This is a genomic window from Prauserella isguenensis, assembly GCF_014191605.1.
Lineage (GTDB): Bacteria > Actinomycetota > Actinomycetes > Mycobacteriales > Pseudonocardiaceae > Prauserella > Prauserella isguenensis.
Genome location: NZ_JACHWU010000006.1, coordinates 56,636 through 155,917, shown reverse-complemented (window position 1 = coordinate 155,917; position 99,282 = coordinate 56,636). Strand labels below are relative to the sequence as shown.

General features: G+C 68.7%; 88 protein-coding genes and 6 pseudogenes (1 of these 94 running past the window's edge). 48 read left to right on the top strand and 46 right to left on the bottom strand.

Annotated features, from left to right (window positions below):
* Positions 1-366: 366 nt before the first annotated feature.
* From FHS23_RS20235 to FHS23_RS20215, 5 genes are all read left to right on the top strand, one after another.
* Entirely contained in the window at positions 367-576 is a 210-nt protein-coding gene (locus FHS23_RS20235) for a hypothetical protein (protein WP_183658449.1), read from the top strand.
* Positions 573-908 carry an ArsR/SmtB family transcription factor gene (locus FHS23_RS20230; protein WP_183658447.1) on the top strand — a complete coding sequence of 112 codons (336 nt, stop codon included), beginning with the start codon at positions 573-575 and terminating at the stop codon, positions 906-908. Before FHS23_RS20235 ends, FHS23_RS20230 begins: the two co-directional genes overlap by 4 nt.
* A gap of 353 nt (positions 909-1,261) precedes the next feature.
* Positions 1,262-1,825: a hypothetical protein gene (locus FHS23_RS20225; protein ID WP_183658440.1), complete on the top strand. Its 564-nt coding sequence runs from the start codon at positions 1,262-1,264 to the stop codon at positions 1,823-1,825.
* A gap of 420 nt (positions 1,826-2,245) precedes the next feature.
* The gene (locus FHS23_RS20220; RefSeq protein ID WP_183658437.1) at positions 2,246-4,060 is read left to right on the top strand and encodes a phosphoenolpyruvate carboxykinase (GTP); all 1,815 of its coding nucleotides are present in this window, start codon (positions 2,246-2,248) and stop codon (positions 4,058-4,060) included.
* A 339-nt stretch (positions 4,061-4,399) separates the two neighbouring features.
* Positions 4,400-4,837: a DUF5313 family protein gene (locus FHS23_RS20215; protein ID WP_183658434.1), complete on the top strand. Its 438-nt coding sequence runs from the start codon at positions 4,400-4,402 to the stop codon at positions 4,835-4,837.
* Between the two features lie 75 nt (positions 4,838-4,912).
* On the opposite strand, the gene FHS23_RS20210 is transcribed toward FHS23_RS20215, so the two are convergent.
* The 6 genes and pseudogenes from FHS23_RS20210 to FHS23_RS20185 all read right to left on the bottom strand — a co-directional run bounded on the left by FHS23_RS20210 (position 4,913) and on the right by FHS23_RS20185 (position 9,903).
* A complete protein-coding gene (locus tag FHS23_RS20210; RefSeq protein ID WP_183658431.1) occupies positions 4,913-5,746 on the bottom strand; it encodes a hypothetical protein in 834 nt (277 codons plus the stop codon).
* An 83-nt stretch (positions 5,747-5,829) separates the two neighbouring features.
* Positions 5,830-6,492 (bottom strand): carbonic anhydrase, encoded by a 663-nt coding sequence (locus FHS23_RS20205; RefSeq protein WP_221219868.1) that lies wholly within the window; start codon positions 6,490-6,492, stop codon positions 5,830-5,832.
* Positions 6,493-6,636: 144 nt separating this feature from the next.
* Positions 6,637-7,437 (bottom strand): DUF2637 domain-containing protein, encoded by an 801-nt coding sequence (locus FHS23_RS20200; protein ID WP_183658428.1) that lies wholly within the window; start codon positions 7,435-7,437, stop codon positions 6,637-6,639.
* Positions 7,434-7,886, bottom strand: coding sequence for a helix-turn-helix domain containing protein (locus FHS23_RS20195; protein WP_183658425.1), 453 nt, complete (start codon positions 7,884-7,886; stop codon positions 7,434-7,436). Before FHS23_RS20195 ends, FHS23_RS20200 begins: the two co-directional genes overlap by 4 nt.
* 199 nt (positions 7,887-8,085) lie before the next feature.
* Positions 8,086-8,595: pseudogene (locus FHS23_RS20190) on the bottom strand (IS3 family transposase); the annotation flags it as partial.
* 204 nt (positions 8,596-8,799) lie between these two features.
* Positions 8,800-9,903 (bottom strand): alpha/beta hydrolase, encoded by a 1,104-nt coding sequence (locus tag FHS23_RS20185; protein ID WP_183658422.1) that lies wholly within the window; start codon positions 9,901-9,903, stop codon positions 8,800-8,802.
* A 248-nt stretch (positions 9,904-10,151) separates the two neighbouring features.
* Between FHS23_RS20185 and FHS23_RS20180 the strand changes: the two genes are divergently transcribed.
* On the top strand, positions 10,152-10,718 hold the full coding sequence (locus FHS23_RS20180) for a TetR/AcrR family transcriptional regulator (protein ID WP_183658419.1): 567 nt from the start codon (positions 10,152-10,154) through the stop codon (positions 10,716-10,718).
* 251 nt (positions 10,719-10,969) lie between these two features.
* On the opposite strand, the gene FHS23_RS20175 is transcribed toward FHS23_RS20180, so the two are convergent.
* Together FHS23_RS20175 and FHS23_RS20170 are read right to left on the bottom strand one after the other, a co-directional pair.
* On the bottom strand, positions 10,970-11,332 hold the full coding sequence (locus FHS23_RS20175) for a hypothetical protein (RefSeq protein ID WP_183658416.1): 363 nt from the start codon (positions 11,330-11,332) through the stop codon (positions 10,970-10,972).
* A 519-nt stretch (positions 11,333-11,851) separates the two neighbouring features.
* Complete coding sequence (locus FHS23_RS20170) at positions 11,852-12,304, bottom strand: helix-turn-helix domain containing protein (protein ID WP_183658413.1); 453 nt, start codon at positions 12,302-12,304, stop codon at positions 11,852-11,854.
* A 167-nt stretch (positions 12,305-12,471) separates the two neighbouring features.
* Here FHS23_RS20170 and FHS23_RS20165 point away from each other — a divergent pair, with 167 nt between their 5' ends.
* Both FHS23_RS20165 and FHS23_RS20160 read left to right on the top strand, forming a co-directional pair.
* Entirely contained in the window at positions 12,472-13,740 is a 1,269-nt protein-coding gene (locus FHS23_RS20165) for an RsbRD N-terminal domain-containing protein (protein ID WP_221219867.1), read from the top strand.
* Positions 13,741-13,819: 79 nt separating this feature from the next.
* Positions 13,820-15,823: a fatty acid desaturase gene (locus FHS23_RS20160; RefSeq protein WP_183658409.1), complete on the top strand. Its 2,004-nt coding sequence runs from the start codon at positions 13,820-13,822 to the stop codon at positions 15,821-15,823.
* A gap of 87 nt (positions 15,824-15,910) precedes the next feature.
* On the opposite strand, the gene FHS23_RS20155 is transcribed toward FHS23_RS20160, so the two are convergent.
* The 5 genes from FHS23_RS20155 to FHS23_RS20135 all read right to left on the bottom strand — a co-directional run bounded on the left by FHS23_RS20155 (position 15,911) and on the right by FHS23_RS20135 (position 22,229).
* The gene (locus tag FHS23_RS20155) at positions 15,911-16,462 is read right to left on the bottom strand and encodes a Chromate resistance protein ChrB (RefSeq protein WP_183658526.1); all 552 of its coding nucleotides are present in this window, start codon (positions 16,460-16,462) and stop codon (positions 15,911-15,913) included.
* A 78-nt stretch (positions 16,463-16,540) separates the two neighbouring features.
* Complete coding sequence (locus FHS23_RS20150) at positions 16,541-17,794, bottom strand: MFS transporter (RefSeq protein WP_221219865.1); 1,254 nt, start codon at positions 17,792-17,794, stop codon at positions 16,541-16,543.
* Between the two features lie 106 nt (positions 17,795-17,900).
* On the bottom strand, positions 17,901-19,118 hold the full coding sequence (locus FHS23_RS20145) for an acyl-CoA dehydrogenase family protein (protein ID WP_221219864.1): 1,218 nt from the start codon (positions 19,116-19,118) through the stop codon (positions 17,901-17,903).
* Positions 19,119-19,148: 30 nt separating this feature from the next.
* A complete protein-coding gene (locus FHS23_RS20140) occupies positions 19,149-20,747 on the bottom strand; it encodes a type I 3-dehydroquinate dehydratase (RefSeq protein ID WP_484573309.1) in 1,599 nt (532 codons plus the stop codon).
* Positions 20,748-20,822: 75 nt separating this feature from the next.
* Positions 20,823-22,229 (bottom strand): PepSY-associated TM helix domain-containing protein, encoded by a 1,407-nt coding sequence (locus FHS23_RS20135; RefSeq protein WP_183658403.1) that lies wholly within the window; start codon positions 22,227-22,229, stop codon positions 20,823-20,825.
* 778 nt (positions 22,230-23,007) lie between these two features.
* Between FHS23_RS20135 and FHS23_RS20130 the strand changes: the two genes are divergently transcribed.
* Positions 23,008-24,411, top strand: coding sequence for an LVIVD repeat-containing protein (locus FHS23_RS20130; RefSeq protein ID WP_183658517.1), 1,404 nt, complete (start codon positions 23,008-23,010; stop codon positions 24,409-24,411).
* A 67-nt stretch (positions 24,412-24,478) separates the two neighbouring features.
* Complete coding sequence (locus FHS23_RS20125; protein ID WP_183658400.1) at positions 24,479-25,042, top strand: DUF305 domain-containing protein; 564 nt, start codon at positions 24,479-24,481, stop codon at positions 25,040-25,042.
* 201 nt (positions 25,043-25,243) lie between these two features.
* On the opposite strand, the gene FHS23_RS20120 is transcribed toward FHS23_RS20125, so the two are convergent.
* Positions 25,244-25,795 carry a helix-turn-helix transcriptional regulator gene (locus FHS23_RS20120; RefSeq protein WP_221219862.1) on the bottom strand — a complete coding sequence of 184 codons (552 nt, stop codon included), beginning with the start codon at positions 25,793-25,795 and terminating at the stop codon, positions 25,244-25,246.
* 86 nt (positions 25,796-25,881) lie between these two features.
* Positions 25,882-26,343, bottom strand: a complete 462-nt coding sequence (locus tag FHS23_RS20115) for a hypothetical protein (protein ID WP_183658397.1) — start codon at positions 26,341-26,343, stop codon at positions 25,882-25,884.
* Between the two features lie 164 nt (positions 26,344-26,507).
* Here FHS23_RS20115 and FHS23_RS20110 point away from each other — a divergent pair, with 164 nt between their 5' ends.
* From FHS23_RS20110 to FHS23_RS20090, 5 genes are all read left to right on the top strand, one after another.
* Entirely contained in the window at positions 26,508-27,737 is a 1,230-nt protein-coding gene (locus tag FHS23_RS20110) for a hypothetical protein (RefSeq protein ID WP_246382495.1), read from the top strand.
* 86 nt (positions 27,738-27,823) lie between these two features.
* Positions 27,824-28,261, top strand: coding sequence for a PPOX class F420-dependent oxidoreductase (locus FHS23_RS20105; protein ID WP_183658395.1), 438 nt, complete (start codon positions 27,824-27,826; stop codon positions 28,259-28,261).
* 646 nt (positions 28,262-28,907) lie between these two features.
* Entirely contained in the window at positions 28,908-29,339 is a 432-nt protein-coding gene (locus FHS23_RS20100) for an Hsp20/alpha crystallin family protein (RefSeq protein WP_183658507.1), read from the top strand.
* Positions 29,340-29,506: 167 nt separating this feature from the next.
* Entirely contained in the window at positions 29,507-29,914 is a 408-nt protein-coding gene (locus tag FHS23_RS20095; protein WP_183658392.1) for a J domain-containing protein, read from the top strand.
* Between the two features lie 174 nt (positions 29,915-30,088).
* Positions 30,089-30,763 (top strand): HAD family hydrolase, encoded by a 675-nt coding sequence (locus FHS23_RS20090; RefSeq protein ID WP_183658389.1) that lies wholly within the window; start codon positions 30,089-30,091, stop codon positions 30,761-30,763.
* Positions 30,764-30,790: 27 nt separating this feature from the next.
* Here FHS23_RS20090 and FHS23_RS20085 read toward each other — a convergent pair whose 3' ends face one another.
* Positions 30,791-32,038: a hypothetical protein gene (locus FHS23_RS20085; RefSeq protein ID WP_183658387.1), complete on the bottom strand. Its 1,248-nt coding sequence runs from the start codon at positions 32,036-32,038 to the stop codon at positions 30,791-30,793.
* A 140-nt stretch (positions 32,039-32,178) separates the two neighbouring features.
* Here FHS23_RS20085 and FHS23_RS20080 point away from each other — a divergent pair, with 140 nt between their 5' ends.
* Both FHS23_RS20080 and FHS23_RS20075 read left to right on the top strand, forming a co-directional pair.
* Positions 32,179-32,397, top strand: a complete 219-nt coding sequence (locus tag FHS23_RS20080; RefSeq protein ID WP_183658374.1) for a hypothetical protein — start codon at positions 32,179-32,181, stop codon at positions 32,395-32,397.
* Positions 32,398-32,583: 186 nt separating this feature from the next.
* A complete protein-coding gene (locus tag FHS23_RS20075; protein ID WP_183658371.1) occupies positions 32,584-32,823 on the top strand; it encodes a hypothetical protein in 240 nt (79 codons plus the stop codon).
* Between the two features lie 323 nt (positions 32,824-33,146).
* On the opposite strand, the gene FHS23_RS20070 is transcribed toward FHS23_RS20075, so the two are convergent.
* On the bottom strand, positions 33,147-34,238 hold the full coding sequence (locus FHS23_RS20070; protein WP_183658368.1) for an ABC transporter ATP-binding protein: 1,092 nt from the start codon (positions 34,236-34,238) through the stop codon (positions 33,147-33,149).
* A gap of 324 nt (positions 34,239-34,562) precedes the next feature.
* Between FHS23_RS20070 and FHS23_RS20065 the strand changes: the two genes are divergently transcribed.
* From FHS23_RS20065 to FHS23_RS20040, 6 genes are all read left to right on the top strand, one after another.
* Entirely contained in the window at positions 34,563-35,975 is a 1,413-nt protein-coding gene (locus FHS23_RS20065; RefSeq protein WP_343054130.1) for an alpha-amylase, read from the top strand.
* A 92-nt stretch (positions 35,976-36,067) separates the two neighbouring features.
* On the top strand, positions 36,068-37,378 hold the full coding sequence (locus FHS23_RS20060) for an extracellular solute-binding protein (protein ID WP_246382494.1): 1,311 nt from the start codon (positions 36,068-36,070) through the stop codon (positions 37,376-37,378).
* Positions 37,375-38,367 (top strand): carbohydrate ABC transporter permease, encoded by a 993-nt coding sequence (locus FHS23_RS20055; RefSeq protein WP_183658365.1) that lies wholly within the window; start codon positions 37,375-37,377, stop codon positions 38,365-38,367. The genes FHS23_RS20060 and FHS23_RS20055 overlap by 4 nt, the downstream gene beginning before the upstream one ends.
* Positions 38,364-39,191, top strand: a complete 828-nt coding sequence (locus tag FHS23_RS20050; protein WP_183658362.1) for a sugar ABC transporter permease — start codon at positions 38,364-38,366, stop codon at positions 39,189-39,191. The genes FHS23_RS20055 and FHS23_RS20050 overlap by 4 nt, the downstream gene beginning before the upstream one ends.
* Before the next feature lie 7 nt (positions 39,192-39,198).
* Positions 39,199-40,755 (top strand): glycoside hydrolase family 13 protein, encoded by a 1,557-nt coding sequence (locus FHS23_RS20045; protein ID WP_183658359.1) that lies wholly within the window; start codon positions 39,199-39,201, stop codon positions 40,753-40,755.
* Entirely contained in the window at positions 40,748-41,794 is a 1,047-nt protein-coding gene (locus FHS23_RS20040; protein WP_183658355.1) for a LacI family DNA-binding transcriptional regulator, read from the top strand. The genes FHS23_RS20045 and FHS23_RS20040 overlap by 8 nt, the downstream gene beginning before the upstream one ends.
* Positions 41,795-41,843: 49 nt before the next feature.
* Here FHS23_RS20040 and FHS23_RS20035 read toward each other — a convergent pair.
* Both FHS23_RS20035 and FHS23_RS20030 read right to left on the bottom strand, forming a co-directional pair.
* Positions 41,844-42,943, bottom strand: a pseudogene (locus tag FHS23_RS20035) (ABC transporter substrate-binding protein).
* Between the two features lie 146 nt (positions 42,944-43,089).
* Positions 43,090-43,311, bottom strand: a pseudogene (locus FHS23_RS20030) (branched-chain amino acid ABC transporter permease); the annotation flags it as partial.
* Positions 43,312-43,414: 103 nt separating this feature from the next.
* On the opposite strand from FHS23_RS20030, the gene FHS23_RS20025 reads away from it, so the two are divergent.
* Positions 43,415-43,852: a PPOX class F420-dependent oxidoreductase gene (locus tag FHS23_RS20025; protein WP_183658351.1), complete on the top strand. Its 438-nt coding sequence runs from the start codon at positions 43,415-43,417 to the stop codon at positions 43,850-43,852.
* 46 nt (positions 43,853-43,898) lie between these two features.
* On the opposite strand, the gene FHS23_RS20020 is transcribed toward FHS23_RS20025, so the two are convergent.
* Positions 43,899-44,921: an SRPBCC family protein gene (locus tag FHS23_RS20020; protein WP_246382493.1), complete on the bottom strand. Its 1,023-nt coding sequence runs from the start codon at positions 44,919-44,921 to the stop codon at positions 43,899-43,901.
* Positions 44,914-45,564 carry a hypothetical protein gene (locus tag FHS23_RS20015; RefSeq protein ID WP_183658348.1) on the bottom strand — a complete coding sequence of 217 codons (651 nt, stop codon included), beginning with the start codon at positions 45,562-45,564 and terminating at the stop codon, positions 44,914-44,916. Before FHS23_RS20015 ends, FHS23_RS20020 begins: the two co-directional genes overlap by 8 nt.
* A gap of 337 nt (positions 45,565-45,901) precedes the next feature.
* On the opposite strand from FHS23_RS20015, the gene FHS23_RS20010 reads away from it, so the two are divergent.
* Positions 45,902-46,924 carry a hypothetical protein gene (locus FHS23_RS20010; protein ID WP_183658345.1) on the top strand — a complete coding sequence of 341 codons (1,023 nt, stop codon included), beginning with the start codon at positions 45,902-45,904 and terminating at the stop codon, positions 46,922-46,924.
* Positions 46,921-47,160, top strand: coding sequence for a hypothetical protein (locus tag FHS23_RS20005; protein ID WP_183658342.1), 240 nt, complete (start codon positions 46,921-46,923; stop codon positions 47,158-47,160). Before FHS23_RS20010 ends, FHS23_RS20005 begins: the two co-directional genes overlap by 4 nt.
* Before the next feature lie 71 nt (positions 47,161-47,231).
* On the opposite strand, the gene FHS23_RS20000 is transcribed toward FHS23_RS20005, so the two are convergent.
* Positions 47,232-49,208 carry a heavy metal translocating P-type ATPase gene (locus tag FHS23_RS20000; protein ID WP_343054129.1) on the bottom strand — a complete coding sequence of 659 codons (1,977 nt, stop codon included), beginning with the start codon at positions 49,206-49,208 and terminating at the stop codon, positions 47,232-47,234.
* Between the two features lie 494 nt (positions 49,209-49,702).
* Here FHS23_RS20000 and FHS23_RS19995 point away from each other — a divergent pair, with 494 nt between their 5' ends.
* Together FHS23_RS19995 and FHS23_RS19990 are read left to right on the top strand one after the other, a co-directional pair.
* Entirely contained in the window at positions 49,703-50,320 is a 618-nt protein-coding gene (locus tag FHS23_RS19995) for a CueP family metal-binding protein (protein WP_183658337.1), read from the top strand.
* 31 nt (positions 50,321-50,351) lie between these two features.
* Entirely contained in the window at positions 50,352-50,534 is a 183-nt protein-coding gene (locus tag FHS23_RS19990) for a hypothetical protein (protein WP_183658335.1), read from the top strand.
* 43 nt (positions 50,535-50,577) lie between these two features.
* Here FHS23_RS19990 and FHS23_RS19985 read toward each other — a convergent pair whose 3' ends face one another.
* Both FHS23_RS19985 and FHS23_RS19980 read right to left on the bottom strand, forming a co-directional pair.
* Positions 50,578-51,291 (bottom strand): polyamine aminopropyltransferase, encoded by a 714-nt coding sequence (locus FHS23_RS19985; RefSeq protein ID WP_221219882.1) that lies wholly within the window; start codon positions 51,289-51,291, stop codon positions 50,578-50,580.
* A 65-nt stretch (positions 51,292-51,356) separates the two neighbouring features.
* Positions 51,357-52,847 (bottom strand): SulP family inorganic anion transporter, encoded by a 1,491-nt coding sequence (locus tag FHS23_RS19980; RefSeq protein ID WP_183658331.1) that lies wholly within the window; start codon positions 52,845-52,847, stop codon positions 51,357-51,359.
* 243 nt (positions 52,848-53,090) lie between these two features.
* Between FHS23_RS19980 and FHS23_RS19975 the strand changes: the two genes are divergently transcribed.
* Complete coding sequence (locus FHS23_RS19975; RefSeq protein ID WP_343054128.1) at positions 53,091-53,480, top strand: MerR family transcriptional regulator; 390 nt, start codon at positions 53,091-53,093, stop codon at positions 53,478-53,480.
* An 89-nt stretch (positions 53,481-53,569) separates the two neighbouring features.
* Here FHS23_RS19975 and FHS23_RS19970 read toward each other — a convergent pair whose 3' ends face one another.
* Positions 53,570-54,409 (bottom strand): helix-turn-helix domain-containing GNAT family N-acetyltransferase, encoded by an 840-nt coding sequence (locus FHS23_RS19970; protein ID WP_246382492.1) that lies wholly within the window; start codon positions 54,407-54,409, stop codon positions 53,570-53,572.
* Positions 54,410-54,519: 110 nt separating this feature from the next.
* Here FHS23_RS19970 and FHS23_RS19965 point away from each other — a divergent pair, with 110 nt between their 5' ends.
* A complete protein-coding gene (locus FHS23_RS19965; protein ID WP_183658324.1) occupies positions 54,520-55,884 on the top strand; it encodes an NAD(P)-binding domain-containing protein in 1,365 nt (454 codons plus the stop codon).
* A gap of 95 nt (positions 55,885-55,979) precedes the next feature.
* A pseudogene (locus FHS23_RS19960) lies at positions 55,980-56,765 on the top strand (flavin-containing monooxygenase); the annotation flags it as partial.
* A 3-nt stretch (positions 56,766-56,768) separates the two neighbouring features.
* On the opposite strand, the gene FHS23_RS19955 reads toward FHS23_RS19960, so the two are convergent.
* The 4 genes from FHS23_RS19955 to FHS23_RS19940 all read right to left on the bottom strand — a co-directional run bounded on the left by FHS23_RS19955 (position 56,769) and on the right by FHS23_RS19940 (position 59,846).
* Positions 56,769-57,854 carry an ArsO family NAD(P)H-dependent flavin-containing monooxygenase gene (locus FHS23_RS19955; RefSeq protein WP_183658321.1) on the bottom strand — a complete coding sequence of 362 codons (1,086 nt, stop codon included), beginning with the start codon at positions 57,852-57,854 and terminating at the stop codon, positions 56,769-56,771.
* Between the two features lie 62 nt (positions 57,855-57,916).
* Positions 57,917-58,324: an arsenate reductase/protein-tyrosine-phosphatase family protein gene (locus FHS23_RS19950; RefSeq protein ID WP_183658318.1), complete on the bottom strand. Its 408-nt coding sequence runs from the start codon at positions 58,322-58,324 to the stop codon at positions 57,917-57,919.
* 23 nt (positions 58,325-58,347) lie between these two features.
* Positions 58,348-59,460 (bottom strand): ACR3 family arsenite efflux transporter, encoded by a 1,113-nt coding sequence (gene arsB, locus FHS23_RS19945; protein ID WP_183658315.1) that lies wholly within the window; start codon positions 59,458-59,460, stop codon positions 58,348-58,350.
* Positions 59,457-59,846 carry an ArsR/SmtB family transcription factor gene (locus FHS23_RS19940; RefSeq protein WP_183658312.1) on the bottom strand — a complete coding sequence of 130 codons (390 nt, stop codon included), beginning with the start codon at positions 59,844-59,846 and terminating at the stop codon, positions 59,457-59,459. The genes arsB and FHS23_RS19940 overlap by 4 nt, the downstream gene beginning before the upstream one ends.
* A 749-nt stretch (positions 59,847-60,595) precedes the next feature.
* On the opposite strand from FHS23_RS19940, the gene FHS23_RS23390 reads away from it, so the two are divergent.
* Positions 60,596-60,892, top strand: a complete 297-nt coding sequence (locus FHS23_RS23390) for a cytochrome P450 (protein WP_246382491.1) — start codon at positions 60,596-60,598, stop codon at positions 60,890-60,892.
* Positions 60,893-60,964: 72 nt separating this feature from the next.
* Positions 60,965-61,189 carry a 4Fe-4S domain-containing protein gene (locus FHS23_RS19930; RefSeq protein WP_183658309.1) on the top strand — a complete coding sequence of 75 codons (225 nt, stop codon included), beginning with the start codon at positions 60,965-60,967 and terminating at the stop codon, positions 61,187-61,189.
* 140 nt (positions 61,190-61,329) lie between these two features.
* Here the strand turns inward: FHS23_RS19930 and FHS23_RS19925 are convergent, their stop codons facing one another.
* Positions 61,330-62,754 carry an MFS transporter gene (locus FHS23_RS19925; RefSeq protein WP_183658306.1) on the bottom strand — a complete coding sequence of 475 codons (1,425 nt, stop codon included), beginning with the start codon at positions 62,752-62,754 and terminating at the stop codon, positions 61,330-61,332.
* A gap of 205 nt (positions 62,755-62,959) precedes the next feature.
* Here FHS23_RS19925 and FHS23_RS19920 point away from each other — a divergent pair, with 205 nt between their 5' ends.
* On the top strand, positions 62,960-63,625 hold the full coding sequence (locus FHS23_RS19920) for a TetR/AcrR family transcriptional regulator (protein ID WP_343054127.1): 666 nt from the start codon (positions 62,960-62,962) through the stop codon (positions 63,623-63,625).
* A gap of 155 nt (positions 63,626-63,780) precedes the next feature.
* On the opposite strand, the pseudogene FHS23_RS23385 reads toward FHS23_RS19920, so the two are convergent.
* The 5 genes and pseudogenes from FHS23_RS23385 to FHS23_RS19900 all read right to left on the bottom strand — a co-directional run.
* Positions 63,781-64,338: pseudogene (locus FHS23_RS23385) on the bottom strand (MSMEG_1061 family FMN-dependent PPOX-type flavoprotein); the annotation flags it as partial.
* Between the two features lie 183 nt (positions 64,339-64,521).
* A pseudogene (locus FHS23_RS23380) lies at positions 64,522-65,346 on the bottom strand (ABC transporter ATP-binding protein); the annotation flags it as partial.
* Positions 65,347-65,357: 11 nt separating this feature from the next.
* Positions 65,358-66,485: a FecCD family ABC transporter permease gene (locus tag FHS23_RS19910; protein ID WP_183658298.1), complete on the bottom strand. Its 1,128-nt coding sequence runs from the start codon at positions 66,483-66,485 to the stop codon at positions 65,358-65,360.
* Positions 66,482-67,465, bottom strand: coding sequence for an iron chelate uptake ABC transporter family permease subunit (locus tag FHS23_RS19905; RefSeq protein WP_183658295.1), 984 nt, complete (start codon positions 67,463-67,465; stop codon positions 66,482-66,484). The genes FHS23_RS19910 and FHS23_RS19905 overlap by 4 nt, the downstream gene beginning before the upstream one ends.
* Positions 67,466-67,480: 15 nt before the next feature.
* Positions 67,481-68,503, bottom strand: a complete 1,023-nt coding sequence (locus FHS23_RS19900) for an iron-siderophore ABC transporter substrate-binding protein (protein WP_183658293.1) — start codon at positions 68,501-68,503, stop codon at positions 67,481-67,483.
* 322 nt (positions 68,504-68,825) lie between these two features.
* Between FHS23_RS19900 and FHS23_RS19895 the strand changes: the two genes are divergently transcribed.
* Together FHS23_RS19895 and katG are read left to right on the top strand one after the other, a co-directional pair.
* Positions 68,826-69,254: a transcriptional repressor gene (locus tag FHS23_RS19895; protein WP_183658290.1), complete on the top strand. Its 429-nt coding sequence runs from the start codon at positions 68,826-68,828 to the stop codon at positions 69,252-69,254.
* 30 nt (positions 69,255-69,284) lie between these two features.
* A complete protein-coding gene (gene katG / locus FHS23_RS19890) occupies positions 69,285-71,489 on the top strand; it encodes a catalase/peroxidase HPI (protein WP_183658287.1) in 2,205 nt (734 codons plus the stop codon).
* Positions 71,490-71,564: 75 nt separating this feature from the next.
* On the opposite strand, the gene FHS23_RS19885 is transcribed toward katG, so the two are convergent.
* Positions 71,565-73,079, bottom strand: coding sequence for an MFS transporter (locus FHS23_RS19885; protein WP_183658284.1), 1,515 nt, complete (start codon positions 73,077-73,079; stop codon positions 71,565-71,567).
* Between the two features lie 135 nt (positions 73,080-73,214).
* On the opposite strand from FHS23_RS19885, the gene FHS23_RS19880 reads away from it, so the two are divergent.
* Positions 73,215-73,808, top strand: a complete 594-nt coding sequence (locus FHS23_RS19880) for a TetR/AcrR family transcriptional regulator (RefSeq protein ID WP_183658280.1) — start codon at positions 73,215-73,217, stop codon at positions 73,806-73,808.
* Positions 73,809-73,920: 112 nt separating this feature from the next.
* Here the strand turns inward: FHS23_RS19880 and FHS23_RS19875 are convergent, their stop codons facing one another.
* Positions 73,921-75,054 (bottom strand): hypothetical protein, encoded by a 1,134-nt coding sequence (locus tag FHS23_RS19875; RefSeq protein ID WP_343054126.1) that lies wholly within the window; start codon positions 75,052-75,054, stop codon positions 73,921-73,923.
* A 220-nt stretch (positions 75,055-75,274) separates the two neighbouring features.
* Here FHS23_RS19875 and FHS23_RS23375 point away from each other — a divergent pair, with 220 nt between their 5' ends.
* The gene (locus FHS23_RS23375) at positions 75,275-75,676 is read left to right on the top strand and encodes a hypothetical protein (RefSeq protein WP_183658278.1); all 402 of its coding nucleotides are present in this window, start codon (positions 75,275-75,277) and stop codon (positions 75,674-75,676) included.
* A gap of 51 nt (positions 75,677-75,727) precedes the next feature.
* Here FHS23_RS23375 and FHS23_RS19865 read toward each other — a convergent pair whose 3' ends face one another.
* The 3 genes from FHS23_RS19865 to FHS23_RS19855 all read right to left on the bottom strand — a co-directional run bounded on the left by FHS23_RS19865 (position 75,728) and on the right by FHS23_RS19855 (position 78,961).
* Positions 75,728-77,053, bottom strand: a complete 1,326-nt coding sequence (locus FHS23_RS19865; RefSeq protein ID WP_183658489.1) for an MBL fold metallo-hydrolase — start codon at positions 77,051-77,053, stop codon at positions 75,728-75,730.
* Between the two features lie 282 nt (positions 77,054-77,335).
* Positions 77,336-78,088: a class I SAM-dependent methyltransferase gene (locus FHS23_RS19860; RefSeq protein ID WP_343054125.1), complete on the bottom strand. Its 753-nt coding sequence runs from the start codon at positions 78,086-78,088 to the stop codon at positions 77,336-77,338.
* A 591-nt stretch (positions 78,089-78,679) separates the two neighbouring features.
* Positions 78,680-78,961 (bottom strand): WhiB family transcriptional regulator, encoded by a 282-nt coding sequence (locus FHS23_RS19855; protein WP_183658275.1) that lies wholly within the window; start codon positions 78,959-78,961, stop codon positions 78,680-78,682.
* Positions 78,962-79,449: 488 nt separating this feature from the next.
* Between FHS23_RS19855 and FHS23_RS19850 the strand changes: the two genes are divergently transcribed.
* The 5 genes from FHS23_RS19850 to FHS23_RS19830 all read left to right on the top strand — a co-directional run bounded on the left by FHS23_RS19850 (position 79,450) and on the right by FHS23_RS19830 (position 87,690).
* Complete coding sequence (locus FHS23_RS19850; RefSeq protein ID WP_425501155.1) at positions 79,450-80,601, top strand: DNA polymerase IV; 1,152 nt, start codon at positions 79,450-79,452, stop codon at positions 80,599-80,601.
* Positions 80,602-80,804: 203 nt separating this feature from the next.
* Positions 80,805-84,323, top strand: coding sequence for an ATP-binding protein (locus tag FHS23_RS19845; RefSeq protein ID WP_183658271.1), 3,519 nt, complete (start codon positions 80,805-80,807; stop codon positions 84,321-84,323).
* 114 nt (positions 84,324-84,437) lie between these two features.
* Positions 84,438-86,921: a DNA gyrase/topoisomerase IV subunit A gene (locus FHS23_RS19840; RefSeq protein ID WP_183658268.1), complete on the top strand. Its 2,484-nt coding sequence runs from the start codon at positions 84,438-84,440 to the stop codon at positions 86,919-86,921.
* Between the two features lie 98 nt (positions 86,922-87,019).
* Positions 87,020-87,301 (top strand): type II toxin-antitoxin system Phd/YefM family antitoxin, encoded by a 282-nt coding sequence (locus tag FHS23_RS19835; protein ID WP_183658265.1) that lies wholly within the window; start codon positions 87,020-87,022, stop codon positions 87,299-87,301.
* Positions 87,298-87,690, top strand: a complete 393-nt coding sequence (locus FHS23_RS19830) for a PIN domain-containing protein (RefSeq protein ID WP_183658262.1) — start codon at positions 87,298-87,300, stop codon at positions 87,688-87,690. Before FHS23_RS19835 ends, FHS23_RS19830 begins: the two co-directional genes overlap by 4 nt.
* 9 nt (positions 87,691-87,699) lie before the next feature.
* Here the strand turns inward: FHS23_RS19830 and FHS23_RS19825 are convergent, their stop codons facing one another.
* The gene (locus tag FHS23_RS19825; RefSeq protein WP_183658259.1) at positions 87,700-88,608 is read right to left on the bottom strand and encodes a pseudouridine synthase; all 909 of its coding nucleotides are present in this window, start codon (positions 88,606-88,608) and stop codon (positions 87,700-87,702) included.
* Between the two features lie 35 nt (positions 88,609-88,643).
* Here FHS23_RS19825 and FHS23_RS19820 point away from each other — a divergent pair, with 35 nt between their 5' ends.
* Positions 88,644-89,117 carry a nitroreductase family deazaflavin-dependent oxidoreductase gene (locus tag FHS23_RS19820; RefSeq protein ID WP_183658256.1) on the top strand — a complete coding sequence of 158 codons (474 nt, stop codon included), beginning with the start codon at positions 88,644-88,646 and terminating at the stop codon, positions 89,115-89,117.
* Between the two features lie 316 nt (positions 89,118-89,433).
* Positions 89,434-89,730: a DUF3040 domain-containing protein gene (locus FHS23_RS19815; protein ID WP_183658254.1), complete on the top strand. Its 297-nt coding sequence runs from the start codon at positions 89,434-89,436 to the stop codon at positions 89,728-89,730.
* Positions 89,731-89,813: 83 nt separating this feature from the next.
* Here FHS23_RS19815 and FHS23_RS19810 read toward each other — a convergent pair whose 3' ends face one another.
* Positions 89,814-90,662, bottom strand: a complete 849-nt coding sequence (locus FHS23_RS19810) for a phosphoribosylaminoimidazolesuccinocarboxamide synthase (RefSeq protein ID WP_183658252.1) — start codon at positions 90,660-90,662, stop codon at positions 89,814-89,816.
* Positions 90,663-90,736: 74 nt separating this feature from the next.
* Here FHS23_RS19810 and FHS23_RS19805 point away from each other — a divergent pair, with 74 nt between their 5' ends.
* Positions 90,737-92,524 carry a thiamine pyrophosphate-requiring protein gene (locus FHS23_RS19805; protein ID WP_183658250.1) on the top strand — a complete coding sequence of 596 codons (1,788 nt, stop codon included), beginning with the start codon at positions 90,737-90,739 and terminating at the stop codon, positions 92,522-92,524.
* Between the two features lie 157 nt (positions 92,525-92,681).
* Here the strand turns inward: FHS23_RS19805 and FHS23_RS19800 are convergent, their stop codons facing one another.
* The 4 genes from FHS23_RS19800 to FHS23_RS19785 all read right to left on the bottom strand — a co-directional run bounded on the left by FHS23_RS19800 (position 92,682) and on the right by FHS23_RS19785 (position 97,733).
* A complete protein-coding gene (locus tag FHS23_RS19800) occupies positions 92,682-93,509 on the bottom strand; it encodes a mycofactocin-coupled SDR family oxidoreductase (protein ID WP_183658248.1) in 828 nt (275 codons plus the stop codon).
* Between the two features lie 234 nt (positions 93,510-93,743).
* Entirely contained in the window at positions 93,744-94,952 is a 1,209-nt protein-coding gene (locus tag FHS23_RS19795) for an acyl-CoA dehydrogenase family protein (RefSeq protein ID WP_183658246.1), read from the bottom strand.
* 23 nt (positions 94,953-94,975) lie between these two features.
* Entirely contained in the window at positions 94,976-96,271 is a 1,296-nt protein-coding gene (locus FHS23_RS19790) for an acyl-CoA dehydrogenase family protein (protein ID WP_183658483.1), read from the bottom strand.
* Positions 96,272-96,392: 121 nt separating this feature from the next.
* On the bottom strand, positions 96,393-97,733 hold the full coding sequence (locus tag FHS23_RS19785) for a TetR/AcrR family transcriptional regulator (RefSeq protein ID WP_183658244.1): 1,341 nt from the start codon (positions 97,731-97,733) through the stop codon (positions 96,393-96,395).
* 163 nt (positions 97,734-97,896) lie between these two features.
* On the opposite strand from FHS23_RS19785, the gene FHS23_RS19780 reads away from it, so the two are divergent.
* On the top strand, positions 97,897-99,108 hold the full coding sequence (locus tag FHS23_RS19780; RefSeq protein ID WP_183658241.1) for an acetyl-CoA C-acetyltransferase: 1,212 nt from the start codon (positions 97,897-97,899) through the stop codon (positions 99,106-99,108).
* A gap of 15 nt (positions 99,109-99,123) precedes the next feature.
* Positions 99,124-99,282, top strand: partial view of a 3-hydroxyacyl-CoA dehydrogenase NAD-binding domain-containing protein gene (locus FHS23_RS19775; protein ID WP_183658238.1) — the start only. The gene runs 2,013 nt beyond the window's last position; 159 of the gene's 2,172 nt are visible here — the first part of the coding sequence; its start codon is at positions 99,124-99,126; its stop codon lies beyond the right edge, outside the window.

The following is a 99,282-nucleotide window of genomic DNA, read 5'->3' as shown; positions in this document are numbered from 1 at the left end:
AAACTCGCCGTCCGCTACGAAGCCACCCTGCACATCGCCGCCATCAACATCTGGCTCGCCGACCTCACCAAGATCAATTCCTAAACAGCACCTAGGCCTCATCCGAGGAGTCTGGGCTGGTCCATGACCCACAACCTGGTTCGGTCTGCCTGCCGGCGGGCTACCTCGCTGGTGGCTCACCAGCGAGTCGGACTGAGGTGAGCCAGGTCGCCGTCGTGCAGAGAGCGAAGCATCCGACACCCAACCATCGCGCCGAGGTAGGCATCTTCCACTTCACATAAGTGCATACTTGCAAAACTCTTTAACTGCATACATCATTGAGGCATGCTGCGTGGCGGATTTGTGACGGCAGGAAGAGGCGGGGCGATGAACGAGTTTCTGACGGTCCTGCGGGACCGCATCGACGCTGCCCAGCACGGGCTGGAGCAGGCCGAGAAAGCCGGCCACGAGCACGAGGTCCACCTGCACAGCGCCCGGCTCCTGGACTTGGTCGACTGTGCCACCAGTCACGGAGTGGACACCACAGAGTGGGTACCTTCCGTCGTCCTGGCGACCGCGACCAGGAGCGTCCGATGACCGTGCCGCTGTATCAGGTCAAGGCCCAGCTCTTTCGTACGCTGGGACATCCGGTGCGCATCCGTGTCCTGGAGCTGCTACTGGACGGCCCCAAGGCGGTGCACGAGCTGTTGACAGAGCTTCCGATGGGATCGGCCAAGCTGTCGCAGCAGTTGGCCGTTCTGCGCGGAACCGGCGTGGTGTCGGCACGTCGAGACGGCAACACGGTCGAATACTCGCTGAGCACCACCGATGTCGGTGACTTGTTGCGCGCGGCACGCCTCGTCTTGACCCAGCACGCGGTAGGGCAAGGAAAGCTGCTGGCCGAACTGCGCATGGAGACAGCATCGTGACATCGCTATCGTCCGGTGGGTACTCCAAGCGTCAGCCGGCCATTCCCGGCCAGCGCCCCTCCGGACCGGAACCAATCGGTCGTGCCAGGTCGGCACACCACAACCGAGCCGAACGCGGCGAGGTTGTGATCGTCAGTGATGGCAGTGGCCTGCGGCACCAAAGGCCACCTCGACTACGGGTGCAACCGACGGTGCGCGCTTACGCGGCCTTGATCAAGGACCTCGGTGGACCCCACGCCGTTTCGCAGCCGGTCACCGCCCGGAGTAACCGCGAACTCATCGGCTCTCTCCAGGCGCTTCCCGCTGACACCGGGGCCGTTTATCTGGCACACACGGACCCCGAACGAGGGTTCGTGGCCCAACGCGCGTTGTCCGAGGCTGGTGGGCCGCCGCTGATCACCGATCAGGACACCACCGCGATCGGACTGACGGCCGAGTTGCTGACCGCGTTGATGCGTGCTGGACGCCAGCTAGCGACCAGCTACGTAGTGGTCGCGGGCGCCGATGCCATGCCCAACCTCTGCCCACTGCTGATGGCCGCCGGCATTCGCGACATCGGCATCTGGAAACAAGCCGACGCCGCAGTGCTTCCGCTCGCCCAAGCCATCCAGGGAGCCGACGCTGTCATTGACGTCCGGGATCGAGCCAGCAGCCCACACGACTCAGGGATCGACGGCCCGAGCGTGGTGGTCGCCCCGAACGACCCCACCTGCTCGATCGTCGCCGTTCCAGGATTGCTGCGGGCGGTCGTGGACGCGGCGAATCCGCGGATGGACGTGGGTGTTTATGGGGCCTGCGCTCATGCCCTAGTGATGGCGACGCCGGCCGATCGCTGCCTGCCCGCGCCCGACCTCGCGCTCACTGACAGCGTCGCGTGGGCGACCGCGCAAGCGCTCAAGCATGATCCCGGCACATGACGAATACTGACCGATCTTCCCATTTCTCGTCCCACGGACAGGAGGAGGTAGAACACTAAACAAGAACGGCATGGGGTGCACCGAGAAAGTGTCGAGCAATGCGGGAGTATCGGAGTTAGTTGCCAGCTTCCGTTTTCGGTAGTGTGCGCAAGAATGCGACTAGGCATTTTCTTGAGGCAGCATCTTGGCAGTTCAGATGCGGTGCTGTGGACGTCGGCTGTCACCAATCTAAGGCTGTCTAGATCCTGTCCGCGCTTCTGTGGCGGCTTTTTGCCTTCGCTACTTAATCGATTCCCAAACCGATGGAGTGAGTAAAAATACATACTGATCGTTCCGTGATTTGAAGGCATTCCCGTTACTCTGGTGGCCATCCCTTCCAACGATGTGAATGGTGCCTATGCACCTGTGAGGAGCGGCAGGATGACCGCAGCGACTATCCCCGGTCTCGACCAGGCACCGACCACGCACGAGCGTCTGCTGTCGTGGGTGCGCGAGGTCGCCGAGCTGACCACACCCGACCAGGTCGTGTGGTGCGACGGTTCGCAGGAAGAGTGGCAGCGACTCACGGACCAGCTCGTTGAGGCCGGCACGTTCACTCGTCTGGAGAAGAAGCCGAACTCCTTCTGGGCCGTGTCCGACCCCAGCGACGTCGCACGGGTCGAAGGCTCGACCTACATTTGCTCGGAGAAGCCGGAAGACGCGGGTGTCACCAACAACTGGATGCACCCGGTCGACATGAAGATGATCATGCGGGAGCTCTACCGGGGCGCCATGCGTGGCCGCACGATGTATGTCGTCCCGTTCTGCATGGGCCCGGTGGACGCCGAGCCGCCGAAACTGGGCGTGGAGATCACCGATTCCGAGTACGTCGTGGTTTCGATGCACATCATGACGCGGATGGGCTCGAAGGTCTTGGAGCGCTTCGGCGCCGACGCGGAGTTCGTCCCAGCGCTGCACTCGGTAGGTGTTCCGCTGGAGCCGGGCCAGCAGGACGTGGCCTGGCCGTGCAACGACACCAAGTACATCACCCACTTCCCCGAGGAGCGGATGATCTGGAGCTTCGGCTCCGGTTACGGCGGTAACGCGCTGCTGGGCAAGAAGTGCTACTCGCTGCGCATCGCGTCGGTCATGGCCCGCGACGAGGGCTGGCTCGCCGAGCACATGCTCATCCTCAAGCTGACCTCGCCGGAGGACAAGGTCCACTACGTCGCCGCCGCGTTCCCGTCCTCGTGCGGCAAGACGAACCTGGCGATGCTGCAACCGACGATCCCGGGCTGGAAGGTCGAAACGCTCGGTGACGACATCGCGTGGATGCGCTTCGGCGAGGACGGTCGCCTTTACGCGGTCAACCCCGAGGCCGGGTTCTTCGGCGTCGCCCCCGGCACGGACTACCACACCAACCCGACCGCGATGCGCACCATCGAGCAGGGCAACACGCTGTTCACCAACGTCGCCCTCACCGACGACAACGACGTCTGGTGGGAAGGCATGGGAACCCCGCCCGCGCACCTGACCGACTGGAAGCAACGGGACTGGACCCCGGACTCTGAGGAGCCCGCGGCACACCCGAACTCCCGCTACTGCACGCCGATGTCGCAGTGCCCGATCCTTGCACCGGAGTGGGACGACCCGAAGGGCGTGCCGATCTCGGCGATCCTCTTCGGTGGCCGCCGCAAGACGACGGTGCCGCTGGTGAACGAGGCGTTCGACTGGCAGCACGGCGTATTCATGGGCGCCACCATGTCGTCTGAGACTACGGCAGCGGCCACCGGCCAGGTTGGTGTGGTGCGACGTGACCCGATGGCCATGCTGCCGTTCATCGGCTACAACGTCGGCGACTACCTGCAGCACTGGCTGCACATCGGCGAGACGGCGGACACCTCGAAACTGCCGCGGATCTACTACGTCAACTGGTTCCGCCGCGACGAGTCGGGAAAAAAGATCGTGTGGCCTGGTTTCAGCGAGAACTGCCGCGTGCTGAAGTGGATCATTAATCGCATCGAAGGCAACGCCACAGCCGAGGACACCGCCATTGGCAGGGTGCCCTCAGCCGATCAGATCGACCTGTCGGGCCTAGACACCCCGCGTGAGGACGTCGAAACAGCGCTCAACGTGGACGTCGAGGAATGGAAGGCCGAGATCCCGCTGATCGAAGAGTGGTTCGCCAAGATCAGCAACTCGCTGCCAATGCCCTTGGGCGACGAGCTGAACGCCCTCAAACACCGCCTCGGATAGGCGCCACAGGTCGGCTCGCGGTACTGCCAAGCGGCACGCTGAGGTTTGGCAATGACTGCTCAGTCGAGGGAGTCGTGGTGACTACATCCGACTCCCCAAAGCGGGCACGGAAAGTCCAGTGGGCTGTCCAGTGCGACAGCCCACTGGGCATCGCTCGGCGCCGACCAGCCTGGAACGTTCGCAAAATGGACGTTCGGGACCACTCGTTGGTGATCTTCGATGGATCCACTGGCTTTGAGCCGAGCGGCTTTGCGGATGCCGCGCTCCGCCATCGCTAGATGGCAAGGTGAGGGTGCCCAACACACGCTTACGCTGACCTCGCATTGATGGACCGAATCTATGTGCCAAGATCTTGAATCTGCCAGCCAGTCTGTAGGCGAGGGAGGTCGGCGACGTCCAAATCCTGCGCTGTGGCTGTACTACCAGTATGGAGGCAGGCTGCCAGCGAGGTACAGCAAATGGATTCTCCACGACGGAACATGTACAACATGGCTGCTGCGTGTCCTGATCCGCAGCCTCGTGCAGATCGCTCCAATCGCCATCGCGCTGTTCGTTACGCTAGGCGTGCTTGGCGGTAATTGGCCACTTGCTGCCGGCTCACTCCTGCTCGGGATTCTGGTCGTCGTCAGAATTTCACTGACCAGCGCAACGGACAGTGTTGACAATCGGCTTGCGAATTACGGGTTCCCGCCAGGACACGGGTCAAGAGTGCGTAGTCAAATCGACGAGGCTGCAGCGGCGCGATACCGCGCGAGATGGCGACAAGACCGCCCCTAATTGTCATGACAACTTAGTGCGATAAGTGTCTTTACCTCTCCTTGGGATTTATCAGCCCTTGGTTCGAGGCGCTTCTCATGTGCCACGTGGATGTCGCACCGCCTGGCGAACGGTCCATTCAATACTGTCCGTCAGGGCGGGATCTATACCGGGGAAATCCTGGTCTGGTGGAGTCATCGTACACAGAGCTTGAGCCACTGCGGCGTACACGTCGATATCGATCCTTGTTATGGGCGAGTCCAAGGCGACGTTGAGCAGTCCAGGCAAGGCCCCGATGGAGCCGACGAAATCTTTGTCTTTGGGGGTGAGGATCGCAGGTCCGGTTTCGCCTAGCGCGCGGAGGTCATCATGCTGCTCGGTTCGCAGGTCGATAACGGCATCGGCGTCCTGAGAAACGCGTTCTAGTGGAAAAATTGGGGCATCTGCTTCCTTCCAGAACGCGATGTCAAAGATCTGGACAGCCATGAGCAAGGGGCCGAGGTTGGGCAGGGTGCTGCCTTCGGCGAGGACGACTTGACTGGTAGCAGTCGCGCGTCCTCTGCGCGTCAGGATTGTCAACAACTTTGCGCACAGGGCCATTGCAGTGACGTCCTGATCAGCGATCACAAGGCGTCCCCCGGACCCGCCTCCCAAGTTTCGCTGAACGGTCGCCAGTCGCGAAGCGTCCGTGTGTACGAGGTAGACCGCCCGGACCTCCGCAGGCAAGGCGCGCAAACCATCAACAAGCTCATGGGCGTCGTAAGCATTCAGCAGGATGTCGCAGGCCCTTGGCCCTCCGAGTTGCCGAAGCAACCTGGCGTACCCGCGTAGCACCGAGTCCAGCTCGAATCCCACGGGTTCGGCCAAGCCGCTCCCGTCACTGACCACGGCGACGGGCATAGCGAGGCCGTTGGACTGGTCGGTGGTCACCGTTTCACTCTCGCACTTGTGGAGGCTGATCGATCCCGCCACCGTCGTGTGCAGTTGTCCTTTGCCACGGACAGGTCAGTAGGTCACTGATCCCGTCGCTCGGACGGAAAGGCGGTTCCGTCTTCCGTTGGAAGCCCGCGGCTTGCCACCAGTCCCGCCGTGCCCTCGGCCAGCCGGTACGACAGGCCCGCGATCGCACAACGGCCGGCTTCGACCTCGGCCGCGAGCAGGGTGGAGCGCCCCACCAGATAGTCGACGGTCCGCCGGATGTGCTCATCCACAAACTGATTGATCTCGGTCAGGCCAGCCGCACGTCCAGACAGCACACTCGGCGTCACTCGCTCCACGACATCCCCCAGGTAACCGGCTGGCGCGACACCGTCACGGTGAGCCTCAGCGGCTGCCGTGACAGCTCCGCACGAGTCATGCCCGAGCACCACTACCAGTGGCGCCCCTAGCACGCTCACCCCGTATTCGATGCTTCCTAGAACCTCCGGCCCTGACACATGGCCAGCCGTACGTACGACAAAGAGATCGCCCAGACCGCGGTCGAAGATGATCTCGGCCGCGAGGCGGGAATCCGAACACCCGAAGAGCACAGCGAAGGGACGTTGACCCGGCGTCAGGGCGGATCTGCGGTCCGCGTCCTGGTTCGGGTGCAACCGGTCGCCGTGCACGAAGCGCTCGTTGCCCTCCACCAAGACAGCGAACGCGTCTTCAGGAGAGGAGGGGATGAAGCTGGACATACGTAGCAAATTACCGAACTATCGATGAGGACGGGCCGTGGCACTTGTCACCCGCAGTCCAACGCCTGGCTTCTAGGACTCACCCAACGTGAGGTAAGAGGACGGCGGGCTGCCGAGGTTCGACAGCTGCTGCGGTTCGGGTGTTCATTCCACTGCCGCCAGCACGGCTCCGGGTTGGCGGTGTTGGCGGATGTGGCGGGTGAGGGTGCGGGCTCGTTTCGAGCCGATGCTGAGTTTTCGGCGGAGGGTGTCGGCGGAGATCGGACGTTGGTAGAGGTTCCAGTGTTCGGCGTCGAGGCGGTATGCCTCCTCGCGCAGCGGATCATCGTCCTCACCGTGCGGTACCTCTGAGTCTGCGTCGGTGGTGTTGGCGCTGTGACCGGGCACGTTGTTCACGACCGTGCGCAGCGCTGGCACATCGTCGGCCTCTTCGGGCACCTCTGGTGACGTGCTGGCTTCGCCCGAGTCCGTCGAGTGCGGCTGCGCTGATGCGCTCTCGTCGGACTCGGGAACAGTCCCACTCGTCGTCTCGGCGTGGCGCCGTTTGAGTGCCTGGTTGAGTAGTTCGACTGACAGCAGTAGCGCTAGTGGTGGGCAGGCGGCTACGGCGATGGAGAAGGTGTTCAGTTCGGGTGCGGAGGCGATGTTGGCGCATAGCGATAGCCCGATGCCGAGGGCGAAGGAAAGCCATGCTTTCCACTGCCCGGTGGCGCGGTGGCGGTGGCCGGTTTTCCAGAGTTCGATGGTGGCCATCGTCAAGAGTCCGTCGACGATGAGTGGCCAGAGGGTGGCGGTGGTTTCGTCGGCGCCGAAGCGCAGGGCGAAGTCGCGGCCGTGCCGGTAGGAGACGTAGGCGGCGCCCGCGGCCACCAGGAGGGTGCAGGCGCACTGTAGATGCAGTGATCGATCGGGGGTGGGGCTCGGTGTGGATGGCGTGCTGGTCATCGGGCTTCACCTGCCCGGGGCTGTCCGTGGGTGTCGCGGATCGGGACGCCGCGTTCGTGCAGGCGTTGGCGGACGGTGCCGGCGGCGACGTCCATGCGTGCGGCGATGCGGGTCAGCGACCATCCCTGGTTGTAGAGCCGGACGGCGTCGTCGATCTGCTCGGTGGTCAGGCCGCGGCGGCGCATCGGGATATCGTGGCGGTGCAGGATCGCGCTGACGGTGCGGCGCTCGATACCGAACTGATCACCCAGCTCGTAGACGGTGGAGCCGGACTTGTAGCCCTCGATCAGTTGCTGCACCTGGTCGTCGCGGAGTCGCCGGGTGCGGCCGGGCTTTGCCCGCTTTGGTGTCGGTTGGGACGGTGCAGTCAGGTCCGGCAGCTCCTTTCGCAGTGTTTCCAGTGCGCTGACCTGGGCTTTTGTGTTCGAGTAAGCTCCCCCAACCTCCACCAGAGGTTCGATTTTGGTGCTTTGACCAGCACTTTTGAACGTAGAGCAGCCCTCCCGACCAGTGTCTGGTCGGGAGGGCTTTTGCTGGTCAGGACCTGTTTCGGTGTTCTAGTCCCTTAAGGTGTCGTGGCTGGTGGGACTGGTGTGACTCGCACTGGTCGGTGTTGGGTGGTTGAACCGCCTCGGGATGTCCGGAGACTTATTGGTGTGACAGCTCAGCTGGTTGCTGAGGATGTTGGTGAGCGTAGTGGGCTGCTTCGAGCTCGGCTGGTGGGAGGTCACCACAGTGCTCGTAGAGGCGTCGGTGATTGAACCAGTCGACCCATTCGGCGGTGGCGAGTTCGACCTGTTCGACGGTGCGCCATGGTTTGCGGGGTTTGATCAGTTCGGTCTTGTAGAGGCCGTTGATCGTTTCGGCGAGCGCGTTGTCGTAGCTGTCGCCGACGGTTCCGATGGAGGCGTCGATGCCGGCGGCGGCGAGGCGTTCGGTGTAGGTGATCGATGTGTACTGGCTGCCGGCGTCGGTGTGTTGCACGAGTCCTGCCAAATCCGTTGTGCCGTACCGGTTTCTGGTCCAGATGGCCTGCTCGATCGCATCCAACACAAGACCGGTAGTCATGCTGGTACTGGTGCGCCAGCCGAGGATGCACCGAGCGTAGGCATCGATGACGAACGCGACGTAGACCCACCCCGACCAGGTGTAGACGTAGACATCCCACACGGGTCAGTTGTCCCCAGTGGCCGGCTTCGGGGTCTTTGTGGGTGGTGGTCAGGCGGTGCCGTCGTCCCAGGGTGGGTCATGAGCGAGGCACCACCAGAGGCGGCCGAGCAGCTTGTCGGCGAGGTTGCGCAGGGCGGCGTTGTGATGGTCACTGGCGGCGCGTCGCCGATCGTAGTGTGCGCGGGCACCTGCTCACCGCGTGCTCGGGCCGAACTGCGTTGCCAGGAAGGCGGTCTGGTCTCGTACCGCGCGCTCGAATAGGTCGCCCACGTAGATGTCGAAGTGGTCGCCCTCGTAGCGGCCGACCTGGACGTGGTCCTGCCCGGCGGCGAGCCGGGATGTGGTGTCGGCGGGTGCGGCCCTGTCGTCCTCGCACACGCACAGCAGAGTGGGCGCGGTGATTTTCGGCAGGTCCTTTCCCGGCCGGTACAGCGGTAGCCGCAGCGCCAACCGGGCCGCGACCCCGTTGGCGCTGTCGGCCCCGCCGTCGGTCCCTTTGAGGACGCCCCAGAGGGTGTCGCGACCGACCCCTGTGGCGGCAGGCCGGAAGGAATCGTCACCGGTCTCGATGTTCTTCGATAGACCCCTCCCCAGCGACGACATCTTGGTCACGGCCGCGGAAGTCCGGGGGGAGAGCCGGGTTCCCGGGGGTAGCAGCCGCGAGGCGGCGGCGATCGCGGTCGGCGACACGAGGTAGGCGGGCATCCACCACACGCCCACCACCGGAGCGAGCACCGGCTTCGCGCCGAACAAGGACCCCACGGCGTCGAGCACCCCGGCAGCGACGAGCCACAGCATGCTCAACGGTGAGCTGCGGAGGCGTGAGAACAGCGAAGCCGGACCGTCGGTGAACGGGCACTGGGCCACCACGGCGGCCAGCTGATGGTCTTCACTCGCAATCCGCAGCGCGTGTCCCCCGCCGAACGAGGTTCCCCACACCGCGATCCTATCGGTGTCGACCCCCGGCAGCGACCGACCGTAGGCCAGTGCAGCTCGCCAATCGTCGAGCTGATCATCAATGTCGAGCAGCTGTCGAGGCGAGCCCTCGCTGGCTCCCAGGTGCCGGTAGTCGAACACCAGCACCATCCACCCCTGCTCGGCGAACCGCTCCGCGAACGCGTCCAGCCGCCACTCCCGCACCGCGCCGAGACCGTGTGCCATGACCACCAGCGGTCGCAATCCACTCACTTCGGCAGGGGCATATAGCCACGCCGCGCACTGCAGGCCACCGGACTCGAACCAGACGTCGCGCCGCACGGTGGCAGCGCCCGGGTTCTGCCTTGATGTCGTCTCCATCGCCATCCTCCTCAACGGCCCCTACCGTCTCTTGATTACCATTCAAGATCGATCGCGAGGTTACGACTCTCTTGAATGGAAGTCAAGAAGTGGTCCACTCGGCACCTGCGCCCGGTATTGGCGGCAGTAAGTGCCGGACGTGGAAGGTGCGACGCGCGTGACGCGAAACCGGCGCGGGGCCCTCCCGCCCCTTCGCGAAGCAGAGAAGCCAGGTTGGCGTGTTCTTGAATACCTGCCAAGATGCCGGTATGGCTCGCAACCGCCGTCCGGTCCCCAAGGAGCAGAAACGCGACGAGCTACTGGCCGCTGCAGCGCAACTGTTGGTGCTCGACGGCTACGAGGCCACCTCAATGAGCCGACTCGCCCAGCACGCCGGTGTCGCCCCGAACACGCTCTACTGGTACTTCCACGACAAGGACGAACTGCTCGTAGCCGTCGCCGACCGGTATCTCCAAGCGCTACTGCGCGAGCACGCCTCGCTAGCAGACCGGCCGCTCGCCGATCAGTTTCTCTGGTTGATCGAGAGGCTCCGGCCGGTCAAGCACCTGGTCGCCACGGTGCATAACAGGGTCGCCGTCTCGGCGTCCGTCCGTGAGTGGCATACCGGCTTCCATCAGAGCTTCGAGAACCTCTTCGAGCGACAACTCGCCGGTCCCCTGGCCGCCGAGCACCGCACCGCGGAATTCGCTGCCGCGACCTTCATCCTCGAAGGCGCAATCACCCACGGCATCGACGAGGCCACCACTGGCCAACTCTGCAAGATCACTGCCGATCGCCTGCACCGTGTAGCCGAGGCGAAGATGAACGCAATCTAGGAAGTCACGAGGGTCCCGTCGCGGGTCACGTATGCCGCGCCCTGCTTCTTCATACGAAGCTTCTAGTGGCATCGGAATGATCTTGGTCGACGGCCCTTTTGCTCGGGCTTCACGCATACCCATCACCGACCACCCCGGCACGATCAACCAACCAACTTCGAAAGCCCTTGCATCCCAACACGTCCATGTCAAGTTGGGAAAGCCTCAGTGGGCGTCCGGGGCCCTGGTTGGTGTCGGGCAGGCGGTCGGCGTCAGAGGTGATGAACGCTGTCGTCGATGCCTTCTCCCAGTGCTGCGATGGCTGCGCTGGAGTGGCCGGCGGCGTGCAGTGGTACGCGGATGTCGGTTTTGAGGTCGGGTCGGTAGCCGGCGAGGACATCGGCTGGGCCCTCGATGTCGACCGATCCCATCGCGGCGGGCAGCAGCACTGTCCGCGCCCGTCCCAACGTCTGCTTGTGATCGTTCGGGCTGTCCGTCGCGTCGTCGCATGCGTGCAGCCTGGCTGGGGCGCCGACGTTGGACAGCACGGTGGCGGTGTCGACTGCGATCCGCGCCGTGTTCGCCGCCGCGATCGCCCAGCGTTCGAGCGCGAAGTAGGGCCCGGCGCACAGCACAACCCGAACGACCCATCGGTGAGGGGCACGGCGAGCCCGGGTCGGAACGGCGGGTGTGGCGCGGGGTTCCACTCGTCGAGCAGCGCCTCGATGTTGGCTCGCCACTGCTGATCGGACAGAGTCGCGCCGTCTTGCATGCGCCAGCGCATCGCGTGCTGTTGGACATCGGAGGTCTGTTCGATCTCGTAGACCAGGGTGTCCGGGCCGAAGTTGCAGCGTTCCGCCGGGTACGTACATCATCTCCCCGGCTCGTACGGGCAGCCGGCACATGACCGCATCGAAGTCCTGCTCGAGCAGCGCGGCGCGCAGCTGGTCGACATCGACCCCCTCGCGGACCCCGCACAACGCCGTGGCGCCGGGCGCGGCGTCGAGCACGTGCCAGGCCTCGGTCTTGCCGTGCGGAGCGGCTTCCAGACGTCGAGCGGTGGTGTCGTCGGCGTGGCAGGTGCACCGGCAGCGGCCCGGCGGCGTCGATGAACTTCCGGTCGTGGGATGGGGGCGTTGTGGTCGTCGGGCTGTTCATCGGGCGTCACCCACCCGCGGTTGCCCGTGGGTGTCGCGCATCGTGACGCCGCGTTCGCGCAGGCGTTGGCGGACGGTGCCGTCGGCGACGTTCATGCGGTCGCCGATGCGGGCTAGCGACCATCCTTGGTTGTAGAGCTGGATGGCTTGGTCGATCTGTTCGGTGGACAGGCCGCGGCGGCGCATCGGAACCTTGTGGCGGTGCAGGATCGCGGACACGGTTCGGCGCTCGATGCCGAATTGATTGCCGAGTTCGTAGACGGTTGCGCCTGAGCGGTAGCCCTCGATGAGTTCCTGTACGTGCTCGGCGTCGAGCTGCTTGGCGCGGCTCGGAGGTTGCCGCTTCGGCGTTGGTTGGAGAGGAGCTTCGAGATCAGGCAGCTGCTGCCGCAGCGTTTCCAGTGCGCTGACCTGCTCGTTTGTGTTCGAGTAAGCTCCCTCAACCTCCACTCGAGCGAAGGCGCATCCTGCACGGCGGGGTGCGCCTTCGCTGTGTTTGATCCTCGCTGTGTTCGATCCTTGTCGTGTCTCCAGGGTGCGCAGTCCTCAGGCACAGTCCCCCGGCCCCATGCGCTGACGGTGGACTGGACGTCCGGAACGCTCGTTAGTATCCGACCATGGGTGCGAGCACAGGGGAGGGGGCAGACCTTCCCGAGACGGTGATGGTCGAGTTGCGCCGCACTGCAACCGAGCTGTTGGGGAACGTGACGTCGCATGCCGACGACATGCTCGCCTACATCGTCGAACGAGTCCCTGAGGCCAGCGCCGACGAGGAGCTCCGTGGCTTGACCCTGGGGTCGTGCTCCTCGAATCTCGAAGCGGCGCTCTCGATGGTGCGGCACGGCATCGACGTGAGCGCCGCGGCAGCACCGGTCACAGCGCTTGAGCACGCCCGCGCCATGGCGGCCCGCGGCTACAGCGTCGACGTCATGCTGCGCTTCTACCGGATGGGCCACGCCTACTTCACCGAGCGCATTCTGGCCGGGATCACCGAGTTCGTGTCGGGTGCGGGCCTTGCGGTCGAGGTCCTGGACAGTTTGCAGCGCTACGCCTTCGCGTACATCGACCGCATCTCCGGCGAGGTGGCCACCGAATACGTCGCCGAGCTCGACCGTATCCAGACTCGAGCGCGGGCCGCCCGGACGGATGCGGTGCGCGCGTTGATCGCGGGCGAACGGGTCGACCTGCGTCGCGCCGAGCGCACCTTGTCCCACCGGCTCACCGGATGGCAGACGGGCTTCGTCTGCTTCACCGACCGCGATGATGTCGACCTCGCGCGTGTGGGTGCGGCGGTCGGTGCGCACCTCGGCTCGTCTCATCCGCTGCTCGTCCCGGACGGTGCCCGGGCACTCTGGGGATGGGCCTCCACGCCCGGCGCCCCTGGCGTCACGGTGAGCGACCTGAGGTCGCTGGCCGGGCAGGTCCCGGAACCGGTCCGGGTCACAGTAGGCATGCCCGCACAGGGTGCCGCGGGCTTCCGGGACTCCCATGTCCAGGCGCAGCGCGGCCGGCGGATCGTCGAGCTGGGTGGGCGCTCGGCATCGGTCACGTCGTACGCCGAGATCGCGCTCGTGGACACGATGAGCGGCGATCTGGACCTGGCACGGTCGTTCGTCGCCGCCGAGCTCGGTGGCCTGGCGGTCGTGGGCCAGCGGGCGGACGAGGAGCGACGGGCGCTGCTCGCCGTCCTCGATGCGCAGGGCGGGCTGGCTGCGGCAGCCGAGGCGCTCGGGGTGCATCGCAACACCGTGCTGCAGCGGATGCGGCGGGCCGAGGAACGACGCGGCCGTCCGGCGAACGAGCGTGTCGCCGAACTGCACGCGGCCTTGTACCTGGCTCAGGTCCTCGGTCGGACGGTGCTCGCGCCGGTGCCGGACCAGTCCTGATCGCGATGTGCTGCCCGCACATGGGCATGGGCTCGGCACCCCTCGCGGGGTTCGGGTCCTGGTTCGTACCTTGCCGGCTATGTCAGCAACCACGGAGCAACCCGCCGCTTCTCGTCGCGCGCTCCCTGATCCGGGCGAGAAGGTTCCGACGATCTCGTGGCCCATCGTGGCCATCTTCTGCGGAGCGCTTGCACTCTTCGCCTTCTCCAGCTGGGCCGCGTTGGCCGGCGCGCTCGCGGAGCCGCTGACGATCCTGCTCAGCGCGACGGCGATCTTCGTGCTGTTCACTGTGTTGCACGACGCAGCGCACTACTCGATCAGCACGCACCGCTGGGTCAACGTGGCCTTCGGCCGGGTCGCGATGCTCTTCGTGTCGTCGCTGATCTCGTTCAAGTCCTTCGCCTTCATCCACATCGAGCACCACCGCAACACCAACGACGACGACAACGATCCGGACCACTTCGTCAGCGGCGCGCCGTGGTGGCAGGTCCCCATCCGGTTCCCGCTGATGGACGTTCCGTACCTGACCTTCCTGGTGCGCAACGCGAAGCGCCGTCCCCGGGCAGAGGTGGTGGAGACGTCGCTGTTGATGGTCTCGAGTGTCGCCGTGATCGTCGCGTGCGCGCTGACCGGTCACCTGTGGACCTTGGCTGTGCTCTACCTGATCCCCGAGCGGGTCGCCATGTTCGTCCTGGCGTGGTGGTTCGATTGGCTGCCCCACCACGACCTCGACGACACTCAGCAGGAGAACCGCTACCGCGCCACCCGCAACCGGGTCGGCTCCGAGTGGATCCTCACGCCGCTGCTGCTCTCGCAGAACTACCATCTCGTGCACCACCTGCACCCCTCGATCCCGTTCTACCGCTACGTCGCGGCCTGGCGGCACAACGAGGAGGCCTACCTCGAGCGTGACGCCGCGATCGGCACGGTGTTCGGCCGGCAGCTGGACGCGGACGAGTACCGCGAGTGGAAGCGGCTGAACGGCAAGCTGGGCCGGCTGCTTCCGGTGCGGGTGCCGCAGCGGTCTTCGGCGCCGGCAGCGGAGTTCCACCCGGTACCGGTCGCCGGCGTCGATCGGCTGACCGCCGACAGCGTGCTGATCCGTTTCGACGTACCGGACCAGCTGCGCGACGAGTTCTCGTTCGAACCCGGGCAGCACGTCACGGTCCGGACCGATCTCGGCGGCGAAGGGGTGCGCCGCAACTACTCCATCTGCTCCGCAGCAACCTCCGACATGCTGGAGATCGCCGTGAAGCACCTCCCCGGCGGCGCCTTCTCCACGTTCGCGCTGGAGCGGCTCCGGGCGGGGGACACGCTCGAGCTGATGACCCCGACCGGCTCGTTCGGTACGCCGCTCGATCCGCTTGCGAGGAAGACCTACGTGGCGATCGCCGCCGGGAGCGGAATCACCCCGATCCTGTCGATCCTGCGGACGACACTCGCCGTCGAGACCGAGAGCCGCTTCACCCTGATCTACGGCAACCGGGACGCCGAGAGCACGATGTTCCGCGCCGAGCTGGAGGACCTTGAGGCGCGCTACGCCGACCGGCTCCGGATCCTCCACGTGCGCTCCGGTGAGCCGAGCCACCCGGCACACCTCCGCGGCCGCATCGACCGCCGGAAGCTCGAAGGGTGGCTCGGTTCCGACCTGCCGACGAGCACCGTGGACGAGTGGTTCCTGTGCGGTCCTGTCGAGCTGGTGACCGACCTGCGCGACCTGCTCCTCGAACGAGGGGCGGAGCCGGACCACGTGCACGTCGAGCTCTTCCACGGCTACCGGAAGCCCACGGACTCGGAGGGCTTCGACGGCGCCGAGGTGTCCGTGACCCTGCGCGGTCGTCAGCACGAGGTGTCGCTCCAAGCCGGAGACACCGTCCTCGAGTCCGCTCTGAAGGCCGGGCTGGACGCGCCGTACGCCTGCCTCGGCGGTGCCTGCGGTACCTGCAAGGCGAAGGTGCTGTCGGGGTCGGTGCAGATGGAACAGAACTTCGCCCTGTCCTCGGCTGACGTCGAGGCCGGCCGCGCGCTCACCTGCCAGTCCCGTCCGACGACCCCGTCGGTCGCGGTCGACTACGACCACTGATGCCTCCTGCGCACCCCGGGGCGGTCGCGATCGTCACCGGTGCATCGGGCGGAGGGCGGGTCGGACGGTTCGGCGAGGGTCACGCGCTCATGGACCGTCCTCGGCGAGGTAGACCTTGTTGGCGAAGACGTCGAGCGCTGCGACACAGTCCTGCAAGGCCGTCTCGGCCTCGGCCCTGCGGTCCGCGCCGAGCGAGTCCCGGAGCCGGACCTTCTCGAACCAACGCCGGAGCTTGGTGAGGTCCTCGTCGTTCTCCTCCAGCTCCGCGTAGGTGAACTTCTCGGCCGTCGTCTCCTTCTCGATCTCGGCCTGGAATCCGCGACAACGGTCGATGATCTCCTCGTACTCCTCATCCCGCGCGGCGTTGTAGGTCGCGACGACATCAGGATTGCCGGCCAGCACGTCGCAGCGCATGAGCTGTGCCGAGCCACCCAGCTCCTCGATGTGTTTACGCAACGAACGCAGCGATCGTTCGTGGGTCGGTGACTCCGGCAGCACTGCCACCGAGTTCTGCAGGTAGACGGCGCCGGTACTCTTCAGCTTCCGCCACACGCTCGCGCGCAACCGCGTGGGTTCGCGGGGCACGCGGTAGACGAGCAGTAGCCACCCGTGGCCGGTCTCGTGGTCGGAGAAGTCCATGGTCACACCCTCCAGCGTGCCAGTACGGTCCCGAACGACGGGATGTCCGTCGGCGCGGGAAGCGGTCCCGACCCTTCTTTACAACGGGTCGGCAGCGTGGCCCCGCCACCGGGCGCGGCGGGACCGCCCGACTGCGCACGCCGCCGCGGCGACCAGGACGGGCAGTACGCACAGGACGGCCAGCACTTCTTGGTAGGAATCCGACCACGTTCTGCCCAGCGCGAGTACGAGGGGGCCGAGTGCGGACGCGCCGATGACGACCGAATGCACCGCACCGCGCAGAGTTCCGAGGTGTCCGAGCCCGAAGCAGTCGCCGAAGGCGACTCCCTTCAGTGTGCGCACCCCACCGGTGCAGGCGCCGAGCGCCACGCCGTAAGCGACGGCCGTCCAGCCCGGTCGTACCCATCCGGCGGTGAGTGTGGTGAGCGCGAGCACCGTCATGATGGCGATGACGAGTGCACGGTCGCCGATGTGATCGGCCGCCCAGCCCACGAGGAGACTGGCGAGCAGTCCGGCGACCAGTTGCGGGACGAAGTTCGCGGCCGCTTCGGTCGTACTCAGGCCACGTTCCCCCAGCAGGGAAACCTGATGAAACATCAGTGCCGTGGTGATCAGGCTGCACACGCCTCCACCGCTGACGACGACCCAGAACACGGGCGTCCGGCTCGCGTCCCGCAACGTCCAATCGGTGGAGTGTCCGCGTTCCCGGTCCGCCGTCCCGGAGCCGATGTCGTGTCCCGAGCCGGGTTCGGCCGGGCTGACGTCCGTTGCGGACTCCCCGTCGGAGCGCGCGCGTCGCGGAAGGACGAACAGGGCCACCGGCACGGTGATCGCGAGAACGACCAACCCCTCCAACTGCCAGACGGTGCGCCAGCCGAGGTCGTCGATCAGTCGCTCGAGGGCCAACGGCGCGAGCGAGATCGCAGAGGTGCCGATCGCCGAGACGATCCCTGTAGCCAGGCCTTTGTATCGTTGCATGTACATGGTCACCACGGTGGTGGCCACGAGGCTCAGCGCTCCCTGCCCGCCGACGCGGATGCCGACGAAGGCCGCGGTCAGGCCGACGAACTCGGTGATGGTCCCGGCCGCAAGCAGGACCACACCGAAGCAGAGACCGACGGTCACCATGGCGCGGCGTGCGCCGAAGCGATCCAGCAGCTTGCCCAGCAGCGGAACCACCAGAGCACCGGCCAGTGAGCCGATCGAGTAGGCCACGGCCACTGACGACCGGGACACGTGCAGCGATGTGCTCAGCGGGTCGACGAACAGTGAGATGGCCGCGGTCTGCCCCGGAGCGGTCATGGCCAGCGCCACCGAGGCCGAGACGATCACTCGGCCCCGGTAGCCGGCCGAACCTCGGAGTCCCTTCCTCGCCCGCGCTGAAGTGGACGGATTGACGCCGATCGACACGAGAACTCCGGTGCGTGGTGGTGGCAGGTCAGGGCTTGAAGAACGAGGAGTCGTGGGTTTCGCCGAGTGCGGCGCGTCCGATCGTGGCGAGGACGTGATCGTCGTTGTCGTGGCGTGCGTAGAAGGTGAGGTCGCGCAGGATCCGTTCCACCGGGCTGGGACGCACGAGGCTGCGCGCCCCGCAGGCGCGCACGCAGTGGTCGACCGTTTCCAGCGCGAGATGTTCCACCAGGTGGCGGGCGCTGTTCCCGGCGCGCTGCGCTCCGGCGCGGTGGCCGCTGTCCCAGAGCCGTGCGACGTGGGCGAGCCACAGGTGCGAGGTTTCGATGTTGACCTTCATGGAACCGGCGCGTTGCTGGACGTAGGGATCTGCGGTCTTGTTCTGGCGGGCGAGGTAATCGAGCGCGTAGTCGAAGGCGCCTTCTGCCGCGCCGAGGAAGCTGGCCGCGTAGTGCGGGGTGAAGGCGCTCTGCCAGCCCTGGTGCAGGTAGGCGCCGGGGGTTCCGATGAGGTTCTCCTCGGGCAGGAACGTCTCGTCGAACTCCACCACGTGACTCGCCGTCGCACGCATGCCGATCGGGTCCCACCACGATTCGTCAACGGTGACGGTGGGATCGGAGAGGTCGCATGCCAGCAGAAGCAGCCCCTCGGGCGGAGCATCCGCGTGTCTGGCACCACCCGGCCCCGCGGTGTTGACCAGTAGGAGGGCCCAGTCCGCGCCGGTCGAGCTCGTCGCGAACGCCTTCGTCCCGTCCAGCACCCATCCGCCCTCGACGGCGGTGATGCTCGTGCCGAACCGGGTACCTTCACCGGGCTTTCGCGCTTGCGGCTCGCCGCTCCACGCCACCCACTTCTGGCCCCGGTGGACGATGCCGTCGAACCAGCGCTCCTGTTGCTGTTCGGACGCCAGCGCGTGGAGGAGCACGAGCGAGTTGGTATGCCCCTCCCAGCATCGGCCCAGTGAGAGGTCGGCCTTGGCCAGTTCCTTGGTCATCAGCCACAACGTGAGCGTGTCACCGTTCAACGGTCCGAGCCCCAGCCCGCCGTGTTCACGTGGGACGGTGGCAGCGTTCAAGCCTGCGGCGGCCAGGTCGTCGAAGTCCTTGTCGGGAAAGGTGCCGGCCCGGTCGTGCTCGTCCGCGCGCTTGGCGCACTCCCTGGCGACGTCGCCGACCTGTTCGAGCAGTTCGTGGCTGTGCGGGCCGAGGCTCTGCAGCCACGTCGATTCCGAGATCGCGAGGTTCACGCGTGATCCTTCCTTCGGGCTTTCGGGTGGTCACTTTCGGGCGGTCAGTGGTGCCGGGGTCGGCCGGTCACGCCGCGCGACACGTGCGGCGTGCAGCAGCGCGCGGGTCTGTTCGGTGGGGAGGTGTTGGCCGGTCATGAAGGTGAACTGGCAACCGGCGTCGGCGAGCAGCACGTCCCATCCGTCGATGACGGCGAGTCCGCGATCGCGGGCGGCGGTGACGATCGCCGTTTCCTCGGAGGTGTAGACCATGTCGACGACGGCGGCGTCGTCGGGAAGGTCGAGCCGGAACGGCACGTGGTCGGTCACCGGTGTGGCATGCACGATCACCGAGTACCCGTCCGCGCGGAACACGTCGAGGGGTGTGAAGTCGAAGCCGAGCGCGTCGGCGACGGCCCGGCCGCGATGGGGATCGCGGTTGACGAGCACCGTGTCGGCACCGCTCGCGGCCAGCGCGAGTGCGGCGGCACGCCCGGCACCGCCACAACCGATCACGGCGGCCTTGCGACCGGATACGGGTATGCCGAAACTCTCCAACGCCTTGCTGATCGCGGGACTGTTGGACGTATCGGCACGCCAGGTGCTTCCTCTGCGGACGAGCGAGTTCGCCGCTCCCGACGTGCGCGCTGCGTGGCTGGTCGTTCGCGCCGTCGTGAGTGCCGCCTCCTTGTGCGGCGAAACCACGGTGGCGGCCTGCAGGGGAAGACCGATCTCCGGGAGACCCGATTCGGCGACTTCGCTCCAGAAGGAGGCGAAATCGTCGACCTGGAACGGGAGATACAGCGCCGGGATGTCGAGCGCGCGATAGCCGGTGTTGTGCACGCGTGGCGACACCGATTTCAGGACCGAACGACCGATGATGCCGTAAACGGCGCGTAGGGGAGGAAGGCACGGGAAGCCGTAGTCCGCCACGAGTCGGTCGACGGTGGGCACGTCGGCCCCATCGTCGCACAAGCTGCCGAAGACGACGGGCGCACCGAGCCGGGGAGCCAGCATGCGACTCCAGAAGCCGGCGGATCCGGTCCCGAACGCCGTGACATCCGATCGCCCGATGTCGTGGAGAAAACGCAGCGGCGCCAACGCCTGTTCGGCGCGTGACACCTCGGTCGTGAGTAGATAGAGGCCGGCGCCGACGTTCGCCATACGATCGAAGCGCTCGTGCAGCACGGCGTGTCCGGCGGTGGTTCCGTGCCAGGAGATGCGGCGCTGTGGAGCCGGAATGCGATTCAGCAAGGCCGGGACCAGGTCGTGGTCGGCTTCCAGGTCGACCACGTCGTAGTGCTCGGCAGCGGCGAGCAGCCGGGCTTGCCGCTGCTCGGCAGAGCCGTCGAATTTGCCGCCCTGGTCCCGGCTGCGAAGGGAGTACACCAATCGACCGCCGAAACGCTCCCGCAGCCGTGCCGCGGCCGGATCGCCGACGAGGTCGGCTCGGACTTCGACCAGATCGGCCTGGTGTCGTAGTGCGTCCAACTCGACGGCATCGTGAGACAGCGGCTCGGTGACAACTGCGTTGACCGCAGCACTGGTCCACGGCGGTTCTGAACTATCGGTGCGAAGCAACGTCGCCTCCCGGTTGTGTGAACAGCGGAATCGGTCGGGCGTGCAGGTATGGTGCGGAGTCGACGGCATTTCCGCGGTGACGCGGTCGCCACCGTGTGGGACTGAGCTTCCGGCCACATCGACTCGTGCGAGGAGATGCCGGTTTCAGGTTCTCGTTCGCCGGCGCTTCACGGTGTTGATGACGGTGTCGAGGACGACGAACCCGATCAGAGTCACGCCGAGGACGGGCATGGCCCAGGCCAGGATCGCGCAGGCGATCACCACTGTGAGCAGTTGCGCCTTCGAGAGACTGCGCCAGACCGGCGCAGGGGTGGGCGGCCACAACGCATGGCGGGGACGCCGGTTCCACCACATCCGGTAGGCGAGCGCGATCAGCACCAGGGTGCCGAGCGCCAGCAGTGAGACGACGACCTGATTGACGATGCCGAACAGTGTGCCGTCGTGCGCTTGGACGCCGAGAACGTTGAGCTTCGCGAGAAACGGGTAGTCGTCGAAGGTCACACGTTCGATCACCTGGCCGGTGTGAGGATCGACGGCGATGCTGTCCTTCCGGATCGGCCACCCCGTGGCGGTCTCGGCGACTTCCCACACCGCTCCCGGTTCGGCGGGCGCGGTGATGGTCAGCTCTCCGCGCATGCCTTCGGCCTCGGCGGTCTCGACCACGCGGTCGACGCCGATCTGCTCCTCGCCCGGCGATAGGGGGACTTTCTCGGCTTCGAGCTGTGGTTCGGAGGAGCCGACGCTCTCGAGCAGCTGGTCCACGCGGTCGCCCACGTAGTTGGATTGCGAGAAACCTGTGACGGCGAGTGCGACGATCCCGAGGCTGAGTAACAGCCCCAGCGAGCCGTGCAGGCCCCGCAGCCGGGCGTATGTGGACGACGATCGGCGCGACCGGGTGAACAGACCGCTCGTTCCATCGGAGCGTCGCTGTGCGACCCACAGTGCGAGCCCGCAGGCCACGATCACCGGGAGCCAGGTGGTCGCGAATTCGGAGTACAACCTTCCGGGAGGGCCGAGGTGGAGGTTGCCGTGGGAGTGTCGTAGCCACGCCTGTGCCGGCGGGCGATCCTTGACAGTGATGAGCTCGCCTTGCACGCGGTTGGTGTTCGGGTTCACGTAGACGGTGAGGTCTTCGTCAGCGAACTCGTCGACGTCCGGTAGGCCGGGCATCGACATGACGACCCTGGTGGTGCGGTCCTCGTCAGGGGGTGGGATGACCGCCTTGACCGTCCCCTCCGGATGAGCTGCCAGGGCCGCGGCGACCTGGTCCGACACGGGCCGGGGTGCTCCGGTGTCGGTGTCGACGAACAGTTCTTGCTGGTGCACTGTGTCGACGATCTGCGGGGTGAACGCGTTGGCGAGTCCGGTGAGGCACATGACGGCCAGGAAGGGCGCAACCGCGAAACCGGCCAGGAAATGTATCCGCCGCGCAAGGAGCCCCAGTCCTGAACGCGGCCTCGCGGTGTTCGGGTCGTCGTGGGAAACGGTGCCCGAGGCGATCGGTGGTTCCTCGCGCGTCGCCGGCGAACCGTCCGTGGTGCGCTTTTGCATGGGACTCCCAATAAGTGACCAGGGCGGAACGACTCACAATGTGCCGGCGGTTTCCGGAACTGCGACACCAATTGTGAGCCCACATCGTCGTTGCTCGTCTTCTACCGAGAAGATGTTGATCCACTGCTGCGGCGGTATCAATGTTCTGGTGACCGAAGGTTTTTCGGTTGTGACGGCCGGAAGGGTTTGCTCAACGGACGGGATTCGCGCAGTGGTTTCCGAGTCCGTGCGCTCGTCGGAACGGCAGATAGCGAAGAATTGTAACCACGGTTAGTTTTCACGCGTGCCGTTTCCTATTTTTGCTGCTCGCGCGCGAGAGCGGTGAGGCGGTCGTCGTCGGGATGATGCGGCGGTTCCTCGTGCTCGAGCGAATTCGGCGCAAGCGGACGTGGAAATGGTCATCGACGACGTTTTTGGACATACCGGCTCGAAGATCCCGAGCTGAAGGCCGTCCGGCGCCGTCCCCGGCGCGTCATCCCGGGACCGAACCGGAGCTTCCGGGGCAGGTCCGTCCGGTACCGCCTCGCTCGCCCTGCGGCAACACAGTCGGGTGACGGAGGTCGTCGTTCTCCGGTTCGGCGAGCCACCCCGGTTGAGTGCATTCGGCCTAGGCGACGTTGCGGCACCCGGCGGTGGCGCCTCGTGCGAAGGCCCCAATCAGCCGGTCACGCACTGTCCGAAAGCGCTTCCGGCGTGTAACGATCCTCGCCGGAAATCTCGGGATCGTCCCACTCGTCCGGCAGGTCCTGAGTGAAGGATTTCAGGGAGGTTGACCGACATGCTGAAATTTTGTGGCCGACGGAGATCCCGAAGGCCGCTCGCACTCGGCTTGGCTGCTGCCGTCACCGGCCTGGCACTGACCGTGCCGCAGGCCGCCGCAGAGCCGGTGGATGGCGGCATGCGCCAGTCCGGTGACGACGTGCAGCACAGCAACAACGTCCACCCGGTGGCCAACGTGCCGCGGCAGGGGCCGCTGGAGGAGTCCACGCACAGCGACCTGGCCTTCTATCAGAACTACGCCATCCAGGGCGCCTACGACGGTTTCACCGTCTACGACATCTCCAAGCCGCACAAGCCGAGGACGGTCACCCAGGTGCACTGCCCGGGCGGGCAGGGGGACGTGTCGGTGAGCCCGGACGGCAGTCTGCTGTTCATGTCGGTGGACTACGCGCGCACCGACGACACCTGCCAGAGCGAACAGGGTTCCTACGAGGATCCGAACTCCTGGGAAGGCATGCGGGTCTTCGACATCAGGGACAAGGCGAACCCGCGCTACCTTAAGGGCATCAAGACCAGCTGCGGTTCGCACACCCACACCATGGTTCCGGACAACAACAGCGAGGACGTGTTCCTCTACGTCTCGTCGTACAACCCGGACCCGGCGTTCCCGAACTGTCAGCCGCCGCACGACTCGATCTCGATCATCAACGTCCCTGCTGACCGTCCGGCCGACGCGAAGGTCGTCGCCGAGCCGGTGCTGTTCCCGGACGGCGGTGCGGCGGGCACCGCGGGATGCCACGACATCACGGTCTTTCCCGAGCACGACCTCGCGGGCGGGGCCTGTATGGGTGACGGCGCGCTGATGGACATCTCCGACCGCGCCGCGCCGAAGGTGATCACCACTGTGGACGACCCGAACTTCGCGTTCTACCACTCGGCGACGTTCACCAATGACGGCGAGAACGTCCTGTTCACCGATGAGCTCGGTGGTGGCGGGGCGCCGACGTGCAACGAAGCGGTCGGCCCGAAACACGGCGCGAACGCGATCTACCGCATCACCGGCAGCGGGGACGACCGCGAACTCGAGTTCCAGAGCTACTACAAGATTCCGCGTCACCAGGAGGACACCGAGAACTGCGTGGCACACAACGGGAATCTGATTCCCGTTCCGGGTCGCAACGTCTACGTGCAGTCCTGGTACCAGGGCGGTGTGTCGATCTTCGACTTCACCGACACCACCGCGCCGAAGGAGATCGGTTACTTCGACCGCGGCCCGGTCGACGAGAACAACCTGACCCTCGGCGGTTCCTGGTCGGCGTACTACTACAACGGTTACGTCTACTCCAGCGACATCACGCGCGGTCTGGACGTCATGAAGGTGACCGGCCCGGGCATGGGTCATGCCAACCAGGTCGACCTGGACGTCCTCAACCCCCAGACCCAGTACTCGTACCCCGAGTGATCCGTTCTGCCGCTGGGCCCGTTCTGCCGCCGGGCCCAGCGGCAGACCGTTCGGAAGGGAGCAGGCGATGTCCCTGCGGAAACTCTCGCTACTGATGGTGTTGGTGGCAGGTTTGCTCGGGGCGGGAACCGCGAGTGCGGCCACCTCGGGGTACAACGACGTCGACGCCGAGTTCACCCGCATGATGATCCCGCACCACCATCAGGCGATCGTCATGTCCGAACTGGCCCCGGACCGCGCGGCGGACGCCGAGCTCACCGCGCTGGCCGACCGCATCCGCATCGAGCAAGGTCTGGAGATCCGGATGATGCAGGGCTGGCAGGGCCGCAACGGCCTGCCGGTCACCGCGCCGGAGACCGCCTACCAGGACGTGCTCGACAATCCCGACATGGTCGAGCGGATGGGCATGGCCACCAGGGAGGAGATGGACCGGCTCGCGACCCTCTCGGGGTCCGAGTTCGATCGCATGTTCCTGGACCTGATGATCCCGCACCACGACGGTGCGGTCGAGATGTTGCGGGACGTGATCCTCGACGGCAGCGATCAGGAGTTGAACCAGATGGCCCAGGACATGATGTCCACCCAGAAGGCCCAGCTGGCGATCATGCGCGACATGCGCGAGTCCTTGTGATGTGAGCGCGCCGGCCCGGGCCGTCATCGGCGGCCCGGGCACCCGCGTGGGCGGGCTCGACGGCCTCCGTCGGGGTCGTCCGGCATCGAGCGCGGGCCTACCCGGAAGATTCCACAGTGGACCGACGCGTTCGGACTCGGCCGACCGAGATTCGCTCGGCGGGACGAGGGGTGTCGTCGGCGATCGGTCCGCCGCGGGGCGTCAGGTCTCGGTCGCCGAGTCGGGCAGGTCGATGCCCAGGTGGGACGGGAGTTCGTCCAGCCAGGCGAGGGTGGCACGTTCGTAGCCGATGCCGAGTTCGAGTGTGGCGCGCCTTCCGCCCGCGCGCGGCGAGTCGTCCGCGGCGAGCTGCTTGCGGAGACTCTCGTACCGCTCGAGCTTCTCGGCGTGCCGGCGCCGCTGATCCTCGATCAGCTCGGCGAACCGTCCCGGTGGGATGTCCGCCGCGAAAGCCACCGTCAACAGGAACGGCACGCGCACGTTCTCGTCCCGGGGAGTGCTCGCGACCCATTCCAGGTACGCGTCCCGCCCGGCATCGGTGATGCGATAGCGCCGTCGTCCCCGCACCTGTTCCTGCGTCGACTCGCACAGGCCCTCACGTTCCAGTGCCGCGAGCTCCCGGTAAGCCTGGCTGCGCTGGATCGTCCAGAAGTTGCCGACGCGGCTCCCGGCCTCCTCCACGAGTTCCCAGCCCGTCATCGGCCTGTCCGCGAGGAGACCGAGCAGGGCCCCCGCCGTCGCACTCACCGTCACGCTCACTCCCTCGCCTGCGAACCGCCGTCATCGTGGCACGGTGTCACCCGGTCGGTCCGGACCGCGGTACGCGGGTGGGCATCGGCTCACTCCGCGGGTGCGGTGTCCGTAGGGAGTCGCCGCCGGAACAGGTGCAGCGCGGTGCTGCCTGCGATCGGCACGAGGACCGCGGTGGCGACGACGGCGACTGGCCCGAGCCCGGAACGCATCGCCGGGAGAATCAGGAACCCGGTGACCAGTGCGATCAGGTTGAAGCCGATGTGGGACAGCACGGCCCGGCTGCGGCCGAGGCGCGCGGACCGTTCGGCCAGTACCGCTCGGACGATCATGACGACCCCGAGCACGGCGAGGGCGGCGAAGATGACGGTGGCCGCCGGCGCCCGCTCCGCCCAACGGAGTGCGATCGCGATGGGGAGTGCCGCCGCCATGATCACGATGCTCGCGGTGTGCGCGCGCAGCAGCGGCGGAAAGCGGAGTGCGGCGATGCCGAGACCGAGTGCGGCGACGGCAGCGGTCGCGTGGATGAGGATGACCACGGTGTGCCACATAACGACCTCCACGGAGGAGTTCCCCTCACTGTGACACCGATCACTGTGACATGTCAATGTGTCATGTCAGTCGTCGATCGGACGGGGCCGTTCTCTGGGTGTCGATCGGCGCCGCTCCGCGGGTCTGACCGGGTTCGACGCCCCGGTGTGGGTACCGTGCCGCCATGTCGGAACCCGCTCACTCCGCACCGGACCACGACGCCGCCGCGAACACCGAGGACGAACAGGCCGCCGCCGAGGACACGAGCGATGTCGGCACCGATCCGGAGGAGGACCCGGAGGCGCAGCAGCGTCTCGGGGAGGACGAACATCCCGGCGGGCGGGTCGCCGTCATCGGGGTCGTCGCGGATCCAGACCTGCCTGTCGACGCCGGTTCCCTCATCGCCGACGAACTCACCCAGTGGCTCGGCGACCGCACCGGCGAGGACTGGCAGGTGCAGGTCGTCTCCGACCCCATCGCCGCGGGCGCGGCCGAGACGAGCGAACTCTTCGACGTCCTCGAGCGGTACCGGGACCACGAGCGGTGGCGCTACGTCATCTGCGTGACGGATCTTCCGCTGCTCCTGCGGTCACGGCCGTTGCTGGCGGAATGCAGCCGTGAACGCGGGCTGGCCGTCGTGTCGATGCCGGCCCTCGGTTTTCGGCACCGCAAGCCATTGCGGCAGATCTCGGAGGTCCTCGTTCGCGAGCTGTTCCAGGAGGAGCGTGACACCGCCCGGGTCACCGAGTCGTCGCCCGCGGTGGCCAGGGCCGACATCGACGACGACGGCAGCGAGGTTCGCTATCCGCTCAGCCGGTTCCTCGGCTGGCCCCGCGTTCTGTGGGGCATGGTGCTGTCCAACCGTCCGTGGCGGGTGGTCTTCGGCCTGTCGAGCGCCCTGGCGGCGGCGCTCGCGACGAGCGCCTTCGGACTGTCGTCCACCACGATCTGGCAGATCGGGTACCTGCTCCCGCCCGGCAGTCGCGTCTTCGGCGCGTTCCTGTCGATCGCCGTCCTCACGGGCTGGCTGATTCTCGGGCACGGCCTGTGGGAGCGCACGAAGAACCGTGAGGGCAGCTTCCGCAAGCTCGTCCCGCTGTACAACACGACGACCGTGCTGACGGTGCTGACCGGCACCGTGATGCTGTATGCGGTGCTGTTCGCCGTCAACTTCGGACTGGCCGAGTTCCTCGTGCCGCCCGAGCTGTTGACCAGCACGCTCGGCGCCCCACCCGATGTCACGGTCTATCTGACACTGGCGTGGGGATTCACGAGCATGGGCATGCTGGCGGGCGCCGTCGGTTCCGGGCTGGAGTCGGACGAGGTCGTGCGCCAGGTCGCGTACGGCTACCGCGAGCGGGCCCGGCGCCGAGGCCGGGACGAGGTGCGCGAACAGGAGCAGCAGCGGGCCTGAGCGCGTCGCCGGTATCCGGCCGCGCCGCACGATCCTGCCTTGTCGCCGACCGGCGGCGAAGCCGTGCGGGCGGTAGCTTGCGGGGCATGCACGAGATGACGCGTGACGAATGGTGGCTGTTCGCGAGCGAGGGCACACGCACGGGCAAGGTCGGCGTCGTCCGGGACGACGGCTCGCCGCACGTCACGCCGGTGTGGTTCGTGCTCCACGACAGCGGGGCCGGTGACGAGATCGTGTTCAACACCGGCGCGGACACGGTCAAGGGCCGGGCGTTGCGCCGCGATCCGCGGTTGTCGATGACGGTCGACGACCAGGCCCCGCCGTTCTCGTACGTGCACTTCACCGCCGAGGCGACGCTGTCAGACGACCTCGACGCGATGCTGCCGTGGGCGACCACGATCGGCGGTCGCTACATGGGGGCGGAGAACGCCGAATCCTTCGGCAAACGCAACGCGGTCGCCGGTGAACTGCTCGTCCGCGCGCGCATCACGAAGGTCGTCGCCCACGCCGACCTGGCCGACTGAACGCGAACACGGGTCGGAGGAGTTCGGCGTTCGGGCGCGTTCGGTCGCACGGCGCGTACCGATGACGCACGTGGCACCGCGCCGTCCGGGCTGTTTCACGCCTGGTCGCGTGCCGGGCTCGACGGTCTGGAACGCGTGCGAGTCCTCGATGCGGAGCGCACGGGGCTTCCCCGAGGGGTGCGTCGGCGCTGTCGCTGGCCGAGTTACGACTCAGGTTCTCTTCATCTGCGGCTTGACAGAACCTTCAGTCGTCGATACAAATTCAGGTGAAGGCAGTGGATGACCCGGAGTCGGTCGAGAGGCGGTCTCGGAGGGGTTCACGATGCTGAGGTCGACGTGCAACGACGGCGTGATCCGCCGCGATGTGCGGTGGGAGAACGTCGGACCGTCAGGTCGCGTTTCGGGTGCGGCCGTGGTCGCGAGCCCGTCCGTCCTCTCGTGCTCGGGCCGGCGGCCCCCGCCGCCGGTCGGCGGTCCGACGTAGGCGCGAGGGGTCGCCTCCGGCTGGGTCGAGGCGCCCCGAAGCGGCTCGCCGGGAACATCTTTCTTGAGTCCATCGTTGTCAAGGTTGAAGTCGCCCGTTGAGGGTGGCTGGGGTGAGTAACGACGAGCGTGTGACAACCGGAGAAGGAGGTAGTTGGTGGCCATGTTGATGCGGACGGACCCGTTCCGTGAGCTGGACAGGATCTCGCAGCAGTTCTTCGGTCAGAACGGGACCTCGACGCGGCCCGCGGCGATGCCGATGGACGCGTTCCGTTCCGGGGACGACTACGTCGTCAAGTTCGACCTGCCCGGCGTTTCGGCCGATTCGATCGACCTGGACGTCGAGCGCAACGTCCTCACCGTCAAGGCCGAGCGCAGCGCGGACTACGGCGATGGCGACGAGGTGCAGGTCGCCGAGCGTCCGCGGGGGACGTTCTCGCGGCAGCTGTTCCTCGGGGACACGCTCGACGCCGACAAGGTGCAGGCCAGTTACGACGCCGGCGTGCTGACGCTGCGGATCCCGGTGGCCGAGCAGGCCAAGCCACGCAAGATCGCCATCACCGGCGGCGACGAGCGCAAGGAGATCAACGCCTGAGCGCAGCCGATGCGCTCTCTTCCTTGCGGTCCCGGGCGACGGCTCTGCCCGTCGCCCGGGACCGGACGCCACGTGTCCGACCCTGACCGGCACGACGTCACGGGCACGGAGGACGCACGCCATGCGCCGCCACGACACGACGGGTTCCGGGGCAAGGGGGTGAGGTGATGGGCGGCGATCGCCGCGACGATCCCTGCGCCGTGCTGGGCGTTCCCGCTTGCGCCGATCTGCGCGAGACCACCGCCGCGTACCGGCGTCGCGTCCGGCAACTGCATCCCGACACCGCGAGCGGGGACGACACTGCGGATGCCGACGGTGCCACCGGTAGGCCAAGTGCCGCGGGTGGGGATGCCGACCAGCTGGCCGCCGTCGTGGCGGCCTACGAGCTGCTGCGAGCCCGTCGCCGACGTGCCGCGTCCGACCCGCGTCGTTCCCGGTGTGGCGAGGACGAGCGCGCCCGCCCGAGCGCTGGTGACGCCGAGAGCGGAACGCCCATCCCGGTGCGCGTCCACAATGGTCCACGGTCACGTACCCCGGACCTGCGAGCCGGCCCGGTCCGCCGCCACCCGGACTGACTGCCGGGAGCAGTGGAGCACACCGGAGCCTACGTGTGAGCAACGGCCTTCGCATCAGAACGCCGTTCGTCGGTGTGCCGTGGCGGTGGTCAGGGATGTATTCCCACCAGTGACGGGTCGGTCGCCGATGATGGTCGGCTGCGGCTCGACGTGTCCGGTCGTCATACTGGGGGCATGGATGAGCTGACGCATGGCGGGTCTGGACGTGTCAGTTCGGTCGTCTTCGATGTGGGGGAGACCTTGCTCGATGACACGAGGGAATGGGGACGGTGGGCGGACTGGCTCGGCGTACCCCGGCACACGTTCTCCGCGGTGCTCGGGGCGGTGACCGCGAACGGTCGGAACAACGCGGAGACCTTCAACTACTTCCGTTCCGACTTTGACCTCGTCGCCGAACGTCAACGGCGGGAACAGTCCGGTTTTGGGGAAGAGATCGCTGACGAGGACCTGTACCCCGACGTGCGGTCCGCTCTGGCGGCGCTACGACGTGCCGGGCTGTGGGTGGGGATCGCGGGTAACCAGACAGCCAAGGCCGCAGCACTGCTTGACCAACTCGGCTTGCCTGTAGACGCGATCGCCACGTCCGGCGAGTGGGGTGTTGCCAAACCTGACGGCGAGTTCTTTCGGCGCGTGATCGCCCGAGCCTCCGGCACCGCGAGCGAGATCGTGTACGTGGGAGACCACCCAGAGAACGATCTCTACCCTGCTAAGGCTGCCGGCATGCGTGCTGCGCTGATCCGACGCGGGCCGTGGGGACACCTGTGGGCCGACGACCCGCGCGTAGCCGAGAGCGCCGACTGGATCATCGACTCGCTCGACGAGCTGCCGCGCGTTCTCGCAGCAGAGTAGGAAGTGACCTTGCTGCGGTGGTGAGCGTCAACGAGCCGACAGCGCAGCGGTGAGGGCTTTCGCCTGGGTGTGTACTCGGACGTGTTCCGGAGCCAGTCGTCGGGCGACTGCCAGCGCGTCCCGGGCCTCCAGAGGCCGCCCCGCCTGGTGTTGTGCTCGTGCCAGGTCGATGTAGTAGTGAGAACGTCGCTCCGCCGGAACGGTCTCCGGCGGACTCCACCCCGCAGCGACCGACAATGCCGCGCCGAGATCGCTGAGGTCGAGAGCTAGCGTCAGCCGGTGAATCCGCACGGACCCCGGCCCGAACGCCGTACCGGCGTAGAGCCCTTCGGGAACGTGTCGGGCCACATCGCTGGCTTCGATCAGATGATCGTCCGCCTGACGTGGACTCCCGGCCCTGGCCGCCGCGACAGCGGCCCGCATGTGAAGCGCTCCGTAGACGGCGTGACCGGCGGGCGCGGAACCCGAACCGAGGTCATTCGCCGCGGTAGTCAGCATCCGGCGCGCGTGATCGAACTGCGTTGTCGCGAAGAACGTCTCCGCGCGTACGTAAGACGCCATGCCGATGGTGAGGCCGTGGCCTGATGCGCTGGCTGCCCACCGCATCAGCGTGATGATGCGTGCGGAAAGATCGACGAAGCCGAACTTGTCCGCTATCGCATCCGCGGCGCGATATGTCTGCGCGAGCATGACCATCAACTCGCAGCGGGCCGACCCCGTGGCGGAGAAGGTGGCCGTCGTCAGCTCGCGTATCAACGTCGGCACGTAGTGGGCGAGTAGAGCGTATTCCGAATTCAGGCGCCAGCGGACGACACTGCGTACTGCCTCCCGCAACTGTTCAAGCGGCCGAACCGGAGCGTCGTCGGGCATGTCGTAGCGTTCGAGAACACGCCGAAGGTCGCTGATGAAGGCATCGATCGGCGCGTCATCGTGGACACGCGGTGCTGCGCGCTGGTGCTGGTCTTCAGGTGCGTTGCTGTCGCCGACTCGATATGAGTTGCCGCGCGGGGTGGGGTGGAAGCCCAGCTCGGCATCGGTGTCGGCGTCGAGTACGTGTCGTAGTCCGGATCGGTAGTGGGCGCTGGGCCAACGCACGGCGCCACGCTCGTAGCGGGCGATGGTGTGGCCGTCCAACTGGCTGCGGCGTCCGGTGGACTGCCACAGGTAGTCGTTGACGGCCTCGGCGAGTTCGGTGCGGGTCATCGGTTCGCCCGGAGCGCGCCGCGACGGCATGCGTTCGCGGCACGTCCGCAACTGCACGTTCGCACCAGGCACGAGTACTCCCTGTATCCGGACCGACGCTTAGAGCATAACGCGATCTCGCAGGGCAGCGCTCCAGATTGCCCCGGCATGCCCCGCGATGCCCTGCTGACTGCACTCCCCGCGGGCGAAGCGTTCGACAACGCTCATCGGCGATGTCTGAACAAGTAATGCCACGGAACCGCATGCCGCTTCTCGACGGCAGCGTCACCCTGTCACGCGCCGACTGGTGGGCCGTGATGACGGCGCTCGCGGGTGACAAGTCGCAGCGCGACAGGGCTCTCGACGTGCTGCAGCGCTGGGCGCCGCCGCCATGGCTGGACGCGCTGGATGAGTACGAGATGCGCGAACGAGTATCGAGGGAGGCGCGGTGAAAGCTCTGGTGTTGGCGGGCATCGCTGCGTCGATGGTCGTCGCCGTGTCCGCGCTGGCCTGCGGCCTTGTGCTCGTCGGTTATGCCGCCGTCGGGGCCGGAGTGTTGGGACTCGTAGTGGCAGCTCGGCGCGCCCATCCGAGTCGGTGGCCGCCGGCCGAGACCGATCGCGGGCCGGTCGGCCGCCATGACTGAACCCGTCGCCGACGTGCTCGCTCGCGTCGCAGACATCAACGGACGTATCGGCCCGTTGTTAGTGGAGCTGCTGAATCACCCTGATCGAGATGGACGGGCCGACCAGCTGCGAGAGCTTGGCCAGCACCTCGGCGCGCTGTCGGCCGAGGTGTTGACCCGTGCTGCGGAACTCGACGGCCGCATCGTGGAGCCGCCGCAGCGGGTCATCATCGACGTCCAGACCGACAGCTGACCATGATCGGAAGCAGGCCTGCGATGGCGCTCACCGGGCACAGCAGGCCGGGACGCGAGTCCGCAGCGTGTGCGCGCTGTGCTGCTCAACCACCACTACTCGATCGAACATGCTCGCTAGCATGCTCACTTGGGTGCTGGTGAGCATGCTAGCGAGCATGGTGGAGACGCACAGTGCCGGATGACGAGATCGCCGAGGTTGCCGACGCGCTCCGCGTACTTGGCGCCGATGACGCCGGCGCCGAGGCGTAACGCGGCCGACAATCCAACGTGGACAGCCGGACAGCAGGATCCGGCCTTCGACCGGTGTCACCGGTGTCACCGTCAGCCGGTCGGCAGGCGCAATCCGGTGTCGGCGTGGAACGCGTGCACTTCCTCGGGACGGGTGATCGCGACCGTGACGGTCTCACCGAGCTTCGGCGGGGTGCGCCCGTCGGCACGGACGACGAACCGCTCGGCCTGCTTGCCGACACGCACCGTGCCGTGCACGTACGCGTCCGCGCCGAGTTCCTCGACGAGCTCGACCGTCATCGCCGCGCCGTCCTCGCCGGCACCGGCCAGCCGCAACGATTCGGGCCGGACACCGAGAGTCAGGGTGTCACCCGAGGATGCCAACGTGGCGCGCGGCAGCGGAACACTGAGCCCGTCGAGATGTGCACCGCCGTCGCCGACCGCGACCGTCTTCAGGTTCATCGCCGGCGATCCGATGAACCCGGCGACGAACGCGTTGACCGGACGTTCGTACAGGTTGCGCGGGGTGTCGCACTGTTGCAGCGTGCCGTCCTTGAGCACCGCCACCCGATGTCCCATCGTCATAGCTTCGACTTGATCGTGCGTGACGTAGATCGTCGTGGTGCCGAGCCGGTCCTGCAGCGACGCGATGTTGGCCCGCGTCTCGATCCGCAGTTTCGCATCCAAATTGGACAGCGGTTCGTCCATGAGGAACACCGACGGCTCGCGGACGATCGCACGTCCCATCGCGACCCGCTGGCGTTGCCCGCCCGAGAGGGCCTTCGGCTTGCGGTCCAGGTACGGCGTCAGCTCGAGCAGGTCGGCCGCGTGTCGTACCCGTTCAGCGATGGCGGACTTGGACTCTCCCTTGAGCTTCAACGCGAAACTCATGTTCTCGGCGACCGTCATGTGCGGGTACAGGGCATAGGACTGGAACACCATCGCGATGTCACGGTTCTTCGGTGGAACATCGGTGACGTCGCGGTCGTCGATGTGGATGGCTCCCTCGTCGACCTCTTCCAGCCCTGCGAGCATGCGCAGCGCCGTCGACTTTCCCGACCCCGACGGGCCGACCAGTACGAGGAACTCGCCGTCGGCGACCGTCAGGTCCAGCTCGTCGACCGCCCGTACCGGGGGCGAACCCGGATACAGCCGCGATGCACGCCGATAACTGACCTCTGCCATGGAACTCACCCTTCGCCGTGGGCGCCGGACCTCGTCGGCCGACGTCGGATCCGGCCGTGGAACGGCCGCCTGCGGACGTTGTCGCCCGGCCACTCGCCGGAAAAGTCGCACGACACCCGCATGCCGCGCGACACCCGCATGCGGAAGCCGGCCGCCGAACCGCGCCGAACCGGATACCGGTGAGACTGTATACGGCGCCTGAAAGTTTCATGCAAGTCTTGACTTCGCTTGCCGACCAGGTCACTCTCCTGTGCTCGAGGCGTGTCTCAGCGAGGAGAACCCGGGCTCCTCGGCCATCCGCTCCCTGCGAACGCTGGAGGTCTCGTGCGATCCCGCCTGCCCGCAATCCTGTCGACGGTATTACTCACGGCCGGTCTCACCGCCGGAACGGCCGGCCCTGCCGCAGCCGCGCCTCCCGGTGATCCGGACGAGGACGTCATCGCGAACCTGTTCCAATGGAACTGGGACTCGGTCGCGGCCGAGTGCACGAACAACCTGGGACCGAACGGCTTCGGCGGTGTCCAGGTGTCGCCGCCCGCCGAGTCGGCCTCGGTCGAGAACCATCCGTGGTGGGACGTCTATCAGCCCGTCAGCTACGACCTGACCAGCAGACTCGGCGACCGGGCCGACTTCGCGGCCATGGTCGAGGCCTGCGAAACGGCCGGTGTGGACGTCTACGTCGACGCGGTCATCAACCACATGACCGGCCAGGATTCCGGCGGTACCGGCTACGGCGGCACGACGTTCCCCGACAAGTACACCTACGACGGCAGGTACTCGACCGGCGACTTCCACCACTATCCGGACGACTGCCCCAATCCGAGCGGCGAGGTGGAGAACTACGACGACCTCGCCGAGGTGCAGAACTGCGAGCTACTCGGCCTCGCCGACCTCGACACCGGCGACGAGTATGTGCGCGACGAGATCGCGAGTTACCTCAACGACCTGATCTCGATGGGCGTCGACGGCTTCCGCATCGACGCCGCCAAGCACATTCCCGCGGCCGATATCGCGGCAATCGAGAGCCGCCTGAACGGCGATCCCTACGTGTACCAGGAGGTCATCCCGGGTGGCGCGGTGGACCTCGACGATTACCGCCGCAACGGCGACCTGCTCGAGTTCACCTACGGCCGCAAGCTCGCCGAGCAGTTCCGCGGCAACATCTCCGACCTGGAGACCTTCGGCGAGTCGTGGGGCATGCAGCCGAGTGCCGACTCGGTGGCGTTCGTCGACAACCACGACACCGAGCGCGACGGCAGCACCCTGTCGTACAAGGACGGCAGGACCTACCTGCTGGCCAACATCTTCTCGCTGGCCTGGGACCACGGCACGCCGCAGGTGTTCTCCGGGTTCACCTTCTCCGGCCGCGACCAGGCGCCGCCCTCGAACGCCGACGGCACCGTCACCGACGTCGACTGCGGCGACGAGGCGTGGACCTGCACGACCCACGATCCGGCGATCCTCGGCATGGTCGGCTGGCACAACGCCGTCAAGGGAACGCAGGTGCAGAACTGGTGGAGTGACGGGGCGAACCTGATCGCGTTCAACCGCGGTGACAAGGGTTTCGTGACCATCAACAACTCGGACGAGGAGGTCACACGCTGGTTCGACACGGGCCTGCCCGCCGGAACCTACTGCGACGACGTGCACGACGGGTGCCGCAGGTACACCGTCAACGCCGACGGCTGGACGCGGATCACGCTCGAAGCCAAGGACGCCGTCGCCTTCCATCGATGACTGAAAGTTTCTGCAAGTTCTTGCAGGAGCGGTCACCGGCTGATTAACCTCCCGGGTAATTCCGGACCCCACCGGTCTCAATGAGGAGAACCATGACGCGAGCTACACCAGCGACCCGCATGGCGACGGCGTTCGCCGCGGTCACCGCACTGACCCTGGCCGGCTGCGGCGGGGGCGGCGCGGACCAGAGCGACGCCGCAGCGAAGGCGGCCAACGACCCGCAGTCCGTCTCCGGCACCGTCACGTGGTGGGACACCTCGGACGCAACCAACGAGTCGCCGGCCTTCAAGGAACTGGTCAAGCGGTTCGAGAAGAAGTACCCGAAGATCGACGTCGAGTACGTCAACGTGCCCTTCGACGGTGCCGACGACAAGTTCAAGACCGCGGCGCAGTCGGGTGACGGCGCGCCGGACGTGATGCGCGCCGACGTCGGATGGACGCCGACGTTCGCCGCACTCGGGTACCTCCAGCCGCTCGACGGCACGCCCGCGCTCGACGGCGCCGACGACTACCTGCCGACGCCGATGAAGACCAACGAGTACCAGGGCAAGACCTACGGTGTCCCCGAGGTCACCGACACCCTCAGCCTGCTCTACAACAAGGAGCTGTTCGCCGAGGCGGGCGTGCAGGAACCACCGAAGACCTGGGACGAGGTCGAGACGGTGGCGAAGAAGATCGAACGGAAGGTTCCCGGCACCACCGGCATCTTCGTCAACGCCGACTCGTACTTCCTGCTGCCGTTCGTCTACGGCGAGGGCGGCGACGTCGTCGACACCGGCAGCAAGCGCATCACGATCGACAGCCCCGCGATGAAGAGCGCGGTCGAGACCTCGAAGGAGTTGTCGGCCGGCGGTATCGGCACGACCGACACCAGCGCGAACAAGTACACCAACATGCTCGACGGTTTCAAGAGCGGCGACGTCGCCATGATGCTCAACGGGCCGTGGTCGGTGTCGGACATCCTCACCGGCAGCGCGTACGCCGATCCCGACAACCTCGGTGTCGCCACGGTTCCCGGTGGCCCCGAGGGCAGGGGAGGACCCGTCGGCGGCCACAACCTCACGGTGTACGCCGGTTCCCCCGACCTCGCAGCGTCCTACCTGTTCGTGAAGTTCATGAACTCGCCGGAGAGCCAGGCCCTGGTGGCGAAGGAGAACAGCACGCTGCCGACCCGTGAATCCGTCTACGACATGCCGGGCGTCAAGGACAACCAGGTGGTCTCCCAGTTCCAGGAGCCGATGGAGTCGGCGAAACCACGGCCCTCGGCGCCGGGCGCGGGCGACCTCTACGACCTGTTCACGCCCTTCTACGAGCAGATCATGGGTGGCCAGACGCCCGTCTCGGACGGTCTGAAGCAGGCGCAGCGAAAGGCGAAGGGCGCAGTGCCCGGCTTCGAGTCATGACGACATTCACTACCCGCCCGCAGGCCGGGGTGGCGCCGCCGGTGCCGCCACCCCGGCGCCGGGTGCGCGGACTACTGACGCGTCACTGGTACGCGTGGGCCATGGTCACCCCGGTCGTGGTCGTGATCGGCGCACTCGTGATGTTCCCCCTGGTCAAAGGCATCTACCTGTCGTTGACGGATGCCACCGAGATGAACAGCGGCCGCACGATCGGCGTCAACGAGATCCCGGCGACGTACTCGTTCGTCGGGTTCGACAACTACATCGACGTGCTCTCCGGCGCGGACGGTGCGTTCTACTCGCGGCTACTGTGGACGGTCCAGTGGACGGTCGCCTGCGTGACACTGCACTTCACGATCGGTCTCGGGCTCGCATTGCTGCTCAACCGTGCGATGCGGCTGCGCGGGTTGTATCGGATGCTGCTGATCCTGCCGTGGGCCGTGCCGCCGTTCGTCGCGGCGTTCGGCTGGCGGCTCATCCTCAACGAGCAGGGCGGCGTCGCCAACTCGGTACTCGGACTGTTCGGCATCGACGCCGTCAACTGGCTCGGCGAACCGCTGGCGGCCAAGATCTCGGTGATCATGGTGAACGTCTGGCTCGGCGTACCGTTCATGATGGTCGCGCTGCTCGGCGGACTGCAGACCGTGCCGAAGGACCTGTACGAGGCGGCCGAAATGGACGGTGCGACGGCGTGGCAGCAGTTCCGCGCGGTGACGTTGCCGGGCCTGCGGCCGGTATCGGGCACGGTGATCCTGCTCGGCACGATCTGGACGTTCAACCAGTTCCCCGTGATCGCTCTGCTGACCGGCGGCGGCCCGGGAGGATCCACGAACATCCTGGTCACGGAGGCGTATGAGCGCGCGTTCCAAGGCATCCGTGACTACTCGGGCGCCGCGACGTACGGCGCGCTGATCGCCTCGATGCTGGTGGTGTTCGCGTTCTTCTACAAGCGCTGGCTCGCCAAGCAGTCCGAGGAGGTGTTCGGATGAGCACGCGCAGCAGGAAGGCGTCGGCGGGGCTGCACATCACGCTGGTGTTCGCCAGTGTCATCGCCGTGTTCCCCGTGGCGTGGGTGGCACTCACCTCGCTCAAGACCGACCGTGCGACGTGGACCCGGCCGGAGAAGCTCGGCACGCTGGGCGTGTCCAACTACACCCAGGTTCTTGGCGAAACGCGGTTCCTGACCTGGTTCGGCAACTCGCTGGTCGTCGCGGCGGGCACCACCGTGCTCGGCGTGCTGATCGCGGCCAGTGCGGGCTATGCGGCCTCGCGCATGCGGTTCCCGGGCAAGCGTCCTCTCATGTGGACGTTCCTGGTGACGCAGATGTTCCCCGCAGCCGTGCTGATCGTGCCGCTGTACAACGTGATGTCGGATCTCGGCCTGCTCGACTCGTACGGCGGGCTGATCCTCGCACAATGCACGATTGCCGTGCCGTACTGCGCGTGGATGCTCAAGGGCTACTTCGACACGATCCCCGTCTCGATCGACGAGGCGGGCCGCATCGACGGGCTCAGCCCGCTGGGCACATTCTGGCGGCTGATCGTACCGCTGGCCCGGCCCGGTATTTCGGTGACGGTGTTCTACTCGTTCATCACGGCGTGGGGCGAGGTCGCGTTCGCGAGCGTGTTCATGCAGAGCGAGGGTCATTACACGCTGCCGATCGGGATGGCCACGTTCGTCAGTGACTTCAAGGCCGAATGGGGCCTGCTCACCGCCGGTTCGGTGCTCGTGATGCTGCCGGCCGCGGCCGTGTTCTTCCTGGTACAGCGCCATCTGGTCGCCGGTCTCACAGCCGGCGGAGTCAAGAGTTAGGAGATCGATGGATCCGCAGTGGTGGAAACACGCCGTCATCTACCAGGTCTACGTGCGCAGTTTCGCCGACGCGAACGGCGACGGTGTCGGTGACTTGAACGGCGTCCGCTCTCGTCTCGGCTACCTCGCCGACCTGGGCGTCGACGCCGTGTGGCTCACCCCGTTCTACGCCTCGCCGATGGCCGACGGCGGCTACGACGTCGCCGACTACCGCACCGTCGATCCGCTGTTCGGCGACCTCGCCGACGCCGAGGCCCTGATCGGCGAGGCACACGGGCACGGACTGCGCGTCATCGTCGACATCGTGCCCAACCACACGTCGTCGGCGCACCCGTGGTTCCAGGAGGCGTTGCGCTCGGAGCCGGGCTCGGAGGCCCGCGAGCGGTACCTGTTCCGCGACGGCCGTGACGGCGGCCCGCCCAACGACTGGGAGTCGGTGTTCGGCGGTCCGGCGTGGACACAGGTCGCCGACGGCCAGTGGTATCTGCACCTGTTCGACCCCGCCCAGCCGGACCTCAACTGGCAGCACCCCGAGGTGCGTGCCGAGTTCGAGGACATCCTGCGGTTCTGGCTCGACCGCGGCGTCGACGGTATTCGCATCGACGTGGCACACGGGATGGTCAAGGCTCCCGGCCTGCCCGACACCGGGACGAGCGACCAGATCGGGCTGCTCACCAAGGCGGAGTTGCCGTACTTCGACCAGGACGGTGTGCACGAGATCTACCGGCAGTGGCGGAAGATCCTCGACTCGTACGACGGAATGCGCATCGGCGTCGCCGAGGCGTGGGTGCGCAGCGCCGAGCGCATGGCCCGCTACCTGCGTCCGGACGAGCTGCACCAGTCGTTCAACTTCCACTACGCGGAGGCGCAGTGGTCGGCGGCCGAGTTCCGTGAGGTCGTCGACGCCTCGCTCGACGCGGTGGATGCCGTCGGCGCGGCCAGCACGTGGGTGTTGTCCAATCACGACATGCAGCGGCACGTGACCCGGTTCGGCGGTGGGGAGACCGGGCTGCGCAGGGCACGCGCGGCGACGCTGTTCACCCTCGCCCTACCCGGCTCGACGTACCTGTACCAGGGGGAGGAACTGGGCCTTCCCGAGGTCACCGACCTGCCGGAGGAGGTGCTCGCCGATCCGGTGTGGGAGCGCTCCGGCCACACCGACCGCGGCAGGGACGGCTGCCGGGTCCCGCTCCCGTGGTCCGGTGACGCCTCGCCGTTCGGCTTCGGCGGGACGCCGTGGCTGCCGCAGCCGGACCGGTGGGCGGACCTGACGGTCGAGGCACAGCGCGGCGAGCCGGATTCGACGCTCGAACTGTACCGCGAGGCGTTGCGGTTGCGGCGCGGGATTCCCGGCGACGGATTGGTCTGGCTCGAATCCGGTCCGGACGTGTTGGCGTTCCGCAGGGGCGGGTTCACCTGCGCGATCAACTTCGGCTCGGTACCCGCGAGGATCGAGAGTCCGGGACGACTACTGTTGACCAGTACTACATCCGACCCCACCGCCGACCCCACCGTTCTGCCGCCGGAGAGCGCGGCATGGTGGACCGGAGACATCGATGACTGACAAGCCCCTCGACGCCGTGCGCCTCACCGACATCGCCGAGCGAGCGAAGGTCAGTGAGGCCACGGCGAGCCGGGTGGTCAACGGGAAGTCGGGTGTGGCGCCCGCCACACGCCAAGCCGTGCTCACGGCGATGGACGAGCTCGGCTACGAGCGGCCCAGCCGGACCAAGCAGCGCAGTGCCGGGCTCATCGGATTGATCATCCCGGAACTGGACAACCCGATCTTCCCCGCGTTCGCGCAGGTGATCGACCGTACGCTCAGCATGCGCGGATACACGTCGGTGCTGTGCACGCAGACCCCGGGCGGGGCCACGGAGGACGAGTTCGTCGAGACGCTCACGGACCGCGGGGTGTCGGGCATCGTGTTCGTGTCCGGACTGCACGCCGACACCACCGCGAGTCACGCCCGCTACGAAGGGCTCGTGGCGTCCGGGCTGCCGCTGGTGTTCCTCAACGGCTATGCCCAGGACATCGCGGCTCCGTTCTTCTCCGACGACGACGGGGCCGCGGTCGAGCTCGCGCTGGCACACCTGCGCGCGCTCGGGCACGAGCGCATCGGGCTGGCGGTCGGCCCGCAACGGTTCGTTCCCGCGCAGCGCAAGGCGGCCCGGTTCCGGGAGCTGATGGCGCCCACGGTCGGCAGCGAGGAGGACGCGGACGCGCTCGTCGTGCATTCGCTGTTCTCCGTCGAAGGTGGGCATTCGGCCGCGTGGCACCTGCTGGAGCAGGGCTGCACCGCGGTTGTGTGCGGCAGTGATCTCATGGCGCTGGGCGCGATCAGGGCCGCGCGCAAGCGTGGCCTGTCGGTGCCGGGGGACTTCTCCGTGGTCGGCTACGACGACTCGCCGCTGATCGCGTTCGCGGACCCGCCGTTGACGACCGTCCAGCAACAGGTTCCCGCGATGGCCACGGCCGCGGTGCGCACCCTGCTCGACGAGATCGCGGGCGCCAGCGTGCCGACAGGGGAGTACCTCTTCCAGCCCGAGCTCGTCGTGCGCGGTTCGACGGCGGCGAGGACGACCCAGCCCGCGCCGCGGTGATCGGGGACCGGGGGCGCCTTCGACGGGCGGGCGACCCCGGTCGTCGGGGTCATTCCTGGTGCGGCGCCTTGTAGTTCTTCGCGTCCTCCGACTCGAACAACGGCTCGACGTACGTGACGCCACCCTTGACGGAGGCGTCCGGTTTCGCCACGTAGACCTCCCTGGTCGCCGGTGCTCCCGGTGTCGAGAAGTCCAGCTCCGCGACGAGGTCGCCGGTGTCGGCCGAGGTCGTTTCCCGCAGCGCGTCGTGGACGCCGGAACGGGTCATGTCCTTGTTCTCGCACGCCTTCTCCAGCACGCTGCCCCACACCTCGGCGACCGCGTAGCCGTAGGGGACACCCGCGTTCGGCGGCTCGGTGTAGCCTGCGGCGTCGAACTTCTGCGCGACGTCCTTCATCTTCGGGATGTCCGCCGAGAACGGCACGCTGCTGGCCACGACGTAGAGATTGTCGAGGGCACCGGCCGCGAGACTGTTGTGCAGCAACGGATCGAACGTCGGGTTGTTGCCGAGGATCGGCACGTTCAGCCCGAGCGCCTTGTTCGCCGCGGCCACCGACCCGGTCTGCGTCGGCGTCGTGGTCAGCGTGATCGCCTTGACGCCCTGCCCCCGCAGCCCGGTGACCACGTTCGTCAGATCGTTGTCGCTGGAGGTGATCTTGACTTCCTTCAGGTTCAGATCGTGTTGCTTCGCGTAGTACCGAGCGCCCCGCAGCCCGTTGGCGCCGTACTCGCCGTCGATGTAGATGTGACCGATGGTGTCGCCGTCGGCGAGCATGCCCTCGTCCTGCAGATACGACAGCCCGTTGATCATCTCGACGTCGTAGGTGGTCCCCACGACCATCAGGTACGGATTGCTCAGCAGCTCCGAGGACCACGACGTCGGGGTGGTCGTCATCTCGTCGGCTTCGAGGTCCTCGCTCAACGCGCCGTGACCGGCGACCCGACGAGCTGCACCAGCCCGAGCACCTTCGGTTCGATCTGCGGGTACAGGGTCTTCGGGGTGTCGGCCTTGTAGCCGTGGTCGACGATCTCCAGTTTCAGATCGCGCCCGCAGATGCCGCCGTCGGCGTTGGCGTCCTCCACCCACAGCTGGTTGCCGTGCGTGATTCCGGTCGACAGTGCCTTGAACGGGCCGGTCTGGTCGGTCATCACGCCGAGTGTGATGTCGGCATCGGTGACGCCGACATCCGTCGTCACACCGCCCGCCCCTTCGGTGCCGCCGTCGGAACCACCGCCCTTGGTGCCGCACGCGGTCAGTACGAGCGCCGCAGCGCACGCGATCGCCAGTGTTCGTCTCATCTCGGATCCTTTCCACGGCGCGTGAGTCCCGCGATTCGGCGGCCGATCGCCGCCAGGCCCCCCGGTTCGAAGAGCACGACGAGCACGATGGCCGCGCCGTACACGAAAGAGCTGATCAGGATGGGTGTGAAGGCGTTCTCGCCGGTTCCGGTGAACCAGCCGAGATCCGTGGAGTACAGCGCGAGCACCTGCGGCAAGCCGTTGACGTCGACGGTGCCGGGTGTCAGGGGTGCGGTTCCAGGGGCGGGGTGCCGGGGCCGGGGTCGGGGTGCGTCGTCGCCGACGGGCGGGCCGGCGCCGAGCGCGGTAGCTTTGCCGTGCATGCACGAGATGACGCGCGACGAATGGTGGCGGTTCGCGAGCGAAGGGACGCGCACGGGCAAGGTGGGTGTGGTGCGCGCCGACGGCTCGCCGCACGTCACCCCGGTCTGGTTCGTCCTCCACGAGGGCGATGCCGGTGACGAGATCGTGTTCAACACCGGTGCCGAGACGGTGAAGGGCCGGGCGTTGCGCCGCGACCCACGGTTGTCGATGACGGTCGACGACCAGGCCCCGCCATACTCGTACGTGCACGTCACCGCCGAGGCGACGTTGTCCGACGAGCTCGACGAGATGCTCGGCTGGGCGACGACGATCGGCGGTCGCTACATGGGGGACGAGAACGCGGAGGCCTTCGGGAAGCGCAACGCGGTCCCCGGCGAACTGCTCGTCCGCGCCCGCATCAGGAAGGTCGTCGCCCACGCCGAGCTGGCCGACTGAACACGACCGCCGACGCCGCGTCCCACGCGAGGGCCGGCGGTCGCCCTCACTTCGACCGCGACGACCCCGCTATCTTGCGCCGCGCAGTTGCGCGCTGCTCGCCCTCGTCGGAGTCGCTCTTGTCGGAGTCGCCTTCGTCTGAGTCGCCCTGGTCGAGATCGGAGTCGTCGCCGGGGTCGTCGTCGAGTTCGTCCTCGTCCCGGGCCGTCCCGTCCCGGTCCTGCTCCTCGTCGAGCGCTTCCTCGTGGGTCCTGACGACCTCCTCGTCCCGGATCTCGCCGCGCCAGCCCTCGGCCTCGTCCTGGTCGAGGATGGTGCGCGTCATCATGTGGCGCTTGATGTGCTTGAAGTCCGAGCGCACCCGTCGCCCCTGCGCGCGCCAGAGGTTCGCCGTCTTCTCGAAGAAGCCCTGCGGGTGGTATTCGAGGACGAGCAGGATGCGCGTCATCGTCGGCGCGAGCTCATGGAACGTCACGGCGCCGTCGACGTAGCCCTTGGCGCCGGTCGACTTCCACACGATCCGCTCGTCCGGAACCTGTTCGACGATGGTGGATTCCCAGTCCCGGTGGGAGAGGAAGATCTGGGCACGCCACTGGATCTTCTCGTCGGACTCCTGCTCGACCTTCTCCACTTTCCTGGTGAAGCTGGGGTAGTCCTCGAACGTGGTCCACTGGTTGTAGGCGACGCGAAGCGGGAGCCCCACGTCGAACTCCTCGACGATGTTGACGACCTTCACGTTGCCGGTCCCTCCGCTGCCGCCGCTTCCCACGGCTCGTTCGACTTTGTCCTTCGCCCCGCCGATCCCGGCGTTCAGGGCGGCCTTGAGCGGTGATTTGCCTTCTGCCAGGTCTTTCGCACCGGTGAGTGCCGCGGTCAGCCCGGAACCCCCGTTGTCGGCGACGCGGCTCAGCCGGCCGGTCAGGTCGGAGACGGCGTCGGTGATCGAGCCGACCGTCCGCGAGACCACCGCTTCGAGCAGGTCCTGGCCGGCTTCCTTGAGATGCTCCAGCGGCAGCTCTTCCACCATGCCGCGGGCGGATCCTCGTTCGCGCTGTTCGGCGTCACTCATCGCTACCGTCCGATTTTCGCCCGCGGGACGACGAACCCCGCGACGACGAATCCCGCGACGACGAGGCCGCTTTCGGCTTCTTCGGTTTCTTGGGTGCCGCCTCGAGATCGCCCGCCGAGGGCCCACCCGGAGTGGCCGGTTCGCGCGGTGCGCGGGCGCCCGTGCCCGACTTTCCCGACTTGCTCGCCGTGTCGCGGTCCCGCCCGTCGTCGACGGACGACTCCTGCGCTGCTGTGTCGCGGCTGTCGTCGTCCTGTTCGCTCTCGTCGCCCGGAGGTTCCTGTTCGCGTTCGGCTCCTGCTGTTGCCTCCTCGTCGGCGTCGCGCGACGAATCGGCTCGCGGGGAACGGATGTCGGCGGCGCGCTCGGACAGAGTGTCGCTCAGCGAACCGATCTTGTCGCTCGCCGCGGCGACGGCGGCCGCCCTCGCCGCGTCGACGAGGCGGTCGCGCAGCGCACCGAACTCGCCGGTCAGCGCCGATGACGACGTCTCGTCGTCGGCATTGCTCGGCAGCTCCTCGCGGTCGCCCATGCGCCGCCCGGCGAGAACACCTCCCGCCATGAGCGCCAGTTTCATCCGGCGAGTCCGTCCGAGGGCGTAGCCGATCGCCATCGCGGCGGCGACCCGAGGTCCCTGTTTCATCTCGGCCTCCTGCTGGTGAAGGCGCCTCTGCCCGTCGAGAACCCGAGGGCCGTCGAGACCCGAGGGCCACGCCCGCCGGCGGCTCCGCTCCGCCTTCAGGGTCAGACTTACCCCCGGGCATCGGCTGCCAACCACGTCACCGGGAATCGGCCGAGTACAGCCCGCACCGAGCAGCCGCAGGCGTTTCAAGCCGGTGCGCGGAGCCGAACCTAGGAACCGGAAAACCGGGAACGCGGAGCAGGGGTGCTTCCCGATGTCCCGGCGACCGGGCCGAACCTGAGCGTCGGCACCGACATGTCGACGCTTCCGTCGGCGGCGTGGCGAGAGGGGTGGACGGATGGCCGACAGCGACGAGCGACCGCAACAGGACGGCGCGCAACAGGACGGTGGCGGTGCCGAGGGAGCCGGCCCCGGCGCTGAACAGCGACAGCCGGTCACGGCGCGGGCGGGAGGAACCGCACCGCCCGATGTCCACCTCGACGTCCCGGTGGTGAAGGTCGAGGAGATCAGCCTGGAGGTGGAGAACCTTCGCGCGAAGGTGTCCCTGCAGGCCGAGGTGCTCGACCTCCTCAAGCTCAACGTCGGTGTCGACGCCGAGCTCGGACGGGTGGCGCTGCAGATCAAGGGCGTCGAGGCACAGGCGCTGCTCGACGTCCGCCTGGACAACGTCGCAGGCATCCTCGACCGGGTTCTGACGACGATCGACCGCAACCCACAGATCCTCGAACAACTGACCCAAGGCCTCGGCAGGGCCGTTGAAGAGGTCGGTGAGGGCGCGGGATCGGCGGTGGAAGAAATCGGCGAAGGCGCCGGAGGTGCGGTCGAGAACGTCGGCGAGGGGGCCGGATCAGCGGTCAAAGAGGTGGGCGCGGGCGCAGGCGGCGCCGTGGAGCGTGTCGGCGAGGGTGCCGGTGAAGCCGCCGAGAAGGTGGGTGAGGGCGCGGGCGATGCCGCCCGCGCGGTCGGCGAGGGTACCGGCGGGGCGGTCGAGAACGTCGGCGAAGGCGCCGGCGAGACCGTCGAACAGGTGGGCCGCAGCGCGCACCAGCTCGTCGACGGCGACGAGGACGACAGCGAGGACGGCGACGACGAGGACGGCGGCGACGACGAGGACGGCGGCGACGAGGACGACGACGGTGACGACGACGGGGACGACGGCGGCGACGAGGACGGCGACGACGAGGACGGGGACGGGGACGGGGACGGTCGGGGGACCGGCGAGCGGCGAGGCGACCGCGGCTCCTCCGAACGACGTGACGAGCAAGAACCCGAGCGGCGCACGGGAGGCACCCGCCGGGGCTCGTCGTCCGGGTCGCGCAGGCAGCGCGACCGGTCGGAAGGAAGGACCTCGCGCCGGTGACGGGCGACGACCCCGCCGACGTGTCGTTCAGGAGCACCGTGCGGGCCGCGGAGATCACCTTCCTCGACGCGCCCGAAACCCGGGTCGAGTTCAGCGTCGACACCGACGATCGGACGTCGACCTCCGGTAGCAGACGAGTCCGTCTTCCTGACCCGGTCCGTGCGGGTGCGACCTACCGCGACATCCGGATCGACCACTGGATCACGGCGAACTCGGATGTCGACACGTCGATCTGACCGCTCGCGTCATGCGACGCCGTGACGGCAGAGCACTCGCCGACCGGGCCCGGACCGGCGGCGTCGACGGATCACCTCGAACGCTCGAGAACTCTCGTGGCACTCGTCTCCGGGGTGAGTTCGAGTCGGCGCAGCAGCTGCGCGTTGAGCGCGACGACGACGGTGGATGCGGACATGAGGATCGCCCCCACACTCATCGGCAGCAGGAAACCGACGGGCGCGAGCACACCCGCGGCGAGCGGAACCGACACCAGGTTGTATCCGGCAGCCCACCACAGGTTCTGCTTCATCTTCCGGAACGTCGCGCGCGACAGTTCGGCGACCGACAGGACCGACCGCGGATCGGAACTCGCGAGGATCACGCCCGCCGAGCCGATCGCGACATCCGTGCCTGCGCCGATGGCGATGCCCACGTCCGCCTGGGCGAGCGCGGGGGCGTCGTTGACACCGTCGCCGACCATGGCGACCCGGTAGTTCTCCTCCTGGAGTTGCGCGACCTTGGCGGCCTTGTCCTCGGGCCGGACGCCCGCGAACACCCGGTCGATACCGAGTTCCGCCGCGACCGTGTCCGCCACGGCCCGAGCGTCGCCGGTGATCATCACGACCGCGGTGCCTGCGGCGTGCAGGGCGTCGACGGCCTCGCGTGATTCGGGCCTGATCTCGTCGGCGAGACGCAGTGCACCGATGACCTCGCCGTCGGACAGGACGTGGAGGATGATCGCGCCCTCATCGCGCCACCGGTTGGCCACGTCCATCTCCCCGGCTCCGCGCTGTTCGAGCAGGTGCGGGCCACCGACCTCGACCACTGCGCCGTCCACGGTCGCCTGCACCCCGACGGCGGGCGACGAGGAGAAGTCGGACGCCGTGGGAACGGTCAGCTCCCGGGTGCGGGCGGCGCTCACCACGGCCCTCGCGAGCGGGTGCTCGCTGTCGGCCTCGGCAGCGGCGGCGAGGGCCAGTACGTCGCCGGCGTCGCGGCCGCCTGCTGGTTCGATCGCTGTGACGGCGGGCTCGCCCTTGGTCAGCGTGCCGGTCTTGTCGAACAGCACCGCGTCGACGGTGCGCATCGATTCGAGCGCGAGCCGGTCCTTGACGAGCACTCCGCCGCCGGCGGCACGTTCGGTCGCGATGGATACGACCAGCGGGATCGCCAGTCCCAGCGCGTGGGGGCAGGCGATGACCAGCACGGTGATCGTGCGGACGACGGCGTCGTCGGGCAGTCCGGTCAGTGACCAGACGGTTGCCGTGACCGCGGCCGCGCCGAGGGCGAACCAGAACAGCCAGGCCGCAGCGGTGTCGGCGATGCGCTGCGCGCGGGACGACGAGGCCTGCGCGTCGGCGACGAGCTTCCGGATGCCCGCCAGTGCCGTGTCGTCGCCGGTCGCCGTGACCTCGACGCGCACTCCGGAATCGGTGGCGACGGTGCCTGCGACGACGTGGTCGCCGTTCCCGCGCCGCACGGGCCTGGACTCGCCGGTGACCATCGACTCGTCCATCGAGGCCGAACCGTCGGCGATCGTCCCGTCCGCCGGTACCGACGATCCGGGCCGGACGACGACGACGTCCCCGACGGCCAGCTCGGCGGGAGCGACCGTCACCACGCGGTCACCGTCGACCTTCTCGGCCTCGTCCGGCAGCAGCGCGGCGAGGGAATCGAGCGCCGACGTGGTCTGGGCCAGGGAGCGCATCTCCAACCAGTGGCCCAGCAGCATGATGACCACCAGGAGCGCGAGCTCCCACCAGAAGTTCAGCTCGTGGTCGAGGAGGCGCAGGCTGGCGCCCCAGGACGCGATGAAGGCAACCGTGATCGCCAGGGCGATGAGCAGCATCATCCCGGGCGCCCGGGTGCGGATCTCACCCAGGCCGCCGGTGAGGAAGGGCCGTCCGCCCCAGAAGTAGACGACGGTGCCCAGGATCGGCGATACCCACCAGACCCATGCGGCGTCGGGCAGCCGGTAACCGATGAGGTCGGCGAACATGTCATTGAACCCGACCACGGGGACGGCCAGTACGAGCATGGCCCAGAACAACCGCCGGAACTGGCTCACGTGGTGTCCGTGGCCGCCGTGGTGTCCGTGGCCGCCGTGGTCTCCGTGACCGCCGTGGTCTCCGTGACCGGCGTGATCACCGTCCTGGGTGGCCGTGTTGTCGCCGTGTCCTCCGTCCTCGGACCCCTGGCCCCTGTGTGGGTCGGGCTCGTGGTGGTGCCCGTGGTCCGGCGCCTCGGGCGACCGCGTCGAGGGGTCGTGCCTCATGGCCGTCACTTCCTTCGGTGTCCTCATCGAGGGTGGTACGAGGGCGCAGACCCCGCAGTGGTCGCGCCCGGGCCGTCGTGCCCCTGTGCCGTACCTGGCGCTCGTATCAGCGCGACTCCTATACCCTATACCCCTAGGGGGTAGTAAGCCAGTAGTAGTCGTGCCGACTCGCAGCTGACCGGCGCGTGGCGGTGGAGAATCGTGATGGTCGGCCGAGAGCCCGGCGGGTGGGCGCTGCCTGCTGGCCCGGTTGCGGCCTCGGTCGGGTGCTCGTCGAGGATGGCGCCATGGCTCATCCCGCGTCGCGGAGGCGGAAGCCGCTCACCGCTGCCGTCTCGGCCCTGATCGCCGGACTCGTACTCGTGGGTTGTTCCGGCCCGGGTCCGGAGTCCGTGCCGCCGGCCGACTCCCGCAGCGCTGCCGGCGGTGGACTGCTCGCCGAACACGAACTATCCGGACTCGAGACCCCCGAGGTCATCGAGCGGCTGGACCGGATGCACGTCGACGACCGCCCGTCCGGCCTGCTCGCCTCCGTGCGGCCCGACGCGCTCGTCCTGAGCGACGAACAAGAACGCTCGGTGCAGCTGCCGATGCCCGACGGCGAGGTGTATGTCTCGGTCGCCCCCTACCGGCAGCAGACCCACGAGTGTCATTTCCACAGCCTGACCACGTGCCGGGGCGAGCTCGGCAACGAGGCGGTCCGCGTCGTGCTCACCGGTCCGGGCGGCGAGGTACTCGTCGACGAGACCCGGAAGACCTTCGACAACGGCTTCGTCGGCCTGTGGGTGCCCCGGGGTATCGAGGCGAAGCTGACGATCGAGCACGAGGGTCGGGCCGGAACCGCGCGCATCGCGACGCGCAGCGGCGACGATCCGACCTGCATCACCGATCTGCGGCTGGCCTGAGCGTGCCCGGGCCGTCCGAGGTTCCGGAGGCGTGACGGGATCCGCCGGGGCTGCGGAGTTGTCAGCTCGTCGGGAGCTCGGCGCCCGCGGGGACGGTCAGCGTGTCGCCGAGGTAGCGGTCGAGGCCCCCGAGCACGTATGCGGCCCAGCAGTGCCGCTCGTGGTCGACGACGTGCAGGCGTATCGAGTGGTGCCGCCGTGGGTGCGCGGGTGACGGTGATTCCCGGATGACGGCGATCGAGGGTGGCAGGAACGGCTCACCGCGGGGCGCGCGCCAGGTAGACGGTGCTGGTCGCCTCGCGGCGCTGGAGGGGGTTGTCGAAGGTGACGACCTCCGCGGTGACGTCCGTGAACTGCCCGGCGAGCGTCGCGGTGAACTCGTCGTCGGGCGGGTCGTTGGACCAGAGCGCGAACACACCGTCGGGGCACAGCCGCGCGCGGAGGGCGGCGAGCCCGTCGGGCAGGTAGAAGCCGGCGTGGCTCGGGTCCAGCACGTGCCGCGGCGAGTGGTCGATGTCGACGACGACGGCGTCGAATCGGCGGCCTGGCTCCTCCGGATCGAGTCCCTGGCCGGAGGCGACCATGGCGAAGAAGTCGCCGTGGACGAACCGGCACCGGGGATCGGCGGTGAGTTGCGGACCTGCCGGGAGCAGGCCGCGTTCGTGCCAGTCGATCACCGGCGCGAGGGCGTCGACCACGATCAGGGAGCGCACCCTCTCGTCGGCCAGTACCGCCTGCGCGGTGCAGCCGAGTCCGAGTCCGCCGACGGCCACGTCGAGGTCCGTCCCGTCGAGCTTCGAGACGGCGCGGCTGCCCAGTTCGGTCTCCGACACGGTGAACAGGCTGGACATCAGGAACTCGTCGTCGAGTTTGATCTCGTGGACATCGCGGTCGAGCGTGGGGTCGCGGCGGACGCGCAGCGACAGCTCGCCGATCGGCGTCTGTTGCCAGTCGAGTTCCTTGAAGCGCATGGTCACGTGCTCACCTTCGGTTGCGGGTCGAGTTCTGGCTTTCGGTGCCCGAACGCCCGAACCCGTCAGTGTGCCCCGCTGAGGTTGCCCGCCAGCGTGGCGTGCCGCTTCTCGCTGTCGTCGTTCATGCCGGTGATCGTGACGGTGGTGCCACGGGCCTCGTACTTCGTCGTGACGGCGTCGAGCGAGGCGACCGTGGAGGCGTCCCAGACGTGCGCGTCGGAGAGGTCGATGACGACGTTCGACGGATCGCCCGCGTAGTCGAACTGGAACACCAGGTCGTTGCTCGAGGCGAAGAACAGCTGCCCCGTGACGTGGTAGATCCTCGTCGTGCCGTCGGGGTCGAGCACGCTCTCCACCGACACCAGGTGCGCGACCCGGCGGGCGAACAGCACCATCGCCACCAGGACGCCGACGACCACGCCGATGGCGAGGTTGTGGGTCGCGACGGTCACGCCGACGGTCGCCACCATGACGGTGGTCTCGCTCTTCGGCATCCGCATCAGCGTCTTCGGGTGGACGCTGTGCCAGTCGAACGTGCCGATCGCCACCATGATCATCACGCCGACCAGTGCCGCCATCGGGATGAGCCCGACGATCTGGCCGAGCGCCACGACGAGGATCAGCAGGAACAGACCCGCGAGGAACGTCGAGGCGCGGGTGCGGGCTCCCGACTTCACGTTGATCATCGTCTGGCCGATCATCGCGCAGCCGCCCATGCCGCCGAAGAAGCCGGTGACGATGTTGGCGATGCCCTGGCCCCACGACTCGCGGGTCTTGTCGGAGTGCGTGTCGGTGATGTCGTCGACGAGCTTGGCCGTCATCAGCGACTCCATGAGCCCGACGAGGGCCATGGCGAAGGCGTACGGCGCGATGATCGTGAGCGTCTCGAAGGTGAACGGCACGGCGGGGACACCGAGGATCGGCAGGCTGTCGGGCAGGTCACCCTGGTCGCCGACCGTCGGCACGGCGACGCCTGCGCTCACGGTGAAGACGGTGAGCACGACGATCGCCACCAACGGCGCCGGGACAACCTTGGTGAGCTTGGGCAGTCCGACCATGATCGCCAGGCCGACGGCGAGCAGCGGGTAGACCTGCCACGGCACGTTCACGAGATACGGCAGCTGTGCGGTGAAGATGAGGATCGCCAGCGCGTTGACGAAGCCGACCATGACGCTGCGCGGCAGGAACCGCATCAGCCGCGCGACTCCGGCCCCCGCCAACAGCACTTGCAGCAGTCCGCCCAGGACGACGGCCGCGAACAGGTACTCGACCCCGTACTCGCGCGCCAGCGGTGCGACGACGAGCGCGATCGCGCCGGTGGCGGCGGAGATCATGGCCGGCCTGCCGCCGGTGAAGGCGATCGCGACCGCCATGGTGAACGACGCGAACAGGCCGATGCGGGGGTCGACCCCGGCGATGATCGAGAAGGACACGGCTTCGGGGATCAGGGCCAGGGCGACGACCAGTCCGGACAGTGCCTCGGTGCGCAGGATGCGCGGCGACAGCCAAGCCGGGCGGCCGAGTTTCGGGCGCAGGGCAGCAGGAAGTGACATCAGCGTCTTTCGTCAGAAGGTGTGCGGCGAAAAGGGCGAGAGGGAGCCGCGTCGATGGGGCTCGTACCGAACTTCGAATACTCTACCGTTACGTAAGGGAAGTCTTGTGCGGAATGTGATCCAGGTCCCGGCGGGTGACCGCGGAGAAGCGGCACCGGTACATCGGTAGCCTCGTGATGACGCGGTCGCATACGGGCGCGAAGCCGTGGCGGGCCGAGGACGCGGCCGAGGAAGGGGTGTGGTGTGGCCGAGCACATGCAGATCGGCGAGGTGGCCGAGCGCACGGGGCTGTCGCTGCGCACCATCCGTTACTACGAGGAGGTCGGCCTCGTCGTACCCAGCGCGCGCAGCCAGGGCGGCTTCCGGCTGTACAACGAGCCGGACGTGGACCGCCTGTTGCTGATCATGCGCATGAAGCCGCTCGGGTTCCAGCTCGACGAGATGCGTGAGCTGCTCGCCATCCTCGACGCCGCTCCCGGGGAGCAGGTTCCGGACGGGGAGGGACGGCTCCGCGAGTTCGCAGCGATCGCGGAACAGCGATGCGCCGAGCTGCGGGCCCGGCTCAGCAACGCCGAGGAGTTCGCCGGCATGCTCCGTGGGCGCCTCGACGAACTCGCCCGTCCACGGTCGTAGTCCGGCCGTGCGCCATTGGTCTACTTCGGACTCGGCGAGGGGCCGAGGAAACCGTCCTGGGGCGGGGTGGACCGACCCGCCGCCTCGCCTCAGTTCACCGGTGAGCGGCGTTCGAGGAGAACCGTGTCGTGCCACCGGCCGTCGCGCCGGGCGATGCGTTCGCGCACGCCCACGGTGCGGTAGCCCGCCGCGTGGTGCAGGGCGACGGCCGCGCGGTTCTGTGTGAAGACCGACGTCTGCAGGGTCCACAGTCCGGCGTCGTCGGCTTCCATGACCTGCTTGTACAGCAACGCCTTCCCGATTCCGCGGCCGCGGTGACTCTCTCCGATGTAGACGGACGTCTCCGCCACGCCCGCGTGGTATTCGCTCGACGACACCGGCGTCGCGGCGGTCCAGCCGACGACCTCGCCGTCGAGCTCGGCGACCCAGCGGTGATCCGGCAGCCACGTGGCGTCGAGGTGTGCCACGCCCGGGACGGCCGTCTCGAACGTCGCGATGCCGGAGGCGATGCCTTCGCCGTAGATCCGCCGTACCGCGGGCCAGTCCTCGTCGCGCAGCGCGCGCACGGTGACGTCGGCAGGAAGGTCGTCCGGGCAGCAGGGCCGCGGACCCAGTGCGCCCATGACGGCGTCCGCGGCGTGGGGGAGTCCGCTGCAGCACGCCTCGTTGATGGTGACGACCGTGCTCGTGCCCTCCTTGTGGGTCTCGACGAACCCCACGTCGGCGAGTTTGCGCACGTGGAACGAGCACGTCGACTGGCTCGTCCCGAGTAGCTCGGTGAGCGACCCCACGGTGATGCCCTTCGGGCTAGTGGCGACCGCGTGTAGGAGCCGCACCCGTACGGGCTCCGCGAGGCACGAGAACCACTCCGCGTAGGTGCTCGCGTCCGCGGTGGGCAGGACCTGGGCTTGGCGCAGCGCGATCGGCATGCCGCCAGTGTATCGATGCCCGTCGATGGTTGCTTTCATCGACCGTCGTCGATACTCTCGGCCCTATTCGATCGATATGCATCGATGAAACTGCCGGGCGAGGAAAGGTGATGACAGTGTCCGAGAAGGACGAGGCGCCGGTCGTCGTGGTCGGGGCGGGCCCGATCGGTCTGGCGGCCGCCGCGGAGCTGCTGCACCGGGGAGCCGAGCCGCTCGTCCTCGAGCGCGGGCGACAGGCAGGCGCCGCCGTGGCCGAATGGGGCCACGTGCGGCTGTTCTCCCGCTGGGCCGAGGTCGTCGCACCGTCGGCGCGGCGACTGCTCGAGGCCCGCGGGTGGCGTGGCCCGGACGACGACGCGTATCCGACCGGGGCGCAGTGGGCCGCCGACTACCTGCGGCCGCTCGCGGCGGCACTGGGTGGGCGCGTGCGCTTCGGCGCCGAGGTCACCGGCGTCGCACGGCGCGGCCGAGACCGCGTGGTGGACGCGGGCCGCGACACGGAACCGCTCACCGTCCACGTCCGGACCTCCGGCGGCGAGGAGCGGATCACGGCGCGGGCGCTGATCGACGCCTCCGGAACCTGGCACACACCGAACCCGCTCGGCGGCGACGGCCTCCCTGCCGCAGGCGAACGAGACGCCGCCGACCGGATCACCCACCAGCTGCCGGATCTGAGCGACCTGCAGCTGCGGCAGCGCTACGCCGGACGGCACGTCGTCGTCGCGGGCAGCGGTCACTCGGCACTGACCGCGCTGATCGTGTTCGACGAACTCGCGGCCGAGCGGCCGGACACCCGTATCACGTGGCTGCTGCGCCGCGGCCGGTTCGGCGACACCTTCGGTGGCGGCGCCGCCGACCAGTTGCCTGCGCGCGGCGCGCTGGGCAACCGTGCGCGGGCCGCCGTCGAGGCGGGGCGCATCGCCGTCGAGACGGGCTTCCGGACCGACGTCGTCGAACGCGATGGCCACGGCAGGCTGCGGCTGGCCACCGTGGACGGACGACGCGTGTCCGATGTCGACGAGGTCGTGGTATGCACCGGGTTCCGCCCCGACCTGTCGTGGTTGTCCGAGGTGCGGCTCGACCTCGACACCACGCTGCAGGCTCCCGTGCGGCTGGCACCGCTGATCGACCCGAACGTGCACTCCTGCGGCACCGTCTACCCGCACGGCGCGGCGGAACTCGGCCATCCGGAGCCCGGCGTGTACCTGGCGGGCATGAAGAGCTACGGGCGGGCACCGACGTTCCTCGCGATGACGGGCTACGAACAGGTCCGCAGTATCGCCGCCGAACTCGCGGGCGACCCCGAGTCCGCCCGCCGGGTCGAACTCACCCTCCCCGACACCGGTGTCTGCGGTGGTTCGGGCCTCTTCGACCAGCAGGCCGACGGGCATGTGGGGGAGCAGCCGGACGAGGGGACCGGCGGGTGCTGCGGAGCGCCCGCCGAGACCGCCGCGTCGGCTCCGGCTACGCGCTGAACCCGGCCTGGGGCGGCCGGGCGGGGCGAACGCCGGCGGCCGCCGATCTCTGCAACCCGAGAGAAGGGAACGTGGTGTGAACGCGCGCGTACGCGAAAGGGCTCGACGTCGACATCCGGGCCGGCCACCGCGTCGAACAGGTCCGGCGGGAGGGAACGCGCTTCCGCGTCGACACCGGAGACGGCGTGACCGTGGAGACGCCCCTCGTCGTCGCGGCCACGGGCGCGTTCGGCAGGCCGTACCGGCCTGACCTTCCCGGTCTGGGCTCGTTCACCGGCACCGTCCTGCACGCCGCCGACTACCGGGAACCCACCGCGTACGACGGCGCCCGCGTCGTCGTCGTGGGAGGGGCGAACTCCGCCGTGCAGATCGCCGTGGAGCTCGCCGACCACGCGCGGGTGAGTCTGGCGACCCGGAGGCCGGTGACGTTCGCACCACGGCTCATCGCCGGCAGGGACGTGCATTTCTGGTCCGTCGTCAGCGGATTCGACCACCTGCCGATCGGCCACCTCGTACGCAACCCGCCGGGCATGCCGGTCAACGACGACGGCCGCTATCGCCGGGCCGTCGACGCGGGCGAGCCCGACCGGAGGCCCGTGTTCACCGGCATCGACGGAGACCGGGTCACGTGGCAGGACGGAACCAGCGAACCGGTCGACGTCATCATTCTGGCCACCGGGTACCGCCCCGAACTGTCGTATCTGGATTCACTCGGTGCGCTCGACGGCCACGGCCTGCCGCGTCAGAAACGCGGCGTGTCAACGACCCACCTGGGGCTGGGATACGTCGGGTTGGAGTGGCAGCGCAGCTTCGCGTCGGCGACGTTGCGCGGGGTCGGTCGCGATGCCCGGTACGTCACCCGCCGGCTGCTCCGCGGGTGACCGTCACGGCGCCGGCCTTTCCGTCCGCAGACGCTCGGCGATGTCCGCGACGGCAGGTTTCGCGGTGCGGCTCGCGCCGATCAACGTCGCCGACGCCGGGCCCGTCCAGTCGCCGTAGCCCAGCAGATGCAGCCGGGGTTCGTCGACCGAGCGGGTGCCGACCGTCTTCGGCACACCGTGCGGACGCGGCAGGTCCAGTGGCGCCAGGTGATCGAGCGTGGGCCGGAACCCGGTGCACCAGATGATCGCGTCGCACGGCTGCTCGGAGCCTTCGCCCGCGTCTGTCCCGTCCCATGCCACACCGTCGCGGGTGAGGCGGTCGAACATCGGCCGGGCGTGGACTACGCCGCGGTCGCGGGCCTCGCGGACCGGCGGAACCATCACGATGTCCCCGAGCGCCGACACGCTCTGGGCGTCGGTGCCCGCTCGGCGTGCCGCGTCCCGCCGCGTGGCGACGTCGAACAGCACGCGGCCGTCCACGTCGTCGGGCATGAACCGCGGAGGTCGGCGCGTGACCCACGTCGTCGTCGCGACGGTCGACACCTCCGCGAGGATCTGCGCCGCCGAGTTGCCGCCTCCCACGACCACGACCCGGCGGCCGCGGAACCGTTCCGGGCAGCGGTAGTCCACGGTGCGCAGCTGCTCGCCCGCGAACTCCGCGGAACCGGGTAACTCCGGCGTCACCGGCGATTCCCAGGTTCCTGTCGCGCTGACGACGAAGGGCGCGTGCCAGGTGCCGTGGTCGGTGTCGACGGCGAGCCGTGCTCCCGCGTCACGTACGCCGTGGACCCGCACCGGGCGACGGACGGGAAGGTCGTAGCGCCGCTCGTAGTCCCGCAGGTACCTGGCGACGTGGTCCGCGGTGGGGAACCGTTCGCCGTCCTGGGCGGGCATCCACCAACCGGGCAGCGGGCTGTGCTCGGCAGGGGAGAACAGGCGGAGCGAGTCCCAGCCGCGACGCCACGCGCCGCCCGGCACGTCCTGCGCGTCGAGGACGACGAACCGCAGTCCGGCCCGGCGCAGGAAGTAACCCGCCGCCAGGCCCGCCTGACCGCCGCCGACCACGACCACGTCCACGGGGTCGGTCACCACTCACCCTCCCTGACCGCCGTCATGTGCCTCCGTGGCGGCGTTGGACGACCGGGCGGGCGTCACGGCGTCGGCACGAGCTCGGCCAACAACGCCTGCACCCGGCGGTCGATGTCGTCCCGGATCGGGCGCACGTCGTCGACGCCCTTGCCCGCGGGGTCGGCCAGCTGCCAGTCCAGGTAGCGCTTACCGGGGAACACCGGGCAGGCGTCGCCGCAGCCCATCGTGATCACCACGTCTGCCGCCTGCACCGCCTCGGTCGTCAACGGCTTCGGGTACTCCTTGCTCAGGTCCAGCCCGAGCTCACCCATCACCTCGCGCACGGCCGGGTTGATCGACTCGGCGGGCGCCGACCCCGCGGAACGGACGGTCACGCGGCCCGCCGCGTGGTGATCGAGCAACGCGGCGGCCATCTGCGAACGGCCCGCATTGTGCACGCACACGAACAGCACCTCGGGGATGTCGGCCACGGGGTTCTCCTTCTCCGGACTGATCACTGCCGGACGGGTGGTTTCGGGGCGGCCGACGGGAAGAGGCGGCGCCGGAGTGCGAGCGAGACGTACACGAGCGCCACGAGCACGGGTACCTCGATGAGCGGGCCGACGACTCCGGCCAGCGCCTGGCCGCTCGTGGCGCCGAACGTCGCGATGGCCACCGCGATCGCCAGCTCGAAGTTGTTGCCCGCCGCGGTGAAGGCGAGCGTCGTCGTGCGCTCGTAGTTCAGGCCGACCGCCCTGCCGAGCGCGTACGACCCGGCCCACATCACGGCGAAGTAGATCAGCAGCGGCAGCGCGATCCGTGCGACGTCGAACGGACTGCTCGTGATCTGCTCACCCTGCAGAGCGAACAGCAGCACGATGGTGAACAGCAGGCCGTACAGCGCCAGCGGCCCGATGCGCGGCAGGAACCTGGACTCGTACCAGGAGCGGCCCTTCGCGCGTTCGCCGAACCGTCGCGTGAGGTAACCGGCGAGGAGTGGAATGCCGAGGAATATCAGCACGTTCACGACGATCTGCCACGCCGAGACGTCGAGGTCGGCCGTCGGCAGGCCGAGCCAGGCGGGCAGCAGCTCGAGGTAGAACCACCCGAGCGCGCCGAAGGCGACGACCTGGAACACCGAGTTCAGCGCCACCAGCACCGCAGCGGCTTCGCGATCCCCGCAGGCCAGGTCGTTCCAGATGATCACCATGGCGATGCACCGCGCCAGCCCCACGATGATCAGCCCGGTGCGGTACTCGGGCAGGTCCGGCAGCAGCGCCCACGCCAGGGCGAACATGACGGCGGGCCCGAGGACCCAGTTGAGTACCAGCGACGGCCACAACAGCCGGTGGTCGCGCGTGACGGTGTCGAGGCGGTCGTAGCGCACCTTCGCCAGCACCGGGTACATCATCACCAGCAGGCCGAGCGCGATCGGCATCGAGATGCCGCCGACCGAGATCGCCTCGAGCGTCGTGTTCAGCCCGGGAATCCACCGGCCCGCGAGCAGGCCCGCCACCATCGCCGCGGCGATCCACAACGGCAGGAATCTGTCCAGTGTGGAGAGCTTGCCGACGACGCCGCGGTCGCCGGCCGTCGCCTCCGTGGTGTCCGTGGTGTCCGCGGTCATGCGGGGATCTCCGTCTCGAGGGTCGTTCCGGTTGCCGGGTCGATGGTGCCCGCGGGCTGGAGCACGGCGGACAGTCGGGCGAGGACCTCCGGTGCCGCGCGGTAGTACACCCAGGTCGCACGCCGCTCGCTCGTGACGAGCCCGGACTCGCGTAGCACCTTGAGGTGGTGGGAGATCGTCGGTCCGGTGAGGTCGAACGTTCCGGTCAGATCGCACACGCACGCCTCGCCGCCCGCGTGGGACGCGATGAGCGACAGTAGGCGCAGGCGCACCGGGTCGGCGAGCGCCTTGAAGGCGAGTGCGAGCTCGTCCGCCTGCTCCTGTGACAACGGGTCGCCGCACAGCGATGTGTCGCACGCCTCGGCCGGGGCCTGCTGTTTCGACATGTGTCTATCTTGACGGTCGTCGATATACGGGTCAACCCAGCGTGACCAACCCCGCGCGTGTTGCGGACCCCGGGGGCCGTGTTGCGGCTCTGGGGGATCGTGTTGCGGATCCCGGGGGCCGTGTTGTGGTTCTGGGGGATCGTGTTGTGGTTTCCGGGCCTCTCGGGCAATTTCTCGAGCGATCCGCATGCCGGGTCCGGGCGAAGGGCGACACCCGGCGAAACGCGACGCCGCCAGTCCGTTCGCGCTGCCGCCCGTCCTGCGTGCGTTGGCAGAAGAGGCGCCGCTGAGTCGCGTGACGGTCTGGGACGGCAGTACCCCGTGGCTGGTCACCGGGCACGAGTGTCAACGAGCGCTGCTCGGCGACGAGCGAGTCAGCGTGGACGAGCACCGCGCGGGATGTCCGCTGTTCAGCCAAGCCATGCAGGACACTCGAACGCCGTCCGGCGATGGTGTTCAATCTGGACGGTGCCGAACACCGGAGGCTGCGGAAGATCCAGCCGCGGGCGTTCACGGCCAAGCACATCCAGGCGCTGCGGCCTGCGATCCAGCGGATTACCGACGAGCGATGCTGGCGGGGCCGAAACCGGCCGGCCTCGTCGCGTCGCTCGCGGTGCCGTTGCCGTCGCCGATGATCTGCGAACTGCTCGGGGTTCCCTACGAGGATCGTGACTTTATTCTGGAGCGCAGTGCCGTCGGCGTCGGGGGCAACGCGTCGTCGGAGGAGAGCGGGGCCTCGATGCGGGGAGGTGATCCGCGAGGGCGAGGGCATCATCACCGACCTGCCGACTGGAAACCGCGACCCCGCCGTGGTCGACGGCCCGGAAGTGCTGGACCTTCGCAGGCCGCCGGGACGGCACCAGGCGTTCGGTTTCGGGCCGCACCAGTGCGTCGGACAACAACTGGCCCGTGCGGAACTGCAGATCGTCTACGGCACCCTGTTCCGCCGGATTCCGACGCTGACAGCGGCTGTCGAGTTCGACGAGATCGAATTCAAGCACGACGCGCTCGCCTTCGGTGTCCACGCGCTGCCCGTGACGTGGTGAGGGAGTGGAGGTCAGCCGGCGAAGTGTCCGTCAACGCGGCGTCGGCCGTCGCCCCGGTTGGCGACGGTGTCCGTGAGGAAGGGAAGTGGACCGCATGAACGTGACCGGGGACCTGAACGTTGCTGTGGCGCGGGAAACTGCGTGATCCTCGCGCCGGAGGTGTTCGATCAGCGCGATGAGGACGGCACGGTCGTGCTGCTCGACCCGGCACCACCGGAGGTGCTGGCAGGCGCCGTCGGTGAGGCCGTGGACCAGTGCCCGGGCCGGGCGATCGAGGCGCACGACATCCGGCCGTGAGCGTGTCCGCCGCGGCGGACACGCTCACGGTCCCCGGGATCCGCAACACGGTCCCCGGGATCCGCAACACGGTCCCCGGGATCCGCAACACGGTCCCCGGGATCCGCAACACGGTCCCCGGGATCCGCAACACGGTGTCGTCAGGCGTCGTTGCGTTTCGGTAGGAACGCAGCGACGCACAGCGCGGCGATCGCCGCGAGCGCGCCGACGGCCAGCACGAGCCGGAACCCGCCTTCCGACGGGACGGCCGTGCCGCCGACGCTGATCGTCATGCTGGCCAGCACCACGCCGGTGATCGCGCTCGACGTGGAGGTGCCGACCGAGCGCATCAGGGTGTTGAGGCTGTTCGCGGACGCTGTCTCCGACACCGGCACCGCCGCCATGACGAGGGCGGGCATGGCCCCGTAGGCCAATCCGATGCCTGCACCGACGATGCACGTGAAGATCATGATCTGCCAGATCTCGCCCATCAGCACCGTCCCGAGCCCGTAACCGCAAGCGACGACGACCGCCCCGGTCATCAGCGTGACCTTCGGTCCGGCCGTTGCCGAGATCCGCGCCGACACCGGCGACATCGCCATCATGATCAGGCCGTTCGGTGCCATGACCAGACCCGTGACGAGGATCGTCTGGCCGAGACCGTGGCCGGTGGCTTCGGGCGCCTGCAGCAGCTGCGGCACGACGAGCGACATCGAGAACATGGCGAAGCCGAACACCACGGACGCGATGTTGGTGAGCAGCACCTGGCGGCGTGCGGTCGTTCGTAGGTTGACCAGGGGATTGTCGGCGCGCAGTTCCCACCGGCCCCACAGCGCCAGCACCATGACGGCGACGGCGAGCAGCCCGAGGGTCGATCCGTCGGCCCAGCCCCAGTCGGCGCCCTTCGAGATCGCGAGCAGCAGGCACAGCAGGGCGATGGACAGCCCGACGGCGCCGGGCAGGTCGAAGCGTCCGCCCACGCGCACCGGCGATTCCGGAACGAGCATCGTGATCAGCACGCCTGCCGCGAGTCCCAGGGCGGCAGCCACCCAGAACATGACGTGCCAGTCGGCCCGTTCGATGAGGAACGCCGACGCGGGCAGCCCGAGCGCGCCGCCGACGCCGAGGGACCCGCTCATCAACGCCGTTCCCGAGCCGAGGCGTTCACGGGGGAGGACGTCGCGCATGATGCTGATGCCCAGTGGGATCACGCCTGCGGCGAGGCCCTGCAGTGTCCGTCCGATCACCATCATCGGCAGGTTTCCGGCGAGGGCGCAGAACACGGAGCCGGCGATCTGCAGGCCGATGCTCAGCAGGAGCATGCGGCGTTTGCCGTACATGTCGCCGAGCCTGCCGACGGTCGGGGTGGCGACCGCGCCCGCCAGGAGGGTCGCGGTGATGGCCCACGCCGTGTCGGCCGGAGATGCGCCCAGCAGTGCGGGCAGTGTCGGCACGAGCGGCACGACGAGTGTCTGCATGAGCGAGACGAGGATGCCGCTGAACGCCAGGACCATCACGATCGCCTGCGACGGGGCGGGTGCGGGGGTCTTCTCGTCCGCCGGCTGTGCCGTCGCAGTGGGGGACATGCGCGAACTCCTCGGAAGTCGTGGGTTCGGCCGGGACGTCGGTGTCGCGCCGCGAGGGCGTCGGCCGCGGGGAGGACGGGTGCCGTCTCGATGGACGACAATCAGTCACTTGCCTTAATTTAGCATGGACAAGCTGTCGCTGCGCGATGCCAGGGTGGGTGGCGCGTACGCTGCCGCGAAGTCCGCTGGGAGGTGTTGTGTCGTGGTGACCGATAACGGAGTGGAACGGACGTCGCGGGCCGCCGCGACCCGGCAGCTGATCATCGAGGCCGCCGAACGGCTCTTCGCCGAACACGGAGTGACCGCCGTTTCGAATCGGCAGGTGAGCGAAGCCGCAGGGCAGGGCAACAATACGGCCGTCGGTTACCACTTCGGCGGCAAGGCCGACCTGGTGCGTGCGATCGCGCGCAACCGGCACGAACAAGTCGAACACCTGCGTCAGGAGATGGTGGAGGGAGTTCGCGGCTCGACCGAGGTCCGTGACTGGGTCGCGTGCCTGGTGCTGCCCACGACCCGCCATCTCGCGGCATCCGGCTCGCCGACCTGGTACGCGCGGTTCGCCGCGCAGGCGGCCACCGAACCGGCCTTCGCGGAGGTGATCTCCGTCGAGGCGATGAACTCACCCGCGCTGAACGAGATCCGGGACGGACTGGCGGCCTGCCTGCCCCGGCTGCCCCGGAGCGTGCGGCAACAACGCGCCGAGATGGCCCGCACCCTCATGGTGCACACCGTCGCGGACCGCGAGCGGGCGCTGGCCGACGGTACGGAGCCGTCGGCGGAGTCCTGGGAGGCGGCCGCCCACGGCCTGATCGACGCGCTGACCGGCCTCTGGACCGCCCCGGTGACGCCGATCGACGGGGAAGGTCGGTAATCGCCTTCGCTGCGATCCGATGACTGCGGCGATGTCCGGATGTGCCTTCGTCGTGCTCGCGGGCACGGCCCGCTCCCTGCAACGCGGGCCCCTGGACCCGCAACACGGGCCCCTGGACCCGCAACACGGGCCCCTGGACCTGCAACACGGGAGCTTCAGTCGGTGGTCGTCTCGTCGGCTTCGCGGAAGGAATCGCGGGCTGCGGAGTGGGCTTTGAGGAGGGTTCCCACTGTCGGCAACGAACCATGCTCCGGCCAGGTGTCGGGCTCCCACAGTTTCGACCGGCTGAACGCACGTCCACAGTGGACGAATATCTCGGACACCGTGACGACGACGACCAACTCCGGCCGCGAACCGTTCACGGCGAGCCGGTCGAGGAGCTCGCCGTCACGGACGATCGCGGCGGTGCCGTTGATGCGCACGGTGTGGTCGATGCCGGGAACCAGGAACAGCATCGCCACCCGCGGGTTGCGCAGGATGTTGCGCATGCTGTCGACGCGGCGGTTGCCGGGACGGTCGGCGAACGCGACGGTGCGCTCGTCCAGCACGATCGCGCTGCCGTGCTCGTCGCCGCGCGGGGACACGTCGACGCGGCCGTCGTCGCCCGCGGAGGCCAGCATCAGCAGCGGCGCCGTCTCGACGAACCGCCGGGACTCGTCGTCGATGGCGGGGGCCGCCTTGTCGGCGATCAGCGCGACCGGCTCGGCGACGACCTCCCGCAGCTCGGCCTCCGACGACACGACGGACTCGGCCCGCTCCGTGGCCCGATCCGGCCTGGGGGCGGTCGCGGCGGCACGGTCCTCGACGTCCGGGCCGTCCGCGGTCAGGCCGGCGGCGGGGCGGCCGGTCGACGGGGCCTCGGTGGAGGTGCTGTCGGACGAAGTGCCGCCGATGACGTGGTGCCTGCCGATGGGCACGATCAGCGGGCTCTCCGACACCGGATCGTCGATCACCCTGCTCGGCAACGCGAAGACGTCCCGCACCAGCTCCTCGGTGACGATCTCCCGCGGCGCGCCCTCGGAGACCAGCCTGCCCTCGGACAACACGACGAGGTGGTCGGCGTAGCGGCACGCGAGGTTCAGGTCGTGCAGCACGGCCACGATCGTCGTGCCCTCGGCGTGGTTGAGGTCCGCGAGCAGGTCGAGCACCTCGATCTGATGGGTGAGGTCCAGGAACGTCGTCGGTTCGTCGAGCAGCAGCACGCCGGTGCGCTGGGCGAGCGCCATGGCGATCCACACGCGCTGCCGCTGCCCGCCCGAGAGTTCGTCGACGGAACGCTCCGCCAGCTCGAGCGTTCCCGTCGCGCGCATCGCGTCGGCGACCGCCTGCTCGTCGGTGTCGGACCAGCGGCCGAACCAGCCCTGGTGAGGCGAACGGCCGCGGCCGACGAGGTCGGTCACGGTGATGCCTTCGGGGGCCGACGGCGACTGCGGCAGGATGCCCAACTTCCGGGCGACCTCGCGGCTCGACAGCGAGTGGATGCTCTTGCCGTCCAGGTAGGCGCCGCCGGACGTCGGTCGGAGCAGGCGCGCCATCCCGCGGAGCAGCGTCGACTTGCCGCACGCGTTGGGGCCGACGATCACCGTGATCTTCCCCGGGGGAACGGCCACCGACAGGTCGTCGACCACTCGGCGGTCGCCGTAGCCGAGGCCGACCCGCTCGGTGTGCACGGTGGACCGCCCGGAGTCGACGGCCCCTCCCGCTGCGGGGTGTGCTGCCATGTTTCCTCTCCTCATCCGCCGTGTCCGGCGCGATTGCTTTTCGCCAGCAGCCACAGCAGGTACGGCGCGCCGACGGCACCGGTCACGACGCCGACGGGGAACTGGTGATCGCCGAACAGGTGCTGGGCCGCGAAATCCGAGCAGAGCGTCACGAGCGCACCCACCAGCGCGGCGGGCACGACGCCGGGGCGTGCGCCGCCGAGCATGCGGGAGGCGATCGGGCCCGACAGGAACGCCACGAACGCGACCGGTCCGGCCGCCGCGGTGCCGACGCCGATCAGCCCGGTCGCGACGAGCAGCAGCGCGAGCCGGGAGCGCTCGACGGGCAGACCGAGGCCCCGTGCCGAGTCGTCGCCGAGCTGCAGTGTCGGCAGTGCCCGGGCGAGCAGTAACGCCGCGGGCACGAGCACCAGTAGGCAGCTCAGCAATGCCGTGACCTCGCCCCACGAGCTGTCGTACAGGCTGCCGGTGCGCCAGAGCAGTGCCTGCTGCGCGTCGGTCATGTCGGCGCGTGTCATGAGGAACGAGACCGCTGCCAGCAGCGCCGCGTTGACGCCGATGCCGATCAGCACGAGCCGGTAGCCACTGATGCCGCGTTGCCAGGCGAGCGCGTAGATCAGCGCGGACGCGGCGACGGCACCGGTGAACGCGCCGGCGGAGACCGCGAAGCCGCTCGCGCCGAACGCGACGATGGCGAACACGGCCGCGGCACTGGCACCGGCCGAGATGCCGAGCACGTCCGGACTGGCCAGCGGGTTCCGGAGCAGCCGCTGGAACACCGACCCCGCGAGTCCGAACGCGACGCCCACGAGCAGGCCGGTCACCGCGCGTGGAAGGCGCAGGTCGAACAGCACGTAGTCGATCCGCGGTTGCTGCGCACCCACGGGCTGCCCGGTGAGCCTGGCCAGCAGGTCCGGAACGCCGATCTGGAACTCGCCGACGGCGAGCGCGCCGACCAGCACCACCGTGACGGCGGCTGCGAGCCCCGCCGTCACGGCGACCGACCGCCTGTGTTCCCGGCCGCGGGCACGCGAGACCCGGGCCACGTCGTCGGACGTCGCCCGCCCGCGCCGCGAGGTCGTCGCGGGCGTCGGAGTCGACTCGGTGGTTGTCGATGTCGATGTCCGGGTCGGGGTCATAGCCGGGCCAGTTTCCTCCGTCGCACGAGCAGCACGAGGACGGGTGCGCCGAGCAGGGCCGTCACGACGCCGGCCTGTACCTCGCCGGGCCGCGCGACCACTCGGCCGAGCACGTCCGCCAGCACCAGCAGTACCGGCCCGATCAGCATCGACAGCGGCAGGATGCGCCGGTAGTCGGGACCCGCCATCGTGCGCGCGAGGTGCGGCACCGCGAGCCCGAGGAACGTGATCGGCCCGGCGAGTGCGGTCGACGCACCGGCGAGCACGACGACGGCCAGGCCGCACCACACGCGGTCGGTCGTCGTGTTCTGCCCGAAGGAACGCGCGACGTCGTCCCCGAGCGACAGTCCGTTGAGGACCTTGCCGAGCAGCAATGCACCGGCGATGCCGACCACGAGGAACGGCAGCGCCTGGCCGACGACGTCCGGGTCGCGGCCCGCGAGGGTGCCGACCTGCCAGAACCTGAACCGGTCGTGTGTCGCCGGGTCGGTCAGCAGGACGGCGCTCTGCAGCGAACTCAGCGCAGCAGTCAGGGCCGCACCGGTGAGGGCGAGCTTCAGCGGGGCCGCTCCGCCCCTGCCGAGCGAACCGATCGCGTAGACCACCGCGGAGGCGGCGGCCGCGCCGGCGAACCCGAACCACACGTACCCGGTCAGGCTCGTCACGCCGAACACCGCGATCCCCAGGACCACGAACAGCGCGGCTCCCGCGTTGACGCCGAAGATGCCGGGATCGGCCAGCGGGTTCCGGGTCACGCCCTGGATGAGCGTGCCCGCCAGTCCGAGCGCGGCGCCGACGAGCAGTCCCGCCAGGGTCCGCGGCACGCGGCGTTCGGTGACGACGAGGTGGTCGACGTCGCCCGGGTCGAACGCCGTGAGCGCTTCGAACACGGTCGTCACCGGGATGTCCTTGGTGCCGACCGCCAGGCTCAGCGCGCACGCCGCCGCCAGGAGGCCGCCGATTCCCAGGAGTTTCCGCACGGTCGCCGGTGAGTGTCAGTCGCCGACGGTGTCCGCCAGCAGCGGGACGACCTCGTCGAGCGCCCACGACAGGCCGACCACCGAGTTGCTGGAGAACGCCAGCGAGATGTCCTGGTCGCCGAGCACGAGGTCGTCACCCTTCTCGACCGACGGGACCGCCTGGTACAGCGGGTCGCCGGTGACGGCCTCCGGCTCGGCGCCGATGAGGAACACCGCGGTCAGGTCGGCGTCGAGGAGGTCGAGGCGTTCGTCGGAGATGGGCACGGTGAACCCTCGGCCGCTGGGCTGGCGTTCGATGCGCGGCGAGTTGACGAACCCGAGGCGTTCCATGAACTCGACGCGGCCGTCGCCGTCCCGGTAAGCGCCCCATGCGTCGGGCAGGCGCGAGGCCAGCACCATCTCCTTGCCCTTGAACTCGGGATGCTCCCCTGCGACCCGGTCGAACTTGGCGTCGAGGTCCTTTCGCAGCTGACGGGCTTCGTCCTGCTTGCCGAGCGCCTTGCCGATCATGTCGAGTTGTTGCTGCCACGTCGTCAGGTAGTCGTCGGCGCCCTCGGGCAGGCTGACGACGGGCACACCGATCTCGCTGAGGCGGTCGTGCCGCCCGCGCTCGCCGCTCGAGCGGGTGTCGAGGATGAGATCGGGGTTGAGCCCGGCGACCTTCTCCATGTCGACCTCGAGCGTGCCGAGCTTCTCCGGCGGCCGGTCGAACTTCTGCTTCGACCACGGGCCGAGACCGTTGCCGCCGACCTCGAGCCAGTCGGCCACGCCGACCGGCTGCACGCCGAGGGCCATCGCGACCTCGGCGTCGGTCCACCCGAGCGCCACGACGCGCTGCGGCGGCTCCTCGACGGTCACGTCGCCGAACTTCGTGGGGATCGTGACCGGGAACTGCGACGCGTCGGCCTGCCGGTTCAGCTGTTCGCCGCCGTGGGAACCGGCGCCGGAGCCGGTCGTCGTGCAGCCGGTCAGAACCGCGAGCGCGCCTGCGAGGAGCACGGTGAACAGAGTTCGGACGTGGCGAGTGGCGCGGCTCATGGCGTCGGCCTTTCGGGGGCGGGGGGGGACGAAACGGGTACGGGGCGGTTAACTGTGCCTACCCTAACTTCGAGGGTCCGCCGCCGGAACTCCCGGCGACGTGCGGCGCATCACGCACCGCCCGTCGTTCCGATGGAGCCCCGAGGGCACGTGCCCGCCGGACGGCACGGCGACGCGGCGACGAGACGCGGCGACGAGACGTGGCGACGAGAGGGGAGGGGTTCGTCGCGTCGAACGTCCCCGAGTTGCCCTTGTGGGCGCGCGGTAACCCGGCCGTGCGTCATTCTTGATTCATTCAAGATTTTGCGGCAGACTGGCGGCCGTGCCGACGACCACGGATCTCGAACAGCTGCTGCGCGGGGCATCCCTGCGTGTCACCCGTCCGCGGGTGGCGGTGCTGTCCGTGGTGCACGAACACCCTCACGCCGACACCGACTCGATCATCGGTCACGTGCGTGAGGAGCTCGGTGAGGTCTCCCATCAGGCTGTCTACGACGTGCTGCGCGCGTTGACGGCATCCGGACTCGTCCGGCGTATTCAGCCCATGGGCTCCGTCGCGCGGTACGAGACGCGGGTCGGGGACAACCATCACCACGTCGTGTGCCGCTCCTGTGGCCGGATCGCCGACGTCGACTGCGCCGTCGGCGGGGCTCCGTGCCTGGAGGCCTCCGACGACCACGGCTTCAGCATCGACGAGGCCGAGATCATCTATTGGGGCGTGTGCCCCGAGTGTTCCGCAGTTAGTTCCTGATCAACGCTGATCCACCTGAAGGGATTTCCATTGTCCGAGAGCAACGAAGCGGCCGCGGGCGGCTGCCCCGTCCTGCACGACCAGGGTCTGCCGCACCCGACTCAGGGTGACAGCAACACGGTGTGGTGGCCGAACAGGCTCAACCTGAAGATCCTGGCGAAGAACCAGCCTGCGTCCGACCCGATGGACCAGGACTACGACTACGCCAAGGAGTTCGAGTCCCTCGACCTGTCGGCGCTCAAGCAGGACATCGCCGACGTCCTCACGGACTCGCAGGACTGGTGGCCCGCCGACTTCGGCAACTACGGCCCGCTGATGATCCGCATGGCCTGGCACAGCGCCGGTACCTACCGGGTCAGCGACGGCCGCGGCGGCGCCGACGGTGGTCAGCAGCGCTTCGCCCCGCTCAACAGCTGGCCGGACAACGTCAGCCTGGACAAGGCGCGTCGTCTGCTGTGGCCGGTGAAGAAGAAGTACGGCAAGAAGATCTCGTGGGCCGACCTGATGGTCCTGACGGGCAACGTCGCGCTCGAGACGATGGGCCTGAAGACGTTCGGTTTCGCGGGCGGCCGCGTCGACGCGTGGGAGCCGGACAACGACGTCTACTGGGGCTCCGAGACCGAGTGGCTCGGCAGCGACCAGCGGATCTCCGGTGGCGAGGAGAACCGTGAGCTCGAGCAGCCGCTCGGCGCCACGCACATGGGCCTCATCTACGTCAACCCGGAGGGCCCGGAGGGCAAGCCGGACCCGGTGGCCGCCGCGCGCGACATCCGCGAGACGTTCGGCCGCATGGCGATGAACGACGAGGAGACCGTCGCCCTCATCGCCGGTGGGCACACCTTCGGCAAGACCCACGGCGCGGCTCCCGACTCCAACAACGGCCCCGACCCGGAGGCCGCTCCGCTCGAGGCGCAGGGCCTCGGCTGGAAGAACGGTCACGGCACCGGTGTCGGCCGCGACGCCATCACCAGTGGTCTCGAGGTGACCTGGAGCCCGACGCCCACCCAGTGGAGCGGCTGGTTCTTCCACAACCTGTTCGCCTACGAGTGGGAGGTCTACCAGGGGCCGGGCGGTGCCTGGCAGTGGCGTCCGGCCGGCGGCATCGCGAACAACACGGTGCCCGACCCGGAGACCGGTCAGCTCAACCGTCACCCGAGCATGCTCACCACGGACGTGGCGCTGAAGGCCGACCCGATCTACGAGCCGATCTCCCGCCGGTTCATGGAGAAGCCGGACGAGTTCGCCGACGCCTTCGCTCGCGCGTGGTTCAAGCTGACCCACCGCGACATGGGCCCGAAGGACCGTTACGTCGGCCCGGAGGTCCCGTCGGAGGACCTGATCTGGCAGGACCCGATCCCGAAGCCGGAGTACGTGCCGAGCGAGGCCGACGTGGCCGAGCTCAAGAGCAAGATCGCCGACACCGGCCTGTCGGTGTCCGAGCTCGTCTCCACCGCATGGGCGGCCGCGTCGACGTTCCGCGGCAGCGACAAGCGTGGTGGCGCGAACGGCGGCCGCATCCGCCTCGAGCCGCAGGTCAGCTTCGAGGCCAACGAGCCGGAGAAGCTCAAGCCGGTGCTGAAGAAGCTGGAAGCGGTCCAGTCCTCGTTCGGCAAGCCGGTGTCGTTCGCCGACGTCGTGGTGCTGGCCGGTGTCGTGGGCGTCGAGAAGGCCGCCGCCGCGGCGGGCGTCGACGTCACGGTGCCGTTCACGCCGGGCCGCGGTGACGCCACGGCCGAGCAGACCGACGTCGAGTCGTTCTCGCACCTGGAGCCCAAGAACGACGGGTTCCGCAACTACTATGGCAAGGGCAACCCGCTGCCCGCCGAGTACGCGCTGATCGACAAGGCCAACCTGCTCACGCTGACCGCGCCGGAGATGACCGTGCTGCTCGGCGGTCTGCGGGTGCTGGGTGCCAACTACCAGGGCTCCAAGAACGGCGTGTTCACGTCGAAGCCGGAGGCGCTGACCAACGACTTCTTCGTGAACCTGCTCGACATGGGCACCGAGTGGGAGCCCACCACCGAGGCCTCCGACGAGTTCGTCGGCAAGGACCGCGCGACCGGCGAGACCAAGTGGACCGCCAGCCGCGTGGACCTGCTGTTCGGCTCCAACTCGGAGCTGCGCGCGGTGGCCGAGGTGTACGCGGCCGACGACGCGAAGCAGAAGTTCGTGAAGGACTTCGTCGCGGCGTGGGACAAGGTCATGAACCTCGACCGGTTCGACGTCAAGGCCTGATTTCGGCCTGAGACACAGCGAGCGGCCCGTCGCCAGGGGATTCCCGGCGGCGGGCCGCTTGGCGTCTCGGGCCGCTCAGCGTGTGGCGTCGACGGGTTCTCGCTGTCGCAGGTGGACGGTGAGCGCACCCGCGGCGGCGAGTGCTGAGACGAGCAGTCCCGTGGTGGCGGCCGCCGTGAGCCCGTCGGTGTACGCGGCCAGCGCCTCCTCGCGTACGAGGGTGCGGTGCGGCTCGTCGAGACCTCCGGCGGCGGTGAGCGTGGCGGCGACGGTGTCGGCGGCGTGGGCGGGAACCCTCCCGGAGGCCACGTCGGCGATCCCGGAGGTGTAGACGGCGCTTGCGACGGTGCCGAACGTCGCGATCCCCAGTGCACCACCGAACTCCGTGCTCGTCTCCGAGAGTGCGGAGGCCGCCCCGGCGCGCTGCGGGGGAGCGGTCGTCAGCACGAGCGAGTTCGCCGCGGTGGCGGTCATGCCGACCCCCGTCGTCAACACGGTGTAGCCGACGAGGAACGTCGTCAGCGATGCGCCGGGGCCCCCGAAGGCGACGACGCCGAGTCCGGTTGCGGCGATCGCGAGGCCGGCGGCGAGCAGCACGGGTGGGCGTGATCGGCCCGCGAGCGCGGCGCAGGCCGCCGAGCCCGCGATCGTGCCCGCGAAGGTGGGCAGTGCCCACAGTGCGGACTCCAACGCCGACAGTCCGTGCACCAGCTGCAGGAACGTGAACGCCAGCGCGCCGAGGCCGGTGGTCGCCAGTGCGACGACGGTGTTCGCACCGATCGCCGCCGCGAACGGGGGCCTGCGCAGCAGTCCGATGTCGAACAGCGGGTGGGCGGTGCGCCGGGCGTGCGCGGCGAAACCCGCACCGGCGGCCAACGCGAGCAGTGCCGCCGCGGCGGCGACGAGGTCGGGGCCGTCGTCGGCGACGCGTTTGAGTGCATACACCGTGGCCAGTGCGGCCGTCAGTGACAGGGCCGCGCCCGCGAGATCGAACGGGCCGGGCGCCGGGTCGCGGGATTCGGGCAGCAACGCAGGGCCCGCGACGAGCAGCAGTGCCATCACCGGAACGTTGATGAGGAACACCGCGCCCCACCAGAACTGTTCCAGCAGCAGCCCGCCGACGATCGGTCCCGCGACGGCACCGCCGGAGAATGCGACGGTCCACGTGCCGACGGCGATCCGGCGTGGGCGCTCGTCGGTGAACACGGCGCGGATGAGCGCCAGTGTGGACGGTGCGAGCGTCGCGCCACCGATCGCCAGCAGGGCCCGGCCGACGATGAGCAGTTCGGCGTTCGGTGCGTAGGCCACGATCGCCGACGCGGTGCCGAACAGGGCCGCGCCCGCCAACAGGAGGCGTTTCCGTCCGAATCGGTCACCGAGCCCGCCCATGGTGACGAGCAGCCCGGCCATCACGAAGCCGTAGATGTCCATCGCCCACAGCCACTGGCCGGACGTCGGCTCGAGCGCCTCGGTGATCGCCGGTGCGGCCACGAACAGCACCGAGATGTCCATCGACGTCAGCAACGCGGGCAGCAGCAGGACCACGAGGCCGCACCAGGTGCGGGCGGTGGTGGAGGAGGCAGTGCGCATGTACTTGATTGTACGTACGTCAAAATAGCGCGCAAGATGTACGTACGTCAAAACCGCCTGGTCAGCGGTGGCGACATCGTCCGAACGCCCGCCCGGCCGCGCGGCGGCCGACTGCCCCGCGGCATAGTGACGACCATGAGCCAACGTGAGGACCTGCTGGCCGGGGCGCGACGCTGCCTCGTGGAGAAGGGCTACTCCCGCACGACCGCGCGGGACATCGCCACGGCGTCCGGATCGCACCTCGCCTCGATCGGCTACCACTTCGGCTCGAAGGACGCACTCATGAACCTCGCCGCGCTCGAGGCGCAGAGCGAATGGGGCGACGTGATCGAACGAGCCGTGCGGGCCAGCGCGGGCGCCGACCCGGTGCAGCGGCTACGGGTGGCGATGACCGAGCTGCTGGCCTCGCTGCCGCACCAGCGGGAACTCGTCGTGGCGACGACCCAGGCCTACGCGCAGGCCGAGTTCGACGACGACATCCGCGGGGCACTGGCCGAGGCCAGCAGGCAGGCTCGCACGGAGTTGGCGGCCATGATGCTCGGCCGCGACACCGCGGACCTCGACGCCGACCGCGCCGACGGGATCGGCGCCGTCGTGCACGCCATGATCGTCGGCCTCGCGGTCCAGTCCGTGCTCGCGCCCGGCACACTGCCCGACGGGGACCGGGTCGCTGCCGCGATCGTCGAGCTCGCGGGAGGCGCTCAGAGCAGCTCGACCGGAGCCGGGTAGCGGAACACGCCCCACACGGTGGGCGGGTGTACGCCGACGGTATGTACGCCGACACGGTGCGGACCTGGAGGTACCCGCCTCACGCAGGGTCTCGGGTCGTCTCGGGTCGGTGTCAGGACTCGCCGTCCTCCTGTTCGTGCTCCTGGTACTCGGCGCGGCGGCAGCTTTCGCGGTAGCCGTAGGCCGCCTGGCGCACGGCGTGGTCCGTTTCCAGGCTGGACCCGAGGGCGCCCGCGATACCGCCGAGCGTCGTGAACGCCCAGGCCACCGCCATGTACGTGCCGACACCCGTCTCGCTGCCGAGCATGCTGGACAGCAGTGACGCGGGCAGGATCAGCCACGCGATCAGGAAGTTCACGGCGAACAGGATCGTCAGCAGCACGACCACGCCGGTGATCAGCGTCAGCAGTGTCGACGCGTTGTACAGCCGCGCCAGCTGCGGATCCGATCGGGTGTCGCCGCGCTTCTCCCACAGGTCGTGCGCGGCGATCAGCCACGCCACGAGCGCCGCGATCACCGTGGCCGTCGTCAGTACCTTGAACCCGATGTTCAGCTGGTCGCCGACCATCCAGATCGTGCTCGACGACAGGCCGAACGCGCTCGTCGCCACGGCGGCAGCCAGTGCGCGCGACAGGCCGAACACCAGGCGCCACGGCCGGTTGGTGCGCACCATGCCCGAGAGCAGGCGCAGCCGGCCGCGCCTGCCCGGTGTCACGTACCGCACGTCGAGGTGGCTGTTCTCGGTCTCGACGGCCTTGCGGCGGATGGGTGCGAGCAGGCCGATGGCCTTGCTGCTGAGACCGTGCCTGCGTTGTTCGCGCACCTGTCCCGGCTCGCCTCGCCCTTCGGCCTCGCTGCGCAGTTCGTCGAGTACCTGCCGCATCACCTGGTGGACGCGCCTGGGGGTCTGCAGGCCGCCCATTCCGGGGACGGACACGACCGCCACCCCGCGATCGTGGTCGATGTCCGCGACGACCGGCCCGTCGTCGGAGCGCACCGGCAGGTCGGTGATGCAGATGGCGTACGTCCACCCGTGGGCGTCGCACTTGTGCGCCGTCTGCTCGAGGATCTCCGACGTGCCTTTCAGCGTGGCCGTCACCGGATCGGCGTCCACTTCGACGTGCCATTCACCGTCGAGCTGTTCCGGAAGCCGTTCGGCCAGGCGGTCGGCGATCGTCTCCGGCATGTCCGGATCCGCGATCAGGCCGAGCACCGTGGCCTGTTCGCTCGGGTGGTCGTCGGTCACGGCTTCCGTGTCATCGATGGAATGGGACGGCACCTGGACCCCTCTTTCACGAACGGTGACGGAGCGGCGTTGCCGCTTACCACTCGCCGGTAGGCCCGTAAACCGGTGAGACCAACCGGTCCGGCGATCGAGTGGGCGGATACCGCGGCCGATACCCACCATGACAGTTGATCACCGCGCCCGCGCGTCGGCAGGCCGTGGGCGGAGAAGGGGAGTGAACGTGACGAGACGAGCTGTACGGGCGGCCGCAACCGTGGCGTGTGCGGTCGCGGCGGCGGGCCTGGCCACGGGAACGGCATCGGCCACCGAGCGGGAACCGGGCTCAGGCAAGGGTGAACCCGCCCTCGTGCACGCGAACGCCGTGAACGAGTGCAACCTCAATGTGCGCACCGGCCCGAACCTGGAGTCGTCCGCATTGACCACGCTGACCTGCGACAACTACACGACCTGCCGTCACGCCGGCGGAGCCGAGCCCTGCGGGCCCTACGTGGTCGGCGGGACCTACAGCTGCGTCGGAACGGACGGGACGCAGGTCACCGACGACCGGTGGGCCGAGGTCACCTACCGCGCGCCGGAGGTCGCCTACGTGGCCGTCGCGTGTGCGGCGTTCCTGGAGCTGTAGCCGTCCGTCCGCGACGGTGTGTCGCCCGGACCCGCGGCAGGGTCCGGGCGATCAGGCGGCCGCGGCGAAGTCGTCGTTGATGGACACGACGTGCCGGCCCGCCGCCGCGAGCAGGGACGCCGCGATGGCCGCCCGGTAGCCGGACTTGCAGTGCACCCACACCTCTCCCGCGGGGATCTCGTCCATGCGCTCCAGCAGCTCGTGCAGCGGGATGTGCACGGCGTCGTCGAGGTGTCCGGAGTCCCATTCGGACCGGCGCCGCACGTCCAGCACGACCACGCGCCGGTGATGGCGGACCTGGGCCAGATCGGCGAAACACGCCGTCTCGAACGAACGCAGCTCACCGCCGAACGCCCATTCCCGGACGTTGCCGGTCGCGGCCGCCTCGAGCCGGTCGATGCCGATACGGACGAGTTCCCGCTGCGCCTCGGCGATCTGCTCGGGCGTCTCGCCGAGCAGCGTCAGCGGCGTGCCCCACGGCAACAGCCAGCCCAGGTAGGTCGCGAACCCGCCGTCGATGCCGAAGTTGAGGGTGCCCGCGACGTGCCCCGCGGCGAACGCCGTCCGCGTGCGGAGGTCGACGACCCACTCACCGGCGTCGATGCGGCGCCGCAGCTCCGCGGAGTCGGCGCGATGCGGGGGAGTCAGGTCCGGTTCGGAGGGACCCGCCAGGTTGGCGGGCGCCATGTGCGCGTAGTACGCCGGGTAGACGTCCAGCCCGGCGAGCAGGCTCTCCACGTAGGACCGCTCGTCGACGGTCAGAGCCGGGTTGACGCGCTTCTCGTGTCCGATGGTGGACGCGTCGCCCGACGTCGGTGTCGCGGAACAGAAGCTGCCGAAACCGTGCGTCGGCAGCACCCTCGTGTCGTCGGGCAGCTCGGCGGCGAGCCGGTGGGCGGAGGCGTGCTGGGCGTGTGCCAGGTCCTCGGTGTGCTCGGGGCCGAGCAGGTCGGGCCTGCCGGTCGACCCGAACAGCAGCGAGCCACCCGTGAAAACGACCGGGCTGTCGCCGCCGCGGGTCGCGGCGTACGAGAGGTGCGTGAACGTGTGGCCCGGCGTGGCCAGCGCGCGCACGCGTATCGTTCCGACCTCGACGACGTCGCCGTCGGAGATCGGGGTGCGTTCGAACGAGACCGGGTCCTCGGCGTTGACGTGGTACGACGCCCCGGTCAGCCGGGACAGGGCGAGTCCGCCCGTCACGTAGTCGTTGTGGATGTGGGTCTCGAACACGGCCGACAGGCGGACGCCGCGGTCCTCCAGCAACGTGAGCATCCGGTCGATGTCCCGCTGGGGGTCGACCGCGAACGCCACCTGCCCGTCGTGCACGAGATAGCTGCGATCGCCCAGCGACGGCGTATCGATGGTGAGAATCTCCATCGCCTGTTGTGTCCTCCCGGTCACTCACTGACGGTGCGCCGGCGGTACCGGGCCCCTCCTTGCACGTTAGCAGTGGGCGATCGCGTTTTCCGTTGTGTCGCTGTGAAATCGTGGTACCGCGGGCGTCGTGACACCGTGACGCAGTGGTGCCGTGATGCTGTGAGGCAGTGGTGGCGTGACGGCGTGTTGCCCTGATTCGCGGTGCCGGGAATCGCGGCGCCGTGAATCGTGGCGCCGCCGAAGCGGCGCCACGGACTTCCTACGGCGGTGCTGTGTCGGCGGTCAGGCCACCGGGGTGCGCGCGACGAGCAGGATCGACTGCCCGAACGGCACCCGCACGTTCTTCTCGATCGCCTTCGTGACCGGCACGACGTACTGGTCGTACAGCGCCACGAGCTTGGGGTTCGGCGAGCCGGTGCCGCCCTTGCGGACCGCGGCCCACCAGGCGAACGCGCCGAGGAAGTTGACCGGCTTGGAGACCTCGGTCGACAGGCCGGCCCGCTGCGCGGCGGCCGCGAGGGTGCGCGGCGTGTAGCGGCGGTAGTGGCCGACCAGCCGGTCGAACTCGCCGTACAGCTGCTGGTATCCGGGCACGAACATGATGACCTTGCCGCCCGGCGTCACCGACTTCGACAGGCTGCGCAGCGCCCCGGCGTCGTCCTCGATGTGCTCGAGCACGTTGATGGCCAGCAGTGTCTCGACCGGGTCGTCGAGACGGCCGCTGCCGTCGCCGTCGAACTGCTGCACCTCGACGTCGGAACGGTCGGCGAAGCGCTTCTTCATCTGGCTCACGGCGTCCGGGTCGACGTCGGTGACGACGTACCGCTCGGCGTCGTGGTAGCCCGACACGAACTCGCCGTCGCCCGCGCCGATCTCCAGCACGGAACGTCCGGCGTACGGCCGGATCAGTTCACGCTGGTACTCCAGGTAACGGGGCTTGGCGTTGTCGCCTTCGAGGCTGCGGCCCGTCGCCGCGGCGAAGGCGCCCTGGCCCTCCTGGGCCGGCCCGTCCTGTTCTCCAACCTGCAGTGTCACACGTTCCCCTTCCGGTTTGCCGACCCCGGGGGTTGGGTTAGTGCTGGTGATGAGATGGGAACACCGCTAGCGCGGTCTTCGCGCACCGTCAGCGCAGCCGACCCCAGTGCCTGGGCTTGAGTCCCGTTTGTCAGTCCCGCTTGTCGTTGCGACTTCGGGTTCCCAACGGTAGGGCATTTTAGTTATCGAACATCACTCAGGTTGATATGTATATGTTATGCATATCTGGACCGGGCGATTGTGACTGGTGACACAGGTGGGCGGTCTTGCGTGGGGTGCAGGGTCAATATTTATGCATACAGGTATGCACGACCGGGTCGGGTGAATCAGGGCATACCGGTTCGATCGGCGAAGCGGTTCGAAACCGTCTGGTGTCGGGCTCCGGCGGGTCGGGGCCAGGCTCGGGTCGGGCCCGGGAGTGGGTCGGGGCCGGCCGGTCGGAGAGGCCGGCGTGACACGCGTGGGGGCGCGAGTCGTCGGGCCCGGCAGGTCCCGAGACGAGGTCTCGGCGACGGGAGATGTCGGGGAATGTCGGGGAACGAGGGCTCCGTCGGGCGATGCCGGGGGACCACCGCCCGACGGAGCCGGGCGTCACGCCGCCCGCGGTGCGGGCTCGCTACGGCGGCGACGTGCGAACTCGCGGCGTTCCTCCTGGGTGAGGCCGCCGAAGACCCCGAAGTCGAGACCGTTGTCCAGCGCGTAGGACAGGCACCGGTCACGAACGGGGCAGCGTGCGCAGACCGCCTTCGCCTGCGCGGCCTGCTGCGAACCCGGGCCCATGTCGGACACGGGGAAGAACAGTTCCGGGTCCTCGTCGCGGCAGGCGGCGTCGTGCACCCATTCGAGGCCCTGTGGCTGGTCGGACTTGTTCATGGTGTGGGCGCCCTCCTTTCGCGGCGCGGCTTCGTGGAAGCGTCGTCTTGGCGTCGAAGTGCTGTTCGTCGGTGTCGTGTTCGGGTCGTGTGCGCTCGCCGCGGCGGGTCGACGTCCGACGTGACCGTGTCGCGGCGGAGCCATGTCACAGCGATGTCATGCCGCGGCGATGTCATGCCACAGCGAAGTCGTGCCGCGGCGAAGCCATGCCACAGCGACGTCGTGGCGCCGTGACGCCGGCCGGTCGTGCATCGGGGGCGGTGTCGCATGTCGGGGTCGGGCACGCGCCTGCCGTGCACCGTCTTCCGTCTCGGGGTGACCGCGCGGCGACGAGCGAACACTTCGTCCAACGGCCGCGGCCGGCCGCTTTGTTCCACGTTCAACTTCGTGTCCGGCGCGACGTCCGTCACGTGCCACGTGCGCCACATTCGGGAAACGTTCCGGGCTCGACCGCATTCGGTGGGAATCGAAACGATCACGGGAGCCGGATGTGGTGGGAGTACCGCATACTGATCGACGTGGAGTGGGTACTGCACGTCGACCTCGATCAGTTCATCGCCGCCGTCGAGATCGCGCGACACCCGGAGCTGCGGGGCGAACCCGTGGTGGTCGGCGGCGCAGGCGACCCTGCGCAGCGCGGCGTCGTCGCGACGGCGTCGTACGAGGCCAGAGCCTTCGGCGTGCACTCGGGGATGCCATTGCGGACGGCGCAGCGGAAATGCCCCGACGCGGTATTCCTGCCCTCGGATTCGCCCGCCTACGAAGAGGTGTCGGAACGCGTCATGGCGGCATTGCGGGAACTGCCGGTCGTCGTGGAGGTGGCGGGTTGGGACGAGGCGTTCCTCGGCGCGGAAACCGATGACCCGGAAAGCCTGGCGCAGCGCGTTCGCGACATTGTGCGCCGGCGATGCGGATTGGAATGCTCCGTCGGGATCGGTGACAACAAACTGCGCGCCAAGACCGCGACCGGATTCGCCAAACCCGGCGGGATCCATCGCCTGACCCGGTCGGACTGGCTGCCCGTGATGGCGCACCGCTCGCCGGACGCGTTGTGGGGTGTCGGGAGTCGCACGGTCAAGAAGCTCGCCGAACTCGGCATCACGACGGTCGGTGAACTCGCCGAGGCCGATCGCGACCAGCTGGCCGCCCGGTTCGGCCCGACGATGGGGCCGTTCTTCCGCGTACTGGCGCACGGCTGGGGCGACCGCGAGGTCACGGCCACGCCGCACGTGGCGAAGTCGCGCAGCCGGGAGACGACCTTCCAGCGGAACCTCACGGAGCGCGCCGACGCCGACGCCGCCGTGCGGGAGCTCGCCCGGCGTGTCGCCGACGACGTGATCGCCGAGGGGCGCCCGGTCGCGCGGGTGGCGGTCAAGGTGCGGTTCGCGCCGTTCGTCACCCGGACCCGCAGCACGACGCTGTCCGAACCCGTCGACCCCGTGGCCGGCTACCGGGCGGCGGAACCCGGGCGGCCCGCGGCCAGCGGCCCGGCTGAGAACGTCCAGCGCAACCGGGTCGGTGACGCCCTCGAACGGGCCGCACTGACCGTGCTGGGCCGGTTCGAGTTCGACCGCCCGGTACGGCTGCTCGGAGTGCGCGCGGAGTTCGCCGAGTCGTCGGCAGACGCCCCCGAACGATGAACTGGGTCACATATCCGCCGTCGTTGCGGGGGTGTGTGGCCGGTGGGTGCCCCGGAATGTCCGACCGTGCGGATACGCTGCAGTACGGTGCCTTCCGCCGGGGCCGGTGAACCCGACCGGTGCCGGAAGCCCGCACGAGGCGGCTCGCCCGCGGGGTGAACGGGAAGCCGCCATCGCATCACGAGACCGGGAGAGACGACCCTGTGACTGCTTCGGCCGAGACCCTGTACGGGGCCGACGATCTGACCCACCTCGAGGGATTGGAAGCGGTGCGGAAGCGGCCCGGCATGTACATCGGGTCCACAGACAGCCGCGGCGTGAACCATCTCTTCGCCGAGATCGTCGACAACTGCACCGACGAAGGCGTGGCGGGTCATGCCGACCGCGTCGTCGTCACGCTGCACGCCGACGGCAGTGTCGAGGTGGACGACAACGGCCGTGGCATCCCCACCGACAACCACGCCAAGTCCGGGATCTCCGGCGTCGAGCTGGTGCTGACCAGGTTGCACGCGGGCGGCAAGTTCGGTGGCTCCGGCTACAAGGCCTCGGGCGGGCTCCACGGCGTCGGCGCGTCGGCGGTGAACGCGCTGTCGCTGCGGTTCGACGTGCAGGTGCGACGGGCCGGCAAGGTCCACGAGATGTCGTTCGCCCGCGGCGTGGCAGGTGTGTTCGACGGCCCCGGCGCGAAGGCGAAGTTCACGCCCCAGTCGGGGTTGCGCGTCGCCCGCAAGATGAAGCGCGGGGAGCCCACCGGCACGACGATCCGCTACTGGTACGACTCGCGGTACTTCGAGCAGGGCGCGGAACTCGACATCGAGGACCTGCGCACCAAGCTGCAGCACACCGCCTTCCTCGTGCCGGGCGTCACGTACGTACTGCGGACCGCCACCGACGGCGAGGTCGGGTCGATCGAGGAGGAGACGTTCCACTACCCGAACGGCCTCGCCGACATGGTCGAGTACCTCGCCCCGACCGGCGACCGCGCGGTGTCCGGGACGATCACGATCTCCGGTGAGGGCACCTACAAGGAGAACGCCGCCGACGAGAACGGCGTCATGCAGTCCAATGTGGAACGCCGTGCCGAGGTGGACGTCGCGCTGCGCTGGGGGACCGGCTACGAACGCACCATCGAGTGCTTCACCAACACCATTCGCAACGTGCACGGCGGCACGCACCGGAAGGGCTTCGACCGGGCGCTGACGAAGTCGTTGCAGGACGCCATCTCGCGGACGCGGGGCATGCTCAAGCCGAAGGAGGACCCGCCGACCCTCGACGACATCACCGAGGGCATGACCGCGGTCGTCCACGTGCGGATCCCGGAGCCGCAGTTCACGTCGCAGACCAAGGACGAGCTGTCGACCGCGGGCATCACCAAGGTGCTGCAGGGCATCGTCGACAAGGAGATCCGCGCCTGGACCGACAACCGCCGGACCAAGTCCGAGGCCAAGACGGTGCTGCAGAAGATCGTCGACGCCTCCCGGGTGCGGATCGCGCAGAAGCAGCAGAAGGACGCGGCGCGGCGCAAGACGGCGCTCGAGGGTGCCGCCATGCCGCCGAAGCTGGTCGACTGCCGCGCGACCGGCATCGCCCGCAGTGAGCTGTTCCTCGTGGAGGGCGACAGCGCACTCGGCTGTTTCACCGGTGACACGCGCGTCGCGTTGGCGAGCGGCGGGAGCAAGACGTTCGCCGAGCTGGCCGATGACTGGGAACAGGGGATCAGTCACTTCGGATACACGACGAACTCACAGGGGCGTGTCGTGGTCGCACCGCTGGTGGAACCGCGGCTGACCAAGCACGACGCACCGCTGGTGAGGGTGCGGTTCGACAACGGGGAATCCGTCCGGTGCACTCCGGACCACCTGTTCCGCCTCCGTGACGGCTCCTACCGGCGCGCGGATCAGCTGACGTCGGGCGACTCGTTGATGCCGCTGTACCGCTCGGTGTCCGCCAAGTCCGCAGGGGACAGCCTCGACGGGTACGAGCGTGTATGGATGAACGACCGTGAGGAGTGGGTCTACACCCACTACCTCGCGGACGGATACAACCTGCGGAACGGCGTCGACAGCACCGCCAACGGGAACGTTCGCCATCACATCGATGTCGACAAGCGCAACAACGATCCGCGCAACATCTGCAGGATGACGTGGGAGGACCACGCCGCGCTCCACGCATCGATGATGGGTGAGCACGTTCATGAGGGCTACCGGGCCTGGCTGGCCCGCGGTGGCCTGGAGTTCAAGTCCGCGATGCTGTCCGAGCAGTGGCAGGACCCGGAATTCCGAGCCGCATGCCTGGCCCGGCTGGCCGCGCGGAACGCGGATCCCTCGTTTTGCGCGAAGATCGAGCAGGGCTTCCAGGACTGGTACGCCTCGTTGAGCGACGTCGAGCGCGCTGAGTACGCCGAGCGGATGCGTCGGTGGCAGGCCGAGTACTGGGCGCACCCCGAGCACCGGGCCGATGCCGCGGAACGTGTGCGGATCTTCTTCGCGGAGCCGGGTCGCAGGGAGGAGTGGAGTCGCCGCTCGAAGGAGCAGTGGCAGGACGAGGAACTGCGTGCATGGCGCTCGCGGAAGACGGTCGAGCAGTTCTCCGATAAGGCGGAGCGTGACCGTCAGCGTGCAGCGGTGACCGCCTGGCACGAGGCCCACCCCGAGTTCGGCCGGCGGCATTCGGTGCGCATGAAGGTGCGCATGTCCGACCCCGACACCGGCCACCTCGCACGGGTCCAGGAAGGGCGTGCTCGTTACGTCGAGACCGTTCCGAGGCAGGAGAGGGTCGCCCAGCAGAATGAGGGCCGCCGGATCGCTGCGCTGAAGCGGCTCGCCAACGTCCTCGATGTGTCGGACGACCAGCTGGAGGGTGCGTACGAAGCGCTTCGGCTGGACACGGCACGGACGGGGCTCCGGTTCGAGAAGCTGCTCGCGCACTACCACGGCGACTACCGCCGACTTCGGGACGCGGCGCAGCATGTCAATCATCGTGTGGCGTCGGTCGAGTTCCTCGACGAGACCGAGGACGTCTACGACGTGACCGTGGACCACTACCACAACTTCGCACTCGAATCCGGGGTATTCGTGCACAACAGTGCCCGCAGCGCCCGGGTGTCGGAGTACCAGGCGTTGCTGCCGCTGCGCGGGAAGATCCTCAACGTGCAGAAGGCCGGTCTCGGCGACGCGCTGAAGAACGCCGAGATCTCGAACATCGTCCAGGTCCTCGGTGCGGGAACCGGGCGGACGTTCGACATGTCTGCGCTGCGCTACGGCCGCGTGATCATCATGGCCGACGCCGACGTGGACGGTTCGCACATCCGCACGCTGCTCATCACGCTGTTCGCCCGCTACATGCGTCCCGTCGTCGACGAGGGCAGGCTCTACGCGGCGATGCCGCCGCTGCACAAGGTCGTCACCAAGGGAAAGAACGAGGAGACGCACTACACCTTCACCGAGCGCGAGATGCAGGAGAAGGTCGCCGAACTCGAGGCGAAAGGCAAGACCATCAAGAAGCCCGTGCCGCGCTTCAAGGGTCTCGGTGAGATGGATGCCGACGAGCTGTGGGAGACGACGATGAACCCCGCGACGCGGGCCGTCCGCCGCATCACCCTCGACGACGCCGAGGCCGCAGAGGCCGCGCTCGAACTCCTGATGGGTGAAAAGGTCGAACCGCGCCGTAACTGGCTGGTCTCGTCGTCCGAACGCGTCGACCAGGCCGCGATCGACATCTGACGAGGCCGTCGCACCGTGAACGGAACCCGCCGCGACCCTCCAGCCAGCATCCCAGCCCGCATCGCCGCGCCGATATCCCAGCGCCAGCGCACGAACTAGGAGCCGGACACCACGATGGCACGCCGTAAGAACCCGACCACCCGCGTCGATCCGGCCGCGTTCGACCAGGCCGGCGCCCAGGTCTACGACAACTCGCTGGCCGCCGAGATCGAGGACTCCTATCTGGAGTACGCCTACTCGGTCATCCACTCCAGGGCGCTGCCCGACGCACGCGACGGCCTCAAACCGGTGCACCGCCGGATCCTGTTCTCCATGAACGAGAACGGCTACCGGCCCAGCCACGCGTACGTGAAGTCCTCCCGCGTCGTCGGCGACGTGATGGGCCGCTACCACCCGCACGGCGACGTCGCGATCTACGACGCGATGGTGCGTCTCGCGCAGGACTTCTCGATGAACGTCCCACTGGTCGACGGGCACGGTAACTTCGGAAGTCCGGACGACGGACCGGCCGCGTCGCGTTACACGGAAGCGCGGATGTCGCCGGAGGCGATGCTGCTCGTCGGCGAACTGGGTGAAGAGACCGTCGACATGCGGGCGAACTACGACGGCGAGCTGCTCGAACCCTCGGTGCTGCCCGCCTCGTTCCCGAATCTGCTCGTCAACGGCACGTCCGGGATCGCGGTCGGCATGGCGACGAACATGATCCCGCACAACCTCAGCGAGGTCCTCGCCGCCGCGCGCTGGCTGATCAACCACCCGAACGCCTCGCTCGACAAGCTGATGGAGTTCGTGCCCGGGCCCGACCTGCCGACCGGTGGGCAGCTACTCGGCCTGGACCAGGTCCGCAAGGCCTACGAGACGGGACGTGGTGTCGTGCGGATGCGCGCGACCGTCGAGACCGGACCGATCGAAGGCAGCAGGCGGCAGGGCATCACCGTCACCGAGCTGCCGTACGGCGTGGGTCCGGAGAAGGTCATCGAACGCATCACCGACGAGGTCAACAAGACCAAGCGGCTGACCGGCATCGCCGACGTCAAGGACCTCACCGACCGGGAGAACGGTACGCGGTTGGTCATCGAGTGCAAGGTCGGTGTCAACCCGCAGGCGCTGCTGGCGGACCTGTACCGACTGACTCCGTTGGAGCAGTCGTTCGGCATCAACAACCTCGTGCTCGTCGACGGCAAGCCGCAGACTCTCGGACTCAAGCCGTTGCTCGAGGTGTTCCTGCAGCACCGCTACGACGTCGTCACCCGCCGTACCCGCTACCGTCGCCGCAAGCGCGAGGAGCGCCTGCACTTGGTGGAGGGCCTGCTCAAGGCGCTCGTCGACATCGACAAGGTCATCAAGCTCATCCGGCAGAGCGACAACGCGCAGGCCGCCAAGGAAGGCCTGATGAAGCGGTTCGAACTCACCGAGATCCAGGCTACGTACATTTTGGACACCCCGCTGCGGCGGCTGACCAAGTACGACAAGCTCGACCTCGAGCAGGAGGACGAGAAGCTGCGCGAGGAGATCGCGGAGCTGTCGAAGATCCTCGACGACGACAAGGAGCTCAAGAAGGTCGTCTCCGCCGAGCTGGCGAAGATCGCCAAGGACTTCCCGACCGAACGGCGCACTGCGCTGATCGACGGCGACCTCAAGGAGGTGCTGGCCGCGTCCAAGCCGGCCGGGCCGTTGGAGGTCGCCGACGACCCGTGCCACGTGGTGCTGTCGGCCACGGGGCTCGTCGCCCGCACCGCAGCCGAATCGGAGGAGGCGCAGGAAAGTCGCCGCCGCAACGGCCGGGTCAAGCACGATGCGGTGCAGGCCGTGGTCCGCACGACCGCGCGCGGCCAGGTGATCCTGGTGACGAGCGCGGGGCGGGCGTTCAAGGTGGACGTGCTGCCGCTGCCCGTGCTGCCGGAGCAGAGCGGCACGGTGTCGCTGCGCGGCGGCATGTCTGCGAAGGAACTGGTGCCACTGGCGAAGGGCGAACGGATCGTCGGGCTCGCCCCGCTCGGCGACCATGTCGGCGACTCGCCGGGCCTGGCGCTGGGCACCAAGGCCGGCGTGGTGAAGGTGTGTGCCCCCGACTGGCCCGTGCGGTCGGAGGAGTTCGAGGTCATCAACCTCAAGGACGGTGACGAGGTCGTCGGCGCCGCGTGGTTGACCGACGGCGAGGAGGAGCTGGCGTTCGTGACGTCCACTGCTTCGCTGCTGCGGTATTCGGCGTCGCTGGTGCGGCCGCAGGGGCTCAAGAGCGGCGGCATGGCCGGCGTGAAGTTGTCCGGTGACGCCGAGGTCGTGTTCTTCGGCGCGGTGCGCACGGACGACGACGACCACGGTGAACCGTTCGTCGTCACGGCCACGGGCGAAACGGTCAAGGTGACGCCGTTCGCGGAGTACCCCGCGAAGGGTCGGGCGACGGCGGGTGTGCGCGTCCACCGATTGCTGAAGGGCGAGGACGCCGTGCGCGTCGCGTGGATCGGCCCACGGCCCGCGGGCAGTTCCCGCAAGGGCGATGCGGTCGAGCTGCCCGAGGTCGACGACCGCCGCGACGGCTCCGGTGCCGCCCACCCCGGTCCCGAGGTCATCGGCCACCGCATCGAACGCGACTGACCCGGGGACGGGCGGGACGCGTTGGCGCCGTGGCGGTCGGCGTAGCACGCGCATCGCGGTGGCCTGTGATGTAGCACCTCAGGTGCTACAATGGGTGCATGATGTCCATCGGCATCCGGGAGCTTCGTCAGCAAGCGTCCCACTACGTCGCCTTGGCGAAAGCCGGCGAGCGGGTCGCGGTGACCGACCGTGGCCGCTTGGTGGCCTACCTCGTGCCCGTGGAATCCGGGGGGTCCGCTCTCGAACGGTTGGAAGCAGCCGGACAGTATCGGCCCCCGGCAGGGCACGTGAGTGATTTGGGCGACCCCCCGCCGGTGCCGGACGGTCATCGCGGCCTTACCGACGTGCTCGCCGACATGCGTGATGAGGAAGCCTGGTGATCTACCTCGACACGTCAGCGTTCCTCAAGCTGGTGTGGGCCGAGGCCGAAACGCCTGCGTTGCGTCGGATGCTGGGCGAACGTTCGGACGAACACGCGGTGTCGAGCACCCTGCTTGCGGTCGAGACCAGGCGAGCTGCCATCCGTCAGGGGGGAGGCGCCGTGCCTCGCGCCGACTTCGCACTGGAGAAGGTCGGTCTGATCGAGATGAGTAGGGCCGTGGCGGAGTCTGCGGGTCGGTTGCCCGACCCGAACCTGAGGTCTCTCGATGCCATTCATCTTGCGACCGCGTTGCTCCTCGAGGGCAGCGTGAGCACCTTCGTCACATACGACAAGAGACTGGGGACGGTCGCCGAGTCGCTGGGGCTTCCGGTCGTGTCTCCTGTCTGAACTCCGGGCTCAGCCGGGCCAGGCGGACAGGGTGCGGTTGCTCTCGAAACGGCGGCGCTCGCCGGTGAGCGGGTCGGTGAACTCGAGGACCTTCGCCAGGAGCTGCAACGGGTTGCGGAAGTCGTCGAGGGCGGTCTCGTACGTGACCGGGTAGAACGAGTCGCCCACGATGGGCACGCCGAGTGAGGCCAGGTGCACCCGCAGCTGGTGCGTGCGCCCGGTGGCGGGCACCAGCCGGTAGCGGGCGAGGCCGTCGCGGGCCTCGGCCAGCTCGACGTGGGTCTCGGCGTTCGGATCCCCCGGCACTTCCTCGGCCGTGACGACCTCACGGCGTTTGACGATCCGGCTGCGGACCGTGCGCGGCAGCGCGAGTTGCGGATCGTGGGGTGCGATCGCCTCGTACTCCTTGTGGACGACCCGGTCGCGGAACAGGTTCTGGTACGGCCCGCGCAGTTCCCGCCGCACGGTGAACATCAACAGCCCGGCGGTCACGCGGTCGAGCCGGTGCACGGGGCTCAACTCGGGCAGGCCGAGTTCGTCGCGCAGCCGCACCAGCGCGGTCTGCATGACGTGCTTGCCACGGGGGATCGTCGCGAGGAAATGCGGCTTGTCGGCCACCACCAGGTCGTCGTCGCGGTACACGATGCCGATGTCGAACGGCACGGGCACCTCGTCGGGCAGGTCGCGGTGGAACCACACGAACTCGCCCGGCACGTACGGGGTGTCGGGCGTGACGGCGCCGGTGGCCGTGACGAACCGGCCCGCCGTGATCATCTCGTCGACGTACGCGGGTTCCAGCCGGTGCAACCGCTGCACCAGGTGGTCGCGCACGGTCGCCCACGTCCCGTCGACAGGGAGCCGCAGTCGCGCGGCGTCGAGCCCGTTGCGTTGCGGCAACGGCGAGACGGGACGTTTCATGCGTCCCAGGATACCGGCGGCGTAGGGTGCCGATCATGGAGCAGATCACGGACGCCGAGCCGCCGAGCGGCCGGAAGCGTGCGCTGGCGCGGGCGCCGATCGTGCTCTACCGGCGCGGCCTCGGCGCACTGCTGAGCCGCCGCTTGCTGTACCTCGTGCACACCGGCAGGCGGACCGGCAGGCGGCGCGAGGTCGTCCTCGAGGTCGTCACCAGCGACGCCGGCTCGATCACGGCGTGCTCCGGTTTCGGTACGAAAGCCGCCTGGTACCGGAACGTCCTCGAGAACCCGTCCGTGACCATCCAGAGTGGACGGTTGCGCACGTCGGCGACCGCGGTGCCGCTGGACGTCGACACGGGCGTGGAGCTGATGGTCGAATACGGCCGCAGGACACCGAAACTCGCCGCACGCCTCGCGCACGTCATGGGTTATCGCGTCGACGGCAGCGACGACGACTTCCGCGCGCTGGGCCGCGAGGTCAGGTTCGTCCGCTTCGACCACGGCGGCTGACCCGGACGGCCCTCACTCGCTACCACCGGAACGCGGAACGCCCGGCACGCCCACCGACAGGAGGCGTGCCGGGCGTTCTCCTCGTCCGGGTTTCCGCAACGAGGGGGAGGTGCGGAACCCTGGGGGCTGTCCGGCCCTTGGTTCCCCTCACGATACGGCGCCGGACACCGGCGGACCATCGGCTGTGCGGACGATTCGGATGCCCGCGAGTGCCCGACACCGCGGGCATCCCCTCGCGCGCCCGGCAGGGATTAGGGCCTCCCGGCGGCGGGTAGTCGGCGCAGGACGCGGAGGAGACGAGCGAGGGGAGTTCGCCATGCTGAGTCGTCGCGAACGTGAGGAGCTCGAGCGTATCGGCGGCACGCTGCGAGACGATGACCCCGAGCTGGCGCGTGCGTTCGGCCGTGGGGGGCCGCCGCGCCGGTGGGCGGGTGGCCGGGTGTTGCGCCGCGGCCTTGACATGTTCGCCGGTGTGCTGATCGTGCTGGGCTTGGTGACGCTGAACTTCGGCCTCGTGCTGCTAGCGGCGATCGTGCTGGTCATCGCGGCGTTCGCGCACGTGCAGGGGTGGGGCGATCCGTGGAACTCCACGAGCGACCACGAGGACGGCTAGCTCCGCACGGCCCGGCGCGCGCCAAGGTCCCCGAGGCCTGACGCCCTGGTCCCGGAGGCCGGGGTGTGAGTCCGGCGCCCGTGTTACCCGGCCGTCTGCCAGGTCTCGCCGGTGATGCGCTCGTAGGCCTCGGCGTAGCGGGCGCGGGTGGCTGCCACGATGTCGGCGGGGACCTCCGGTCCGGGTGGGGTCTTGTCCCAGCCGGTCGAGGTCGCCCAGTCGCGCACGAACTGTTTGTCGAACGCGTGCTGCGGCTGCCCCGGCTGCCACTCGTCGGCAGGCCAGAAGCGGGACGAATCGGACGTCAGTACCTCGTCGCCGAGGGTGAGCACCCCGTCGGAGTCCCAGCCGAATTCGACCTTGGTGTCGGCGACGATGATGCCGCGTTCGGCCGCGTGCTCGGCGCCCGCGCGGTACAGCTCCAGCGTGAGTGCGCGCAGCCGTTCCGCCGTCTCGCCGCCCTCCTGCGCGACGACGTCGTCGAAGGTGATCGCCTCGTCGTGTCCCGTGTCGGCCTTCGTCGTCGGCGTGAAGATCGGCTCGGGGAGCTTGCTGCCTTCCACGAGCCCGTCGGGCAGTGCCACGCCCGAGACCGTGCCGCGCTCGCGGTACTCCTTCAGACCGGACCCTGACAGGTATCCACGTGCGATGCATTCGACCTTGACCATCGTCAGCGGCCTGCACCGCAGCGCCCGTCCCGCGAACTCCTCCGGGACATCCGTCGCCGACAGCACATGGTTCGGGACCAGGTCGGCGAATCGCTCGAACCACCAGCGCGACAGCTGGGTGAGCAGGGCACCCTTGTCGGGGATCGGGGTCGGCAGTGTCACGTCGTAGACCGAGATCCGGTCGGAGGCGACGAGCAGGATGTCGCCGTCGTCGTCGTACAGATCCCTGACCTTGCCCGCGTGGATGTGCTTCACGCGCCTCATCGTACGACCGGGTTGTCGCGGCGCCCGCTGGGTAGCCCCGGGACGGCCGACAGCAGTCGAAGACGGGAGAAGTGATGGCGGAAACGGTCGGCGACCAGGTGCTGCGGAGGCTGCGGGAATGGGACGTCGAGCAGGTGTTCGGCTACCCCGGCGACGGCATCAACGGCATCGTGGCTGCGTTCGGCGAGGCCGACAACCGGCCCCGGTTCGTGCAGTCGCGCCACGAGGAGATGTCGGCCTTCTCGGCCGTCGGCTACGCCAAGTTCAGCGGCAACGTGGGCGTGTGTCTCGCCACATCGGGCCCGGGCGCGATCCATCTCCTCAACGGCCTCTACGACGCCAAGCTCGACCATGTGCCGGTGGTCGCGATCGTCGGGCAGACGGCGCGCACCGCGATGGGCGGCAGCTATCAGCAGGAGGTCGACCTGCAGCCGCTGCTGGCCGACGTGGCCTCGGCCTACCTGGTGGAGGTCAACACCGCCGAACAGCTGCCGAACGCGCTCGACAGAGCGATGCGCACCGCGTGGGCCCAGCGCACCGTCACGGCCGTGATCGTGCCGGGCGACCTGCAGGAACAGACCTACAGCCCGCCGCAACACGAGTTCAAACACGTGCCGTCGGCCCCGCCGAGCACTCCGCGGTCGGTCGCGGTGCCGCCGGAGGACGAGATCGCACGTGCCGCCGAGGTCCTCAACGCGGGCGAGCGCGTGGCGATCCTGGTCGGCCAGGGCGCCCGCAACGCCGCACACGAGGTGAGTCAGGTCGCCGAGCTGACCGGCGCGGGCGTGGCGAAGGCCCTGCTCGGCAAGGACGTGCTGTCCGACGAGCTGCCGTATGTCACCGGGTCGATCGGACTGCTCGGGACACGGCCCACGTACGAGCTGATGCGCGACTGCGACACGCTGCTGATCGTCGGTTCGAACATGCCCTACAGCCAGTTCCTTCCGGAGTTCGGCCAGGCGAGGGCGGTGCAGATCGACGTCGACGCCGGCGTGCTCGGCATGCGCTACCCGACCGAGGTGAACCTGGCGGGCGAATCGAAGGCCACGCTGCGTGCCCTGTTGCCGCAACTGCAACGCAAGAACGCGACGTCGTGGCGCTCGAGTGTCGAGTCGAACGTGTCCCAGTGGTGGGACACGATGCGACAGCAGGCCATGCTCAGCGCCGAACCGGTGAACCCGCAGCGGGTGGTGCACGAGCTGTCGGCACGACTGCCCGAGGACGCGATCATCACGGCCGACTCGGGATCGTCGACCAACTGGTTCGCGCGCAATCTGCGGATCCGTGGTCGGATGCGGGCGTCGCTGTCCGGCACGCTCGCCACGATGGGCGCGGGCGTGCCGTACGCGATCGGGGCGAAGTTCGCCCACCCGGGCCGGCCCGTCGTCGCGCTCGTCGGAGACGGCGCGATGCAGATGAACGGCCTCACGGAACTGCTGACGATCGCCCGCTACCGCGAACTGTGGGACGACCAGCGGCTCGTCGTCTGCGTGTTCCACAACGACGACCTCAACCAGGTCACGTGGGAGCTGCGCGCGATGGGAGGGGCGCCGAAGTTCGAGGAGTCGCAGAATCTGCCGGACATGTCGTACGCGGCGTTCGCCGCGGCGCTCGGCTTCGACACCGTGTCGATCGACGACCCGGAGCAGCTCGGTGCCGCATGGGACCGCGTGCTCGGCGGCCGGGGTCCGGCGCTGCTCGACGTGCGGTGCGATCCCGAGGTGCCACCGATCCCGCCGCACGCCACGCTCGAGCAGATGACCTCGACCGCCGAGGCACTCGCCAAGGGTGACCCCAACACGTGGCACGTCCTCATGCAGGGAGCGAAGACGAAACTGCAGGAGTTCATCCCCGGCCGCTGACGCCCCGTGTTGCAGTTTCCGGGGCGCGTGTTGCGGGTTCCCGGGCTCGTGTTGGGGATTCGAGCGCGCGTGTTGTCGTTTCCGGGGCGTGTGGCGCGCATGCGGGTCGGCCGGCGTGGCGGTGCGCCGGCCGATCCGCATGGGTAGCGCCGCCCGGCTACAGGTCGGTGCCGGCCTCGACCATCTGCATCGACCCGGTGATGTACCTGCCCTTGTCGGACGCCAGGTGCAGCACCTGGTCGGTGACGTCCTCGGGTTGCAGGGCGACCACGGGCAGGGCGTTGAGGTCCTGCGCCGCCGCTTCGAAGTCGGCGCGCGTGGGGTTCTCGACGTCGGGTGCGAACAGGCGGTACAGCGATTCGTGAAGAATCATGTCGGTGGCGACCGCCGTCGGATGCACGGTGTTGACGCGGATGTCGTGCGGTGCCAGTTCCTTGGCCATGACCTTCATCAGCATGATCAGACCGGCTTTGGACGAGGCGTAGTGCACGGTGTTCGCGTTCGCCTGGACGGCGGCGACCGAGCTCGTGATGACGACGGCGCCGCCGCGGCCACCGTCGATGATGTGCGGCACGGACGCCTTGAGCGTCTTCCACACGCCGGTCAGGTTGATGTCGATGGTGTCCTGCCACGCTTCGTCGGTCATCTCGAGTGACGGTGCGTGGCCGAAGATCCCGGCGTTGGCCAGGACGATGTCGAGTCGGCCGAGCCGGTCGACCCCGGCACGTGCGGCGTCGGCGAGTGCCTGTGAATCGCGGACGTCCGCGTCGCACGCGACGATGCGTCGTCCGGTCCGTTCGACGAGCCGTACCGTTTCGTCGAGATCCTCCGCCGTGGCGAGGGAGTAGGGGATGCTGTCGACCTTCGCGGTCGTGTCGACCGCGATGATGTCGGCGCCTTCCTCGGCGAGGGCCACCGCGTGGCTGCGGCCCTGACCTCGTGCTGCGCCGGTGATGAACGCGACCTTGCCGTCGAACCTGCCCATGGTCATCTCCGTGTCGTCGTTGACTCCGGTGGCGCCCTGGTGCGGACGTTATGGCACGGGGTGCCGAAGGTCCAGGGGCTCCCGGGGAGAACAGCCGTACGGCGCAGCCGGTCGGGCGGGGGCGGATGGGACGGCACGCTGAACAGCGAAACCGCCCGGCTGCAGGGGTGAGGAGCAGCCGGGCGGTCATGGGGAAGGCCTCGTCGGGGGCGCGAGGTTCGCCCGAAGCGGGGCTTACTTCAGTTCGGCGCTCGATTTGCCCAGCAGGCGCCGGGCGATGATGAGCTGCTGGATCTGCTGGGTGCCTTCGAAGATGTCGAGAATCTTCGCGTCACGGCTCCACTTCTCGAGCAGCGATTCCTCGGTGTAGCCGTACACGCCTGCGAGCTCGACGCAGCGCAGCGTGATGTCCACACCGGACCGGCCCGCCTTCGCCTTGGCCATGGAGGCCTGCAGCGAGTTCGGCTTGCGGTTGTCGGCCATCCACGCCGATTCCAGCGTCAACAGGTACGCGGCCTCGTAGTCGGCCTCGAGCTGCAGGAACGTCGCGGCCGCCGCGCTCTGGGTGTTCGCGGGCTTGTCGTAGTCGATGTCGACGCCGGCCTCTTCGAGTACCCGCCTCGTCTCCTCCAACGCCGCCCGCGCGACGCCGACCGCCATCGCGGCGACCATGGGGCGGGTGTTGTCGAAGGTCTGCATGACCCCCGCGAAACCCGTCTTCGTGTCGATCTCCGGGCTGCCGAGCAGGTTCTCCTTCGGCACGCGGCAGTTCTCGAACCGCAGCACCGCCGTGTCGGAGGCGCGGATGCCGAGCTTGTGCTCCAGCCGCACGACCTCGAAGCCCGGCGTGCCCTTCTCGACGACGAACGACTTGATGGCGGCGCGGCCCTTCGACTTGTCCAACGTCGCCCAGACGACGACGCAGTCGGCTCGCTCTCCCGCGGTCACGAAGATCTTCTCGCCGTTGAGGACGTACTCGTCGCCGTCGAGTTCGGCGGTGGCGCTCACGGCGGCCGAGTCGGAACCGAAGCTCGGCTCCGTGATCGCCATCGCGGCCCACTTGCCTTTGAACCGCTCCAGCTGCTCGTCGTCGGCCACCGAGGCGATCGCCGCGTTGCCGAGGCCCTGGCGCGGCATCGACAGCAGCAGTGCCACGTCGCCCCAGCACATCTCGATCGCACCGAGCACGGTGGACAGATTGCCGCCGTTGCGGTTGCCCTTGTCCTTGTCGTCGTCGCCCGCGCGGACACCGGAGGCTCCCGCGCCGCCCTCGCCGGACGAGTTCAGCCCGTCCAGCAGCGACGCCAGCATGTCCAGTTCGGACGGATACGCGTGCTCGGCCCTGTCGTACTTGCGGGAGTTCGGCCGGAACACCTCCGCGGCAGCCTGGTGCGCCTGGTTGACCAGCGCCTTGGCCTTCTTGGGGATCTCGAGGTTGATCACAGCAAGCCCTTTCTGCGCTGTCTCTACAGGAGAACGATGCCGTCGACGGCGCCGATCGCGCGCAGGTCGCGATACCAGCGTTCCACGGGGTGCTCCTTGGTGTAGCCGTGTCCGCCGAGCAGCTGCACGCCTGCGCTGCCGATCTGCATGCCTTTGTCCGTCGCGAGCGTGCGGGCCAACGCGACCTCGCGGGCGTAGGACCTGCCCTGTTCGGCGCGCGAGGCGGCCCGCAGCATCGTCAGCCGCATGCTCTCCAGCTCGATCGCGATGTCCGAGACCTGGAACGCGACGCCCTGGCGGTGGCTGATCGGTTCGCCGAACGCCTCCCGCTCGTTGACGTACGGGATCACGTAGTCGAGCACGGCCTTGCCCGTGCCGCACGCAAGCGCTGCCCACCCGATGCGGGACAGGCGCACGACGTCGGCGAACACCTCCCGCTTGCCGCCGCCCAGCAGCGCGCCCGCGGGCAGCTTCACGTCGTTGAGGACGAGCTTCGTCGTCGCGGCGCTACGCAGGCCCATGGCGGGTTCGGCCTCGACGGACACGCCCGCGGTCGACGACTCGACGATGAACAGCGCGGGGCCGCGGCCTTCGAGGTCGGCGGAGACGACGAACAGCTCGGCGTCCGCGCCGCGCGGCACGAGCGACTTCACGCCGTCAAGCCGGTAGCCGTTCGGCGTGCGCTTCGCGCGGGTCTTCGGGTCGAACGGATCGAACAGCGGTGTGCGTTCCTGCAGCGCCAGCGCCGCGGCCGGCACGTTCTCGCCCGCGAACGCGGGCACGTAGGCCGCTTGCTGGTCGGCGTCGCCCCACTGCACGAGCGCGTTGCTCACGGCCGACGGTGCGAGCACCGCCACGGCCAGGCCCATGTCGCCGTGCGCCAGCGACTCGGCGACCAGCGCGTTGGTGACGACCGAACGCTCGGAGCCGACCCCGTCGAGCTCTTCGGGAATGCCGATCTGCGTCACGCCGAGTTCGGCGGCGCGGCCCAGCAGGCCGTCCGGGGGAGCGAGCTTGTCGTCGGCCTGGGCGGCCGCGGGCCGGAGCTGTTCCGCGGCGAACTCGTCGACCGTCTCGACGATCATCTGCTGTTCGTCGGTGGGTTCGAGGTCGAAAAGCCCCGAGTCGGGAGCCTTCTCGAGGCGCGCGGGCTTGCCGAGCCGCGTCGTCGCCTTGAACGTGCGATTCGCTGCGCCGACCGCCTGGAAGCCGGCGCGAGTGGCCGACGAGACGATGTCCTCCACGGGCTTGCGCAGCCCCGCGCGGTCGATCAGCTTGCTGCCTGCCAGCCGGTTGAGCGCGGCGAGGCCGAGCCCCATGGCGTCGCGCCCCTGCTGCGGATTCTGTCGAGCCACAGTCATCCCCTTCGGTTACCTACTCGCGAGTAGGTTAACTCGAACACCGGCGACTCGCCAGTAGGGGGCCTCGCGGGCGTCGGTGTCAGGGGTCGGCCGCCCCCGCAGGCTCCGCCCCACCCCGCTCCCGGGCGTGCTCGCCCAGGACGGTGCCCATGAGCCTGACCAGCTCGGCGGGTAGGTGGGGCCTGCGATTCACCCGCCGTGTCCGGGTGAGGTCGTTGGCGACCGTCAGTGCCGCGTGCACGGTGATCTTCGCTTCGCGGGTGTCCAGTTCGGGGCGCGCGGCTTCGAGTAGCCCGACCCACCGGGACACGTACTCGCGCTGGATGCGCAACAGCTCGGGGCGGTCGCGCTCGTCGATGTGCACCCGGTCGACGGAGAACGACACGAGAAGTTCCGGCTGGCCGGTCAGCGTCGCGACGTAGGACTCGGCGAGTCGATGCAGCGCGGGCCATGCGCCGTCGGAACGCAGTGCGTCCTCGGCGGCAAGCAGCAGCCGGTCACCCGCCCTGCGGCCGATGGCGCCGAGCAGGCTCGCCTTGCTGGGGAAATGCCGGTACACGCTCGGCCCGGCGATCCCGGCCGCGCGGCCGATGTCGTCCATGCTGACGGCACTGAACCCGTGGGCGGCGAACAGCTCCGTGGCCTCGGTGAGGATCTGTTCCCTGCGTGACGGTGCGGGGAGCGGTTCGCCCCCCGCGGCCCCGGCGGCCCCTGCGGAGGCGGAGGCACCGCCGGACGTCGGGTCGCCGCCCACCGCGGCACCGGCAGGGGAGGGGGCGGGGTCCCGGCCGCCCTCGCTGCCGGTTCCGGGCAGGTCGGCGTCGAGGACCCGGGTGGCGATGTCCACGAGCAGCGTCTCGAACCGTCGTTTCGGCACGCTCGTGCGGTGCACGGACACGCTGCCGAAGACCGACAGTGCCGCCCAGCACAACAGCTCCGCGTCCTCGGGTGGCAGCGCGGGCCGGACCCGCAGCAGCACCTTCGTCCACGTCGCGAGCATGGCGCCGGAACGTTCCCGCAGGTCACGTTGAGTCTCGCTGTCGAGGTGCCTGCCCTCCCAGCGCCACAGCGCGGCGGCGTCGCGGCGTTCGACCGACTTGGCGGCCAGCTCGGTCAGCAGCGTGTCCACCTGGTCCGATGACGGTGCCTCGCCGTCCGGTGACGCGGCGTCCGTGGCGGCCTCGACCTCGTCCAGGCCCGCGCGCAGCACGTGCGCGAGGATCGCTTGCTTGTCCTTGAAGTGGCGGTACAGCGCGGGTCCGGTGATGCCCGCGGCCGCGGCGATGTCGTTGATCCCCACCCCGTGGTACCCGCGCCCGCGGAACAGCTCCGCCGCGACGGCGGCGAGCTGCGTCTTGCGGTCACGTGGCCGTTTGTCGCTCGCGCGCGGCCGTTTACCGCCGGGTGGTGTGGGTGCCATAGGTGAGACAACTTTAGCGCGATGCCTTCGGCTGGCAACCCATTGACACCATGGGAATAAGGCGGATTATGTTAGTAGCGATTAGCACCGAATCTGGATGCATGGACACTGTCGACCATGTCGGCTGCGTGCCTGCCGTCAGCCGCGAGGAAGGACCGTTGGTGTGAGTACAGAGGCGTTCATCTACGAGGCGATCCGCACGCCTCGTGGCAAGAACAAGGGCGGAGCCCTGCACGGGACGAAACCGATCGACCTGGTCACGGGGCTGATCGACGAGATCAAGAGCCGGCACCCGGGCTTGGACCCGGCCAAGATCGAGGACATCGTCCTCGGCGTCGTCTCGCCCGTCGGTGACCAGGGTGCGGACATCGCGCGCGGCGCCGCGATGGCGGGCGGTCTGCCCGACAGCGTCGCGGGTGTGCAGCTCAACCGGTTCTGCGCATCGGGCCTCGAGGCCGTCAACCAGGCCGCCGCGCGTGTGCGCTCCGGCTGGGAGGGGCTGCTCCTCGCGGGGGGTGTCGAGTCGATGTCCCGCGTGCCGATGGGTTCCGACGGCGGCGCGATGTTCACCGACCCGGCCACGAACTACGACACCTACTTCGTGCCGCAGGGCATCGGCGCCGACCTGATCGCCACGCTCGAGGGATTCTCCCGTGAGGACGTCGACCGCTTCGCCGTCCGTTCCCAGGACAAGGCCGAGGCGGCGTGGTCCGGCGGCTACTTCGCCAAGTCGGTTGTGCCGGTCAAGGACATGAACGGCGTGACGATCCTCGACCACGACGAGCATCGCCGTCCCGGCACCACGGTCGAGGACCTGGCCAAGCTCAAGCCCGCCTTCGAGGGCATCGGCGAGATGGGCGGCTTCGACGCGGTGGCGCTGCAGAAGTACCACCAGGTGGAGAAGATCGACCACGTCCACACCGGCGGCAACTCTTCCGGCATCGTCGACGGCGCCGCGCTCGTGCTGATCGGCAACGAGCAGGTCGGCAAGGACCTCGGCCTGACGCCGCGTGCGCGCATCGTGTCGACCGCGATCACCGGCTCCGACCCGACGATCATGCTCACCGGCCCGACACCCGCCTCCGAGAAGGTGCTGGCGCAGGCGGGCATGACCACCGACGACATCGACCTGTTCGAGCTGAATGAGGCGTTCGCGTCGGTCGTCATGAAGTGGATGAAGGACCTGAAGCTGCCGGAGGAGAAGGTCAACGTCAACGGCGGCGCCATCGCGATGGGTCACCCGCTCGGCGCCACCGGCGCGATGATCCTCGGCACGATGGTCGACGAGCTGGAGCGGCGCCAGGAGCGGCGCGCGTTGCTGTCGCTGTGCATCGGCGGCGGTATGGGTATCGGCACGATCATCGAGCGTGTGTGAGGGCGAGCGACAACAATGACTGAAGCCAAGACCATCCGGTGGGAGCAGGACTCCGACGGCATCGTCACGCTGACGATGGACGACCCGAAGCAGTCGGCCAACACGATGAACGCGGACTACCGCGAGTCGATGGGCGTCGTGCTCGACCGTCTCGAGTCCGAGAAGGACTCCATC

What these genes read in the sequence shown, in the direction of transcription:
- FHS23_RS20235 (WP_183658449.1), top strand. Translation starts at nt 367, where the DNA reads ATGAACGAGTTTCTGACGGTCCTGCGGGACCGCATCGACGCTGCCCAG.
- FHS23_RS20230 (WP_183658447.1), top strand. Translation starts at nt 573, where the DNA reads ATGACCGTGCCGCTGTATCAGGTCAAGGCCCAGCTCTTTCGTACGCTG.
- FHS23_RS20220 (WP_183658437.1), top strand. Translation starts at nt 2,246, where the DNA reads ATGACCGCAGCGACTATCCCCGGTCTCGACCAGGCACCGACCACGCAC.
- FHS23_RS20215 (WP_183658434.1), top strand. Translation starts at nt 4,400, where the DNA reads ATGTGCCAAGATCTTGAATCTGCCAGCCAGTCTGTAGGCGAGGGAGGT.
- FHS23_RS20205 (WP_221219868.1), bottom strand. Translation starts at nt 6,492, where the DNA reads ATGTCCAGCTTCATCCCCTCCTCTCCTGAAGACGCGTTCGCTGTCTTG.
- FHS23_RS20200 (WP_183658428.1), bottom strand. Translation starts at nt 7,437, where the DNA reads ATGACCAGCACGCCATCCACACCGAGCCCCACCCCCGATCGATCACTG.
- FHS23_RS20185 (WP_183658422.1), bottom strand. Translation starts at nt 9,903, where the DNA reads ATGGAGACGACATCAAGGCAGAACCCGGGCGCTGCCACCGTGCGGCGC.
- FHS23_RS20180 (WP_183658419.1), top strand. Translation starts at nt 10,152, where the DNA reads ATGGCTCGCAACCGCCGTCCGGTCCCCAAGGAGCAGAAACGCGACGAG.
- FHS23_RS20165 (WP_221219867.1), top strand. Translation starts at nt 12,472, where the DNA reads ATGGGTGCGAGCACAGGGGAGGGGGCAGACCTTCCCGAGACGGTGATG.
- FHS23_RS20160 (WP_183658409.1), top strand. Translation starts at nt 13,820, where the DNA reads ATGTCAGCAACCACGGAGCAACCCGCCGCTTCTCGTCGCGCGCTCCCT.
- FHS23_RS20155 (WP_183658526.1), bottom strand. Translation starts at nt 16,462, where the DNA reads ATGGACTTCTCCGACCACGAGACCGGCCACGGGTGGCTACTGCTCGTC.
- FHS23_RS20140 (WP_484573309.1), bottom strand. Translation starts at nt 20,747, where the DNA reads ATGCCGTCGACTCCGCACCATACCTGCACGCCCGACCGATTCCGCTGT.
- FHS23_RS20135 (WP_183658403.1), bottom strand. Translation starts at nt 22,229, where the DNA reads ATGCAAAAGCGCACCACGGACGGTTCGCCGGCGACGCGCGAGGAACCA.
- FHS23_RS20130 (WP_183658517.1), top strand. Translation starts at nt 23,008, where the DNA reads ATGCTGAAATTTTGTGGCCGACGGAGATCCCGAAGGCCGCTCGCACTC.
- FHS23_RS20125 (WP_183658400.1), top strand. Translation starts at nt 24,479, where the DNA reads ATGTCCCTGCGGAAACTCTCGCTACTGATGGTGTTGGTGGCAGGTTTG.
- FHS23_RS20115 (WP_183658397.1), bottom strand. Translation starts at nt 26,343, where the DNA reads ATGTGGCACACCGTGGTCATCCTCATCCACGCGACCGCTGCCGTCGCC.
- FHS23_RS20110 (WP_246382495.1), top strand. Translation starts at nt 26,508, where the DNA reads ATGTCGGAACCCGCTCACTCCGCACCGGACCACGACGCCGCCGCGAAC.
- FHS23_RS20105 (WP_183658395.1), top strand. Translation starts at nt 27,824, where the DNA reads ATGCACGAGATGACGCGTGACGAATGGTGGCTGTTCGCGAGCGAGGGC.
- FHS23_RS20100 (WP_183658507.1), top strand. Translation starts at nt 28,908, where the DNA reads ATGTTGATGCGGACGGACCCGTTCCGTGAGCTGGACAGGATCTCGCAG.
- FHS23_RS20095 (WP_183658392.1), top strand. Translation starts at nt 29,507, where the DNA reads ATGGGCGGCGATCGCCGCGACGATCCCTGCGCCGTGCTGGGCGTTCCC.
- FHS23_RS20090 (WP_183658389.1), top strand. Translation starts at nt 30,089, where the DNA reads ATGGATGAGCTGACGCATGGCGGGTCTGGACGTGTCAGTTCGGTCGTC.
- FHS23_RS20080 (WP_183658374.1), top strand. Translation starts at nt 32,179, where the DNA reads ATGTCTGAACAAGTAATGCCACGGAACCGCATGCCGCTTCTCGACGGC.
- FHS23_RS20075 (WP_183658371.1), top strand. Translation starts at nt 32,584, where the DNA reads ATGACTGAACCCGTCGCCGACGTGCTCGCTCGCGTCGCAGACATCAAC.
- FHS23_RS20070 (WP_183658368.1), bottom strand. Translation starts at nt 34,238, where the DNA reads ATGGCAGAGGTCAGTTATCGGCGTGCATCGCGGCTGTATCCGGGTTCG.
- FHS23_RS20060 (WP_246382494.1), top strand. Translation starts at nt 36,068, where the DNA reads ATGACGCGAGCTACACCAGCGACCCGCATGGCGACGGCGTTCGCCGCG.
- FHS23_RS20055 (WP_183658365.1), top strand. Translation starts at nt 37,375, where the DNA reads ATGACGACATTCACTACCCGCCCGCAGGCCGGGGTGGCGCCGCCGGTG.
- FHS23_RS20050 (WP_183658362.1), top strand. Translation starts at nt 38,364, where the DNA reads ATGAGCACGCGCAGCAGGAAGGCGTCGGCGGGGCTGCACATCACGCTG.
- FHS23_RS20045 (WP_183658359.1), top strand. Translation starts at nt 39,199, where the DNA reads ATGGATCCGCAGTGGTGGAAACACGCCGTCATCTACCAGGTCTACGTG.
- FHS23_RS20040 (WP_183658355.1), top strand. Translation starts at nt 40,748, where the DNA reads ATGACTGACAAGCCCCTCGACGCCGTGCGCCTCACCGACATCGCCGAG.
- FHS23_RS20025 (WP_183658351.1), top strand. Translation starts at nt 43,415, where the DNA reads ATGCACGAGATGACGCGCGACGAATGGTGGCGGTTCGCGAGCGAAGGG.
- FHS23_RS20020 (WP_246382493.1), bottom strand. Translation starts at nt 44,921, where the DNA reads ATGAGTGACGCCGAACAGCGCGAACGAGGATCCGCCCGCGGCATGGTG.
- FHS23_RS20015 (WP_183658348.1), bottom strand. Translation starts at nt 45,564, where the DNA reads ATGAAACAGGGACCTCGGGTCGCCGCCGCGATGGCGATCGGCTACGCC.
- FHS23_RS20010 (WP_183658345.1), top strand. Translation starts at nt 45,902, where the DNA reads ATGGCCGACAGCGACGAGCGACCGCAACAGGACGGCGCGCAACAGGAC.
- FHS23_RS19995 (WP_183658337.1), top strand. Translation starts at nt 49,703, where the DNA reads ATGGCTCATCCCGCGTCGCGGAGGCGGAAGCCGCTCACCGCTGCCGTC.
- FHS23_RS19985 (WP_221219882.1), bottom strand. Translation starts at nt 51,291, where the DNA reads ATGCGCTTCAAGGAACTCGACTGGCAACAGACGCCGATCGGCGAGCTG.
- FHS23_RS19980 (WP_183658331.1), bottom strand. Translation starts at nt 52,847, where the DNA reads ATGTCACTTCCTGCTGCCCTGCGCCCGAAACTCGGCCGCCCGGCTTGG.
- FHS23_RS19970 (WP_246382492.1), bottom strand. Translation starts at nt 54,409, where the DNA reads ATGCCGATCGCGCTGCGCCAAGCCCAGGTCCTGCCCACCGCGGACGCG.
- FHS23_RS19965 (WP_183658324.1), top strand. Translation starts at nt 54,520, where the DNA reads ATGACAGTGTCCGAGAAGGACGAGGCGCCGGTCGTCGTGGTCGGGGCG.
- arsB (WP_183658315.1), bottom strand. Translation starts at nt 59,460, where the DNA reads ATGACCGCGGACACCACGGACACCACGGAGGCGACGGCCGGCGACCGC.
- FHS23_RS19940 (WP_183658312.1), bottom strand. Translation starts at nt 59,846, where the DNA reads ATGTCGAAACAGCAGGCCCCGGCCGAGGCGTGCGACACATCGCTGTGC.
- FHS23_RS19925 (WP_183658306.1), bottom strand. Translation starts at nt 62,754, where the DNA reads ATGTCCCCCACTGCGACGGCACAGCCGGCGGACGAGAAGACCCCCGCA.
- FHS23_RS19910 (WP_183658298.1), bottom strand. Translation starts at nt 66,485, where the DNA reads ATGACCCCGACCCGGACATCGACATCGACAACCACCGAGTCGACTCCG.
- FHS23_RS19900 (WP_183658293.1), bottom strand. Translation starts at nt 68,503, where the DNA reads ATGAGCCGCGCCACTCGCCACGTCCGAACTCTGTTCACCGTGCTCCTC.
- FHS23_RS19885 (WP_183658284.1), bottom strand. Translation starts at nt 73,079, where the DNA reads ATGCGCACTGCCTCCTCCACCACCGCCCGCACCTGGTGCGGCCTCGTG.
- FHS23_RS19880 (WP_183658280.1), top strand. Translation starts at nt 73,215, where the DNA reads ATGAGCCAACGTGAGGACCTGCTGGCCGGGGCGCGACGCTGCCTCGTG.
- FHS23_RS19865 (WP_183658489.1), bottom strand. Translation starts at nt 77,053, where the DNA reads ATGGAGATTCTCACCATCGATACGCCGTCGCTGGGCGATCGCAGCTAT.
- FHS23_RS19855 (WP_183658275.1), bottom strand. Translation starts at nt 78,961, where the DNA reads ATGAACAAGTCCGACCAGCCACAGGGCCTCGAATGGGTGCACGACGCC.
- FHS23_RS19850 (WP_425501155.1), top strand. Translation starts at nt 79,450, where the DNA reads ATGTGGTGGGAGTACCGCATACTGATCGACGTGGAGTGGGTACTGCAC.
- FHS23_RS19840 (WP_183658268.1), top strand. Translation starts at nt 84,438, where the DNA reads ATGGCACGCCGTAAGAACCCGACCACCCGCGTCGATCCGGCCGCGTTC.
- FHS23_RS19835 (WP_183658265.1), top strand. Translation starts at nt 87,020, where the DNA reads ATGATGTCCATCGGCATCCGGGAGCTTCGTCAGCAAGCGTCCCACTAC.
- FHS23_RS19825 (WP_183658259.1), bottom strand. Translation starts at nt 88,608, where the DNA reads ATGAAACGTCCCGTCTCGCCGTTGCCGCAACGCAACGGGCTCGACGCC.
- FHS23_RS19820 (WP_183658256.1), top strand. Translation starts at nt 88,644, where the DNA reads ATGGAGCAGATCACGGACGCCGAGCCGCCGAGCGGCCGGAAGCGTGCG.
- FHS23_RS19815 (WP_183658254.1), top strand. Translation starts at nt 89,434, where the DNA reads ATGCTGAGTCGTCGCGAACGTGAGGAGCTCGAGCGTATCGGCGGCACG.
- FHS23_RS19810 (WP_183658252.1), bottom strand. Translation starts at nt 90,662, where the DNA reads ATGAGGCGCGTGAAGCACATCCACGCGGGCAAGGTCAGGGATCTGTAC.
- FHS23_RS19805 (WP_183658250.1), top strand. Translation starts at nt 90,737, where the DNA reads ATGGCGGAAACGGTCGGCGACCAGGTGCTGCGGAGGCTGCGGGAATGG.
- FHS23_RS19800 (WP_183658248.1), bottom strand. Translation starts at nt 93,509, where the DNA reads ATGGGCAGGTTCGACGGCAAGGTCGCGTTCATCACCGGCGCAGCACGA.
- FHS23_RS19790 (WP_183658483.1), bottom strand. Translation starts at nt 96,271, where the DNA reads ATGGGGCTCGGCCTCGCCGCGCTCAACCGGCTGGCAGGCAGCAAGCTG.
- FHS23_RS19785 (WP_183658244.1), bottom strand. Translation starts at nt 97,733, where the DNA reads ATGGCACCCACACCACCCGGCGGTAAACGGCCGCGCGCGAGCGACAAA.